107 protein-coding genes, 2 tRNA genes and 1 pseudogene (1 of these 110 cut by a window edge) are annotated in these 113,767 nt (G+C 56.9%); 64 read left to right on the forward strand and 46 right to left on the reverse strand.

The genetic code is table 11. The features are described 5' to 3' along the window. Positions 1 to 835 (forward strand): transposase (locus tag ARC85_RS09455; RefSeq protein ID WP_286714744.1); only part of this gene is annotated, 835 nt, incomplete at its 5' end. Between the two features lie 133 nt (positions 836 to 968). Here ARC85_RS09455 and ARC85_RS09460 read toward each other — a convergent pair. After that, positions 969 to 1,223 carry a hypothetical protein gene (locus ARC85_RS09460; protein WP_286714745.1) on the reverse strand — a complete coding sequence of 85 codons (255 nt, stop codon included), beginning with the start codon at positions 1,221 to 1,223 and terminating at the stop codon, positions 969 to 971. Positions 1,224 to 1,394: 171 nt separating this feature from the next. Here ARC85_RS09460 and nhaD point away from each other — a divergent pair, with 171 nt between their 5' ends. After that, positions 1,395 to 2,648: a sodium:proton antiporter NhaD gene (gene nhaD, locus ARC85_RS09465; RefSeq protein ID WP_228223621.1), complete on the forward strand. Its 1,254-nt coding sequence runs from the start codon at positions 1,395 to 1,397 to the stop codon at positions 2,646 to 2,648. Between the two features lie 49 nt (positions 2,649 to 2,697). Here nhaD and ARC85_RS09470 read toward each other — a convergent pair whose 3' ends face one another. Further along, positions 2,698 to 3,237, reverse strand: a complete 540-nt coding sequence (locus ARC85_RS09470) for a porin family protein (RefSeq protein WP_011784914.1) — start codon at positions 3,235 to 3,237, stop codon at positions 2,698 to 2,700. Positions 3,238 to 3,488: 251 nt separating this feature from the next. Between ARC85_RS09470 and ARC85_RS09475 the strand changes: the two genes are divergently transcribed. Next, positions 3,489 to 4,907, forward strand: coding sequence for a TrkH family potassium uptake protein (locus ARC85_RS09475; RefSeq protein ID WP_011784915.1), 1,419 nt, complete (start codon positions 3,489 to 3,491; stop codon positions 4,905 to 4,907). On the opposite strand, the gene glgP (ARC85_RS09480) is transcribed toward ARC85_RS09475, so the two are convergent. The 6 genes from glgP (ARC85_RS09480) to glgC all read right to left on the reverse strand — a co-directional run bounded on the left by glgP (ARC85_RS09480) (position 4,908) and on the right by glgC (position 13,143). Next, positions 4,908 to 7,412: an alpha-glucan family phosphorylase gene (glgP, locus tag ARC85_RS09480; protein WP_113880065.1), complete on the reverse strand. Its 2,505-nt coding sequence runs from the start codon at positions 7,410 to 7,412 to the stop codon at positions 4,908 to 4,910. A gap of 13 nt (positions 7,413 to 7,425) precedes the next feature. After that, positions 7,426 to 8,196, reverse strand: coding sequence for an SDR family NAD(P)-dependent oxidoreductase (locus ARC85_RS09485; protein WP_113880066.1), 771 nt, complete (start codon positions 8,194 to 8,196; stop codon positions 7,426 to 7,428). A 42-nt stretch (positions 8,197 to 8,238) separates the two neighbouring features. Continuing rightward, complete coding sequence (locus ARC85_RS09490; RefSeq protein ID WP_113880067.1) at positions 8,239 to 8,601, reverse strand: PilZ domain-containing protein; 363 nt, start codon at positions 8,599 to 8,601, stop codon at positions 8,239 to 8,241. Positions 8,602 to 8,706: 105 nt separating this feature from the next. Beyond that, on the reverse strand, positions 8,707 to 10,179 hold the full coding sequence (malQ, locus tag ARC85_RS09495) for a 4-alpha-glucanotransferase (protein ID WP_113880068.1): 1,473 nt from the start codon (positions 10,177 to 10,179) through the stop codon (positions 8,707 to 8,709). Further along, the gene (locus ARC85_RS09500) at positions 10,176 to 11,888 is read right to left on the reverse strand and encodes a glycoside hydrolase (protein ID WP_286714747.1); all 1,713 of its coding nucleotides are present in this window, start codon (positions 11,886 to 11,888) and stop codon (positions 10,176 to 10,178) included. Before ARC85_RS09500 ends, malQ begins: the two co-directional genes overlap by 4 nt. Continuing rightward, the gene (gene glgC / locus ARC85_RS09505) at positions 11,878 to 13,143 is read right to left on the reverse strand and encodes a glucose-1-phosphate adenylyltransferase (RefSeq protein ID WP_113880070.1); all 1,266 of its coding nucleotides are present in this window, start codon (positions 13,141 to 13,143) and stop codon (positions 11,878 to 11,880) included. Before glgC ends, ARC85_RS09500 begins: the two co-directional genes overlap by 11 nt. 177 nt (positions 13,144 to 13,320) lie before the next feature. Here glgC and glgB point away from each other — a divergent pair, with 177 nt between their 5' ends. From glgB to glgP (ARC85_RS09520), 3 genes are read left to right on the forward strand one after another with little or no spacing between them, the layout of a single operon-like run. Then, the gene (gene glgB, locus ARC85_RS09510) at positions 13,321 to 15,216 is read left to right on the forward strand and encodes a 1,4-alpha-glucan branching protein GlgB (protein ID WP_113880071.1); all 1,896 of its coding nucleotides are present in this window, start codon (positions 13,321 to 13,323) and stop codon (positions 15,214 to 15,216) included. Further along, entirely contained in the window at positions 15,213 to 16,679 is a 1,467-nt protein-coding gene (glgA, locus tag ARC85_RS09515; RefSeq protein WP_113880072.1) for a glycogen synthase GlgA, read from the forward strand. The genes glgB and glgA overlap by 4 nt, the downstream gene beginning before the upstream one ends. 32 nt (positions 16,680 to 16,711) lie before the next feature. Beyond that, complete coding sequence (gene glgP / locus ARC85_RS09520) at positions 16,712 to 19,264, forward strand: alpha-glucan family phosphorylase (protein WP_113880073.1); 2,553 nt, start codon at positions 16,712 to 16,714, stop codon at positions 19,262 to 19,264. Between the two features lie 3 nt (positions 19,265 to 19,267). Here glgP (ARC85_RS09520) and ARC85_RS09525 read toward each other — a convergent pair whose 3' ends face one another. Continuing rightward, a complete protein-coding gene (locus tag ARC85_RS09525; RefSeq protein ID WP_113880074.1) occupies positions 19,268 to 20,473 on the reverse strand; it encodes a 1-acyl-sn-glycerol-3-phosphate acyltransferase in 1,206 nt (401 codons plus the stop codon). Positions 20,474 to 20,640: 167 nt separating this feature from the next. Here ARC85_RS09525 and recQ point away from each other — a divergent pair, with 167 nt between their 5' ends. Next, a complete protein-coding gene (gene recQ, locus ARC85_RS09530; protein ID WP_113880075.1) occupies positions 20,641 to 22,518 on the forward strand; it encodes a DNA helicase RecQ in 1,878 nt (625 codons plus the stop codon). Here the strand turns inward: recQ and ARC85_RS09535 are convergent. Then, positions 22,502 to 23,056: a YiiD C-terminal domain-containing protein gene (locus ARC85_RS09535; RefSeq protein ID WP_023010197.1), complete on the reverse strand. Its 555-nt coding sequence runs from the start codon at positions 23,054 to 23,056 to the stop codon at positions 22,502 to 22,504. The genes recQ and ARC85_RS09535 overlap by 17 nt on opposite strands. 198 nt (positions 23,057 to 23,254) lie before the next feature. On the opposite strand from ARC85_RS09535, the gene ARC85_RS09540 reads away from it, so the two are divergent. Further along, positions 23,255 to 24,169 carry a transporter substrate-binding domain-containing protein gene (locus ARC85_RS09540; RefSeq protein WP_011784928.1) on the forward strand — a complete coding sequence of 305 codons (915 nt, stop codon included), beginning with the start codon at positions 23,255 to 23,257 and terminating at the stop codon, positions 24,167 to 24,169. Between the two features lie 24 nt (positions 24,170 to 24,193). Here ARC85_RS09540 and ARC85_RS09545 read toward each other — a convergent pair whose 3' ends face one another. After that, a complete protein-coding gene (locus ARC85_RS09545; protein ID WP_014421464.1) occupies positions 24,194 to 26,080 on the reverse strand; it encodes a methyl-accepting chemotaxis protein in 1,887 nt (628 codons plus the stop codon). Between the two features lie 156 nt (positions 26,081 to 26,236). Between ARC85_RS09545 and ARC85_RS09550 the strand changes: the two genes are divergently transcribed. From ARC85_RS09550 to ARC85_RS09560, 3 genes are all read left to right on the forward strand, one after another. Further along, on the forward strand, positions 26,237 to 27,757 hold the full coding sequence (locus ARC85_RS09550; protein WP_011784929.1) for a bifunctional GNAT family N-acetyltransferase/carbon-nitrogen hydrolase family protein: 1,521 nt from the start codon (positions 26,237 to 26,239) through the stop codon (positions 27,755 to 27,757). Positions 27,758 to 27,917: 160 nt separating this feature from the next. After that, positions 27,918 to 28,316: a hypothetical protein gene (locus ARC85_RS09555; protein ID WP_014421463.1), complete on the forward strand. Its 399-nt coding sequence runs from the start codon at positions 27,918 to 27,920 to the stop codon at positions 28,314 to 28,316. Between the two features lie 46 nt (positions 28,317 to 28,362). Continuing rightward, on the forward strand, positions 28,363 to 28,995 hold the full coding sequence (locus tag ARC85_RS09560; protein WP_113880076.1) for a helix-hairpin-helix domain-containing protein: 633 nt from the start codon (positions 28,363 to 28,365) through the stop codon (positions 28,993 to 28,995). Between the two features lie 49 nt (positions 28,996 to 29,044). Here ARC85_RS09560 and senB read toward each other — a convergent pair whose 3' ends face one another. Next, on the reverse strand, positions 29,045 to 30,010 hold the full coding sequence (gene senB / locus ARC85_RS09565) for a selenoneine biosynthesis selenosugar synthase SenB (protein ID WP_113880216.1): 966 nt from the start codon (positions 30,008 to 30,010) through the stop codon (positions 29,045 to 29,047). A 170-nt stretch (positions 30,011 to 30,180) separates the two neighbouring features. Between senB and ARC85_RS09570 the strand changes: the two genes are divergently transcribed. The 4 genes from ARC85_RS09570 to ARC85_RS09585 all read left to right on the forward strand — a co-directional run bounded on the left by ARC85_RS09570 (position 30,181) and on the right by ARC85_RS09585 (position 33,938). Continuing rightward, complete coding sequence (locus ARC85_RS09570) at positions 30,181 to 31,059, forward strand: putative selenate ABC transporter substrate-binding protein (protein ID WP_031210919.1); 879 nt, start codon at positions 30,181 to 30,183, stop codon at positions 31,057 to 31,059. Next, complete coding sequence (locus ARC85_RS09575) at positions 31,059 to 31,709, forward strand: ATP-binding cassette domain-containing protein (RefSeq protein ID WP_014421459.1); 651 nt, start codon at positions 31,059 to 31,061, stop codon at positions 31,707 to 31,709. The genes ARC85_RS09570 and ARC85_RS09575 overlap by 1 nt, the downstream gene beginning before the upstream one ends. A gap of 18 nt (positions 31,710 to 31,727) precedes the next feature. Continuing rightward, entirely contained in the window at positions 31,728 to 33,194 is a 1,467-nt protein-coding gene (locus tag ARC85_RS09580; protein ID WP_014421458.1) for a PhnE/PtxC family ABC transporter permease, read from the forward strand. A gap of 144 nt (positions 33,195 to 33,338) precedes the next feature. Further along, complete coding sequence (locus tag ARC85_RS09585; RefSeq protein ID WP_036148562.1) at positions 33,339 to 33,938, forward strand: hypothetical protein; 600 nt, start codon at positions 33,339 to 33,341, stop codon at positions 33,936 to 33,938. Here the strand turns inward: ARC85_RS09585 and ARC85_RS09590 are convergent. After that, on the reverse strand, positions 33,931 to 34,227 hold the full coding sequence (locus ARC85_RS09590; protein WP_022991245.1) for a hypothetical protein: 297 nt from the start codon (positions 34,225 to 34,227) through the stop codon (positions 33,931 to 33,933). The two genes, ARC85_RS09585 and ARC85_RS09590, sit on opposite strands and share 8 nt — an antisense overlap. A 40-nt stretch (positions 34,228 to 34,267) precedes the next feature. After that, a complete protein-coding gene (locus tag ARC85_RS09595) occupies positions 34,268 to 34,750 on the reverse strand; it encodes a hypothetical protein (RefSeq protein ID WP_235853697.1) in 483 nt (160 codons plus the stop codon). Positions 34,751 to 34,850: 100 nt separating this feature from the next. On the opposite strand from ARC85_RS09595, the gene ARC85_RS09600 reads away from it, so the two are divergent. From ARC85_RS09600 to ARC85_RS09610, 3 genes are read left to right on the forward strand one after another with little or no spacing between them, the layout of a single operon-like run. After that, on the forward strand, positions 34,851 to 35,771 hold the full coding sequence (locus tag ARC85_RS09600; protein ID WP_023010274.1) for an ABC transporter ATP-binding protein: 921 nt from the start codon (positions 34,851 to 34,853) through the stop codon (positions 35,769 to 35,771). A 33-nt stretch (positions 35,772 to 35,804) separates the two neighbouring features. Next, the gene (locus tag ARC85_RS09605) at positions 35,805 to 36,566 is read left to right on the forward strand and encodes an ABC transporter permease (RefSeq protein WP_011784940.1); all 762 of its coding nucleotides are present in this window, start codon (positions 35,805 to 35,807) and stop codon (positions 36,564 to 36,566) included. Beyond that, complete coding sequence (locus ARC85_RS09610; RefSeq protein ID WP_011784941.1) at positions 36,563 to 37,057, forward strand: DUF192 domain-containing protein; 495 nt, start codon at positions 36,563 to 36,565, stop codon at positions 37,055 to 37,057. The genes ARC85_RS09605 and ARC85_RS09610 overlap by 4 nt, the downstream gene beginning before the upstream one ends. Here the strand turns inward: ARC85_RS09610 and ARC85_RS09615 are convergent, their stop codons facing one another. Next, positions 37,058 to 37,849, reverse strand: a complete 792-nt coding sequence (locus tag ARC85_RS09615; RefSeq protein ID WP_228223603.1) for an enoyl-CoA hydratase — start codon at positions 37,847 to 37,849, stop codon at positions 37,058 to 37,060. A gap of 148 nt (positions 37,850 to 37,997) precedes the next feature. On the opposite strand from ARC85_RS09615, the gene ARC85_RS09620 reads away from it, so the two are divergent. The 3 genes from ARC85_RS09620 to ARC85_RS09630 all read left to right on the forward strand — a co-directional run bounded on the left by ARC85_RS09620 (position 37,998) and on the right by ARC85_RS09630 (position 40,848). Next, positions 37,998 to 38,147, forward strand: a complete 150-nt coding sequence (locus ARC85_RS09620; RefSeq protein ID WP_206852046.1) for a hypothetical protein — start codon at positions 37,998 to 38,000, stop codon at positions 38,145 to 38,147. A 196-nt stretch (positions 38,148 to 38,343) separates the two neighbouring features. Further along, positions 38,344 to 39,075 carry a THxN family PEP-CTERM protein gene (locus tag ARC85_RS09625; protein ID WP_206852044.1) on the forward strand — a complete coding sequence of 244 codons (732 nt, stop codon included), beginning with the start codon at positions 38,344 to 38,346 and terminating at the stop codon, positions 39,073 to 39,075. 180 nt (positions 39,076 to 39,255) lie between these two features. Next, complete coding sequence (locus ARC85_RS09630) at positions 39,256 to 40,848, forward strand: diguanylate cyclase domain-containing protein (RefSeq protein WP_278350619.1); 1,593 nt, start codon at positions 39,256 to 39,258, stop codon at positions 40,846 to 40,848. 1 nt (position 40,849) lies between these two features. Here ARC85_RS09630 and ARC85_RS09635 read toward each other — a convergent pair. Both ARC85_RS09635 and ARC85_RS09640 read right to left on the reverse strand, forming a co-directional pair. Beyond that, positions 40,850 to 40,936 (reverse strand) — tRNA-Leu (locus ARC85_RS09635). A gap of 89 nt (positions 40,937 to 41,025) precedes the next feature. Continuing rightward, positions 41,026 to 41,655, reverse strand: coding sequence for a class I SAM-dependent methyltransferase (locus tag ARC85_RS09640; protein ID WP_014421449.1), 630 nt, complete (start codon positions 41,653 to 41,655; stop codon positions 41,026 to 41,028). A 184-nt stretch (positions 41,656 to 41,839) separates the two neighbouring features. Between ARC85_RS09640 and ARC85_RS09645 the strand changes: the two genes are divergently transcribed. Genes ARC85_RS09645 through cydC form a run of 4 tightly spaced genes read left to right on the forward strand, consistent with a single transcriptional unit; the run spans position 41,840 to position 47,569 of the window. Beyond that, on the forward strand, positions 41,840 to 43,279 hold the full coding sequence (locus ARC85_RS09645) for a cytochrome ubiquinol oxidase subunit I (RefSeq protein WP_153739880.1): 1,440 nt from the start codon (positions 41,840 to 41,842) through the stop codon (positions 43,277 to 43,279). Positions 43,280 to 43,281: 2 nt separating this feature from the next. Further along, positions 43,282 to 44,283 (forward strand): cytochrome d ubiquinol oxidase subunit II, encoded by a 1,002-nt coding sequence (gene cydB, locus ARC85_RS09650; protein ID WP_014421447.1) that lies wholly within the window; start codon positions 43,282 to 43,284, stop codon positions 44,281 to 44,283. Then, positions 44,284 to 45,957: a thiol reductant ABC exporter subunit CydD gene (gene cydD, locus ARC85_RS09655; protein WP_153739881.1), complete on the forward strand. Its 1,674-nt coding sequence runs from the start codon at positions 44,284 to 44,286 to the stop codon at positions 45,955 to 45,957. After that, on the forward strand, positions 45,950 to 47,569 hold the full coding sequence (gene cydC / locus ARC85_RS09660; RefSeq protein WP_278350620.1) for a thiol reductant ABC exporter subunit CydC: 1,620 nt from the start codon (positions 45,950 to 45,952) through the stop codon (positions 47,567 to 47,569). The genes cydD and cydC overlap by 8 nt, the downstream gene beginning before the upstream one ends. On the opposite strand, the gene ARC85_RS09665 is transcribed toward cydC, so the two are convergent. Beyond that, positions 47,570 to 48,811 (reverse strand): saccharopine dehydrogenase family protein, encoded by a 1,242-nt coding sequence (locus ARC85_RS09665; protein ID WP_153739883.1) that lies wholly within the window; start codon positions 48,809 to 48,811, stop codon positions 47,570 to 47,572. A gap of 158 nt (positions 48,812 to 48,969) precedes the next feature. On the opposite strand from ARC85_RS09665, the gene ARC85_RS09670 reads away from it, so the two are divergent. Then, positions 48,970 to 49,299: a hypothetical protein gene (locus tag ARC85_RS09670; protein WP_011784955.1), complete on the forward strand. Its 330-nt coding sequence runs from the start codon at positions 48,970 to 48,972 to the stop codon at positions 49,297 to 49,299. A gap of 24 nt (positions 49,300 to 49,323) precedes the next feature. After that, entirely contained in the window at positions 49,324 to 49,779 is a 456-nt protein-coding gene (locus ARC85_RS09675) for a hypothetical protein (protein ID WP_153739884.1), read from the forward strand. A gap of 30 nt (positions 49,780 to 49,809) precedes the next feature. Here the strand turns inward: ARC85_RS09675 and ARC85_RS09680 are convergent, their stop codons facing one another. Beyond that, positions 49,810 to 50,751, reverse strand: coding sequence for an electron transfer flavoprotein subunit alpha/FixB family protein (locus tag ARC85_RS09680; protein ID WP_153739885.1), 942 nt, complete (start codon positions 50,749 to 50,751; stop codon positions 49,810 to 49,812). Further along, positions 50,752 to 51,501: an electron transfer flavoprotein subunit beta/FixA family protein gene (locus tag ARC85_RS09685; protein WP_272998805.1), complete on the reverse strand. Its 750-nt coding sequence runs from the start codon at positions 51,499 to 51,501 to the stop codon at positions 50,752 to 50,754. A gap of 318 nt (positions 51,502 to 51,819) precedes the next feature. Here ARC85_RS09685 and ARC85_RS09690 point away from each other — a divergent pair, with 318 nt between their 5' ends. Next, on the forward strand, positions 51,820 to 53,472 hold the full coding sequence (locus ARC85_RS09690; RefSeq protein ID WP_022991232.1) for an electron transfer flavoprotein-ubiquinone oxidoreductase: 1,653 nt from the start codon (positions 51,820 to 51,822) through the stop codon (positions 53,470 to 53,472). A gap of 122 nt (positions 53,473 to 53,594) precedes the next feature. Here the strand turns inward: ARC85_RS09690 and ARC85_RS09695 are convergent, their stop codons facing one another. The 7 genes from ARC85_RS09695 to ARC85_RS09725 form a co-directional block, all read right to left on the reverse strand. Next, entirely contained in the window at positions 53,595 to 54,056 is a 462-nt protein-coding gene (locus ARC85_RS09695) for an FKBP-type peptidyl-prolyl cis-trans isomerase (protein ID WP_011784960.1), read from the reverse strand. A 201-nt stretch (positions 54,057 to 54,257) separates the two neighbouring features. After that, a complete protein-coding gene (locus tag ARC85_RS09700) occupies positions 54,258 to 54,824 on the reverse strand; it encodes a DUF1285 domain-containing protein (protein ID WP_286714748.1) in 567 nt (188 codons plus the stop codon). 14 nt (positions 54,825 to 54,838) lie between these two features. Then, complete coding sequence (locus tag ARC85_RS09705) at positions 54,839 to 55,735, reverse strand: radical SAM protein (protein WP_153739887.1); 897 nt, start codon at positions 55,733 to 55,735, stop codon at positions 54,839 to 54,841. A 41-nt stretch (positions 55,736 to 55,776) separates the two neighbouring features. Next, positions 55,777 to 56,226 (reverse strand): SixA phosphatase family protein, encoded by a 450-nt coding sequence (locus ARC85_RS09710; RefSeq protein WP_113880088.1) that lies wholly within the window; start codon positions 56,224 to 56,226, stop codon positions 55,777 to 55,779. Between the two features lie 30 nt (positions 56,227 to 56,256). Next, positions 56,257 to 57,318: an NAD(P)H-dependent glycerol-3-phosphate dehydrogenase gene (locus tag ARC85_RS09715; protein WP_113880089.1), complete on the reverse strand. Its 1,062-nt coding sequence runs from the start codon at positions 57,316 to 57,318 to the stop codon at positions 56,257 to 56,259. Positions 57,319 to 57,370: 52 nt separating this feature from the next. Continuing rightward, the gene (locus ARC85_RS09720) at positions 57,371 to 57,862 is read right to left on the reverse strand and encodes an STAS domain-containing protein (RefSeq protein WP_011784965.1); all 492 of its coding nucleotides are present in this window, start codon (positions 57,860 to 57,862) and stop codon (positions 57,371 to 57,373) included. A 14-nt stretch (positions 57,863 to 57,876) separates the two neighbouring features. Then, positions 57,877 to 59,085 (reverse strand): PP2C family protein-serine/threonine phosphatase, encoded by a 1,209-nt coding sequence (locus ARC85_RS09725; RefSeq protein WP_011784966.1) that lies wholly within the window; start codon positions 59,083 to 59,085, stop codon positions 57,877 to 57,879. 112 nt (positions 59,086 to 59,197) lie between these two features. On the opposite strand from ARC85_RS09725, the gene ARC85_RS09730 reads away from it, so the two are divergent. Next, the gene (locus ARC85_RS09730) at positions 59,198 to 60,682 is read left to right on the forward strand and encodes an HD domain-containing protein (protein ID WP_278350622.1); all 1,485 of its coding nucleotides are present in this window, start codon (positions 59,198 to 59,200) and stop codon (positions 60,680 to 60,682) included. A gap of 6 nt (positions 60,683 to 60,688) precedes the next feature. Here ARC85_RS09730 and ARC85_RS09735 read toward each other — a convergent pair whose 3' ends face one another. Next, positions 60,689 to 61,714: an NAD(P)/FAD-dependent oxidoreductase gene (locus tag ARC85_RS09735; RefSeq protein ID WP_278350623.1), complete on the reverse strand. Its 1,026-nt coding sequence runs from the start codon at positions 61,712 to 61,714 to the stop codon at positions 60,689 to 60,691. Between the two features lie 8 nt (positions 61,715 to 61,722). Here ARC85_RS09735 and ARC85_RS09740 point away from each other — a divergent pair, with 8 nt between their 5' ends. From ARC85_RS09740 to ARC85_RS09785, 10 genes are all read left to right on the forward strand, one after another. Continuing rightward, the gene (locus ARC85_RS09740; RefSeq protein ID WP_183578390.1) at positions 61,723 to 62,679 is read left to right on the forward strand and encodes an acyl-CoA desaturase; all 957 of its coding nucleotides are present in this window, start codon (positions 61,723 to 61,725) and stop codon (positions 62,677 to 62,679) included. Continuing rightward, the gene (locus ARC85_RS09745; protein ID WP_011784970.1) at positions 62,676 to 63,146 is read left to right on the forward strand and encodes a nuclear transport factor 2 family protein; all 471 of its coding nucleotides are present in this window, start codon (positions 62,676 to 62,678) and stop codon (positions 63,144 to 63,146) included. The genes ARC85_RS09740 and ARC85_RS09745 overlap by 4 nt, the downstream gene beginning before the upstream one ends. After that, entirely contained in the window at positions 63,143 to 63,925 is a 783-nt protein-coding gene (locus ARC85_RS09750) for an SDR family NAD(P)-dependent oxidoreductase (protein WP_278350624.1), read from the forward strand. Before ARC85_RS09745 ends, ARC85_RS09750 begins: the two co-directional genes overlap by 4 nt. Positions 63,926 to 63,950: 25 nt before the next feature. Further along, on the forward strand, positions 63,951 to 65,216 hold the full coding sequence (locus ARC85_RS09755; protein ID WP_278350625.1) for an NAD(P)/FAD-dependent oxidoreductase: 1,266 nt from the start codon (positions 63,951 to 63,953) through the stop codon (positions 65,214 to 65,216). 2 nt (positions 65,217 to 65,218) lie between these two features. Further along, positions 65,219 to 66,121, forward strand: coding sequence for a DUF1365 domain-containing protein (locus ARC85_RS09760; RefSeq protein WP_153739894.1), 903 nt, complete (start codon positions 65,219 to 65,221; stop codon positions 66,119 to 66,121). After that, complete coding sequence (locus ARC85_RS09765; RefSeq protein ID WP_153739895.1) at positions 66,109 to 67,383, forward strand: SAM-dependent methyltransferase; 1,275 nt, start codon at positions 66,109 to 66,111, stop codon at positions 67,381 to 67,383. Before ARC85_RS09760 ends, ARC85_RS09765 begins: the two co-directional genes overlap by 13 nt. Then, positions 67,380 to 67,904 (forward strand): DUF2878 domain-containing protein, encoded by a 525-nt coding sequence (locus tag ARC85_RS09770; RefSeq protein ID WP_153739896.1) that lies wholly within the window; start codon positions 67,380 to 67,382, stop codon positions 67,902 to 67,904. The genes ARC85_RS09765 and ARC85_RS09770 overlap by 4 nt, the downstream gene beginning before the upstream one ends. Further along, complete coding sequence (locus tag ARC85_RS09775) at positions 67,901 to 68,641, forward strand: hypothetical protein (RefSeq protein ID WP_153739897.1); 741 nt, start codon at positions 67,901 to 67,903, stop codon at positions 68,639 to 68,641. The genes ARC85_RS09770 and ARC85_RS09775 overlap by 4 nt, the downstream gene beginning before the upstream one ends. Positions 68,642 to 68,719: 78 nt before the next feature. Then, positions 68,720 to 69,532, forward strand: a complete 813-nt coding sequence (gene xthA, locus ARC85_RS09780) for an exodeoxyribonuclease III (RefSeq protein ID WP_228223580.1) — start codon at positions 68,720 to 68,722, stop codon at positions 69,530 to 69,532. Positions 69,533 to 69,550: 18 nt separating this feature from the next. Beyond that, positions 69,551 to 70,180 (forward strand): TetR/AcrR family transcriptional regulator, encoded by a 630-nt coding sequence (locus ARC85_RS09785; RefSeq protein ID WP_023010163.1) that lies wholly within the window; start codon positions 69,551 to 69,553, stop codon positions 70,178 to 70,180. 3 nt (positions 70,181 to 70,183) lie between these two features. Here ARC85_RS09785 and ARC85_RS09790 read toward each other — a convergent pair whose 3' ends face one another. Beyond that, positions 70,184 to 70,603, reverse strand: coding sequence for a phasin family protein (locus tag ARC85_RS09790; RefSeq protein WP_011784979.1), 420 nt, complete (start codon positions 70,601 to 70,603; stop codon positions 70,184 to 70,186). A 343-nt stretch (positions 70,604 to 70,946) separates the two neighbouring features. Between ARC85_RS09790 and ARC85_RS09795 the strand changes: the two genes are divergently transcribed. Genes ARC85_RS09795 through ARC85_RS09825 form a run of 7 tightly spaced genes read left to right on the forward strand, consistent with a single transcriptional unit; the run spans position 70,947 to position 75,775 of the window. Continuing rightward, entirely contained in the window at positions 70,947 to 71,384 is a 438-nt protein-coding gene (locus ARC85_RS09795; protein ID WP_286714750.1) for a YeeE/YedE family protein, read from the forward strand. A 3-nt stretch (positions 71,385 to 71,387) separates the two neighbouring features. Then, entirely contained in the window at positions 71,388 to 71,843 is a 456-nt protein-coding gene (locus ARC85_RS09800) for a YeeE/YedE family protein (protein ID WP_286714752.1), read from the forward strand. Beyond that, positions 71,824 to 72,252: a protein tyrosine phosphatase family protein gene (locus tag ARC85_RS09805; RefSeq protein ID WP_199451673.1), complete on the forward strand. Its 429-nt coding sequence runs from the start codon at positions 71,824 to 71,826 to the stop codon at positions 72,250 to 72,252. The genes ARC85_RS09800 and ARC85_RS09805 overlap by 20 nt, the downstream gene beginning before the upstream one ends. Before the next feature lie 23 nt (positions 72,253 to 72,275). Continuing rightward, the gene (gene hemH / locus ARC85_RS09810) at positions 72,276 to 73,388 is read left to right on the forward strand and encodes a ferrochelatase (RefSeq protein WP_286714753.1); all 1,113 of its coding nucleotides are present in this window, start codon (positions 72,276 to 72,278) and stop codon (positions 73,386 to 73,388) included. Between the two features lie 16 nt (positions 73,389 to 73,404). Beyond that, the gene (locus ARC85_RS09815; RefSeq protein WP_286714755.1) at positions 73,405 to 74,145 is read left to right on the forward strand and encodes a 5-oxoprolinase subunit PxpA; all 741 of its coding nucleotides are present in this window, start codon (positions 73,405 to 73,407) and stop codon (positions 74,143 to 74,145) included. Continuing rightward, positions 74,142 to 74,825, forward strand: coding sequence for a 5-oxoprolinase subunit PxpB (gene pxpB, locus ARC85_RS09820; RefSeq protein ID WP_286714756.1), 684 nt, complete (start codon positions 74,142 to 74,144; stop codon positions 74,823 to 74,825). Before ARC85_RS09815 ends, pxpB begins: the two co-directional genes overlap by 4 nt. After that, on the forward strand, positions 74,822 to 75,775 hold the full coding sequence (locus tag ARC85_RS09825) for a 5-oxoprolinase subunit C family protein (protein ID WP_286714758.1): 954 nt from the start codon (positions 74,822 to 74,824) through the stop codon (positions 75,773 to 75,775). Before pxpB ends, ARC85_RS09825 begins: the two co-directional genes overlap by 4 nt. 282 nt (positions 75,776 to 76,057) lie before the next feature. On the opposite strand, the gene ARC85_RS09830 is transcribed toward ARC85_RS09825, so the two are convergent. Then, a tRNA-Ser gene (locus tag ARC85_RS09830) sits at positions 76,058 to 76,148 on the reverse strand. A gap of 263 nt (positions 76,149 to 76,411) precedes the next feature. On the opposite strand from ARC85_RS09830, the gene ARC85_RS09835 reads away from it, so the two are divergent. From ARC85_RS09835 to ARC85_RS09855, 5 genes are all read left to right on the forward strand, one after another. Next, complete coding sequence (locus tag ARC85_RS09835) at positions 76,412 to 77,113, forward strand: Bax inhibitor-1/YccA family protein (RefSeq protein WP_153739902.1); 702 nt, start codon at positions 76,412 to 76,414, stop codon at positions 77,111 to 77,113. 100 nt (positions 77,114 to 77,213) lie between these two features. Then, positions 77,214 to 77,624 carry a sulfurtransferase complex subunit TusD gene (gene tusD, locus ARC85_RS09840; protein WP_153739903.1) on the forward strand — a complete coding sequence of 137 codons (411 nt, stop codon included), beginning with the start codon at positions 77,214 to 77,216 and terminating at the stop codon, positions 77,622 to 77,624. A gap of 2 nt (positions 77,625 to 77,626) precedes the next feature. Further along, positions 77,627 to 77,977, forward strand: a complete 351-nt coding sequence (locus ARC85_RS09845) for a DsrE family protein (protein ID WP_153739904.1) — start codon at positions 77,627 to 77,629, stop codon at positions 77,975 to 77,977. Positions 77,978 to 77,986: 9 nt separating this feature from the next. After that, on the forward strand, positions 77,987 to 78,274 hold the full coding sequence (tusB, locus tag ARC85_RS09850) for a sulfurtransferase complex subunit TusB (protein ID WP_153739905.1): 288 nt from the start codon (positions 77,987 to 77,989) through the stop codon (positions 78,272 to 78,274). A 3-nt stretch (positions 78,275 to 78,277) separates the two neighbouring features. After that, positions 78,278 to 78,604, forward strand: coding sequence for a TusE/DsrC/DsvC family sulfur relay protein (locus ARC85_RS09855; protein WP_153739906.1), 327 nt, complete (start codon positions 78,278 to 78,280; stop codon positions 78,602 to 78,604). Between the two features lie 22 nt (positions 78,605 to 78,626). On the opposite strand, the gene ARC85_RS09860 is transcribed toward ARC85_RS09855, so the two are convergent. The 3 genes from ARC85_RS09860 to nfuA all read right to left on the reverse strand — a co-directional run bounded on the left by ARC85_RS09860 (position 78,627) and on the right by nfuA (position 80,990). Continuing rightward, entirely contained in the window at positions 78,627 to 78,986 is a 360-nt protein-coding gene (locus ARC85_RS09860) for a hypothetical protein (protein ID WP_153739907.1), read from the reverse strand. A gap of 21 nt (positions 78,987 to 79,007) precedes the next feature. Further along, on the reverse strand, positions 79,008 to 80,219 hold the full coding sequence (locus tag ARC85_RS09865) for a DUF445 domain-containing protein (RefSeq protein ID WP_194841878.1): 1,212 nt from the start codon (positions 80,217 to 80,219) through the stop codon (positions 79,008 to 79,010). Positions 80,220 to 80,402: 183 nt separating this feature from the next. Next, entirely contained in the window at positions 80,403 to 80,990 is a 588-nt protein-coding gene (gene nfuA / locus ARC85_RS09870; protein ID WP_011785011.1) for a Fe-S biogenesis protein NfuA, read from the reverse strand. 238 nt (positions 80,991 to 81,228) lie between these two features. Here nfuA and metH point away from each other — a divergent pair, with 238 nt between their 5' ends. The 4 genes from metH (at position 81,229) to ARC85_RS09890 (ending at position 87,679) form a co-directional block, all read left to right on the forward strand. After that, positions 81,229 to 84,927, forward strand: coding sequence for a methionine synthase (gene metH / locus ARC85_RS09875; protein ID WP_153739908.1), 3,699 nt, complete (start codon positions 81,229 to 81,231; stop codon positions 84,925 to 84,927). 15 nt (positions 84,928 to 84,942) lie between these two features. Further along, positions 84,943 to 85,176 (forward strand): DUF2970 domain-containing protein, encoded by a 234-nt coding sequence (locus ARC85_RS09880; RefSeq protein WP_014421407.1) that lies wholly within the window; start codon positions 84,943 to 84,945, stop codon positions 85,174 to 85,176. 351 nt (positions 85,177 to 85,527) lie between these two features. Continuing rightward, on the forward strand, positions 85,528 to 87,180 hold the full coding sequence (locus ARC85_RS09885) for a nitrite/sulfite reductase (RefSeq protein ID WP_153739909.1): 1,653 nt from the start codon (positions 85,528 to 85,530) through the stop codon (positions 87,178 to 87,180). Continuing rightward, a complete protein-coding gene (locus tag ARC85_RS09890) occupies positions 87,173 to 87,679 on the forward strand; it encodes a DUF934 domain-containing protein (protein WP_022991198.1) in 507 nt (168 codons plus the stop codon). Before ARC85_RS09885 ends, ARC85_RS09890 begins: the two co-directional genes overlap by 8 nt. Positions 87,680 to 87,728: 49 nt before the next feature. On the opposite strand, the gene sohB is transcribed toward ARC85_RS09890, so the two are convergent. Continuing rightward, complete coding sequence (sohB, locus tag ARC85_RS09895; protein ID WP_286714759.1) at positions 87,729 to 88,790, reverse strand: protease SohB; 1,062 nt, start codon at positions 88,788 to 88,790, stop codon at positions 87,729 to 87,731. 232 nt (positions 88,791 to 89,022) lie between these two features. On the opposite strand from sohB, the gene ARC85_RS09900 reads away from it, so the two are divergent. Then, on the forward strand, positions 89,023 to 89,337 hold the full coding sequence (locus tag ARC85_RS09900) for an SCP2 sterol-binding domain-containing protein (RefSeq protein ID WP_011785017.1): 315 nt from the start codon (positions 89,023 to 89,025) through the stop codon (positions 89,335 to 89,337). A gap of 84 nt (positions 89,338 to 89,421) precedes the next feature. On the opposite strand, the gene ARC85_RS09905 is transcribed toward ARC85_RS09900, so the two are convergent. The 4 genes from ARC85_RS09905 to ARC85_RS09920 all read right to left on the reverse strand — a co-directional run bounded on the left by ARC85_RS09905 (position 89,422) and on the right by ARC85_RS09920 (position 93,354). Further along, positions 89,422 to 91,128 (reverse strand): FimL-related protein, encoded by a 1,707-nt coding sequence (locus ARC85_RS09905; RefSeq protein ID WP_153739911.1) that lies wholly within the window; start codon positions 91,126 to 91,128, stop codon positions 89,422 to 89,424. Between the two features lie 210 nt (positions 91,129 to 91,338). Next, positions 91,339 to 92,049 (reverse strand): DNA polymerase III subunit epsilon, encoded by a 711-nt coding sequence (gene dnaQ, locus ARC85_RS09910; RefSeq protein WP_153739912.1) that lies wholly within the window; start codon positions 92,047 to 92,049, stop codon positions 91,339 to 91,341. Between the two features lie 52 nt (positions 92,050 to 92,101). After that, the gene (rnhA, locus tag ARC85_RS09915; RefSeq protein WP_011785020.1) at positions 92,102 to 92,545 is read right to left on the reverse strand and encodes a ribonuclease HI; all 444 of its coding nucleotides are present in this window, start codon (positions 92,543 to 92,545) and stop codon (positions 92,102 to 92,104) included. Then, on the reverse strand, positions 92,545 to 93,354 hold the full coding sequence (locus tag ARC85_RS09920; protein ID WP_113880110.1) for a class I SAM-dependent methyltransferase: 810 nt from the start codon (positions 93,352 to 93,354) through the stop codon (positions 92,545 to 92,547). The genes rnhA and ARC85_RS09920 overlap by 1 nt, the downstream gene beginning before the upstream one ends. 122 nt (positions 93,355 to 93,476) lie before the next feature. Between ARC85_RS09920 and gloB the strand changes: the two genes are divergently transcribed. From gloB to ARC85_RS09955, 7 genes are all read left to right on the forward strand, one after another. After that, the gene (gloB, locus tag ARC85_RS09925; RefSeq protein ID WP_113880219.1) at positions 93,477 to 94,268 is read left to right on the forward strand and encodes a hydroxyacylglutathione hydrolase; all 792 of its coding nucleotides are present in this window, start codon (positions 93,477 to 93,479) and stop codon (positions 94,266 to 94,268) included. Positions 94,269 to 94,437: 169 nt separating this feature from the next. Continuing rightward, positions 94,438 to 96,180 (forward strand): LysM peptidoglycan-binding domain-containing protein, encoded by a 1,743-nt coding sequence (locus ARC85_RS09930; protein WP_113880111.1) that lies wholly within the window; start codon positions 94,438 to 94,440, stop codon positions 96,178 to 96,180. A 12-nt stretch (positions 96,181 to 96,192) separates the two neighbouring features. Then, a complete protein-coding gene (locus ARC85_RS09935; RefSeq protein ID WP_286714761.1) occupies positions 96,193 to 98,022 on the forward strand; it encodes an extracellular solute-binding protein in 1,830 nt (609 codons plus the stop codon). Between the two features lie 43 nt (positions 98,023 to 98,065). Then, positions 98,066 to 99,151, forward strand: a complete 1,086-nt coding sequence (locus ARC85_RS09940) for a microcin C ABC transporter permease YejB (protein ID WP_022991191.1) — start codon at positions 98,066 to 98,068, stop codon at positions 99,149 to 99,151. Positions 99,152 to 99,153: 2 nt separating this feature from the next. Continuing rightward, complete coding sequence (locus tag ARC85_RS09945) at positions 99,154 to 100,176, forward strand: ABC transporter permease (RefSeq protein ID WP_286714763.1); 1,023 nt, start codon at positions 99,154 to 99,156, stop codon at positions 100,174 to 100,176. Between the two features lies 1 nt (position 100,177). After that, entirely contained in the window at positions 100,178 to 101,776 is a 1,599-nt protein-coding gene (locus ARC85_RS09950; protein WP_286714765.1) for an ABC transporter ATP-binding protein, read from the forward strand. Positions 101,777 to 101,843: 67 nt separating this feature from the next. Further along, a complete protein-coding gene (locus tag ARC85_RS09955) occupies positions 101,844 to 102,629 on the forward strand; it encodes an enoyl-ACP reductase FabI (protein WP_014421393.1) in 786 nt (261 codons plus the stop codon). A gap of 56 nt (positions 102,630 to 102,685) precedes the next feature. On the opposite strand, the gene ARC85_RS09960 is transcribed toward ARC85_RS09955, so the two are convergent. After that, positions 102,686 to 103,102 (reverse strand): PilZ domain-containing protein, encoded by a 417-nt coding sequence (locus ARC85_RS09960; protein ID WP_113880115.1) that lies wholly within the window; start codon positions 103,100 to 103,102, stop codon positions 102,686 to 102,688. Positions 103,103 to 103,110: 8 nt separating this feature from the next. Next, positions 103,111 to 104,937 (reverse strand): DUF1631 family protein, encoded by a 1,827-nt coding sequence (locus tag ARC85_RS09965; protein WP_502688013.1) that lies wholly within the window; start codon positions 104,935 to 104,937, stop codon positions 103,111 to 103,113. A gap of 183 nt (positions 104,938 to 105,120) precedes the next feature. Here ARC85_RS09965 and ARC85_RS09970 point away from each other — a divergent pair, with 183 nt between their 5' ends. Then, positions 105,121 to 106,200, forward strand: a complete 1,080-nt coding sequence (locus tag ARC85_RS09970) for a 3-deoxy-7-phosphoheptulonate synthase (protein ID WP_114434046.1) — start codon at positions 105,121 to 105,123, stop codon at positions 106,198 to 106,200. Between the two features lie 16 nt (positions 106,201 to 106,216). Here ARC85_RS09970 and cobA read toward each other — a convergent pair. From cobA to ARC85_RS10000, 6 genes and pseudogenes are all read right to left on the reverse strand, one after another. Then, positions 106,217 to 107,023: pseudogene (gene cobA, locus ARC85_RS09975) on the reverse strand (uroporphyrinogen-III C-methyltransferase); the annotation flags it as partial. A 41-nt stretch (positions 107,024 to 107,064) separates the two neighbouring features. After that, entirely contained in the window at positions 107,065 to 108,339 is a 1,275-nt protein-coding gene (gene serS / locus ARC85_RS09980; RefSeq protein WP_113880119.1) for a serine--tRNA ligase, read from the reverse strand. A gap of 113 nt (positions 108,340 to 108,452) precedes the next feature. Beyond that, the gene (locus tag ARC85_RS09985; protein ID WP_113880120.1) at positions 108,453 to 109,787 is read right to left on the reverse strand and encodes a replication-associated recombination protein A; all 1,335 of its coding nucleotides are present in this window, start codon (positions 109,785 to 109,787) and stop codon (positions 108,453 to 108,455) included. Continuing rightward, on the reverse strand, positions 109,787 to 110,437 hold the full coding sequence (gene lolA / locus ARC85_RS09990; protein ID WP_113880121.1) for an outer membrane lipoprotein periplasmic chaperone LolA: 651 nt from the start codon (positions 110,435 to 110,437) through the stop codon (positions 109,787 to 109,789). Before lolA ends, ARC85_RS09985 begins: the two co-directional genes overlap by 1 nt. A gap of 10 nt (positions 110,438 to 110,447) precedes the next feature. Then, positions 110,448 to 113,048, reverse strand: a complete 2,601-nt coding sequence (locus tag ARC85_RS09995) for a DNA translocase FtsK (RefSeq protein WP_113880122.1) — start codon at positions 113,046 to 113,048, stop codon at positions 110,448 to 110,450. Between the two features lie 22 nt (positions 113,049 to 113,070). After that, a protein-coding gene (locus tag ARC85_RS10000) for an O-succinylhomoserine sulfhydrylase (protein WP_113880123.1) crosses the window boundary here: on the reverse strand, positions 113,071 to 113,767 show its 3' portion. Its footprint extends 527 nt past the window's final position; the window shows 697 of its 1,224 coding nt (coding positions 528-1,224); its start codon lies off the right edge, out of view — the gene reads right to left on this strand; the stop codon is at positions 113,071 to 113,073.

Here is a 113,767-nt window from a genome sequence, read left to right on the forward strand (position 1 = left end):
CAAGGGCACGATCCAGGGCTATAACGGCGTGGCCACGGTGGACAAGAAACACCAGGTCATCATCGACGCCCAGGCCTTTGGCGAAGGCCAGGAACACCACACCCTGCAACCGGTGCTGGAGAGTGTCGAAGCTCGGTTCAGGAAGCTGGGTATCGCCGACAACATTTACCAGCAAGGCACCGTCGTTACGGCCGACACCGGCTTCGCCAATGAAGCCAACATGAAGTACCTGCACGAACGGCAGATCAACGGCTACGTGCCCGATAACAAATTCCGCAGTCGCGACCCGAAGTTCCAGAACCAGAAAGACAAATACGGCAAACGCCATCAGAACCAGCCAACCACGGGCCGGAAAGACATCATCCCAGCCCGTGAATTCCAGTTCGATCCGGTGAATCTGACGTGCATCTGCCCGGCAGGCAATGCCATTAGCTACCAAGGCAAACGCAAAGCCGAGAATGGCAAAATCCGGGTGCATTTCGAAGGTCGTTTGCTGCAATGCCGGCACTGCACGAAGAAGCGCCAGTGCATGCAGAATCCGGCGTCCGCCAATCATCGCAAAGGTTCAGGAAGGCAGGTCTCGTTCACCATAGAGAACAAGCGCCTGCCCAACTACACCGACTGGATGAAGCACCGGGTAGACAGTCCGCAAGGCAAAGAGATCTACAGTCACCGGATGTCGGTGGTGGAACCAGTGTTCGGCAACATCGGCACGAACAAGGGCCTGAATCGCTTCAGTTTGCGGGGCAAAAAGAAGGTGCAGGGCCAGTGGCAGCTATACTGCCTGGTGCACAATATTGAGAAGCTGGCGAATTACGGGCGGATGGTGGCGTAATGCCGAGAGTGGAAGTCCCGGACGAGCATCTGCTGGACACCAGCAATACCGGATCCAGGAGCCCCAAAAGGCCGAAGCGGATGGCCGAACATCGAAATCACGGGAATCGGCCAGTTGATGGCCGCGATAAAAATTACAGGAACCAGGCCTTTGGAATGACTCGGAATCGGGTTTTTCTACAGCCTCGTTGACGTTCTTCTCTGGTCGTCGCATTCTGCATCTGCTGCATGGTCTGGTTCATTCGATCCATGTTCTGCTGCATTTGCTGAATCCGTTCCTGGTTCATCATTCCTGCCTGACTGCCCTGCCCGGATCCACCCTGGGCAAAGGTAGCGAGTGGCAGCGAAATCAGGGTGGCACAGACCAGCGTTCTCAAACTGTGTTTCATGACTTTCTCTCCCCGTTGTGACTGTTCCATCAATAACAGAAAGAGCGAATGCCCTTTTGATGTGCGTCAGATTCAAGTATAGGCAGTGTTCCGTAGTTTACTAATCTTGGAGGCTCCCGCTAATGGGTTTAGAATCGCTGCCTAATCTTCCCCGGGGTTCAGGATTCCAAAATGCCGATTCTTGAAGCTGTTCTGATTGCTGTTGCCATCTTGGCGCTGCTCGGCGTCATCTTTGAAGAAGTCATTCACGTCAACAAGGCAAAAACCACACTGTTCTTTGGCACGCTCAGCTGGGTTCTCCTGTTTCTGTTCAGTTCCGGTGTAGACGAAACCGCTGCAGTTTCCTCTGGCCTTTCGGAAAGCATTGCCGAGATCGCCGGGTTATGGCTGTTTCTCGTGGCGGCGATGACATTTGTGGCCTACCTGAACAAGAAAGGCATGATCGAAAACATGATCTACCTGATCATGCCTCGTCAGGTCACCGAGCGGCGATTGCTGTTTCTGACCGGTCTGTTCTGCTTCGTGTTTTCTTCCCTGGCCGATAACATCACAGCAACACTGGTTTCCTGCTCCCTGATTCTCTCTTTAAGCCTGGATCTGAAGAAGCGGTTACAATTTATTGTTTTGGTTGTATTTGCAGTGAACTCCGGCGGCGTTTCACTGATCACCGGCGATGTCACCACGCTGATGATCTTCCTGGCAGACAAAGTGGAAATCCTGACGCTGCTGACACTGGCCATTCCCGCTTCAATCACGGTGTTTTTGCTGGCCGTGCTTCTTTCTGGCGGTCTGTCCGGCACCGTTACCCTGAAAGCCAGTTCCAATGAAGTCCGAACCGTAGACGCGGTAATCGCGGGCCTGTTTCTGGTTACAATCATTGCCACCATTACTGGCAACGCGTTATTCAGTATTCCGCCAGTGCTGACCTTCCTTTTTGGTCTTTCCATCATGTTCCTGGTGTCCCGCTTCATGAGCGACGACTCGGATCTGGACCCGATTCTCGAATACATCCGGGTTATCGAGTTTGAAACCCTGCTGTTCTTCCTGGGAATCCTGCTTCTGGTGGGTATGCTAAAAGAAATTCATGCTCTGGATTCACTGGTGGCAATCTATGATGTCATGCCCCCGGTGTACGCCAACTATCTGATGGGCATTTTCTCCGCGGTCATCGATAACGTGCCTTTAACGGCCGCACTGCTGAAGTCCGGTATCGACATGAGCCCCGGGGAATGGATGGGGCTAACCTATGCAGTTGGCGTCGGTGGTTCGTTGCTGGTAATCGGTTCTGCGGCGGGAATTGTAGCCATGAGCAAAATTGAGGGGCTCACGTTTGTGGCTTACCTGAAGTACGCGCTACACCTTCTGGCCGCGTACACAGTGGGCTATGCCGGGGTCATTCTGCTTGGCTCTGTGATGAACGGCTAACGTCGAATGCCTGCGAGGTCCCGCCCCGCAGGCATTGGTTATCTCATCGTCAGAAGTTGACCTGAACGCCCAGGCCGATGCCATCTACGGTAATATCATCGTCATCGTAGTAACGCATGTATTCGAGGTTGCCTGACAGGTTCTTGGCGAACTTCACATTCAGGCCGGCACCGTACGAGAAATCGGAATCATCGTCTTCCACTGAGCCTGCCTCAGCTTCAATACGAGTGAAACCGAAAACAGCGTAGGGTGTTACCGGGCTCTCGTTCACCACGTTCACCGTGCCGTAACCACCGAAGAAGTTGTCGATTTTAACGTCAACGCCGGCAATCCGATCGTCATCCACACCAAAGCCCGCTCGGGCCTCAACACCGAAATAGTCCGTAGCCATAACGCCGACCTTGCCAGACAAGGTGCCGGTGTCGGCTTCTGCCAGGCCATCGAAATCGGTTTCCATGAAGGTGTAATTCAGGCCGGCGTAGAGCCCGCCAACACCGGATTTATACATATCCTGGGCAGAAGCAAGCCCAGCCAGGGCCAGCCCGGCGAAGGCAGTTGATGCAACAAGAACCTTTCTTGTGGTCTTCATAGTCTTTCTCCCTGTTCATACAGGCCTTCACGGCCTGACAGTAAACGTGCATCAGTCCGACGATTCCCGCCATAGGTGCGTTCCGTATTTACCCATTTTTTACGCCGATTTAATTCCGGGTTAATACTTCTGTCCGGGGCCTGTTTCCTTGCGGTTAAGCAAGCCCGCGGGTATGCTGACGCCGTCTTTTTGTCAGCTGGCTTGAGCGTGCCTTGAGAAACCTAGCCCCTGTCGTCTTCATTGTCAGCGTCATGTTTATACTTCTGAGTGTTTTCATGACGTTACCGGTACTGCTGTTGGCTGCCACCCCTTCCGGTGCACCCAATGCCATCGCGTTTGCCGAATCGGCGGCTATTGTTTGCGTGCTTGGTGTTCTGGGGCTGTTGCTGACCTACCGTGAACCCCGCGAACTGAAACCGCGCTATATGTTCGTGCTCACGGTCTCCAGCTGGTTTGTCATCGCCCTTCTATCTGCCCTTCCCTTTTACCTGAGCGATAACGACATCTCGGCGGCAGATGCGTTTTTTGAGGGCACTTCCGGTATCACCACCACGGGGGCTACTGTGTTCACCGGCCTGGACACGATGGACAAGGATCTGCTGCTCTGGCGCTCGATCCTTCAGTGGCTGGGCGGTATCGGGATTATCGGCATGTTCGTTGCCGTGCTGCCTTTCCTGCGGGTAGGCGGGATGCGCCTGTTCGCTACCGAATCGTCTGAGTGGACGGAAAAGGCTCTGCCACGCATGAAGACTCTCAGCCGGGGCCTGCTGTTGGTGTATCTGGTGTTTTCCGTGGTTGCGGTTGTCACCTACTGGCTGTCTGGTATGTCTTTGTTTGACGCGTTCAACCATGGCCTGACCAGCATCGCCACGGGCGGTTTTTCAACCTCAGATTTGTCTATGGGTAAGTTCAGCGATCTTATCCTGCTGGAAGCCACCTTTTTCATGATCATCGGCAGCCTGCCGTTCTTCCTGTTTGTGCGTGAAATGCACGGCCAGCATGGGGTTCTGTTCCGTGATCAGCAGGTTCGCCTGTTCCTGGGAATACTGTTCGCGGTGCCGGCCATGCTCACGCTCTATCGCTGGTGGGTTTCCCCGGTACCCTTCGACCCGATTCACAATTACGCAGCCACGCTTTTTAACGTGACGTCCGTTGTTACTACCACGGGCTATGCGTCTGAAGATTATTCCGCCTGGGGGCCTCTGGCCTTTGTGGTGTTCTTCTTCCTCATGTTTGTGGGCGGCTGCTCAGGCTCAACCGCCGGTGGCATGAAAATCTTCCGGTTCCAGCTATCGCTGATCATTCTGCGAGAGCAGTTAATGCGGCTGTTGCACCCACGGGCCGTATTTACCCGTAACTACAACGGCCGTGCCGTCAGCGACGAAATCATCTCCTCGATGATTGCCTATACCTTCATCTTCCTGTTGTGTCTGCTGGTGATCACCGTGTTGCTGGCATCCCTTCAGCTCGACTTTGTCACTGCACTTTCCGGCGCCCTCACCTCACTGACCAACGTTGGTCCCGGCCTTGGCGATATCATTGGCCCCGCCGGGAACTTCTCGCCTCTGCCCGACGCCGCCAAGTGGATTCTGTCAGTGGGCATGCTGATGGGGCGTCTGGAAATCCTGAGCGTGGTGATCGTGCTCTCACCGGGCTTCTGGCGCGGCTGATCAGCGTAGCCAGAGAATGTGAGCGTCTTCCAGGGGCAGGTTTAGCCTGGGTTCATGAATGCGGATGCGTGGAGTGAAATGCTCTAGCGGGCGTGGTGGCAACGTGCAGTAATATCGGTACGTCTGTTCGGCTTCCTGTAGTGGCCCGCTGAACGCCATAGACTGCACCAGGCGTGGGCCGAAGTTTGAGGATTCTGCCACCAACTCTACGGCGACCAGTTCCGGGCTCAGGCCATCCAGATACACATCCAGATCGAAACGCAGTTTTTGGCCTTCCTCCCGGGCGTCCATTGCGCCAAACCTCAGGCGTGGCCAGTGTCGGGCTATGGTTTCTTTCACAGAAACAAGTTCGTCAGCACCTGCAGCGGTGCGCTCCGCGCCCTGGGCCACCATGGGCAGATAGAAATCCGTGACATATTCCCGAACCATGCGGTTGGCCGAGTATCGTGCAGTTAATTCGTTCATGCTGGCCCGGATTCTCGCCAGCCAGTTGGCCGGTAAACCCTGTTCATTACGCAGGTAGAATTCCGGTACAACCTGATTCTCCAGCAACTGATAGAGTTCTTCGGCATCAGCCTCATCGTGTTTATCCGTCTGGCTCAACTCCTCGAAGGTGGCTCCCGGCCGAATGGCCCAGCCCAGCTCCGGCTGCCAGGCTTCCGCCCACCAGCCATCATACTGCGACAGGTTCAGACCGCCATTTACCAGCACCTTCATGCCGCTGGTACCACAGGCTTCCCAGGGGTGGCGCGGGCAATTCAGCCAAACATCCACGCCCTGAATCAGTTCGCTGGCCACCGCCATGTCGTAGTCTTCAATGAATACCACGCGCCCCTCTACTTCCGGCAGGCGGGTGAACTGCTTCCAGCGTTTGATGATGTCCTTGCCTTCGTTGTCGTGGGGGTGGGCCTTCCCCGCCAATACAATCTGCAGGGGCCGGTCCCGATTGCTGAGGAGTCGGATCAGTCGTTCCGGATCTGTCAGCAGCAAATCCGGGCGCTTGTAATCGGTAAAGCGGCGGGCAAAACCTAGCGTCAGAGACTCAGTATCCAGAAGCAGACCACACGCCGCTTCCTCGCTGTTGCCGTAGTTGTGCTCACAATGCTGGCTCTGCAGTCGCGCTCGCAGGTAATACACCAATCGATGTCGCTGGTTTCTGCGCATCTGCCAGAGATCATGGTCAGTAGTCTCTTTCAGCGGGCAAAGGTCCGTCATAGGCTGTCGCCAGCGGTCCTGGCCACAGGCCGACGTCCATAATTCGTCCGCCTCCGGAGAATCCCAGCTTGGGGTATGCACGCCGTTCGTAACGTATTCTGCTGGCACATCGGCCGCCGGCCAGCGCCCGAACCAGGGCTGGAAAATGGATTGGGTGACCTGTTTGTGAATCTGGCTGACACCGTTAAAACGCCCGCTCATACCCAGCGCAAGCCCCGACATGTTCAAATCGCTTGAACCACCATTGGCAACGGTCAGTATGGTCTCCAGCGGCTGGCCGATTTCCTGCAACCAGGGCTCCAGGTACAATCGGGCAAGTTTCGCCGGGAACCGGTCAAAACCAGCAGCTACTGAAGTGTGGGTGGTAAAAAGGTTGGTGGCTCTGGTTGCCAGCCGCGCCACTTCAAAACTGGTCTCATTCTGCTGTTGCCAGTGCACCGCGCGCTCAACCAACGCCAATGCGCTGTGGCCTTCGTTAATGTGGCACAAAGCAGGTTTGCGCCCCAATTGTGCCAACAAGCGCCAGCCGCCAATTCCAAGCACCATTTCCTGTTGCAGGCGTTTTTCCGGATCGCCGCTGTAGAGTTCGCTGGTAATACCCCGGTCGCCCGGCTCATTCCGGGGGTCATTACTGTCGAGCAGCAACAATTCACAGCGCCCCACCTGTCCTTTCCAGGCCCTCAGGCGAACCGTACGGCCGGGAAAAGGTACGTTTACCCTTGCCCATTCTCCGTTGCTGTCCCGTAACGGATTAACCGGGAGCATGGTCGGATCGTTATAGGGGTGAAACTCCAGCTGTTCCCCCTCAGCGTTCAGGGCCTGTCGGAAATAGCCCTGCTGGTAGAGCAAGCCCACGGCTGTGACCGGCACACCCAGATCGCTGGAAGCCTTCAGGAAATCCCCGGCCAGTACGCCCAGGCCGCCGCTGTATAACGGCAGGGATTCCGACACCCCATACTCCATGCAGAACCAGGCGACACCGCCGGCCAGCTGGTTGCCGCAGTTTTCAGAATACCAGGTCGGGCACTGGTTGAAGGCTTCATGGCGATTCAGTTGTTGCTGGTACCGGGTCAGGAATTCCGGGTCTTCGGCCAGCTGTTGCAGCCGCTCTGCCGAAGCGCTGTTCAGCACCAGCCAGGCGTTGTGGGTTGCCTCCCAGATTTCTTCATCGAGCTGCCGCCACAACTGATCACATCCGTGGTGCCAGCTCCACTGCAGATCCAGTGCAATCGCCATCAGCCCAGACAACTGTGCTGGCAGGGCCCTCATGGTATACGCGGCCAGAGTCATGGGGCTTCAGCCGTTAATGCGCGGTATAGCCGCCGTCGATAACCAGTTCGCTCCCGGTCATGAATTTGGACTCATCAGAGGCGAGGAAAACAATGCCCCAGGCAATGTCGTCCGGCTCGCCCATATGGCCAAGAGGATGCAAAGCAGCGGTGGCTTGTTTGGCAGCTTCAAGATCCTGGCCGGTGGTTTTCAGGTGGTTTTCGACCATCGGGGTCCAGATAAAGCCCGGATGCACAGAATTCACCCTTATGTTGTCCGGGGCATAGAGCATCGCATCGGTTTTGGTCATCAACCGGACGGCGCCCTTGGACGCATGGTATGGAGGTGCGTCCGGTGCGCCGATCAGGCCGTAAATGGAAGACAGATTGATGATGCTGCCGCCGCCGGCCTTCTTCATGTGACGAATGGCGTGTTTGGTGCAGAAAAACACCCCTTTTACGTTAACCGCCTGTACCTTGTCCCATTCTTCCTCGGTCACTTCGTGGGTTGGCTTGTTGGCGCCGGAAATGCCGGCGTTACTAACCACGACGTTTAGCGTTCCGAAGTGCCCGGCCACACCGTCCAGAGCGGCTTTTACCTGCTGTTCATTGGTCACATCGCAGTGCCAGTAACCAACTTTGTAGCCTTTGTCGCTGAGTGATTTGGCGAGGGTCTCGCCTTCGCTATCCAGGCAGTCAAGAATGCCAACGGCAGCGCCCTCTTCTGCCATACGTTCAACCGCCGCTTTGCCAATGCCCAGTGCGCCGCCGGTTACCGCAGCTACTTTGCCTTCAAGTCGTGCCATGTCAGTCGTCCCTTACAGAGTCAGTTCTTGTCTTTATTGAAGTCAGTGCATTTGCTTACGAAGTCGCCCGGCAAGAAGGTCTGTAGAAGCCTGTTCCTGCAGGCAGGCAATCAGTTCAGAAATTGTCAGCGCATCGTTCTCAACGCCATCAAAATCAACCCCCAGTCCGCCATCATCAGTCCGAACCACATGGGCGCTCAGTGTGCAGTGCCCCCGCTCCGAACGTTCCGGAAACCGGAAGGACAGTTCGATCGTCTGGTTCAGCCTTACATCCGAATAATCGGTCGCAATAAACAGACCACGTCGGGATGCGTCCCGGATCATACCAGTCGCTACTGGCATGCCACGTTTGTAGACCAGAATGGGCAACCCGCCTTCTACCCGTTGGCTTAGCCGGTGTTCCATGCCGTTTCCTCCTGTCAGCTTGCCGAGTGGATACCGCAACTCCTCCACTTTACACCTGATCAAATATTAACCATCTTGATTCTGATCAAGAAGGTGACCACTCGGCTATCGACCGTATAGGTTCACAATATTTCTCAGCCCTGGCAGGTCGATCCTCGCTCGATAATCCTCGGGTAAGGTCCATTTCCAGTTACCCTGGATCGTGCCAGGCGTGTTGAAGCGTGCCTCGGATCCGAGAGCCAGAAGATCCTGTATCGGGACGATCACCAGTCGTGATACCGAGCCCATCGCAGCCTGTATCACGGGCCATGGCATATCCGGGCCGTTAATCCTCAGATACCGGTTAACATGCTCCCGGGTTCGCTCATCCAGGCTCTGGTACCAGCCCAGTGTGGTGTCATTGTCGTGGGTGCCGGTATACACCAGATCCCATTCCTTGTGGTTATGCAATAGATGGGGGTTGGCGGCGCTGCCATCAAAACCGAATTGTATGACGGTCATACCCGGTAACCGGAAACGGTGTCGAAGGGCTTCCACATCTTCCCCGATGATGCCGAGGTTCTCGGCAACCAGCGGCAAACGGGGTAACTCCCGGAAGCAGGTTTCCAGAAAATCATCGGCCGGGCCCGGCACCCAGTAGCCATCGACCGGGCGCGGATTCTCCGCCGGAATCTCCCAGTAAGCCTGCAGCCCCCGGAAATGATCAATTCTAAGGAGATCGAACCGTTCCTGCTGGCTGGCCAGGCGCTGCACCCACCAGTGGTATCGGTCCTCCGCCATTCGCTGCCAGTCGAATAGTGGGTTCCCCCAGTGCTGACCCTCCGGCGAGAAATAATCCGGTGGCACTCCGGCAATCACCCTTGGCTTGCCCTCACTATCCAGCTTGTAGAGATGGGGCGCCGCCCAGACATCGGCGCTGTCGTGGGCCACAAAAATGGGAATGTCGCCAAACAGCCAGATTCCCCGCTCGGCCGCATAATGGCGCAATGCTGTCCATTGTTCGAAAAACAGGTACTGCTCCAGGCATACCCGTTCCAGTGTACTTTGGTGGGATTCTCTCAGGGCTTCCAGGGCGGCCGGCTTGTGATCCCGCAGGTCGTCGGGCCAGTCCAGCCAGTTCACGCCCGGAAACGCCTCTCTGGCTGTGATGAACAGCGCAAAATCATCCAGCCACTGATGGTGCTCCAGAAAATTCTGATAGGCCTGTGCGTTGAGGGCTTCTGACTCACGATAGCGACCGGCATGGAATCGCTGGCTGGCATGTTCCAGGGCTTCGGTACGGGTAAAGGCGGTAAGTTCCTGGCTATCGAGAAGACCGGGCGCCACCAGTTCCTCAAGGTCGATCAGAACGGGGTTCCCGGCATGGGCCGAGAGCGACTGGTACGGCGAAAGGTCTGCATGAGTGGGCCCCAATGGCAGTGTCTGCCACACCGTGATGCCTGCCTCGGCCAGAACATCCACAAACTGCCGGGCAGCGGCGCCCAGCTTGCCGGAAACGCCAGGTAATGCGGTCGGGTGCAACAGCACACCGGCACGCCGCCTTGCCAGAACCGGATTGGATGGCATTTCTACAGTCATGGATCGGCCTCATGCCCCGGCCGCATGGCACCGCCCTTGGCGGGCTCCCCTCCACCCTGGCTCAGGGGCTGGAACAGGCTGGACGGCGCCGGGTAGCCAATGCGCTCATAAAGGTTGGCCAGGTGCCGGCGATACAGCTGCTCGAAATCCCGAACCACCGCTGCCGGGTTGTAATCGCCAAACCACCAGAACCAGTCCGAGCCTTCACACAATCCGAGCTGATGTGTGGCCGCCTGCTTCTGATCTGTGTTGAGGGAGCCATTATCCAGCGCCCGGTCAAAATGCTGCTTGGCCTCGCACAGCAGGTCCCAGGCCCGGTTTTTGTCGGGGTCGCCTATCCAGGTGGAAAAGGTTCCATAAATCCAGCTTCCAGCCACCAGTTCCGGGAGTTGCACAGGCTCTGTGTAATGCTCTTCCTGAAGGGTCGAATAAGTGGTCAGCCGCAGTTTCGGGTGTTTCTCAAGTATCCGGTACAGCTCGTCGAGAAAATGGAAGCCGTTCTCCGGGTAATACTCCCAGGCGTTCTCGCCGTCCAGAATTACCGAGATCACCGGGTTCTTGCCTTCTCTGGCAATGTTTTCCATGTGATGCACCAGGTCGCCAACCGCGTCCCTGGCGTGCCAGTCGGCATAGGTAAAACCAATCAGATCGGATAACCCATCGTCACGAAAAAAAGCCGTTATATTGGCATCAGTAAACCGGTACGGCTGATGGATGCTGGCACCTTCAGGCAAGGATTTGTTCGCCCTGGCCTTGTTGATGCTGTTATTGATGACTGAATCACCGGAAGCGGTCCATCGAAAGCCTTGCTCGCCGAGCAGCAGCAGCGTGGCCTGGCTCAACCCACCTTCAGAGGCCCAACAGCCCGCAGGTTCGGTGCCGAAAAAGCGCTTGAAGGCTCGCCTACCCTCGGCCAGATGCCAGATGGCCCGCTCTTTCCCCCCTGGATAGTGGTCATGCTCCGGAAGTACGATTTCTGGCATCGCTTCTCGGGCGGCACTGAAATCCAGCAGCAGAGGCACGATGGGATGGGCCCAGGGGCTCATGGCCAGTTCCACCTGGCCGGTATGCGCCAGGTGGCGGTAGCGCGGGCCTATGCTGGCCATCAATTCTGCGATCACGTCCAGCAATGCCTCGCGATCGTCCAGTGTGTACTGATGGGCCTTTTCCTGAAGGCTTTGTACCACGCCATGTTTGCGGCGCACGGTTTCCGCCATCCAGCCCAGGTGGTGCCACACCAGCAGATCGGCAAGAAACTGGGTAGAAATATAGCGCTGAATGTTGGGCCGGGTTCGGTATAGTTCGGCCACTTCCGCCAACCGGGCATAGGCGGGAAAACGCTTGATAATCCGCTCGGCGTTCGCCCTCAGGCACTTTTCCATCAAATCCAGAAATGCCGGTGAGCCGGGTTCCGGCAGCGACGGATCAACCAGAGCCGCAAGCAGAGGATCGCCGATGGTTTGCCCTCCATGGCGCCATCGCTCAATGTGGTACAGATAGGTCTCAATCTGTTCCAGTAGCACCGGCGCGAAGTTCACTACCGCACGGGCATCCGGGTGGGCTTCCAGGTGCGCAGCCATGTCCACGTAATCCTTGATGCAGTGCAGATAGACCCAGGGGAACAGGAACTGCCCATTGCTGTGATCCTGATAGTCCGGCTGGTGCATATGCCAGCAAAGTACCACCGGAGTGCGGCTGTCAGAGGCCATGGGGATAATCCTGCCCGAGCATCTCGGGAGTGATCAGCACAACACCTTTAGACGACACGTGGAAGCGTTTTTCGTCTGCTGTCCGATCAAAGCCAACCCGGGTGCCCTCCGGAATCCGACAGCCGCGGTCAATCACCGCTTTGCGAATGTGGCAATCGCGTGCAATGTCCACGTCCGGGAAGATGACAGCATCCTCCACCTCACTGAAGGAATGCACCCGTACCTGGGAGAACAACAGCGAGTGGCGAACGTGAGCGCCAGAAACGATGCAGCCGCCGGCCACCATGGAATCGACGGCCGTGCCCCGACGGTTGTCATCATCGAACACGAACTTGGCCGGCGGTAACTGTTCCTGGTAAGTCCAGATCGGCCAGTCCGAATCGTACAGATTCAGTTCCGGGCTGATACCGATCAGTTCCAGGTTGGCCTGCCACAGGGAATCGATGGTTCCGACGTCTCGCCAGTATGCTACCTTGTTGTTGACTGGATCCCGGAACGGGAAAGCCGTAACCCGAAGGCGCTTGATCACCGAGGGAATAATATCCTTGCCGAAATCATGGGAAGAGTTACCGTCCATCTTGTGATCCCGCAGCAGTTCATCAAACAGAACTTTCGTGCTGAACACGTAAATACCCATCGAAACCAGCGCTGTCCCCGGTTTACCCGGCATAGCCTTGGGGTGGGCCGGCTTTTCCTCGAATTCGGTAATGCGTAAATCTTCATCCACCGACATCACCCCGAACGCCGAAGCTTCTTCGACGGGCACCTCAATACAGCCCACGGTAATATCCGCCTCCTGTTCCACGTGGGCAGCCAGCATGGTGCCGTAATCCATTTTGTAGACATGGTCACCTGCCAGAATCAACACGTACTCCGGCTGGTGGCTGCGAATGATGTCCAGGTTCTGCAGCACGGCGTCTGCTGTGCCCTCGTACCAGGAGGTCTCAATGCGCTGCTGGGCCGGCAACAGTTCCACAAATTCATCCAGCTCCCCCCGCAGGAACCCCCAGCCGCGCTGAATGTGACGGATCAGTGAGTGGGATTTGTACTGGGTAATGACGCCTACCTGGCCAATGCCGGAGTTGATGCAGTTGGACAACGGGAAATCGATAATCCTGAACTTACCCCCGAAGGGAACGGCGGGCTTGGCTCGCCATTTTGTGAGGTCGTGCAGTCGTGAGCCCCTGCCGCCAGCCAGCACCAGGGCCAGGGTTTGACGAGTAAGGCGACTGACGAAACGCTTGGCGGTTTGCATAGCAGCTTCCCTGTTTAAACCGGATACGCGCCGACACAAATTTGACGTTTGTTCTTTCAGAAAAACACTATCATTGAATTATGACGTACAATTGTCTTAGGTCATATTTTGTACAAACGCAAAAACGATTCATGGTCTAACCTCTGATTTCCACTTTTGTTCAGGAATCTGTGGTCTATGGAAAGCCCCGCCCTGAGTGAGTTCGACCTGCACCTGTTTGCCGAAGGCAGGCACTGGCATATCTATAATGTTCTGGGTGCCCACCTCGGGAATCAGCGAGGAATCGAAGGCGCTCGTTTTGCCGTTTGGGCACCCAACGCCCAGGCCGTGAGTGTGATCGGCGACTTCAACGACTGGGACAGCGGCCGTCATCCCATGGCGGTTAACAAAGATTATGGTGTCTGGTCGGTATTCATTGGGGGAGTAAAGCCGGGAGACCTTTACAAGTTTGCCATCACAACCCGAAACGGCCACCACATCACCAAAACCGATCCGTATGGGCAGGCCTTTGAGCACCGGCCTTCCAATGCCGCAGTGGTGACCGAGCGGGGGCAATACGCCTGGAGCGACGGAGACTGGCTTGAGTGCAGAAACCGGTTCGACTGGCAGCGGAGCCCGATTTCTGTCTATGAGGTACATCCGGGCTCCTGGCGCCATCACGGTTCCGGGCGCTGGCTGACCTATCGGGAGCTGGCCGATCAGTTGGTGCCCTACGTGTTGGAAACCGGCTTTACGCATATTGAGCTGCTCCCGATTACCGAGCACCCGCTGGACGAATCCTGGGGTTACCAGACTACCGGCTATTACGCCCCCACCAGCCGTTATGGCAGCCCGGATGATCTTCGATATCTGGTCGACCTGTGCCATCAGAACAACATCGGCGTGATTCTCGATTGGGTGCCGGGGCATTTCCCCGATGACGACTTCGCCCTCGCCGAATTTGATGGCACGGCACTCTATGAACATGAAGATCCCCGCCGCGGGCGTCACCAGGATTGGGGCACACTCATCTACAACTACGGTCGCCACGAAGTCCGGAACTTTCTCATAGGCAGTGCGCTTTTCTGGCTGGATACCTTTCACATGGACGGGCTGCGGGTGGATGCGGTTGCTTCCATGCTGTACCTGAACTACTCCCGGAATGAGGGAGAATGGCTGCCGAACGAACATGGCGGCCATGAGAATCTGGACGCGATCCGGTTCCTTCAGGATCTGAACCGGGTATGCCAGAGCCGGTTTCCCGGCGTGCTGATGATGGCGGAAGAGTCCACGTCCTGGCCCCGGGTGACCCGCCCACCGGAAATTGGCGGTCTCGGCTTCAACCTGAAGTGGAACATGGGCTGGATGCACGACACCCTGCACTACCTGCAACAGGACCCGGTGTTTCGCCAGTATCACCACGACAAGCTTACCTTCGGTCTGCTTTATGCGTTTTCGGAGAACTTCGTGCTGCCGCTCTCCCACGACGAAGTCGTGCACGGCAAATCCAGCCTGATTCAGAAAATGCCGGGGGATGACTGGCAACAGCGAGCCTCCCTCCGCCTGCTGTTCAGCTACATGTTCACCTACCCCGGCGCGAAACTGCTGTTCATGGGGGGTGAGTTTGGCCAGCGCCAGGAGTGGAGCGAACGCCGCGAACTGGACTGGCATCTATTGCAATACCCGGAGCACCAGGGGCTGCGAAAACTGGTTCAGGACCTCAACGGCCTCTATCGACTTCACCCGGCGCTGCACCGAAAGAACTTTACCGGCGAAGGCTTCGAGTGGATTGACTGCCACGATTCCACCCAATCCGTGATCAGCTTTCTGCGCAACCCCGGCTCGCCGGAGCATGGCCCACTGGTGATTGTCGCCAACTTTACCCCAGTGCCCAGGCACCACTACCGCATTGGCCTGCCAACCGGAGGCAACTGGCAGGAGATATTTAATTCAGACTCCGCCTGGTATGGCGGCAGCAACCTCGGTAATCCCCTGCCCGTGCAAGCTGAGCCCACACCCTGGATGGTCCGCCCGTGTTCCGTGGAGCTTACGGTACCGCCCCTGGGACTGGTTATTCTGAGGCCAGCGCCATGACCCGAGTACTGTTTGCCACCAGTGAAGTCTTTCCTCTGGTAAAAACCGGAGGCCTTGCGGATGTTTCAGCAAGCCTTCCTGAAGCTCTCTGCCGCCTGGGCTACGACTGTCAGATCCTGCTCCCCGGCTACCCTGCAGCGCTGAAGGCTGCGCGAGAGTCCGGATCCCGCCGTAAAACCCGATTTCGCTACGGCCAGTACGATGTATCCCTGTGGCAAACCCGATTGCCGGGCACCGCCGTTACCCTCTGGCTGGTGGATTGCCCAGCCCTGTTCGACCGTGCTGGCGACAGCCCCTATCAGAACGAAGAAGGCGAGGACTGGTGGGACAACGCTCACCGGTTTCACCTGTTCGGACGAATCGGTGCCATGTTGGCGCTCGGGCAACTGGGCCTGGCCTGGCGGCCGGACATCGTGCACTGTAACGACTGGCAATCCGCACTGATCCCGGTGTTTCTGGCAGATAGTCAGGACGCCCCGAAAACTGTGTTCACCATCCACAATCTCGCTTACCAGGGGCTGTTTTCCCACGAAACCTTTCGCGCCCTGGGCCTGCCGGACTCACTTTGGCGATACGAGTTCCTGGAGTTTCACGGCCAAGTGTCCTTTATCAAAGGCGGACTGGTGTTCAGCGATGCCATCACCACCGTCAGCCCCAGCTACGCAGATGAAATTCAGACACCCTGGTTCGGTAACGGTCTGGACGGTTTGCTGCGCCACAAGTCATCCCGGCTTCACGGCATTCTCAATGGAATTGATACCCGCCAATGGAACCCGGAAGCGGATCCACACCTGGAGTTCCACTATGGCGCGGACTATCCCGCCAACAAATCACAATGCCAGGCAAGGCTGCAGCAGGAACTCGGGCTGGAGGTTTGCGGGGCTCCATTGCTGGGGTTCGTCGGGCGCCTGGTGGAACAGAAAGGGCTGGACTGGCTGCTTGGGGTCATCAAACCGTTGCTGGAACGAGGATGTCAGTTTGCCCTGCTCGGCTCCGGCGAACACCACTACCAGGAAAGCCTGAAAGCCATGGTTCGTGAATGGCCCGGGCAATGTTCACTCACCCTCGGTTACAACGAAGGCCTGGCGCACCGGATAACCGCCGGGGCCGATATTTTCCTGATGCCTTCCCGGTTTGAACCCTGCGGACTGAACCAGATGTACAGCCTGAGATACGGCACCGTACCTGTGGTGCACGGCGTCGGCGGCCTTAACGATACGGTGTTTGACCCCAATGAGGAAACACCGGAACAAGCCAATGGCTTTGTGTTTCGTGAGGCGACGCCAGATGCATTACATGCCGCCATTACCCGTGCGCTGGCAGCGCGGGAGGACCGGAAAACCTGGCGCAAACTGCAGGAAAACGGCATGAAAGGCGACTATTCCTGGAAGAACCGGGCCGGCGAATACGCGGCCCTGTACCGGAACCTCATTACCGTCAACGACCGGATATATGAAGACTGACACGGTGCCCCTGGCCCAAGGAGGTCATCACCATGCACACCGCAACTGAATTCCGGCTGGAAGCCCGCCCCAGACTACCAGAAGCACTGGAGCGACTTGATGCGCTGGCCAATGACCTGTTCTACAGCTGGGATCATGGCGTGCGCAGTCTGTTCGCGCGGATTGATCTCCGTCTCTGGCAAAAAGTGGAGCACAACCCGAAACTGTTCCTGCGACGGGTGGCCCAGGCCCGGCTCGATCAGGCATCGGAAGACCGCGCCTTTCTCGCCGAATACCGTCGAGTATTATCCGCTTACGACGCTTATCTTGAATCCGAACCCGGCACCGAAGTACTGGAGGCACTGAACCCTGAAGATAGCCTTGTGGCCTACTTTTGCGCCGAGTTCGGGTTTCACGAGAGTTTCCCGATCTACTCCGGGGGCCTTGGCATACTGGCTGGTGACCATTGCAAGGCGGCCAGTGACCTGGGGCTGCCCTTTGTCGCCGTTGGGCTACTGTATCAGCAGGGCTATTTCATTCAGACCATTGATGCCCAGGGGCACCAGATTGCCCGTTATCAGTGCCATTCCAGCGATGAGCTGCCAATCACGCCGGTAGAGGTAGATGACAAGGCACTGACCATCTCGGTGCCCTTTCCGGGGCGCGAAGTGCATGCACGGGTTTGGCTGGCCCGGGTCGGGCATATTTCCCTGTACCTGCTGGACACCAACACCGGTGAAAACAACGATGAGGACCGAGAGCTGACACTCCAGCTCTATGGCGGCGACTCCGCCACCCGCATCAGCCAGGAAATGTTGCTTGGCATTGGAGGCACCCGGGTTCTGGCGGCCCTGGGTGTTCAGCCTACGGTGTGGCATATCAACGAGGGCCACGCAGCCTTCCAGATACTGGAACGTTGCCGTATGGCCATGGCCGAAGGCCTGTCTTTTGGTGCCGCCCTTGAGTCGGTAGCCGGATGCACCTTGTTTACCACCCATACTCCAGTGCCGGCGGGCCACGATATCTTCCCCCGCGACCTGGTGGAGCACTTCCTGTCGCCTTTCCTGGACCGTTCCGGGCTGGAATTCGATGCCGTTTTCGGGCTGGGCAGCAAAAATGGTGATCAAAGCTTCAATATGACGAGTCTCGGCCTTCGGGGCTCCCGGTTTCATAACGGCGTAAGCCGGATTCATGGCGGTGTAGCCGCTCGGATGGAAGGCGATATCTGGCCACAGATACCGGCGGCCGAGAACCCTCTTGGCTACATTACCAATGGTGTTCATGTACCAACTTTCCTGGCGCCGGAATGGGCAAGTCTGTTCGATATCCAGGCGCCAACCTGGAAAAGTGAACTGAGAAACCCGACATTCTGGCAGTTCATCGACAAGATCCCGGACTACCATTACTGGAGCGTTCACAAGGCCCTGAAACAGCAGATGGCCGAGTTCATCGTGCGGCGCCTGAAACGCCAGCACAAGCGCAATGGCACGGGCCATTCAGTGACTGAGCGGATGGCCCGCAAGCTGGTATCGCCGGAAAATGACGCGCTGGTGGTCGGCTTCGCCCGCCGCTTTGCTACCTACAAGCGAGCTACGCTGATCTTCTCCGATCTGCCCCGCCTGGAACGGCTGCTCACCAATCCGGAGCAACCGGTTGTGCTGGTATTTGCCGGCAAGGCCCATCCCCAGGACAAACCCGGGCAACAGCTGATCAAGGTCATACACGACCTCTCCATGCAGTCCAACCTGATGGGGCACATTATTCTGTTGGAGGATTATGATCAGGCCATGGCGCGCCGGCTGCTGAGCGGAGTTGATGTCTGGCTGAATACCCCGGAATACCCCAAGGAAGCCAGCGGCACCTCTGGTGAGAAAGCAGCCGTTAATGGTGCCCTGAACCTGAGCGTGCTGGACGGCTGGTGGGGTGAAGGCTACGACGAAACCAATGGCTGGGCGATTACGCCGCGGGACATCGAACTGGATGTGGAGTTTCGCAACCGCGAGGAAGCCCGGGACCTGTTGGACCTGTTGGAGCAGGAAGTCGTTCCGCTCTATTACAACCGAGCCTCCCAGGGCTACTCACAGGGCTGGGTAACGCGCTCGAAAGCGTCCATGAAAACCATTACGCCCCGGTTCAACGCCCAGCGCATGGTGATGGACTATGTTCGCAACTATTATCAGCCAGCCACACGGCAGGGCGCGCGGTTGAGAGATAACAATGCCGCACTGGCGCAGGAACTGGCAGAGTGGAAAGCCCGGGTGCAAGAGGCCTGGAGCGGCGTGTCCATCCATGTGGACGGCTGCGTGTCAGATCGCTGTCACTGGGATGAATCCGTGGAGCTGAAAGTGTCGGTGGCTCTGAATGGTCTGTCGCCCGATGATGTACGGGTGGAATGCCTGGTTGAGCCTGAATGCACCGGCACTCACACTGGCCCCGGGCCAGACGCATTTGTGCTGGAAGCCAGCGGAGAGAAAGATGGTAAAACCCTGTTCAAAACCCGGGTCCAGCCACCCTACCCGGGGTTACAAACGCTGCGATTGCGCATCTATCCGCACCACAAGGCGCTAACCCACCCGCTGGAGATGGGGGCCATGCTCTGGGCATGACACCTATTCGGTAGTCGGGTTCAGCGGTTGCTCGTGGTTATTCGCGGCCAGTGCGTTGACCACCGGGTTGGCATACATATCCAGCAAATAAGGGCGGATCGCCGGATCACAGGCCTCCAGCCGGCGCTCCATTTCTGCCGTGGCAGCGTCCATATCGGCCGGAGACCAGGTCTCGGCGGTTACCACGCTCTCACTCACACTGCCCGGAGTCTCATGGGCATCCGGGTGAACTCCCCGCATCTGGTACGCCACCAGATTGGAGGCGTGCAGGTGGTAATTGGCGTGCATTTCATGGTCAATGCGTGCGGCCAGTGCTTTCGGGTTGTCCGGTGAATCGGCAATCGGGGCCCCGAAATGGACATGAACGTGGCCTTTAAAGCCCGTCAGCCCTTTAACGATCTGGTCTGTGTCTTCGCCTTCCGTCTTCTGATAGGCGCCGGTCCGGCCCCGCACTTCCAGTTCTTTGGCCTTGTCGGCATCGCAGGGGTCGTATTCGTAGGCAATGGATACCGGCACGATGTGAAGGCGGTTCATGGCTTCATCGAACGCCAGCCCGGATTTTTTCCGACTCATGTAGAACATCTTGATGATCGCCGGGTCGGTAGCGTCAATGCCGTCTTTCGCGCGGCCTTCGCGCTGAGCAATCCAGATGCTGTGATTGGTATCAATGCTGTGATTGATGAAGCCGGAAAGCGTGAGGTAGGCATCACGCATTTCCCTTGGGCTGGTCATGTTACGGCGCACCACAAAACTCTTGTTCAACCGCATCATTTCCGCAAACACCCGATTGGAGAGCAGGTTGTCGCCAATGGCAATCCGGGTTGTGTGGAAGCCGTTCTGGAACAGCAGGTAGTTGACCACCATCGGGTCAAAAACAATGTCCCGGTGATTGGAAATAAACAGATGGGCGCTGTTCTTGCTGAGGTTTTCCAGGCCGCTGTGGGTAACGCGGGTGGTGGTATTTTCCACCAGTTCTCCGACGTATTTCGAAACCCCGGCCTGCATATCATCTACCCGGGTATAGTGCCCGAAATGGCTGACCAGCCAGCGGCGAATGAACATCCTCAGAACGCCCGGCGCCCATTTTGCAACGGTTGGCGACTTGAACCGCCCAACCATATCCAGGAATTCCCGGTCGTTAACCAACCTCTGGATGGTTGGCGCGGTTTCTTCATCCGAATAGGGACGGATTGCGTCAAATTCCTGCATGCAAGCCCTGTTGTTGTTCGCAGCGTTGATCACAGTGTACGAAAGGGGCGCTATTGTATCCTTTCTCTTGCCGGTTTGCCTCCACCCGAATGGCCAGTTGACCAAACATCCGGAAGGATCTGGTAGAATCGCGCTGCTTAATCACTCCGCCACGGGCCGACCACTGAATGTACATGGACCAGGACTTCGACCAACTCGCCACTGAACCACCCACCGCTGCGGGCCGAAACCCGGAGCAGGTTCTGCACGAGGTCTTTGGTTACGAGAGTTTTCGGCCCCTGCAGGGGGATATTGTCCGGGAAGTGGTCAACGGCGGTGATGCCCTTGTGTTGATGCCCACCGGGGGCGGTAAATCCCTGTGTTACCAGGTGCCCGCTCTGGTCCGGCCCGGCACCGCCATTGTGATCTCACCGCTGATCGCGCTTATGCAGGATCAGGTGGCGGCGCTACGCGAGCTTGGAGTGAAAGCGGCGTTCCTGAATTCCACCATGGATTTCGAACAGGCCCGTGCCACCGAATACGCCCTGGCGACCGGCGAGCTGGACCTGCTCTATTGCGCGCCGGAACGGCTGATTCAGCCGCGAACCATTGAGCTGCTGCATAATGCATCCCTGTCGTTGTTTGCCATAGACGAGGCTCACTGCGTCTCCCAGTGGGGGCACGATTTCCGGTCCGACTACCTTCAACTAAGCATGCTGGCCCAGGAATTTCCCGGCATCCCCCGTATCGCACTGACAGCGACCGCTGATGAGCGCACGCGAAAAGAGATTGCTGAACGGCTGTCGCTGACAAAGGCCCGGCATTTCATCAGTGGCTTTGATCGCCCGAACATTCAGTATCGGATTACACCAAAGACCAACGCAAACAAACAGTTGTTGGATTTTATTAAAGCAGAGCATGAAGGTGATTGCGGTATTGTCTATTGCTTGTCCCGAAACAAGGTCGATGCCACCGCCCGATTACTGAGCAGCAAGGGCTATACCGCACTGCCCTACCATGCCGGGCTGAGCGCCGAAGACCGCGCCCGCAATCAGGAGCGTTTTCTCAGGGAAGACGGCGTTATTGTGGTGGCAACCATTGCCTTTGGCATGGGCATCGATAAACCTGATGTGCGTTTTGTCGCCCATCTGGACCTCCCAAAAAGCCTGGAAGCCTATTACCAGGAAACGGGCCGGGCGGGCCGGGATGGCAAGCCGTCCACCGCGTGGATGGTGTATGGCCTGCAGGATGTCATCAAACTCCGGCAGATGCTGGAGGCCTCTCAGGGTAACGATCAGTTCAAGCGGGTTGAGCGACAGAAACTGGATGCCATGCTTGGGCTGTGCGAAGTGACCCAGTGCCGGCGACAAGTGTTGTTGCATTATTTCGGAGACAATCTGGAGACTCCCTGCGGAAACTGCGATACCTGCCTGAACCCTCCGGAAACCTGGGATGGCACGGTGGCGGTGCAGAAGGCCCTCTCCTGCGTGTACCGTACCGGCCAGCGTTTTGGCGTCAACTACGTCATTGATGTACTTCGCGGGTCAGATAATGAACGAATCCTGCAATCCGGCCACCAGGCGATCACCACCTATGGCATCGGTCAGGAACTGTCAGCGAACGAATGGAAGTCGGTATTCCGGCAACTGGTGGCGAACGGCTACCTGCGGGCAGACCCTGAGGGCTACGGCGCGCTTCAGCTAACCGAGCGCTGCCGCCCCCTGCTCAAGGGCGAACAGGCGATTGAACTCCGGAAAGACCCGGTTGCCCGCAACACCGCTGGTAGTAAGTCATCAACGAGCCGCCGGAGCGGCCAGAACGTGCGGGACCAGATTACCGACCACGCCGGGTGGGATGCGTTGCGCGCCTGCCGCAAAGAGCTGGCGGACAAGCAGGGCGTGCCGCCCTACGTGATCTTCCACGACACAACCCTGTTCGACATGCTTGAACGCCGCCCTTCCACCCTGGAGGAGCTGGCCGAGGTCAGCGGCGTGGGCGCCGCCAAGCTGGAAAAGTATGGCGATGTTTTCCTTCAGGCGCTACGCTCTATCAATCCTGAGGCTTGAACCCCTTCTTGCGCACCCGGTAATGGGCGATGGAGGTGGCAACGTGGTTGCCTTCTTCATCTCTCAGAATGCCTTCCAGAGTAAATTTAGCCCTACCGGTGGCGTCTGCATCGGCAAGGATGGCAGCCACCGCCTCTGGTGGTAGTTCAAATTCCACGGTCACATCTGAATTGGCCGGCTGCAGAAACTCCAGAGTCATTTCCTTCAGAATTGGCGTATAGGCAGGGCCAAGGTCGAAGAGGGTCAACACCCCACCGGGAATCTCCGCCACCAGGAAATAAGCGCCAGCATACAGGCTACCAAAGTGGTTTTTATTGCCCTTGAGGCGCACGCGGGCTTTGACGTAGCCCGGGCGAAGCTCCTCAACACTGAAGTGATTACGGGGCGCGAACGGTATCGCCATACCAATAATGCGGTTAACCGCGGCATAACTGCCGGTCTTCTTGAGCCATTCCAGCGGTTGCAGCAGCGTCGCCTTGGGGTCACTGGAGCTTACCCATTGGCCGGCGGTGCCAATCAGAGAATCAATAAGAGCCATAAAGCCATATCCCGAAGTACAGAAAAGGCGATCTTTACAGTCAGATACGGCTACTTCAAGAATCTTTTACAGTTTTTTTGAAACCTGTACGTTTCGAATAACGCTTTCTGATCTAAGCTGTAGCCAATGTCTGTAACGTTACCGTTGCTTGCAGCCGGATAACAGGGAAAGGGCACGCAGTTGTACACATTCAATAAAATGATAACGCGCCTCTGGCCAGTTCTGGCACTTGCGGCGTGCATTCACGTTCAGCCAACGGCTGCGTCCGAATCCGAATCCAAATCGGCTCCCACACGAGACTACATACTCTGGTATCGCAACTACGATAACCCGGCGATTCGCAATCTGGTTGAACTCGCATTGCGCAAAACCTCGGAGTACGGAGAGTTCCAGATTATCCGCAGTGAAGAAATAAGCCAGGGGCGCGCCCTTCGGGAACTGGCTAACCCTCAGAGCCGGATTCTGGATATTGCGAACGTGGCGACATCAGAAGAGCGGGAAACATTTCTGAACGCCATTCCGGTACCTGTGGACGGCGGACTGCTCGGATTCAGGGTATGCCTGGTTTTGCCGGAACAGCTCAGTCTGTTTGAGGGGGTATCCAGCCTGGACGACCTGCGCCAGCGAGATATCCGTATTGGCCAGGGCGCACACTGGCCAGACACCCCGATTCTCGAAGCTAACGGCATTACCGTGATCACCCACACCCGCTATGAAATACTCTTTGGTATGCTTCGCAATAAACGCTTCGACTGTTACGCCCGCGGTGTGAGCGAAGTGCTGTTCGACCTCGAACATAACAAAGCCGACGACCTGGTAATCGAACCAAACATCCTGCTGGCCTACGCCATGCCATCCTACCTTTTTGTGGCCCCGGACGATCACGAAACCGCGCAACGCCTGCAACTGGGTCTGGAGAGAGCGATCCTGGACGGCAGCTTCGCGGTGTATCTGAAAAACTGGTTTGGCAGAGCGGTATCATCACTGGGCCTTGATCGGCGCACAGTAATCACGTTGGAGAATCCGTATCTTAGTGAAGAATCCAGATATGTCGGGCGTCGAACCCTGGAAAACCTGGAGCGCCGCGTTGAGCTACTGAGTGTCGGAGACTAGCGGGCCATCCCTGGCCGCCACGAATTACACCCGGAAACGGGTTACCTTGTCATTCAGCACACTGCCGATAGTCTCGATGTGGCCACTGTAAACATCGTTCTCGCTGGCCGCCTTGGCCGCTTCCTGGCCCTGGTCAGCAATGCGGGTGATGGACGCATTCAACTCTTCGGTCACCGATGTCTGCTCCTCGGAGGCCGTGGCGATCTGTGAGGTCATCTGACTGATGGCGGTAATCGCCTCCACAATCCGGTTCAGAGACTCCATCGCATCCTGCGCTTTTTCCATACTCACGTTGGATACCGCCGTAGAGGCTTTCATAACGTCTACCGCATCGTTGGCGCCTTTCTGCAGCCGCTCGATCATGTTGTTGATTTCTTCGGTGGAAGACTGGGTACGCTGAGCGAGATTCCGAACCTCATCAGCCACCACCGCAAATCCGCGTCCCGCATCCCCTGCCCGCGCCGCTTCAATGGCCGCGTTCAGTGCCAGCAGATTGGTTTGTTCCGCAATGCCCTGAATGACTTCAAGTACAGTCGTAATCGACGAAACATCCTTACCAAGGGTGTCGATAACCTCGGCGGCGGCGTTTATCTCACCCACCAGCTTCTGCACCGCATCCCGCGAGGCGGTGACGGTCTCCAGGGAACCCCGGCTTTCCTGGTCTGCATTCTCTGCGGCTTCCGCAGTTTGCTGGGCATTCTGGGCAATCTCACCCGCCGCCGCGGACATTTCGTTAATTGCCGTCGCGATCATGTCGATCTCATGCTGCTGGTTTTCAACACTGGAGCGACTGTCGCTGGACGTCTGTCGGAGCGACTTTACGTTCTCCTCCAGTTCGTCGCTGCCCTCTTTTACTTCTTTTACAACCTGCTGGATGTTCTCAACAAAGCTATTGAAGCTGCGCGCCAACTGCCCAAACTCATCAGACGCAGAGTCATCAAGACGCTTGGTAAGATCCGCATCTCCGGAAGCGATGCGAGACATGGCGCCATTAAGCCTGCGAACCGGCGCAAGAAGGAAGCTAATCGCAAAGTAGAGCAAGACAAGCGCAACAATCAGCCCTACCCCGGCGATGATCAGGCCCATAGTCCGAGCCTCGACGATGGGAGCACTGATCAGGTTTTCATTCACGAACGTAGCCAGGTACCAGTCCACGGCCCGGGCTTCGCTGATGGGGTGAAAGCTGACACTCCACTCGGCACCCTCGCTCTCAAATCCCTGCAGAGAACCGTCCAGAACCGGCTGCTGACCGATCATGCCGCTGATGTTCTTGCCAACAATCTCGCTGTTGGGGTGAAACAGGACCGTGCCGGAATTGTTGATTAACGCCGCATAGCCCGTCTCTGCCAGGGTAATGGTCGATAGCATCTGATCGATTGTGTTGAGACTGATATCCATACCGGCCACGCCAACATAATTACCCCGCTTGATTGGCGCCATGGCGGAAATAATGGTCTCGTCCGAGGTTGCATCCAGGTACGGATCGGTAAACGACGCCTGCCCCAAACGCTGGGCTTTCTGGTACCAGGGGCGTACCCGGGGGTCATAATCGGGTGGAAGCGTGGCCTCTACTTCGGCACTTCGCATCAGCATGCGGCCATCTTCGGTGCCGGCGTACACGTCCTTGATGTTGCCACCTTCGGTCATGGCTTCCATAAGAACGCGGGCGTTATCGTCGTTGCGAGTCCGTTCCAGCGCCTTCGCCGTCGCTTCCGCCATATCCAGGCGCGTATTGAGCCAATCGGCAATACTCGACGTACTCTGGGCCACCGCATCGCTCATCAGCGCGCTAACGTAGCGATCGGTCGTAGAGCGGAGCCGAATATCGTTGGAAATTGTCAGGGCGCCCATAATCAACACGATCAGGGAGCCAATTGCGATCAGCAATTTCTGGGCGAATGATAGGTTCAAGCTGACGGCCTCCAATCAGGGTCAAAAACAAATTGCATTTATCATTTAGTGTAGTCGAAACATACTTACTAACGGCAGATCCTGCGAAGTCTTGAACACTCTTTGCTAGAATGCTGAGATCACAGCACATTCGCCAGACACGACAGGGAGAACCCTATGGCCCATGAAGAGCTCCACCTGAATCTGCGTAACCTGACCCTTGATGACTACGGCCAGTTGCAAGAGTTGATGGATCGGGTTTACGACGACATTGGTGGCGCGTGGCCAAAAGAAACCATCAAGGCTCTGGTAGAACAGTTTCCAGATGGCCAGATCTGTATCGAAGACAACGGCCAGTTGGTGGCGGTGGCGCTCACGGTATGCGTGAAATACGAAAGATTCAGCAACCCTCACGCCTACGACGACCTGATTCTGCGTAACGAGAAAATCTGGCACAACCCCAACGGCGATTCGCTTTACGGCCTGGATGTGTTTATAGACCCCGAATACCGGGGCTATCGACTGGGGCGTCGCCTGTATGAAGCACGAAAAGAGCTCTGTCGTTCCATGAACCTGCGGGCCATCCTCGCCGGCGGGCGGATTCCCAGCTACTTCAAGTACGCCGAGCAATACACTCCGGAAGAATACATTCAGCGCGTTGATCGCAAGGAAATCTACGACCCGATCCTGACGTTCCAGCTTTCCAACGATTTCCAGGTTACCCGGCTGATGCACAAATACCTGCCGGAAGACCAGAAATCCCTCGGATATGCAACGTTGCTGGAGTGGAGAAACATTCTCTATACGCCTCCCTCATCGGTACTCAACGTCAAAAAAACCCAGGTGCGCATGGGGGCGGTGCAGTGGCAGATGCGGGAATTCACCTCGGTGGAGGAGGTGCTCAAGCAGGTTGAGTACTTCGTGGACGCACTGTCGGATTATAAAAGCGACTTTGCCCTGTTCCCGGAATTTTTCAACGCGCCGCTGATGGGGCTGACCGACCAGATGGATCAGACCCGTGCCATTCGGTTCCTCGCTGGCTTTACCGAACAGTTCCGCAACGAAATGTCGGAAATGGCCGTCAGTTACAACATCAACATTATCACCGGCTCCATGCCGCTGATTGAAGATGACCGGGTCTACAACGTCTCATACCTGTGCCACCGTGACGGTCGTGTAGACGAGCAGCGCAAGGTCCACATCACCCCTCACGAACGTCGCGACTGGGTTATTGAGGGTGGTGATAAATTCCAGGTATTCGATACCGATGCCGGCCGTGTCGCCATCATGATCTGCTACGACATTGAGTTTCCGGAACTGGGCCGTATCGCCGCCAGTCAGGATGTGGACATTATCTGTGTCCCCTTCTGGACCGATACCAAGAACGGCTATTTGCGCGTGCGCCATTGTGCCCAGGCCCGGGCCATAGAAAACGAGTGCTACGTGGTGATTACCGGCAGCGTGGGCAACCTGCCGAAAGTGGAAAACCTGGATGTTCAGTACGCCCAGTCTTCGGTATTCTCGCCGTCGGATTTCGCATTTCCACATGATGCAGTGATGGCAGAAACCACACCGAACACCGAAATGATCATGTTTTCAGATATGGATCTGGAAAAGCTCAAACTGGTCAGAAACGAAGGTTCTGTCACCAATCTGAAAGATCGACGTGTTGACCTTTACGAGCTGAAAACCCGGTAATGGGCAGATTTGGCCCCGCACAGGGGGCCAAATCCTGATTATTTCCATGAACGGGCTGCGGTAGATAGCTGACGGCATTGCCAAAAGTTTCTGGCCCGTCTATTGTTTAATTAATGTTCAGTATATATCTGGCCGACCTCAATTGCAGAGCAAGCGTTCCATGAACGAAGAACTACCGGACCTGGTCGCGCGTTTCCGAATCCGACACGGCATTTTTCGCAAGGAAACCGTGGAAGCGCGACTTTATGAACTCGACAGTTACGGCTGCGTGATGAAAACGGACAAACTGTTTGAACCCGGGGATACCGTGGTTCTCGACCTTGTTATGGATATGCCGTTTGAAGAAATCCGTGCCGAAGGCCTGACCGGCCTGGTTACCGAAAAGAGAAAACACTGTAGCAACTTCTTCTACTCACTTGATTTTGTTGAGCTAAATGCTCGAGACGAATCGCCGCTCTCTGACAAACTGCGGCGCATAAGAGAAGTTGTTCTCAAGAAACAGAGCCTGAAATCCCGGCGTGGGTCGAGTCCCGCTTCCGGTATGCGACAAATGGCCTGATGCCCGTTCACTTCACCCGCACTTCCCTTCCGTAAGGAGACACTCCATGGCAAAGAAAGCCAAGCCAAGCGTTGATAAGATCGTCAAGAAAGTAAACAAAGAGTTCGAGAAAACATCCGCCCAGATCGAAGGGCTGATTAACGACGCACTGAAGCAGTTCGACAACCTGCAGAACCAGGTTCAGGAGCCGGTACGCAAGCTCCTGAAAGACATGGATGAGCTGCGTGATCGTGAAATGAAGCGCTTTAACGACGAATTTGAGCGCCGCATGAATGAATTCCACGAACTGCAGTCGGCATTGCTGGAGCGCCTGGGTATCGCTTCAAAGGAAACTGGCAAGTCAGTGTCCAAGTCCGGCGAATCAACCTCGAAGGCCAGTGGTACCAAGAAAGCGGCTCCGGCCAAGAAAACCGCCGCTGCCAAGCCGGCCGCCAAGAAAACGAGCACTGCCAAGCCCAAGGCCGCAGCTCCGAAGAAAGCGGCCAAGCCGGCAGACAAGTCTGACCTTACCCGCGTGAAGGGCATTGGCCCGGCAACCGCAAAGAAAATGAAAGAGGCTGGCATTACCTCCATCGAGCAGATTGCCAACCCCAGCGATGCGGACAAGCAGAAACTGGAAGCATTCAAGAGCCTGAAAGGGTTCAGCGAGTTGTCTGCCGAAGCGAAAAAGGTACTCTGAAACCTATCTCGCAACCCAATGCCTTAAAATAAAGGGTAGGCCCGTCGGCCTACCCTTTTTTGCATCTGACCAGGGCGAGTTCGAGGCTTTCCAGCTCGCTCTCCGGGGTAAATCCAGACGCAAGGGCATTTACCTTCGCTCGCAGTTCCGCCAGGAATTCCGCGTCGGTTTCCGCACGTAACATCAGGCTCGCCAGAGCTTTATCGTCTTTAACCGGAAAATAGCCGGGATAGTCATCGCCCAGCAAACCACGGTTGCCGGGAATATCAGAGGCAAGAATCGGCAAGCCCGCCCGACAGGCTTCCGACACCACATTCGCCCCACCCTCCATGATGGAACTGATCACCATAAGATTACTCACGGCCATCAGGTGCTCCAGCTTTGGCTTGTCCAACTCACCCAGATAATGAAACCGGGGATTGGACCGGCTTTCTTCCAGCGCCTTTTCCCGCCACGCCTCGTTGTGGGCCTTGCCGGCGCAGGAAACCACAATGCGGGATTGCTCAGGAAGGTGGTAGCAGGCCCAGGCAGCACGCAGAGAATCCTTTTCGTCACGCAGATGGCCAATAACGCAAACGTGGAACTGGTCCTTTTCTGCCCGGGCGCTACCCGCCACTGACGGCTTGGGCGCGGATTGCCGCAGGCACAGCAATTTGTCGTGGTAGCGTTCGGGAATATCCTCGGCCACCAGATCATGCAGCCCGATCAACAGATCAGCGGCGTCCATGGAGGCCCATGTGATGTCCGGAAACTCGTGCTGAAAGCGGTATATGTCTGTGCCGGTAAGTACCACGATCAAAGGTTTCTCGGGCCATGTTTCCCGGTACCGCTTAACCGCGTCAGCACTTCGCCAGGCGTGCAGGGCAATCAGGCAGTCCGTTTCCTGGCGCTGGTATTCTGTCACCACTTCCACCTGATGACTGGCTGCTTCCAGCAGACTCTGCCAACGCAGTGCGGTGGCCCGATTACCTGCTTTCGAATCCGGGCCGGCTGGAGTTACTATGGTCAATCGCATGGCGTTCACTTGTTCTGTTTTTGAAAAATTCTGCATGTGGCACTGCGCCAGGTAAAGCCTTCCCTCGTATACCGGTTCAGACTTGATGGAAATCACGTTATCCTGACTGGGTTTTCAAGTAGATGGCAACGTTTTTCACCAAACCCCACCTCGCAAAGGAATGATTCATGATGGCAATCAGCAACCTCAGAAAATGGCTGGCGACGGGCCTGCTTTCGCTGGCAGCGGCAACCACCGTTCAGGCAGACACTTTCGTATTCACCGCCATTCCGGATGAAGATGAAACCAAACTGGTCGAGCGCTTTCGTGGCGTGGCTGACTATCTTCAGGAGCAACTGGATGTTGAGGTGCGTTACATCCCGGTGAAATCCTACGCCGCTGCGGTATCGGCCTTCCGCAACAACCAGGTACAACTGGCGTGGTTTGGGGGCTTGTCTGGTGTTCAGGCCCGTCGACTGGTTCCGGGTTCCGAAGCCATTGCTCAAGGCGTTGAAGACGAAGCCTTCGAGACCTACTTTATCGCCAACACGAGCACTGGAATTCAGCCGGCCGACAGCCTGGATGAGCTGGAAGACGAACTGCGCGGCAAAACCTTTACCTTCGGTTCAAAAGGTTCGACCTCGGGCCGCCTGATGCCGGAGTTCTACATTCGGGATGTCTTCAATGAAGCGCCGGATTCCCTGTTCTCCCGGGTTGGTTTCAGTGGCAACCATACCCGTACCCTTCGCCTGGTCGAGGCCGGAACCTATGAAGTGGGCGCCCTGAACTTCCAGGTTTGGGAAAAAGAACTGGAAAACGGCAACATCGATACTGATTCCGTTCAGGTAATCTGGAAAACACCTTCCTACCCGGATTATCAGTGGACCATCCGTGGCGATGTCGACGAGCGTTTTGGTGATGGCTTCAAGCAGAAGGTCACCGAAGCCCTGCTGAAGCTGGACGATCCTGCCTTGCTGGAGAGCTTCCCCCGCTCCGGCTTCATTCCGGCGTCCAATGACGACTACGAGCCCATTCGTGCAACAGCGGAAAACATCGGAATTCTCGATTGATGTCAGGCTTTGATTTCCATGGCCTGACCGCCAGTTTCGATGGAGAGCGGGTTATCGGCCCGCTCTCCTTCCGAATCAATGAAGGGGAACACGTTGGTCTGGTTGGCAAAAGTGGTGCCGGCAAATCCACGCTTATCCGCTTGCTTTATGACCGGCTCGAAGGCAAGGCTTCACTCGTTCCCCAGGGCCTGGGATTGGTCAATGCCCTTCCTGTCTTCCACAATGTGTTTATGGGGCAACTGGACCAGCATGCCACCTGGTACAACACGCTTACGCTGATCCGTCCGTTCCGGCGGGACAAAGACGCCATCCGGGCGTTACTGACCAAGCTGGGTATACCAGAAAAACTCTGGATTCCCGCGGCAGCACTGTCTGGCGGCCAACGGCAACGGGTGGCCATTGCGCGGGCACTCTATCGGCAGGCGCCAACTCTGTTGGCCGATGAGCCCATTTCCGCCCTGGACGGGCCAATGGCCCAGCAGGTGATGACCATGCTTACCAATCAATTCACCACCAGTATTGTTGCCCTGCACGATGTGGAGATGGCTCTGGCACACTGTACCCGCATCATCGGTATTCAGGACGGCCAGATTGCCCTGGACCAGCCGGCCAGTGAGCTGACCGCCGCTGACATTTCCGTTCTCTACTGACAGGCACCGACTCTCAGCATGTTCGCCTATCCGACCGTACGAGCCAGCCTTATCTTTCTTGCCGTTGCGTTGCTCGGGCTGTTGGTTGCGGACATTGCCATCACCACTGCCAACCCCTGGCAGGACCTTGGCCGGTTCTTCCTGGGCGTAGCCACACCCAATTTTTTCAGTACCGAAGGCTTGCTCACTGCCCTGCTGCGGACCGTAGCTTTTGCCTTTGTGGGTGTAACCCTCGGGAGTATCTGCGGCTTCCTGCTGGCGCTGGTGTACCGCTTTCTGCCAGTACGAATCTTCTGCGCTTTTATCCGCGCCATCCATGAGCTGTTCTGGGCGCTGATCTTTCTCCAGTTTTTCGGTTTCCACCCGCTCACGGGTGTGCTGGCCATTGCCATTCCCTATTCCGGCATCTTCGCCAAGGTCTATTCGGAAATCCTGGAAGAGGCAGACCAGGAACCGGGCCGTCTGCTGCCACCGGGAACCTCATCCATTGCCGCCTTTCTGTATGCCCGTATCCCTGATTGCTGGGTTCAGATGCGCACCTATACGGCCTACCGACTCGAGTGTGGCCTGCGTTCCTCTGCCATACTGGGCTTTGTGGGTCTTCCGACTCTGGGTTTCTACCTGGAATCCTCGTTCTCCCAGGGTCTGTACTCAGATGCCGGCGCCATGCTGATTCTGTTCTATGTGCTGATCGCCACCATGCCCTTATGGGTTCGCCCCAAACTACTGCCGATCTATATTCTTGCAGCGCCCTTTTTTCTTGGGGACGGTCTGCCCATTGTCTGGGGCAACGTGGAGCGCTTCTTTACGGAGGATATCATTCCTTCACCGATCCGGGATGGCGAAGGGCTTGCGGCTATCTGGGCGTGGTTATCCGATGTAATGATAACGGAAGCGCTGCCAGGCATCTGGAACACCGTGGTCTTAACCCAGATAGCGCTGGTAGCCACCGGCATTCTGTCCCTGCTGGCCTTCCCCCTGATCTCGAATCATTTCGGTGGCCCGGTGCGGCGTACCTCCGGCCATGTGTTTCTGGTGATCGCCCGATCCACACCGGAATACATTCTTGCCTATATTCTGCTGCAGCTGTGGGGGCCTTCCATGCTGCCGGCCGTGGTGGCTCTGGCCCTGCACAACGGTGGCATTATCGGCCACCTGATAGGCCGGCAGACCAACACCATTCACCTGCGCCCGGACGCTCCGGTGGGTTTTTCCCGCTACAGCTGGGAACTGGTGCCCCGCATCTACCGCTCATTCCTGGCATTCCTGTTCTACCGCTGGGAAATCATCATGCGCGAAACGGCGATACTGGGCATCCTTGGCATCTACACTCTCGGCTTTTACGTCGACAGTGCCATTCAGAATATTCGTTTTGATCGTGCCATGGTGCTGATTTTGATTACCGCTCTGCTGAACATTGGTGTCGACGCCCTGGGCCGTTTCATTCGTCGCAAACTGGCCCTTCAGACCATGCCCACCTGCTGATCCCCTGGGACTGGCATCACATTTTTCAAAGCTAAACCGGTCTTCAGTGCCATTTTCAGGGTTTGCCCACTGCCCTACCGGTTACACAACGTTACAATCACTCAATGATTCAGCTTGTCGCTCCGTTTTCAGAGGAATACCACGATGGTCAATGGATTGGTCACAATGACAGAACTGGGGCTGATTGCCCTGCTGGCGCTGTTAGCCGCGCGGGTGCTTACCCTGTCCCGGACAGAATCCTTTGTTCCAGCCGGTGCCGCAGGCGCCGATCCGCAAGCCGATAATTCCGGGAGTTCCGCGCGCAGGGTCGCCAGTTCGGGCAATGAAGCGCGTCGCTACAAAGGCATGACGGCACCGGATCGAACTGAACTCTTTACCCAATTGCACATTTTGGCGGGATTGCAGGAGCGGGATTGCCGGGTGAAAGGCCTGGTACTGTCAGAATCGCCAGAGGCGGTTCGTACTTATGCTGCCGCCTGGCTCTACGGTGCCAGCTGCGCCCTGAGCCCGAAACCCGTTCGCCACTCTGAGGCGCTGGCAGGTATGGTTGCGGGCATTGTCAGCCGAAAGACGGGTATTCGGCAGCCAGAGGCGCTGCAGGCTATTTCGACGCTTACCGGTAGCAGCGTGCTGATGGCGTGTTACCGTGCCGGGCTGGAAGGTGCGGAATTCTGGCAAGCCAACCATTATGTGCCTGCCAACTCGAGCCTCTATGAGGCGGTGACCAGTAACGCGTTTATTTAGCGGTTTCGAGAGTCCAGTCGCTGCCCAGGTTAACGGCCTCCCGGCAGGAATCATCGTTGGCAGGTGACCCGGTAATTGCAGGTTTGGTGAATTCGCCATCATCGGTGTAAGTCATGGATTCCACATCCACCGCCCGCACTACCCAGGACTGGCCATTGGCTGAAACCGTAGCCCGGTGGGTCAGCCCGAACACGAAGCGACAGTAATCCAGCTTGAGCTGAACTAGATCCTGCTCGGCCTTGCGAATTTTCCGCAATAGCACCTTCTGAACGCTTTCCCCGTAATCCATCACTGTTCCCTGGAAGTCATCGAAATTTGACGGGATTTAACTATTTCTCAGCCCGGAACACCAGTGCCCAGGGCACATTTTCCAATACTTTCTGGCCATCCTGCAGGTCAATGCGCCAGATCATCTCCGCACCCGTCGTGCAGAACGGAGCTGTAAAGGTTGCCTGATAGCTCAGGGGCTCCTGGCGCTCCATGGGTACCGGATATTCGCCCATATACATGGACTGCCCTCTCAGCACCGCCAGAAAACGGTCCGGCGCTTCCGGTACGGTAATCGCCAGCCGGTATTCCATGCCCTGATCGCCTTCTTCGAGCGTGCTGAGTTCCACTCGCCAGGCGCCTTCGTCGGTCTCCCAGGTGCAGGCACGGGAAAGCAGGTCGCATTCTGGCCGTTCCTCGGGGGTGCCGGCGGTTTCCAGCCACTGTGGGCCAAACACCAAAGCCCCAATTGCAGCCAACACTAAACCCGGAACCACGATGGTTCGTACCATACCCTGCCTCACAACCAGATCTGAAACCGGCATTATGGGGATAATTCCGGACATAGCAAAGGTTTCTAAACTGCTGCCAGCATGAGAAAATGTGCGGCTTTCTGGTCTACCACCAACAGAACAGGACACGCCCGTGCAACCGGACATATCCGTTAAGCACCTGAACAAGATCTACGAAGATGGCTTCCAGGCCCTCAAAGACGTCAACCTGGAAATCTACCCCGGCGAGATCTTCGCGCTGCTCGGCCCCAACGGTGCTGGTAAAACCACCCTGATCTCTATCATCTGCGGCATCGTCAACAAGAGCGATGGCGAGGTCAAAGCCGCCGGCCACGACATCGTCAAGCAATACCGCAAAGCCCGGGAGGCCATCGGCCTGGTACCGCAGGAGCTTAATACCGACTCCTTTGAAACCGTTTGGGATGCGGTATCCTTCAGTCGCGGTCTGTTCGGCAAGGCACCCAGGCCTGCCCATATCGAAAAGGTTCTGAAAGACCTGTCCCTCTGGGACAAGCGCAACAACCGCATCATGTCACTGTCTGGCGGTATGAAACGCCGGGTGATGATCGCCAAGGCGCTGTCCCACGAACCGCGCATTCTGTTCCTGGATGAACCTACCGCCGGAGTGGATGTGGAACTACGGCGTGACATGTGGGAGATGGTGCGCAAACTCCGCGAGAACGGCACCACCATCATTCTGACCACCCACTACATTGAAGAAGCGGAAGAAATGGCCGACCGCATCGGCGTTATCCGCCAGGGCGAGATCATTCTGGTGGAAGACAAGAACCGCCTGATGTCCAAGCTGGGCAAGAAAGAACTTCGCCTGCAGCTTCAGCAAAAACTGGATAAGCTGCCCGGGGAACTCACCCTGGAGCCAATCGAACTTTCGGAAGACGGCTACGAGCTGATCTATACCTTCGACTCTCAGCAACAACAGGCCGGCGTGGCCCGACTGCTACGCACCCTGGGAGATCTGGACATTGAGTACCGTGATCTGCAAACCCGGGAGAGTTCCCTGGAAGAGATATTCGTGGGCCTGGTGCACGAGTAGCCACCCGCCCGAACGGTCCGCACGGAGAGAACAATGAATCTTTACGGTGTTAAAGCAATCTACAAGTTCGAGATGGCACGCATGAAACGCACGGTCATGCAAAGCGTGCTGTCGCCCGTTATCTCCACCTGCCTGTACTTTGTGGTATTCGGCTCGGCCATCGGATCCCGCATGGGCGACATCGACAACATCAGCTACGGGGCCTACATCATTCCCGGCCTGGTGATGCTGTCACTGCTGATGCAGAGCATCTCCAACGCCTCCTTCGGCATCTACATGCCGAAATTCTCCGGTACCATCTATGAAGTGCTGTCTGCGCCGGTATCCTACGTGGAAATCGTGCTGGGTTATGTGGGGGCCGCAACCACCAAGGCCGTGATATTGGGTCTGATCATTCTGGCCACCGCGAAGCTGTTCGTTGACTACTCAATACTCCATCCTTTCTGGATGTTTTCGTTCCTGGTGCTTACAGCCATGACCTTCAGCCTGTTCGGCTTCATCATCGGTATCTGGGCGGATGGCTTCGAGAAGCTGCAGATTGTGCCAATGATGATTGTGACGCCACTGGTGTTCCTGGGCGGCACCTTCTATTCCATCGAGATGCTGCCCGAGATCTGGCAAACCATCAGCCTTTTTAATCCGGTGGTGTACCTGATCAGCGGCTTCCGGTGGGCCTTCTATGGGGTTTCCGATGTGCACGTGGGCATTAGTGTAGGCATGACCATGGTATTCCTGACCATGTGTATGACCGCCGTCTGGTGGATCTTCAAAACCGGCTACCGTCTGCGTTCATGATGACTCGTTTTTTCTCCCTGCTGGTTGTGAGTACCCTGCTTGCAAGCTGTGGCTCGGCAGGGGCCAAAGATTCCGGGCACCTCCCGGTGGCCCAGGCCTGTTTCGTCACAGAGACAGCGCGACATCCAGTGGTGCTGGAAGTGGCGAGTGACAGCAAAGACCGACAGAAAGGCCTCATGGGCCGGGAAGCTCTGGCAGAAAACGCCGGCATGCTGTTCATCTACGATTATGAGAGAAGCCCGGAGCAAGGCTTCTGGATGTACCAGACCCTTCTACCGCTGGATATTGCCTTTCTGGACAACGAGGGAGTGATCGTCAGCATTCGCCAGATGCACCCTTGTGCATCATCTCGTAGCAACGATTGCCCCAGCTACCCCGCAGGCGTCTCCTACTGGCGCGCCGTGGAAATGAACGCGGGTTATTTCAACAGCCGGCAAATCGAAGCAGGAGACCGACTGGTCCGAGACCAGCCGGCCTTCTGCAACCGCTGATTACTTGTGTTGCCAGTCTGGGTCCCGCTTATCCAGAAACGCAGAAATACCCTCCCGGGCATCGTTCGCTTGCATGTTTTCCGCCATCACATTCGCCGTGTAGTCATAGGCATGGGCCAGCGGCATTTCCAGCTGCTTGTAGAACGCCTCTTTACCAATTTTCAGGGTATGCCCGGACTTTGCTGCGATGGTGGTTGCCATGCCGTACACGGTCTCATCCAGAGCTTCCGGCTCGACCGCTCGATTAATCAGCCCGATCTGTTCTGCCCGGGCCGCATCAATCAACTCACCGGTCAAGAGCATCTCCATGGCATGCTTGCGGCTGACATTGCGGGACAGAGCCACCATGGGCGTTGAACAGAAAAGGCCAATGTTCACACCTGGCGTAGCAAAACGGGCACCCTTCTCGGCCACTGCCAGGTCGCAACTGGCAACCAGCTGACAGCCTGCCGCCGTCGCTACGCCAGCAACCCGGGCAATCACCGGTTTTGGCAGGTTCACAATCTGCTGCATCACCTTGCTGCATTGCCTGAAAAGCCGCAACTGGAAATCGTGGCTGTCGAACTGCTCGCGCATTTCACGAAGATCGTGTCCGGCACAGAACACCTTGCCGGCAGCGGCAAGTACCACTACGCGCACATTACCGTCCCCGGCAATCTGCTCAAGCACCTCTGAAAGCGCTTCCAGCAGGGCCATTGAAAGACTGTTACGCCGCTCCGGCTGATTCAGGGTTACTGTGGCCACACCGTTTTCAGCGTGCAGTCGCACCAATTCATCAGATGCCGCCGTCATACAACACTCCCCTTGGTTTTTATCGGTGATTTCTTTGTGTCAGTATTCCCAACGCCGCCGTCTCTGTCGAACCGACCTTCGGCGTATGGTTGCAATGCCGCGAAACGCCCTCAGGGTAATAACATGTACCCGACACAGGAGGTGATGCATGTCTCGCTCAACGTTGCTCAAAGCCATTGTTGGTCTTGCCATTATCGTTGGCGGTATCGTCGTGATTATCAAAGACGAACCGGCCGTCCCCACCGGCGACATCAACAGCATTGAACCCCTGCCAGAACAGGACAACCCGGACCGTTAACCTCTGGGTATGTCCGTTTTCTTTACAATGCAACTGATCAAATATCACCCAATCACATAGATGACACTTCTTTCACATTGTTAAACCGACAGTTTTTAAGATCAGGCACTCCCATTGCTGATTGTCTCACGGAGCTCAGGGATTACACCTTCGAGCGACGGTAAACAAATGACGAAGCCCACAGGGAGTGTCACCAATGAATAAGAAACTATTGATCGCCAGCGCCGCCGTGGCCCTGTTTGCCGCAGGCTCAGCACAAGCTGCCGTTATCCAGCTCACTGGCGTTAGCGGTCTTTGGACTACCACCAATCCAAGTGGCCCCGCTGTTTCAGGAGGCGGTACCAATGAAATCCGCTGGGGTACGCCCGCCAATCAGCAAAATCAGCAAAGCGGGTACCGGTTTGACGGGTCAGCTCCGCCCGCCGTCAATGTAAACGAGAACATTGATTTCGATCTTGGCACGTTCACTCATTTCAATTACCCGATCACTGGCACCTCTCTGAGCAACGCATCACTCACGGTAGAGACCACCTTACTGATCGACGGCATCTCCGAAACTGTGTCATCGATTTTCGAGTTCGAGCACTGGGAGACACCCAATGGCAGCAATCCCTGTGCTAACGGCCAGGCGAACGGATCAGGTGTCAATGTAAACGGCTGCGCCGACCGGGTAACCTTCGCCCTGAATGTGGGGGCCTCAGATTCCTTTCTGATTGACGGCGTGAACTACTTCGTCGACATATCCGGGTTCTTTTTCGATGGCGCTCTGGCCAGCGAATTCTGGACCAAGGAATACTACGACAACAGCGCTACGCTCAAAGGTATTATTACTTCGCGCCCGGTGTCTGTACCGGAGCCTTCTACCCTCGCACTCCTTGGTCTAGGTCTGGCTGGCCTGGCTGCGCGCCGCCGCAGCCGTTCAGCCTAAGCCCGGAGCGCCGTCCAGCCAGCCCCACCCATTGCTGTTTTATGACGGGGCTGGCGTCTCCCGGATGTAAAGTCTTGTGTTATGCGGACATTACATACTGTTCAGACAACGCTGATTGCCACAACATGGTCTAAAGTACATTTATTGCAATACTGAACTACCCGGAGACCCCAATCGCCCATGATCAGGTTCGCACGCTCGCTGATTGGGCGCTTTCTACTCTCACTATCCGCCCTGTTGCTGGTGTCTTTGTTTGCCTTGGTTATCTGGGAACGAACCTTTGTTATCCCATCATTGCTCACCGCAGAATCGCGACTGGCGGAGAAGGAGCTCGACAGGATCGTCCTGGCTATGGAAGACAATCATGACGGGCTGGCTGCAATAACCAGAGACTGGGCTAACTGGGATGACAGCTACGCGTTCATTCAGGGACAACAGGCCAACTATACGTCCTCTCATTTCAGCGCTGAGATGTTCGAAGACATTAACGTGCAGTTGATGGTCTTCATTGATATTCAGGCGAGCATCAGATGGGTCGCAGGGCTGGATCCTGCAACAGGTGAATACAGGACCTGCTCCTCCCTTTCCGACAATTGCGAGTGGGCCGGACGCTTTATCCGGGGCTTCGACGCCTTTGATTTCCAACAAGGATATCGCCTGATAGACACGGGGACAGGCGACACCCCCTCACTGATCAGTGCCGAGCCTATTCTCAGAACCGACCGAACCGGGCCTTCCATGGGACTGATTGCCATGGTCCGTCTGATCGACGAGCGGCTCGTTGAAACACTTGAACGACAAACTGGATTGGTAATCGACATCAATACGGTGGCGACAGAGGCTCAACGGCTGAATGAACCTGTCACCAGTCGTCAGGAAACTGTCCTCACAGCACAGAAACGTATCGAACCCCAGCGAGGGACTGAAGCTCTGCTGATTACCACTGACCTGCCCCGGGAGCAAACCAATCACTATCGAAGCGCATTCAGATACACCATGGCCTGGACCGTCCTCCTGTTATTAGGCGCCCTTCTGGTGGTTCTCAGCTTATTGTGGGTCCAGGTCATCCGCCCGCTAAAGCAGTTGACAGGTTTCACCCGTAAAACCCGAAGAGACACATTCTGGGAACAGCCCGCTCAGTTTCAGGCGGTTCCACGCGCCCTTAAAACCCGTCGTGATGAAATTGGAAGTCTCGCTCGTAACTTCCAGCGATTGTTGGCGGCACAGAAAACCCGCACCAGCAACCTGGTCAAGCTTTCTCATCAGGATCCACTGACCGGGCTTGCCAATCGTCGTCTGTACGACGAAAAACTGGCACAAGCCCTTTCGCAGAGCCAGTTAGTGTCAGTGTTAATGCTCGATATCGACCATTTCAAGCTCTATAACGACCATTTCGGGCACCAGATGGGTGACGATTGCCTGGTATCCCTGGCCAACCAGATGAAGGAATGCTTCGAGCAACCGGGCTTTGTGGTGGCGCGAACCGGCGGAGAGGAATTCAGTATTCTTTTACCCGGGCAATCCGTCGAAGACGCGGAACAGGATGCAGAGCGCCTCAGAAAACTCATCAAACAGCTACGGATTCCACACCCCAATTCGCCAGTGGCGCCGGTGGTCACAGTGAGTGTTGGCGTGGCATCAACCGCCAATGTCAGGGGACTCGGCCCGGAAATGCTGATGCGCAGAGCCGATGAGGCTCTCTACCAAGCCAAAGCAGAAGGCCGGGATCGAATAAAACGCTACGCTGCCACGGTGATTCAGAGTTCAGACTGAATGGTGCCCGGAGCCGGAATCGAACCGGCACGGCCTTGCGGCCGAGAGATTTTAAGTCTCTTGTGTCTACCAATTTCACCATCCGGGCTTCGGAGGGGAGATTCTTGAAGGGCGGAATTGTATAAGGGCCGATGACGTAACGCAATTCTGTTTCCCAACCGCTCTTCAATACGCTTTCTATGCCGCCACCGGCTTGATCGCCCTGCCCTTGTAGATGTAACCCGCGATTTTGGGCGCTTTGGGGATGTAGAGGTTTTCCAGCTCCAGGATTTCGAAACCCGCTTCCCTGATCAGGTCCGCTATATGGCGGTTCAGGTGGCAGCCACCGGCCAGCTTGCGCCAGCCAGGTGTGATTCGATGTTGCCATTTGCGGGTGCCATCGTGGGGGGATTCGCCATGCTCCAGGAACAACAGATTGCCACCCGGCCTGAGTACGCGTTTCATTTGCTGCAGCGCGGCGTGCCAGTCAGGGATGGTGCATAGGGTGAAGGTCAGCAGCACGGTGTCCACGCTGTTGTCCTCCAGGGGTATTTTCTCCCCCGGCAGATCCAGCCACTCTACTTTTATGGGGGAACGTTGCAGGTTGGGTAGCGCTTTTCGGCGCATGCCTTCTGAGGGTTCCAGGCCGTAAACCAGCTCAACCTGGTCCTGGTTGTAGAACTCCAGATTGATGCCAGAGCCCATGCCCACTTCCAGTACCCGGCCCCGGGCCTGCGGAACCACCTGGCTGCGCAGCTTCATCACCTGGCCCATGGAACAGGCCTTGTCTATGATGTGGGGGAGAATTCGTTCCTCGTAAAAGCTCATCTGGCTCACCATAATTGTTTTATATCAAGGGGTGCGACAAACTGCCCTATCGAAATCTGCTACGATTTGCGTAGCATCGTAATCATCTGCCGGTAATAACAACATAACAAAATAAACTATGGCAGCGGCTGAACGGGTTCGCTGACCCGTTTGTTATGACTTGTGCGAGTTACCGGAGGTTCCTATGGAACTAGATCCTCTCATCCTATCGCGAATCCAGTTCGCGTTTGTGGTGTCATTTCACGCCATTTTTCCGGTGTTTACCATCGGGCTAGCCTCCTACATCGCGGTACTTGAGGGCCTCGCCTTCAAAACCCGTAATCCGGTGTGGACCAAACTGTCGAGCTTCTGGACCAAGGTCTTCGCTGTGGTCTTTGGCATGGGCGTGGTCTCGGGCATTGTGATGTCATTCCAGTTCGGTACCAACTGGAGCGCGTTCTCTCAGGCCTCGGCCAACTTCCTCGGCCCCATCCTGAGTTATGAGGTGATCACCGCATTCTTCCTGGAGGCGGCGTTCCTGGGGGTGCTGCTGTTTGGCCGCGACAAGGTACCCGCCGGCGTTCATCTGTTCGCCGCCATCATGGTCGCCACCGGCACCTTTATCTCGTCCTTCTGGATTCTCGCAGCCAACAGTTGGATGCAGACACCGGCCGGTGTCGAATTCCGTGAGGGCGTGTTCCATGTGGTCTCCTGGAGCGAGGCTATCTTCAACCCGTCCTTCCCGTATCGCTTTATGCACATGGCCCTGGCGTCCTTCCTTACCGGTGGATTTGTGGTGGCGGGTGTCAGTGCCTGGTATCTGTTGCGGGGGCGTGAGGTGGAAGCCAATCGCAAGGCACTCTCCATGTGCCTCTGGTTGCTGCTGTTCATTGCCCCGGCCCAGGCGGTTGTAGGTGACTTCCATGGACTGAATACTCTGGAACATCAGCCCACCAAAGTCGCGGCTATGGAAGGCAACTGGGAAACCTCCCGCAATGTGCCGCTGTTGCTGTTTGCCATTCCCGACCAGGAAAACCAGACCAACCATTTCGAGATTGGCATTCCCAGCCTGGCCAGCCTGATTCTTACCCACGAGTGGGATGGCGAAGTGCCGGGTCTGAATGAAGTGGCGGTCGAAGAGCAACCACCGGTGGCGATTGTGTTCTGGTCCTTCCGGATCATGGTCGGCATTGGTGTCCTGATGATTCTGTTTGCGCTCGCAGGCCTGTTTCTGCGCGCGGGTGGCCGGCTTTACAAGACCCGCTGGTATCTTCAGGGGATGCGCTTTATGAGTATCGCGCCCTTCTTTGCCGTGCTTACCGGCTGGTTTGTGACCGAGGTAGGCCGGGCACCCTGGCTGGTGTACGGCATGATGACCCAGGCCGAATCGGTAACGCCCTCGCTTACCGGCGGCATGGCGCTGTTCACGTTGATCGGCTATATCGTTGTCTATGCCCTGGTGTTCAGTGCCGGCGTGTATTACCTCATGCGGGTGCTTTACGTTGGTCTTGAAGATGCTGACGACGAAGAGCACGCCTCTGATCGCCCTGCCCGTCCGCTCTCTGCGGCCCATGTGCCGTTCGAGATTGAATCTGGCTCACACGGCGTTCATCAGGCAAAACCGGCTAACGAAGGAGGGCACTGACCATGGAACTGTTTGATCTCGCCCTCATCTGGGCATTCATTATCGGCTTCGGCATCATCATGTATGTGCTGATGGACGGCTTTGACCTGGGCGTGGGTATCCTGTTCCCGTTCGCTCCGTCGGAAGAGGACCGGGACACCATGATGAATTCGGTGGCTCCGGTCTGGGACGGCAACGAAACCTGGCTGGTGCTGGGCGGAGCCGGCCTGTTGGCCGCCTTCCCGATGGTGTATTCCATCTTCCTGCCGGCACTCTACATTGGCGTGTTCCTGCTGCTGGCAGGGCTCATCTTCCGGGGTGTGGCGTTTGAATTCCGATTCAAGGCTCGTACCTCAAGGTACCTGTGGAACTGGTCGTTTGCCGGTGGCTCTACCATTGCCGCATTCGCTCAGGGTGCTGTGGTCGGGGCTTACATCCAGGGTTTCAATACCGTGAATGGCGCCTACGTTGGCGGCGCGCTGGACTGGCTGACCCCGTTCACCGTGCTGACAGGCCTGGGGATGCTGGCCGGTTATGCCCTGCTGGGTTCTACCTGGCTGATTATGAAAACTGAAGGGCGCCTGCAAGAGTGGGCCTACCGGGTAAGTGCACCACTGCTGATTGCCGTGTTGGTGGTGTTTGGCATTATCAGCGTATGGACGCCCTTTGTTGACGACATGGTGCGGGAGCGCTGGTTCTCCAATCTGAGCGTGATCTGGATTCTGCCGGCCCTGACCCTGCTGTGTGCTTTCCAGATCTGGCGTTCGGTACGCAACCGGTTTGAAGGTATGCCATTCGTCGCCACCATGGGCCTGTTCATCACTACCTACCTCGGACTTGTGGTGAGCAAGTGGCCGTATGTGGTTCCGCCCAACTACACCCTGTGGGATGCGGCTTCCGCTTATGAGTCCCAGCTGTTCCTGCTGCTCGGCCTGCTGTTCGTCATTCCCATTGTTCTGGCCTACACCGCCTGGACCTACTGGGTATTCCGCGGCAAGGTGCGTGCAGGCGAAGGGTACCACTGAGTGGCGGATCCGGCCCGGTTAAAGGTCCGCGCCTGGCTATCGGGTCTGGCCCGCAACAGCCAGCGCTGGATCACCGCAACCGTTCTGGCCGGTGTTCTTGCCGGGCTGGCGACCATCGTACAAATGGTGTTGCTGGCCTGGCTGATTCACCGGGGTGTGATTGAAAAAACGCCGGTTTCCGAACTCACGCCCGTATTTCTGGCCCTGCTTGCGGTTCTGGTGATTCGGGCCGCAGGCCAGGGGCTGCAAACCCGCTTTGCAGCCCGCTGCAGCGAGCAGGTGCGGCGCGATGCCCGCCGGCAACTGCATCATCACTGGAAAGCCACCGGTCCGGTTAATCTGGCGGATACGTCCGCTGCGTCCCTGGCCCGCGAGTGGCTGGACCACGTGGAGGCGCTGCACGGCTATTTCGCCCGTTTTCTGCCGCAGATGACTCTGTCTGTGGTGATTCCCCTGGCCATCCTCGTTCTGGTGTTCTGGCTGGACTGGCTGGCGGGTATTTTCCTGGTGCTTTCTGCTCCGCTGATTCCGCTGTTTATGGCCCTGGTGGGCATGGGCGCAGAAAAGCTGAACCAGCAGCATTTCGAAACGGTCAGCCGGTTGTCCGGCCAGTTTCTGGATAAGGTTCGAGGGCTGACGACGCTTCAACTGTTCGGGCAAACCGAGGCGGCCAGCCGCACGCTGGAAGCCCGTTCCGACCAGTACCGCAAGATCACCATGACAACGCTGAAAGTGGCATTTTTATCGTCAGCGGTACTGGAATTCTTTGCCTCTGTGGCGATTGCGGTATTGGCCATCTATATCGGCTTCGGATTGCTGGGTTATATCGAATTTGGCCCAAGCGACGAACTCACGCTGTTCAGCGGATTGCTTATCCTGCTGCTGGCCCCGGAGTTCTTTCAGCCCTTGCGCACGCTATCCCAGCACTATCACGACCGGGCGGCCGCCCTGGGGGCCGGTGCCGAGATTCTGGCCCGGCTGGAACAGTCTGTCGACAACGCAGAGCCGATCCGGCCAGACAACAGCATTAGCAATCAAGGCATTCAGATCTCCGGGGTCACGCTCCGTTACGGCGAGGGCCCGGTCATCTTCGATAACCTGGATATCCGCATCAAGGCCGGTCAGGTGATCGCCCTTACCGGACCCTCTGGTGGAGGCAAATCGACCCTTTTGCATCTGCTGGCTGGCTTTATTCAGTCAGAGGCAGGGGCTGTGTCAGTATTCGGCGAGGCTCCGGGCAATCAGCCGTTCGGATGGCTTGGCCAGCGGGGCTTCTGGATTCAGGGCACCTGGGCCGAAAACCTTCGGCTAACCACCCCCGATGCGACGGATATTGCCATCGACTATGCATTACGACAGGTGGGCCTGGGTGAGCTGGTGGACAGCCGGGCTGACGGCATTCACAGCCGCATTGCCGAGGATGGTCTGGGGCTGTCCGGTGGTCAGGCCCGCCGTTTAAGCCTGGCCCGTATCTTCCTGGCGGACTATCCCCTGATTCTGCTGGATGAACCGACGGCCGGGCTGGATGCCACCAGCGAGGTGTTCATTCTGGAGGCCCTGCACAAACTCAGCGAATCCGGCAAAACACTGGCGTTCTCCACCCATCATCAGGCGCTGCTGACATTGGCAGACCGCGTATTGATAGTGAATGACGGCGAGGTGCGCGATGCCTGAACTGAAGCCCTGGCTGGCGCTGATTTTCCGTCGCAAAAGTCGCCTTACGGTTGGTGCCGGCTTGCTACTGGGCACCCTGCTTTCCGGTATCGGTCTGCTAGCGTTGTCTGGCTGGTTTCTGACCGAAACCGCGCTGGTTGGCCTGTTGCTGGCGGCAGGGATACAGGCCTACATCAATCTTTATGTGCCGGGCGGTGGTATCCGTTTTTTTGCGGTGTCCCGAACGGTGTTCCGGTATCTGGAACGCGTGTACAACCACAACACGGTACTGCAGCTACTCACCGATATTCGGGTGGCCCTGTTTGACCGATTGGCGGCCCGGCCACGAACAGAGCGCAGTTCCCGTTCCGGCGCGCAGTGGCTTTCCCGGCTCACAGCCGATGTCGATGCGCTGGACACGCTTTATCTCAGGCTGATTGCCCCCGCCGCCCTGGCAGCCGTGGTTACCCTGCTGCTTGCCGCAATGGCGTGGTTACTGTTTGATGGTGTTGTGGCGCTGATTCTGGTGGTGATTCTGTCGCTTTCGTTCCTCCTGTCCACCTGGCTGGTGTATCTACGAACTTACGCTGCCTCCGGACAGTTGAGCGATCAGCAGGAAAGCCTGCGAGGCGAACTGGTTGAGCATCTTGAAGGCTTTGCGGAACTTACCGCCGCTGGCCGCACGGGTAAGCACACAGCCCGGCTGATGCGTCGAAGCGTAGAACTTTCCAGGGATCAGGCCCGGATCGACAGCCGAACCGGCTGGCATCAGGCTGGCTCTCATCTGCTGATCAATGTCGCGGCGGTGGCAGCCTTGTGGCTGGGCTTCCGCCTGTTCGAGCAAGGCACTCTGAGCGGCCCGGTACTGGTTCTCCTGCCCATTGCCCTGCTGGGCCTGGCCGAAGTCTACGCCATGCTCCCGGATGCCTTTGGCAAACTGGGAGCGACTCGTGCTGCTGCGCGCCGCCTGAACTCCGACCACGGTCTGGAAAGGGCCGCGGCATCACCCGCTGGTTCTGCTGGCGAACTGCCGGAGGGCTTCTCTCTTCAGGCCTGCGATATCACCGTGGGTTACGCGGGTTATTCGCCCTTACTCAGCCACTTCACGCTGACGCTTCGCCCGGGCGACACCGTGGGTATCGTTGGCGTCTCCGGCAGTGGCAAATCCACCCTGGCAGATACCCTGGCCGGGCTGGCAGAGCCATGCCGGGGAGAACGTCATTCCCTGCCCTGCGCCTACCTCACGCAAGCGACCGTGGTGTTTGAAGACACCGTGAAAGCGAACCTTCAGTTGGCAAACCCCAACGCCGGGGACGGTGATATGTGGCGGGTACTGGAGATAGTCGAACTGGCGGAACGGTTCGCCCAGGACGCTGAAGGATTGGGTACCTGGCTGGGCAGCGCCGGCAACCGTTTATCTGGCGGGGAGGCCCGGCGCCTGGTGCTGGCCAGGGTTTTACTGAGTCAGGCACCCGTGGTGATTCTGGATGAGCCTTTCACTGGTGTGGACGAGGCAACCCGTAAACGGATTTCGCCCCAGATCAGCCGTTGGCTGCAGGGGCGCACCGTGGTGTGTCTCGGACACGGGCCGGACGCCCTGCTGCCCTCTGATCGTATTCTGCACCTGGGTTGATCAGCGGGTTTCGACCACTTCAAACGTCAGACCGGCATTAGCCTGCAGGCGCTCGAGCAATTTGCCATCGAGCGCCGAGGCCGGTGTCCAGAAGCCACCTTTGACGTCCTCTTTCACATCAAAGGCCAGACACAGACCGGCTTCACCAAGCATTTTTGATGTCGAGCCGTAACCCGGGTCGCGATCGCCCGTCACCTTGGTGATCATGGTCTTGCCATCGGTGGTTTTGCCCACGAAACGCAGGTCGTAGAAACCTTTCTCCTGATCGTCCGGGCTTGGGCCCTCCCCGGGCTTGGGTACCAGCTTTTCCACCACCCAACGTGTTGGCTTGATGGCGGACGCGGTGAAGAACGCACCCAGCGCACCCACCATACCGTAAGCGGTCAGGCGGCCTTTGGTGCCCTTGCCCGTCATGATGGCTTCGTCGTAGGTGAACTCTTTGCCGTAGCGGGCACCCTGCAACGCATTGGAGCGGTGCACCACACGGGTGTTGATGGCCCCCATCACAAACGGGGCCAGCCAGGCGTTGAAGTTCTTGTCAAACTCAGCAGATTTCAGGCTGGGCTGGCGTTTCTCGGAGCGATGCTCCGGCGGGCAGATGGAGAACGGATTGGCCAGTTCCTTGCGCAACTTGGGGTCGGCTCCGGCTTCCTTGGCCACGTTGATCATGGAAGCCACCGTGCCGCCAGAAAGGCCGCCCTTGGCGACTTTCACCCTCATGCGCACGTCCTGGCAGGGTTTGCCAAAGGTTGCTTCCGATTGCTGCTGCAGGAACCAAACGCCCATATCGGAAGGAATCGAGTCAAAGCCGCAGCAATGCACAATCCGTGCACCGCTTTCTTTAGCCTTGGCCTCGTACCGCTCAATCATCCGACGGATCCATTGTACTTCACCAGTGAGGTCGCAATAGTCCGTACCTGTCTCTGCGCAGACTTTTACCAGAGTTTCGCCGAAAAGAGCGTAAGGGCCCACGGTTGAGATGACCACTCGCGTCTGGCCGCACAGATCGCGCAGCGCAGGCTCGTCTGCTGCATCCGCCAGAATTACCGGTAGTGATGCGGCGCCTGCCCCCAGATCCGACTTGAGCTGGTTCAGCTTTCCTTCGGAGCGGCCGGCAATGGCCCATTTGACCTCCTTGTCTGCACCATAGTTTTCCAGAAGGTAGCGAGCCAGAATCTGGCCGACGAAACTGGTGGCACCGAACACGACAAGGTCATAGTTCGCAGCGGTGGTGTCTGTCATGGTCTGTCCTTGTTCAAACGAATGTATGAATGGATGGTAACAGGTTTATTCTGTGGTGCTACTTTCCCGTGAACTCGTGAACCGGCGTCGGGCCGGCCAATCGTTTGTCCTGTGGACTGCGGCACACTCTGCCCAGTCATTGAAGGAGGAGAGCCCCTTTGAGCGTCTTTCTGATTATTATCAGCCTGTTTCTTCTGGCTTTCAGCGCCCTGCTGGTCTGGCAAGTGCTTGAGCAGCGAAAGATGATCAAGCAAATGCTGGAAAGCGAGGATATCAGCGACACACATCAGGATCCTGAGCTGGTGCTTACGTTACGGGTACGGGATCCGATCGCCTTGGCCAAACGCGAATCCCGCACCGGACGGGTGCTGGCCGACCGCCTACCAGTAATGACCCGGAAAATGGTCTATCAGGAAGTGATGAAAGAGCTGGAGCGGGAGCTGGACGAGCGGGACATTGAGGTAGATATGCACATTGAGTATCGCTAGTACAAGAGCAACAGGAGCCCTGCCATGCTGTTACTGATCGTTAGCCTGATGTGTCTGGCCGGCAGCGCAATACTGTCGTTCGCTGCATTCCGGCTGTCCAATGGTAACCGGCGCGACCTGAGAATCCTGAATGCCCATCGAATAGGTGCCCTGAGCGCTATTCAGAAAAGCCGGATGGACCTGATGGAGGTTCGCAACCGCGCCCGGTTGCTGGAAGAAACGGTGTCCGGCGGCGCGACCGCAGTCGAGAAAGTCCACAAAGCCATCGCCAACACCACGTTTGGCCTGATTGACCTGTTTTCCCGGGACGATGAGTTCCGGGACAGCGCCCGCCGGATAAAGCAATCCCACCACCAGAAGAGCGAGCAGGTGTACAAAGCGGTGAGAACCTCTAACCGGGCACTGCATATCCTTGCCGATACGCTGATTATCGGCAAAGCGGAAAAGCGCATTGTCTCAAAAACAAAGAAGGCGCCCTGAGGCGCCTTCTTTTATTGAAACTTCAGAAAGTTACAGTACTTTCTTCAGTTCCTCTTCCAGCTGCGGAACTGCTTCGAACAGGTCTGCAACCAGGCCGTAGTCGGCCACCTGGAAGATCGGGGCTTCTTCGTCCTTGTTGATCGCAACGATCACCTTGGAATCAGACATACCCGCCAGGTGCTGGATGGCACCGGAGATACCAACCGCAACGTACAGCTGCGGAGCAACAATCTTACCGGTCTGACCAACCTGCATGTCGTTCGGCACGAAGCCGGCATCAACGGCGGCACGGGAAGCACCAACCGCAGCGCCCAGCAGATCAGCAACCTGCTCCAGCATCTTGAAGTTGTCGCCGTTCTGCATGCCACGGCCACCGGAGATAACGATACCGGCAGAGGCGAGGTCCGGACGATCAGACTGGGCTTTCTCTTCACCAACGAAGGAAGACAGGCCGGCGTCTTTTACCACGTCCAGCTGCTCAACAGAGGCAGAACCACCTTCAGCGGCTACCGGGTCGAAGGCGGTCGGACGAACCGTCACAACCTTGATGCTGTCGCTTGCCTTGACGGTCGCGATGGCGTTACCAGCGTAGATCGGACGCACGAAGGTGTCTTCGGATTCAACGCGGATAATGTCAGAAACCTGGGCAACGTCCAGCAGCGCAGCAACGCGCGGCATGAAGTCTTTACCGGTGGTACCGGCAGAAGTCAGGATGTGGCTGTAGCCCTTGCCTACTTCAGCAACCAGCTCGCCCAGGTTCTCACCCAGGAAATGACCGTACGCGGCGTTGTCTGCAACCAGTACCTTGTTCACGCCTTCTGCCTTGGCAGCGGCTTCAGCGACGGCGCCTACGTTCTCACCGGCAACCAGCACGTCGATGTCGCCACCGATGGCCTTGGCAGCCGCTACAACGTTCAGAGTAGCCTGTTTCAGGCTGCTGTTGTCGTGTTCAGCAATTACCAGGATGCTCATTTAGATCACCTTCGCTTCGTTCTTCAGTTTATCCACCAGCTCAGCTACGTCTGCCACCTTGATACCAGCCTGGCGTGCAGCCGGGGCTTCGACCTTCAGGGTGGTCAGGCGCGGGGCGATTTCAACACCCAGATCGGCGGGGCTCATGGCGTCCAGCGGCTTCTTCTTGGCCTTCATGATGTTCGGCAGAGAAGCGTAACGCGGCTCGTTCAGACGCAGGTCAGTGGTAACAACCGCCGGCAGGTTCAGGGCAACTGTCATCAGACCGCCGTCTACTTCGCGGGTTACGTTAACCTTGTCACCGTCAACAACCACTTCGGAAGCGAAAGTGCCCTGGCCCATGCCAGTCAGAGCGGCCAGCATCTGGCCAGTCTGGTTGTTGTCGGAATCGATGGACTGCTTGCCAAGAATAACCAGCTTGGGCTCTTCTTTCTCAACAACCGCCTTCAGCAGCTTGGCCGCTTCGAGGGACTGAACTTCTTCGTCAGTCTCGATGTGGATACCACGGTCAGCACCCAGAGCCAGAGCAGTACGGATCTGCTCCTGAGAAGCCTTCGGGCCAATGGATACAACAACGATTTCACTGGCAACGCCCTTCTCTTTCAGACGAACCGCTTCTTCAACTGCGATTTCGCAGAACGGGTTCATTGCCATCTTGACGTTGGCGAGATCAACGCCGGTGTTGTCCGGCTTGACGCGCACCTTCACGTTGTAGTCGATAACTCGTTTTACAGCGACCAGAACCTTCATAGATTCCTCGTTCTTCTACGATGGATTTAATGAGTCTTCACAGTCAAAGGACCGGGTTGACCCGACCTGACAATGAGACGATACTAAAAATCGACTCAAAACACACTATATTTCGGTGTATACGTACAATGCCAAAGGTTAGTGCAGATTTCAAACAAACGTTTGTTTGATTCTTCAAATGCGTTATCCTTTCGGGACAAAGAGCCGTTTTGAGCGGTTTCGGGCTGTCGTCTATACGCATTTTTACCGGTATGATGGCGCCCCTGATGAGGCCTGCGGGCAAACAATATCCATTAAAAGCTGTTTGAGGAGACCAACGTGGAACGCGAATCGATGGAATTTGATGTTCTGATCGTCGGCGGCGGCCCTGCGGGCCTGTCGGCAGCCTGCCGCGTCATGCAACTGGCGCAGGAAGCCGGCGAGGAACTGACCGTTTGTGTGGTTGAAAAAGGTTCTGAGATCGGCGCGCACATCCTCGCCGGCACCGTATTCGAGCCCACGGCCCTGAACGAACTCTTCCCGGACTGGAAAGAGAAAGGCGCCCCCCTGAACACCCCGGTTACCCGGGACGATATTTTCCTGCTGAAGAATCAGGAAAAGGCCACCAAGGTACCCAATGCCTTTGTGCCCAAGAACATGCACAACCACGGCAACTACATCATCAGCCTGGGCAACCTGTGCCGCTGGCTGGCTGAGCAGGCCGAACAGCTGGGCGTTGAAGTTTATCCAGGCTTTGCCGCCTCTGAAACCATCGTCGAAGATGGCCAGGTAAAAGGCATTATCACCGGTGATATGGGCGTTGCCCGTGATGGTTCCGAGAAAGACGGCTACATGCCGGGTATGGAACTGCGCGCCAAGTACACCCTGTTTACTGAAGGCTGTCGCGGTCATCTGGGCAAGCGCCTGATCAACGACTTCAAGCTGGACGAAGGCAAGGATCCGCAGCACTACGGTATCGGCATCAAAGAGCTGTGGGACATCGACCCGGCCAAACACGAGCCCGGCCTGGTTGTTCACACCACCGGCTGGCCACTGAACGAATCCGGCTCTACCGGCGGCTCTTTCCTGTATCACCTGGAAAACGGTCAGGTTTATGTTGGTCTGATCACCGATCTTTCCTACAGCAACCCGCACCTGAGCCCGTTCGAGGAATTCCAGCGTCTCAAGTACCATCCGGAGATCAAGAAATACCTGGAAGGCGGCAAGCGTGTTGCCTACGGCGCACGTGCTATCGCCAAGGGTGGCTATAACGCCCTGCCGAAGATGAGCTTCCCGGGCGGCCTGCTGCTGGGTTGTGATGCCGGTACCCTTAACAGCTCCAAGATCAAAGGCTCCCACACCGCCATGAAATCTGGCCTGCTGGGCGCTGAAGCTGTATTCGAAGCTCTCAAGGAAGGCAAATCCGGTGAGGAAATCACCAGCTTCCAGAAGCGTTTCGAAGACAGCTGGCTGTACAAGGAGCTTTACGCCGAGCGTAACTTTGGCCCGGCCATGCACAAGTTCGGCAACATTGTCGGCGGTGCCATCGCCTTCTTCGAGCAGAACATTCTGCGCGGCAGCCTGCCGATCACCTTCCACGACACCACTCCGGACTACGCCACCCTGAAGCCGGCGTCTGAGTGCAAGAAGATCGACTATCCGAAGCCGGATAACAAGCTGACGTTTGACCGCCTGTCCTCGGTGTTCATTTCCAACACCAACCATGAGGAAGATCAGCCGGTTCACCTGAAGCTGACGGACCCGGAAATTCCGCTCAAGGAAAACCTGCCGAAGTACGACGAGCCAGCGCAGCGTTACTGTCCGGCGGGCGTGTACGAAGTGGTAGAGAAAGACGACGGCAGCGGCAAGAAGTTCCAGATCAACGCCCAGAACTGTGTTCACTGCAAGACCTGTGACATCAAGGATCCTGCCCAGAACATCACCTGGGTAACGCCGGAAGGCGGCGGTGGTCCGAACTACCCGAACATGTGATCCACGATCACTGTTTCAGAAAACCGGGGCAAGCCCCGGTTTTTTTATGCCCGCAGATTATTCCGGGCATAAAAAAACGGCCCCCGAAGGTGCCGTTTTCTGATCAACCATCAGAAGGCATATCAGTGCACGTGGCCGTGCTCTTGCTCTTCGTCGGTTGCTTCGCGGGTTTCTACCACTTCAACGTCGAAGTGCAGAGTCTGGCCCGCCAGCGGGTGGTTGGCATCGATGGTAACGGTTTCGTCGCCAACTTCTACCACGCGAACGACCTGGGGGCCGCCCGGAGTCTGTGCCTGGAACTGCATGCCTGGCTCGATGGTGTCTACGCCCTCGAAAGCAGAGCGCGGAACCGGCTGGATGAGCTCTTCGTTTACTTCACCGTAGCCTTCAGCTGGCTCTACGGAAACTTTAACCTGGTCGCCAGCGTTCTTCTCGGTCAGCGCACTTTCCAGTCCGCCGATGATGTTCTGTGCACCTTCCAGGTATGCCAGGGGCTCACGGCCTTCTACGCGGGAGGAATCGAGTTGCTCTCCCTGGTCGTTAGTGAGCGTGTAATGGATGGTGACAACACGAGGTTGGGCCATGTGATCTCCTTGCGTGTCGCAATGACTGTGTATTTAGATTGTAGGCAATCGAAAGTGATCGTGAACAGCCAGACTGCACAGAGGGACTAACGACCACCGGGCCTCGTTAGAGAGCCAGGCTCGATAACAAGTAAGAAACCACAGTTTAACAAGTGACAGACTGCGTTTTCTACCTTATTCATTGGGGTGGTCAGGCGCTTTTCAACCGCCTCGCCCGATTTCCCAGAATTTTCCGTGACTAAGCACCCCGTACACGGTTTTTCCCGCCGCTTCGGTTTCCTCGGCCAGTTCGGCGAGGTCATAGAACGCCGAGGTAACCAGCCGGGCTTCAACACCGTGGCGTACCTGAATAACTGGCCGAGGTTCGCCAGTCTCAGGGTAAGAGCCAACATGTAATCGGTGTTGCTCGCCAATCTCCAGGGTTTCGCCCATGTTGGTGGCCAGGGTAATAACCTGCTCCGCGCCCTCGCCTTTCACCTCCAGACCATGGGCCAGCAGTGGTGCGTCCTCAACCTGGATACGCCATTTCTCGACCGGCGTAACCAGGTAGTACTCGCCATCGCTTTCCCGCCTGAGAATGGTAGAGAACAGCTTTACCGTGGCCTCCCGGGCGATGGGCTCACCTTTGAAGACCCACTGGCCATCGCGGGTGATCACCAGATCCATATCGCCGGAAAGTTCGGGGTGCCATTTATCCAGCGGTGGCAGATCCCTGCTCTTGCCAGCGTCCTCGAGGGATTTGGCAATGTCATCGGGTGTCCGGTTCATCGTTTTCTCCCTGATCAGAGCCCACGCATCCATTCTTCCCGCAAAGGCACGGCGCCGGGCTGGGTAATGGCCATGTTTACCTGCTGCAGCAGGCGATCTTTATCGCGGCCCAATGTACCTTTGAGCACGAGGTAATTGGAGGCGTGATCGCTGCGGAAAATAGTGTTATCCAGTTCCAGGTGTTCCAGGAACAAACGTATTTCCTCGAACAGGGCCTGCTGGCCCAGGGGCACGAAATCTGCCCCGAAGCCCTCGCGGAATCGCTCTTCACCCTGCGGGAAGCTGACCACAAGGGTCGACAGGTAATCGGGCTGGGTTTCATTGCAGAGTGCGGCGGTGTTAATGGCATGCTGCCATGACAGAGCTTCACCACCCAGACCATTGAGCACCATCACCGAGCTCACCAGGCCCGCTTCACGAATCTTCACCAGGGCCGACCGGGTGGATTCCCAGGTTTCACCTTTGTTCACGCGCCGCAGAATCTCGTCGTCGCCGGATTCCATGCCCACATAGAGGATTTTCAGGCCGGCTTCCCGGAGCTGCGCCAGTTCTTCAACGGACTTTTTCGCCAGGTTTCGTGGCAGGCAGTAGCTGGAAACCCGTTCCAGGCCGGGAAAGGCTCGCTTCAAGTCAGCGATTATTTCCAGCAAGCGCCGGGTGGGCAGCACCATGGCGTCTCCATCGGCCAGGAATACCCGGCGGACGTCTCCAAATGCCGCTGCCGCTTTCTCGATGTCTGCCCTGATGTCTTCGGGCTTTCGAGCCCGGAATTTCTTCTGGGGCTGAGTATACATCTCACAGAAGGTGCACTGGTTCCAGGAACAGCCATTAGTCACCGGCAGAATCAGCGATTTGGCCTCGCTGGGCGGCCGGAAGACCGGCTCAATGTAATCAATGGGAAAACTGTACATAGGTTCGTTCAGTATCAGAAATGAGTGATGTACTGGTTAGATCAGGGCAGAAACTGGGCTTTCAAGTCGGCGCAGCCTGGCCCCACTACAGGCATATCCAGCAGTACAGCCTGAGACGTCATAAAGGGAATGCCCTGCCGATGGCCATCCACCAACAGAGTGGAGAAGCTACCCACGAATGGCATGTGGGAAACCAGCATCAATGGTGAAACCTGGTTGTCCAGAAGCTCATCCAGACAACGGCCAGGGTCATCATTGGGTGTGATAAAGGCTTTTTCCTGGACCGGGCAATTCAGCACTTCCGCCACAATCGCGGCGGTTTGCCGGGCCCGAACATAGGGGCTGGACCAGATCTGGGCGGGACGCCACGGGGAAGAGGCAATTTGCGCCGCCACGGCTGCCACGCCGCGGCGACCCGCCTCGGTCAGCTCACGCTCCTGATCCAGCGAATGCCAGCCGGCCTCACCATGGCGCATAACAATCAGATGCACGTGCCTCTCCTTCCGGATGACAATCCCGGGTCACTGGGTAATGGTGCGCGGCAGAATGAACTCCACATCAGAGTTCTGCACGGCCATCATCAGGCTGTTGATCACTGCATTGATGGAAGCGCTTTCATAGAGAATCTCGTAAAGCCCCCGTACCAGAGGCATGTAGATGCCAATAGCCTCAGATTTTTCCCGTACCAGTTTCAGGGTATAGATACCTTCGGCCACCTGCCCCAGCTCCTGCACGGCTTCTTCCAGCTTCTGGCCCTTGCCAATGGCGTAACCAACCCGGAAATTCCGGCTTTTGCTGGAGGTACAGGTGGCAATCAGGTCGCCAACACCTGCAAGGCCCATAAAGGTCATCGGGTTGGCGCCAAGGCTAACCGCGAAACGGCTCATTTCGGCCAGGCCACGGGTAATCAGCATGGCTTTCGCATTCTCGCCCATGTTCAGGGCCGATGCCAGGCCGGCAACAATGGCGTAGATATTCTTGAGTGCGCCGGCCAGTTCCACACCGTAGACATCAACATTGGCGTAAACCCGAAAGTATTCGCAGCCCAGCAGTTCCTGCACTGTGCGGCGCACATCCGGGTCTTTTGCTGCGATCACGGTGGCGGTCAGTTCCCGGTTGACGATCTCGCCAGCCAGGTTCGGCCCGCTCAGAACACCGGAGCGACACCTGGGAAGCTCCTCCAGCAGGATTTCGCTCATCAATTTAAAACCGTGCTCTTCGATGCCTTTGGTCAGGCTGACGACGATCTGGCCATCGCGGAATTCGCTGCTGTGTTCGCGAATGACCGACCGAAACGCTTTCGATGGGATCGCAACCAGCACAATCTCCGCCTTGCGCACCGCCTCGGCCAGGTCGGTTGTTGGCTGAATATCACCCTGAAGGGTAACGGCGGGCATATACCGGCGATTAATGCGGGTGCTGCGTATTTCCTCTGCCTGTGCTTCATCGCGCATCCAGAAATGCACAACGTGGCCGTTCTCGCCCAGTACTTTTGCCATGGCAGTACCGAAACTGCCGCCACCAAGTACTGCCACATCGTAGGAATTCGCCCCGTGATTACCGGGCGTCGGGTTATCAGGCATAAACGTTCCGTTCTGTTTCTGTCAGGGCCGGGCCCGGTGCAGGACTGGCTTTTCAGCCAGTTTCCTCGCATTCCAGGGCCCGTACCAGATTCTTGAATTCTTCCCTGTTCCGGCTATTCATGCCCATCAGTACTTTATGGGCATCAAGAACTTTATCGCGAACCTGCTGCTCGCTCGCCTTGAGCACGGGGATTTCTTCGAGTTCTTCAATTCGGGAAGCTGGCTCACGGACAATAATGAAAATCTTGTCGAAGCCCATGGACGTAATAATGCGGGTGATATCGGGGTTGGTGGAAATCAGCGTTGGCAGAAAATGACTTTGTTTCTGCGCCGCCAGCGCAATCTTGGCCAGCAGGCCAAGCGTTGTGCTGTCGATGATTTCGGTCTCGGTGAGATCGATAACCACGGTTTTGAATGCCGGATCACGGGTTATGGACTCAACCAGATTGTCCAGCGTCGAACACAGGTTCAGCCGGATTTCCCCAATAAACTTCAGGACGTATATTCCCTGCTGTTCTGCTTGCAGGATTTTATAACCAGCCATTTTTCACACTGCCACTAAGTCGACGACGTGTTATCTGACCCGTTTATGGTATCAGTTACCGATACTATCGCGATATCGTCAGGCAGCTCCGAGATCTTATCCAGCCCCAGAGCGTCGCTCAGCGATGCGATAGTGTGACTACCTCCTGAAACGAGTTCAAGTAGTCTGTTCTCCTTTTCATCCAGAGATTTGGCCGGGATCACTTCCAACAGGCCATCAGAGAACAACAAAAGCCGGAATGGTCGGTCCAGCTTCACCTGGTAAAGTTCCCATTCCGGCGTTTCGAACAGCCCTACCGGCAGCCCGCTGCCTTCCAGAAAACGGGTTTCACCATCCTCAAACGACAGGATGGGCATGGGGAAATGCGCCCCGACCGCATAACTCAATGTACGTTCCGTTGTTGAAATAATGCCTACAAACACGGTGACATGCTTGCCAAGCCCGGTATCCAACAGCTCCGAATTAATGCGCTCCAGGAAACGTTCCGGGTGCAGGATGTCGTCACTGGACTGGCGCCGGAGATTCCGCTGCAAACGATTTGTAAGGTTTCGCAGTAACACGGTAACGAACGCGGAACTGGCGCCATGGCCTGAAACGTCGGCGATATAAACGAGGACCTTGTCTTCACTGATGCGAAAATAGTCGAGAAAATCGCCACTGAGATACAGGGACGGCTTGATGAGGTAATCCACACTGAGCCCGGAAAGCGTGAGCTGATGGTCTGGCAGCATTTTAAGCTGCACCTTGCGGCCGGCATTCTGATCGGCCCTTAGCTCGGCAATACCGTTGCGCAAGTCCCGGTTGGCTTCTTCCAGTTCCTGCCGGTACAACTGGTTCAGGCGGTTTACCCTGACCCGGTCAAACAACTTTCCGATAACATCGTCCAGTGCGTTACGGTCGTCATTGCAGGGTTTGAGCACCACATCGGCGGCTCCGGCCCGCATGGCCTGGACCACATCGGCACTGGACTGGCTGCTGGTGCAGGCCACTATCGGCGTGAAACTTTCTGTTTCATCAAGGCGCCGGGACAGGTCTCTGATGGCCTCTGGAGGGAGATCTGCAAAGATCACATCCGGGATATTGTCGTCGAACAATCCTCGGGCAGCGTTTACCCCCGCTGCACCAGTTACGTAAAACCCCCGCGCCTCCAGGTAACGGGACAGATCGGCTCGGGCCTGTTCATCGGCGTCAATTATCAGAATGCGCTCGGTGCGCGAGGTCATGTTGGCTGCCCTAAACTACCAGCGGTAAAGAAAAAAGGCTTTATATGGCCTATTCTGGCATGCCCCTGTGATATAACAAGGCCGCAATCATCATTTTGGGAGAATTGTAACCATGAGACGTGCCGTTAACGATCTGCTCGGAGCCTATGACAAACTGATCATGGACCCGGTGCATGGCGGTATCCCGCTCTACCGGCACGAAATCCAGGTGATTGACCATCCACTGTTTCAGCGCTTGCGTAACATCTGCCAGAACGACATTCTGAGCCTGGTTTTCCCCGGCGCCACCCATTCCCGTTTCCTGCACAGCATCGGGGTGATGCATGTGGGCACACGGATGTTCCGGGCCATGATCGATGCATACCTTCGGGAACGGCAGCTGAGTGAGCAGACCGATCTCAGCCTGAGCCAGCTCGATGCCATCGATTACCTGGCCAAGACCATCCGCCTTGGCTGCTTGCTGCACGACAGCGGACACTCCAGTTTCTCCCATCAGTTCACCCAGGCCCGGAAGATTCGCGACCTGATGTCTCGCCCTGAACGGTTCCGGGATTTGTGGGAAGGTGTTGACTATTCGGCCTACCAGGCCAGTGAACCGGAAGAGCTGGAGCATGAACACTACTCTGTTCGAGTCGCCCATGACGTACTCTCGTCTGTGGATCTGGAGAGCGCCGGGCTGGCTGCCATCGATGTCATCGGCATTATGGAAACCACCGATGTTACGCCCAGCGAAACCTTCTGCCGCCACGCCCAGACGTTCTGGGAATTTATCGCTGGTGATGATGCCATTGCCGGCACTATCCCGCCCCGGGATGTACCGCAGTTGGTGATGGGCCTGCTGTCATCCATAGTTTCGGGGGAAATTGATGCCGACCGGGCCGATTATATGTTGCGGGACGGCTTCCACAGCTCGGTCACCATCGGCGGTTTCAATCTCGATCACCTGCTGAGCAACCTGCGGTTCGGCTGGGACGTTTCTGAACCCTGGATGGGGCTTGCGATTACCCAGAAAGGCCTGGGCGCCCTGGAAGACTTCGTGTACAGCCGCCACCAGATGTACCGCAAGGTATATGCGCACAAGACCGCTCTGGGCTTCGACTGGTTGCTGCGTGAGGCCATTAACGAAGTGCTGGAGGACCCGGAAAGCTTCGACTGGGTGGATACCTGCCTGAGCAACATGAAATGGTTTGCCGAGCTGACCGACAACTTTTTCTGGGAAGCCTTCCGCAAGGTTGCCCGCCGGGAACCGAGGAGCTACTCGTTCTGCATCGTGAACCGTGTGAAGCTGGACCACGTCGACACGCGAGAGAATCTGGACAAGACTGAAATCCTGAATCACAGCCGCTGGCTGGCATCGGAACTGGGCATTAACCCGGACAACGTGGTGACCTGCTCCATGAAGGCCCGCTTCTCGAACATTCAGGACAACTTCAACGGCATCAAGGTCTTGGTGAAAAACCCGATCACCCGGGAGCGAAGCCTGCGAAAAATCACCGAGGTGAGTGCCTTCTTCTCAAAATTCGGCGACGGCACCATCACCCATTTCTACCGGCGGCCGGAGGTCGCAGAAAAAGCTCCCTCCGACCTGACTGAGTAGCCGCAATTACTGATCAGAGCTCTGGCCCATTGCCTGCACCAGTTGCGAGGCGCTTTCCCAGGCGCCTTCAACCCGACCGCCCGCCAGCCAGTCGCCTGCCAGGCCAATGCCGGCAATGTGGTCGAACAGGTAGCCAGGATTATCGGCGGCTTCCGAGCGTGCGTACAGCCAACGGTGAGGTACCCAGTCATCCGGAGCCTCTTCATGCCCGGTCAGCACCCTGAATTCCGCCAGCAGAGCTTCAGCAATGCATTCCGGGGCGTCATCCACGTGCTGATGTGTCCACTCGGGGTTCGCGTGCAGCACCCACCACTGGCCCTTGTCTTCCCGGCCGGGTTTGGAGGAGTTGTTGGCCACCCAGAACAACACGTCGGAGTTGGGGCGCGCAGCATCAAACGGGAAATCAACGGGACGATTAAAATGGGCAGCTACCGCCCAGCAAGGCAGGATATTATCCACGTGCTCCGCCAGCCCTTCCGCCATCGCTTCAAGCCCGCTGTCCCGCAACAGTTCCTGAGCCTGCGCCGGTGGCGCCGTGATCACGACCTGATCAAAGCCGTCGTAGTGCTGCCCATCGGTACCGGTGAGCTGCCATTTCGAATCTTCTTTCGACAATCGGACGATTCGAACACCGGATGCCAGCGTAATGTGTTCAGAAAGAGCCCGGGAAATGGCCGTCATTCGCGGAGTACCAACAAACCGGTGTTCCTCCGGAAACGCCTGCCAGCTGGCCCCTTCCGTCTGATAGCCGAACCGGGCATTCCAGCTCTGGTAGCTCCGGGGCCCGGCCCAGCGATCCAGAAACCGGGTGAAGCCGGGATTACGGGACGTGAAGTACTGGGCGCCGATATCGGCGGATCCGTTCGCCACGCGTTTGGACGCCAGACGACCACCGGGGCCGCGACTCTTCTCGAATACCCGGACATTATGGCCCGAATCGCCAAGAAGAATTGCGGTCGTCAGCCCCGCCAGCCCTGAACCAATAACCGCGATGCTGCGTATTGATGTGGTGTCTGATGTTACTTCACGCATGGTTGTATATGACCCGAGTAAATAGTTGGTTAACAAACATTCTGAGATGGTTCGATTCCGAAGCTGGATCAGATCACCTGGATACGGACTCCCGAGCCTTTAACTGGGTACGAGTCCTGCCCTTCATCGCTCTCCACCTTGCCTGTTTGCTGGCACTTTACACCGGCGTCAGTACTTTCGCAGTGGTTTTTGCCGTTGCGTTTTTCCTGGTAAGGATGTTCGCGATCACGGGCTTCTACCATCGGTATTTCTCCCACAAAACCTTCAAAACCAGCCGGCCTGCGCAGTTCGCATTTGCCATTCTGGGGGCCAGCGCGGCTCAGCGGGGTCCCTTGTGGTGGGCCGCGCACCACCGGCACCATCACCAACACTCGGACAACGAGCAGGATCTGCACTCACCACACCAGGGTGGGTTCTGGTGGTCCCATATGGGATGGTTCACCTGTGATGCGGGCTTTGCGATGGATGAACGCAGGGTGCGCGACTGGCTGAAATTCCCGGAACTCAGGTTCATCAACCGTTTTGACTCTCTGATACCCGCTGCGTTCGCGGTCGCTATTTACCTGTTTGGCGAGGCACTGGCCCTGTGGGCCCCCGAGCTCGGCACCAACGGGCTTCAGCTCCTGGTATGGGGTTTCTTCATATCAACCGTGGTGCTTTTTCACGCGACGGTTTCGATCAACTCCCTGTCACACGTCTGGGGTAAAAGACGGTTTGAGACCGATGACGACAGCCGCAACAATTTCTGGCTGGCTCTGATCACCCTGGGCGAGGGCTGGCACAATAACCACCACCGCTGGCCGCAATCGGTACGCCAGGGTTTCCGCTGGTACGAAATTGATGTCACCTGGTACGGCCTGTGGTTGCTTTCCAAGCTGGGCATCATCTGGGATCTCAATCCGATTCCGGCTCATATTCAGAAAGAGACCCGGAAACTGGACCACAAGAGGAGGAACCGCTCATGACGACGTCTGCCTCTGCCATTGAAGTCGGGGCACCGGATTCCGGATTGCCCGTGGTACTGGAACGTTTCTGTTCGCTGTATAACGCACTGGACAAAGGCAATCTCAACAAGCTCCAGCAGGTATACGGCGAGGATATCGAGTTTCAGGATCCTTTTGGTCGGGTACATGGCCTTGATCAGCTAACCGAATACATGGCGAGCGCCTACGGCAACGTTATCCGCTGCCAGTTCCGTTTCCACGAGCCGGTCATTCAGGAATGCTGGTGCAGCCTGCCCTGGGTGATGGAGCTTCAGCACAAGCGTGTTCGCGGCGGCAAGCCGGTGTTTGTGGAGGGTATCAGCCATCTGGAGATCCGGGACGGAAAAGTTCGTTATCACCGGGACTATTTCGACGCCGGCCAGCTTTTATATGAGAACCTGCCGGTGCTCGGCCGCATGATTCGCTGGGTTAAGGAGCAGGCAGGATGAGCCAATTACTGACGTCACCCAGCAACATCTGGTTAACCGGTGCCTCATCCGGTATTGGCGAAGCGCTGGTTCACGAACTCGCCGGTGCCGGTCACAAACTGATTGTGACCGGCCGCCGGCAGGAGCCATTGGATGAGCTGTTGCAAACCTTCCCGAACCAGATAGCCGCCGCCGCTGCGGACACCACCAGCAAGAATGACTTGCAGGGGGTCAAGTCGCAGCTTGACCACTTTGGCGACCTGGACATGGTCATTCTGAACGCCGGTACCTGTGAGTATCTGGAAGTCGCGGACTACAACAGCGATGTCATTGCCAACAACGTGACCACCAACGTGATCGGCACAGCACGCTGCCTGGATTTTGCCCTGCCGGCGCTGCGGGCGACCCGTGCCAAAGGTAAACCGGCGACGCTGGTGATTGTGAGTTCCTCGGCGTGGTGGTTTCCGTTCGGGCGTGCTGAGGGCTATGGCGCCTCCAAGGCGGCACTTACCTACTTTGCCCAGTCACTGAGAGCTGATCTGGCGGCCGAGGGGATTCGGGTGGTGGTGGTATCCCCGGGGTTTGTCAAAACGCCATTGACGGACCGAAACGATTTTCCCATGCCGTTCATCATCTCAGCCGGGGATGCGGCTAGACGAATCCGCACAGGGCTTGAGAAAGGCCGGAACGAAATCGCGTTCCCGAAACGCTTTACCTGGTCCCTGAAGCTGCTAGCCGCCCTGCCCCAGGGAGTCATCGACCGCATGGCCGCCTCCATGGCCCGTAAAACCGATCATTGAAGTTTGACCACAGGAAATACCTTGCATGAATCAGGAACGTCAGCGAATTGCCGTGATTGGCGCTGGAGTATCAGGTTTAACAGCCGCCTGGCTGCTGGCCGACAAGCACGATGTGCATCTGTTTGAAGCCGGCGACTATGCCGGAGGCCACACCAACACGGAACAGTTTGAAGCTGGTGGTCGCACCTGGCCGGTGAATACCGGTTTTATTGTGTTCAACGACTGGACCTACCCCAACTTCATCAAGTTGATGGATCGGCTCGGGGTGGCCTCTGAAGTGAGCAACATGAGTTTCAGCGTGGACTGCCATGCCAGTGGACTGCAGTACAACGGCACCAGTCTGAACACCCTGTTCGCCCAGCGCCGGAATCTGTTTAATCTGAATTTCCTGAAAATGATCCGGGAGATTCTCCGGTTCAATAAGGAAACCCGTGCCGACCTGGCCGCCGCCACGATTCCGGACGGCGAAACACTCGGGGAATATCTGAACCGCAACGGCTACAGCCGGTACTTCCGAAACTACTACATTGTCCCCATGGGCGCGGCTATCTGGTCTGCGCCGGAGATTGTGCTGGAACAGTTCCCAATCCGGTTTTTTCTACAATTTTTTAACAACCACGGCATGTTATCTGTGGATGACCGGCCCACCTGGCGAGTGATTTCCGGAGGTTCGGCTACCTACGTAAACCGGATGATGGACAAGCTGGGCGAACGCACCCATCTGAACAGCCCGGTAACTTCCGTAAAACGGGATGAGGAGGGCGTTACCCTGGTGGCCAACGGACAGGAACATCGTTTTGACCAGGTCATTTTCGGCTGCCACAGTGACCAGGCCCTGGCCATGCTGGACGACGCCACTGACGATGAGAGAAGCATCCTCGGAGCCATCGCATACCAGAAGAACGACGTGGTTCTGCACACGGACGCCAGCGTACTGCCCTCGAACCGTCTGGCTTGGGCCGCCTGGAATTACATGATCCCGGAACACAGCACGCAACCGGTTTCCGTAACCTACAACATGAAGGTTCTTCAGAACTTCGACGACGCTCCGGAAACCTTTTGCGTCACCCTGAACCGAAGCCGGGATATTAATCCGGAAAAGGTGATCAAACGGTTTGAATACGATCACCCCGTCTTCACTCTGGACGCCGTTGCCGCACAGGAGCGCTACGATGACATCGGTAACCGGAACCGCACCCACTTTTGCGGTGCCTACTGGTTCAATGGCTTCCACGAAGACGGTGTGCGCAGCGCACTGAGAGTTACCCGGGCATTCGGGGTGGAGCTCTGATTATGGCCAGTGAATGGCTGGAAGGCACCATAAGGCATCGGCGCAAGCTACCGGTTCAGCATGAGTTCAGCTACAACATCGGAATGCTCGCCCTCGACCTTGACGACTGGTCCACGGTAACCAGAACCAGTCCGTTTTTTTCCCTCGAACGTTTTAACTGGCTGGGGCTCTACCGGCGGGATTACCTTGACCCGGAAGTGCCCAGCCTGCGCCAGGCGGTATTCAACCGGGTTAAAAGCGCCACCGGCTGGGCTCCGGATGGGCCAATAGAGCTGGTTACCCACCCGCGCTACCTGGGCTACATTTTCAATCCGGTCAGCTTTTACCTGTGCTATGAAAGGGGCTGCAGGCCAGACGCCGGTGCCACCCCCCGTGTGATTGTCGCCCAGATTACCAACACCCCCTGGAAACAGCGCCATGTGTACTGCATGGAATGCACCCAGCCGGGGCCGGGCTCCGATAACGCCTGGCACACCGAGCGTTTTGCTTTCAGCAAACGCTTCCACGTTTCACCATTTAATGGCATGAATCAGCACTACCAGTGGCTGTTCAGTTTTCGCGGCAAGGACATGCGCGTTCACATGAATGTGGAAGAGGAAGGCCGCAAGCATTTTGATGCCACGCTGGTAGTCCAACGCACCCCTCTTGATCGTAAAACCCTGCACAGGAGCCTGAGACGGTTTCCCCTGGAAACCATCAAAGGCGTTGCCGGTATTTACTGGAATGCCCTGAAGCTGAAATTCAAAGGGGCCCCCTTTTACACCCACCCGGACAAACTCGATGCAACCGACAGCGCCTACCAGCGCGGTACCGAGGATCTGGGGCTGGATGTAACGGAAAAACCATCGGCACAACAAGACAACGCATTTGATTCGGCAGGAAGGGTAAGCTCATGGAGAACCTGAACACCTCGGTTGAACACCAGCGCACCGGAAACACGGGGCTTTCGTTGATCAGCCGTGTCGCAAAGCACCTGGCTTGCCAGCAACTGGCGCAGCTTGGTCATGGCAGGCTGGTGATCAGAGAGGCAGGAGGTGAGGACCTCGTATTCGGTGATGGCGATGACCGCTATCCGCAGGCCGAGTTAGTGATCCACAACCACAGCACCTGGCGGGATCTGGTGACCGGTGGCAGCATCGGTGCTGCCGAATCGTTTGTGGCAGGTGACTGGAGTTCACCAGATCTGACCGCCCTGCTTCGGTTCTTTACCCGCAATATCGACACCATGAACCGGTTTGAAGACCGGTTTGCCTGGATCAGCAAGCCAGCACTCAAGGCACTGCACTGGCTGAACCGCAACACCCCGGAAGGCTCCCGCAAGAACATCAGCGCCCACTACGATCTGGGCAATGACCTGTTCCGCCTGTTCCTGGACCCAACCATGATGTATTCCTCCGCCATTTACCCCCGCGAGGATGCAACCCTGGACGAAGCGGCCGTTCACAAGCTGGATACCATCTGCCGCAAGCTGGATTTAAGGCCGGAGGACCGGGTGGTGGAAATCGGTACTGGCTGGGGTGGCTTCGCCATTCACGCCGCCAAACACTATGGCTGCCATGTCACCACCACTACCATTTCCAGGGAGCAGCTGGAGCTGACCAAGGCGCGAGTGAAAGCGGAAGGCCTGGAAGACAAGATTACGCTGCTGTTCGACGACTACCGCGATCTGCAGGGGCAGTTCGACAAACTGGTGTCCATCGAGATGATCGAAGCCGTTGGCCCCCAGTTCCTGGACAGCTACCTGTCCCAAATCAGCCACCTGCTGAAGCCGGATGGCCTGGCGCTGATTCAGGCCATTAACATGCCGGAACAGCGTTACCACCGGGCATTGAAGAATGTGGATTTCATCCAGCGTTACATTTTCCCCGGCAGCTTTATCCCATCGTTTGGCGCTATTCTTGGCTCTATGAACCGGGGCTCAGACCTGGTACTGACCCATGCCGAAGACTTCGGCTTTCACTACGCCCGAACGCTGAGGGACTGGTGTGATCGGTTCATGGTGTGCCGTCAGGAACTGGAACAGCTGGGATACGACCAGGCCTTCCAGCGCCTGTGGCATTTCTATTTCGCGTACTGCGAAGCTGGCTTCAGCGAGCGGGCGATTGGCGTTGCCCATCTGGTCATGGCCAAGCCGGCCAACAAACGCGCGAATATTCTGAGTGTATGATCACTTCAAAAAACGCCCGTAACCTGCTGAACTTTATACTGTTCCAGACAGGCTGGCTGGCCTGCGTGCTGTACCCCGGGCTAGCTACGGTTGGGCTGATCCTGGTGTTCCTGGGGCTACATCTTGCTCTGGTCAGTCAACAGCGGTTTTCCGAACTGCAGTTTATTGGCTTTGGCGTGGTGCTCGGCGGACTGATGGATACATTCTGGTTCCGAACCGGGGTGCTGGCCCTGGATTCCGGAGAAGAGGTGCTGGCGGCCCCGCCCTGGCTCATCGCGATCTGGGCCATCTTCATGACCACCCTGTGTCATTCCCTGGGCTGGATTGGCCAGCGCCAGTGGTTGCCGTGGGCTCTGGCCCCCATTGCCGGCCCCTTTGCCTATTGGTCCGCCAGCCAGCTCGGTATAGTGGCGCTGCCGGACCTGACAGTTTCCCTGGTCGCCATGGCCGTCGGCTGGTTCGTCCTGTTTCCGTTGCTGCTGTTCATTCGCAAGGCCCTGTATACGGAGCTGGAAACATGAAACTCGCTGGTTCGACGGCCCTGACCGTATTCCTGGCAGCAGCCGCGTTTCCCGTGGCTGGCGAGGTATTTGAATTTTCAGGTACAGCCAAACAGGATGGGAAGGTGCTTTACCAGGAGGATCATCGAGTCGAAGGCACGTGTTCCGAAGGCGTCTTCGCCCCGGTTAATCACCAGGTTTCCTACCGGACTCCGGAAAGCCGCGACGAGTTTGCCAGCAAAATGCTGTCTTACAATAGCTCCCCATTCCGTCCGCAACTGGAATTCCGCCAGCCGACATTCGGAGAAGCTTTGACCATCACCTACCCGCAGGAGCAGGCACTCAACATCGTCTGGCAGAGTCCAGCGGGAGACACCCGCGAATTCATGGTCCCCTTTGACCAGAGCCTGGTGGTGGATTCAGGTTTTGATTACTTTGTCCGGGCAAACTGGGAACGCGTCCAACAAGGCGAGTCTGTGGAATTCCGGTTTCTGGCCCCCACCCGGGGCGATCACTACGGTTTTGTTCTGGAGCCAGCCACTTCTGTAAAGGTGAACGCAGAGGTGACCGTGCAGATCCGCCCCACAAGTCTGGTATTACGGTTTCTGGTGGATCCCATCGTGCTGGGCTATAGCTCAGACGGCGCACTGACCGACTATCTGGGGTTGACCAACATCCGGCAAGATGCCGAATCCAACCACATTGCCCACATTCGCTATCAGGTTGCCCGCTTGCCGGATTGTGAACTGACACGGTAATCCGGTCGCAGCTGCCAGACGGCACCCGGCCTGGGGTGTGTTAAACTCCGAAAAAATTTTTCCGGAGATTCTGCGCCCATGATGTTTGTGTCGTTCAATGTGAACAGTATCCGCACCCGCCTGCATCAGCTCGAAGCCGTGATTCAGCAGCTTAATCCGGATGTCATCGGTCTTCAGGAAACCAAGGTCACTGATGAGGAATTCCCGGTCGAGGCCATTCGCGAGCTCGGTTATCACGTTCACTTTCATGGCCAGAAAACCCACTACGGTGTTGCCCTGTTATCCCGCGCGGAGCCGGAAGAGGTCCTCAAAGGCTACCCCTCTGATGGTGAAGACTCCCAGCGGCGCCTGATTACCGGCCATTTCACCGTTAACGGCGAACCCCTGACCGTCATCAACGGTTATTTCCCCCAGGGGGAAAGCCGGGACCACCCTGTAAAGTTTCCTGCCAAGGAAAAGTTCTACGCCGACCTGATGGCCTACCTGGACCAACTGGCCAAGAAACCCGGCCATATTTTGGTAATGGGCGACATGAACATATCGCCCACAGACCGCGACATCGGCATTGGCGCCGACAATGCCAAACGCTGGTTGCGTTCGGGAAAATGCAGTTTCCTGCCGGAAGAGCGGGAATGGCTTGGGCAAGTTGAACAACGGGGCTTTACCGATGTATTCCGCCATCTGCACCCGGACGAAGCCAACACCTTCAGTTGGTTTGACTATCGCAGCAAAGGCTTTGAGCGTGACCCGAGGCGAGGCCTGCGCATTGACCTGATCATGGCCAGTGACAGCCTCCTGCCCAAGGCAAAAGCAGCTGGTGTGTCCTACGATATCCGGGCCATGGAGCGACCATCCGATCACTGCCCGGTGTGGGCCTCATTCGACCTCTGATTGACCGGGCCATTACGGATGAAGAAAGTCAAAACCAGGGATCGGATCCTCGACACCAGCCTGCTGCTGTTCAACAGCCTTGGGGAGCCCAACGTCACCACTCTGCTGATCTCTGATGAGCTGGAGATCAGCCCGGGCAACCTGTATTACCACTTCAAAAGCAAAGGCGATATCGTTGAGGAATTGTTCCGGGCCTATGAGGCAGAGATGCTGGATCTTCTGGCGGTGCCCGAGGAAGCAGACGTGCCCATGGACCAGTTCAGCTTCTTCCTGCATCTGCTGTTTGAAGCCGTGGCCCGCTACCGTTTCCTGTACCAGGATCTGGTCAACGTCCTGTCCCGTTACGATCAGCTTCAGGTTCGATTTCGCAGGATTCTCAAAAAGAAGGAATTGGCGTTCAACACGCTGTGTGAGAGTTTTCGCCGGCAAGGCATCATGAACATCGGTTCGGATGAACTGGCTTCGGTGTGTGAGCAGCTTACCCTGACGGTGTGTTACTGGAGTAGCTTCGACACGCTTTCGCATCTGGATGACCGGGAGTCAGTGGACCCGGGCCGCGGTGTCTATCAGATGTTGCACCTGTTGCTGCCCTACCTGAACGAAGAAGAACAGGAACAGGTCCGGCTCACCAGCCGGACCTATCTCTAGAGCTTATTCTTCCTCGTCGCGCGCAGTGTTCTGACCGCGCAGCCTGGACAGCTCACTTTCCAATGCCTCGATACGGCGCTCCATAGCTTCGATTTCTTCCCGGCGATGGATGCCGAGGCGACGGAGCGCGCCAGAAACCCGCTGGTCGAACATATGCTCGAGTTTGTCCCAGGTCCCGGTGGCCCGCTCACGAACCTCGCCTACCCGATCTTCCACGGTGCGGATCTGTTTCTCGACCACACCCCGGGTTTTGCTCTCCAGCTGTTCGCCTTCCTGAACCAGACGATCAAAGAACTTGCCGGCGTCCTCTTCCGCTTTGGTGTAGGCGCCAAGCCCAGCCAGCCAGATTTGCCGGGCGGAATCCTTGATCTTGCCCGCCAGTTGCGGATCATTTTCAGGATTTTTGTCGTCGTGCTCAGACATGCATACCTCATGGGAGTCGGGCATTAGCGGTAGCTGTCATTGTATTACAGCCGGGGCCGGATTGCAGTGGTGGCCCTGAGAACCGCATAACGAAAGGCCGCAGTATAACCACTGATGCAATATGAAAAAATGTTTTCAAACGAAAGCGCCTCTCACTTGAACTGTTCAAATTATGGTCAATACTTCCCAATACCGGCATCCCTGTTGATGTCGGTTTGTCTGGAAGTCTTTCATGGATACTACTCGCACGCCTCTGCCCGGCATTCCCTGCCGGGCTTTTTTTGTTATTATTTCTCCCCATTATATGGTTATTCCAAAACCGATATTTCGCGGGAGTCTATGAATGATTGATATTGCCTGGAGCCAGTTTACCCCTGGCGCTGCACTGACCGGCGGCCTGCTGATCGGCCTCGCCGCTGCAAGCTTCCTGCTTTTGAACGGCCGCATTGCAGGAATAAGTGGAATACTGGGTGGCCTGTTGGTGCCTGCCCGCCGCGATATACTCTGGCGGGTGGCTTTTCTCGCCGGGCTTGTAGGCACCCCAAGCCTGTGGCTGTTGTTTTCCGAGCTTCCACCCATTCAAGTTGACGCAGGTTACCCGGCTCTGATCCTCGCCGGATTGCTGGTGGGTATAGGTACTCGCTACGGCTCAGGCTGCACCAGTGGGCATGGTGTCTGTGGATTGTCTCGTCTGTCGCTTCGCTCACTGGTCGCAACCCTCAGTTTTATGGCAACAGGATTTATAACCGTATTTGTAATTCGCCACCTGATGGGAGCCTGAAAAATGAAATACTCTCTAACCTCACTTCTGGCAGGACTGATTTTCGGATCGGGCCTCATGGTGTCGGGTATGGCCAATCCGGAAAAAGTACTCGGTTTTCTCGATATCGCCGGGCTTTGGGACCCGTCACTGGCCTTCGTGATGGGAGGCGCAATCATCGTCGGACTGTTCGCTTTCACTGTCGCGCGCAGGCGCACTCTTTCATTCCTTGGATTCACGATGAAAATGCCGGCGAACAACCGTATTGAGCCCAGACTTGTTATTGGCAGCATGATGTTCGGTATTGGCTGGGGCATTGCCGGTTTTTGTCCAGGGCCCGCCCTGGTGGCTCTTGGTGCCGGAGAAATCAAGGCCGTGGTCTTTGTTGCGTCCATGGTGGCCGGTATGATGGCATTCGAAGTGATCGAGCGGATTAAACGACCGTCGTTGGGAGACACGCGTGGATATCAGAAAAATTGATGACAGTATTTCCGTAGCGCCACAAATCGCTATTGAGGACGTCGCCGAAATTGCGCGTCTGGGGTTTCGGACCCTGGTCGCCAATCGGCCCGACCAGGAAGAATACGGCCAACCGGCCATGGCCGACATTGAGGCCGCAGCAAAAGAACAGGGCCTTGAGTGGGTCTACATGCCGGTTGAGTCTGGCAATATTACCGACCAGGACGTCGAACGTTTCGCGCCCATGATCCGTGATGCCGAGAAACCCGTACTAGCCTTCTGTCGTTCCGGCACCCGCTGTACGGTACTATGGGCCCTGAGTAGCGCCCGCGACCACCAGCCTGAGGAAATCCTGTCCCGGGCACGGAATGCAGGTTACGACATTACCGGGCTTATTCCCCGCCTGATGCAGCAGGCCGGCAAGCGTTAATTTTCACCTCACGGAACGTCTCAATGCCTTACAACGGGATCGATAACTACCGCCACAATGAGCCGGATCGGCTCGGTGTGCTGATCACCAATCTTGGAACCCCCGACGCCCCTACCACTCCGGCCCTCAGGAAATACCTCGCGGAATTCCTCTGGGATCCGCGGGTTGTCGAGTTACCGCGCCCCCTGTGGTGGCTGATTCTGCACGGCGTCATCCTCCGCATTCGCCCCCGGAAAAGTGCGGAAGCCTATGCTGGTGTGTGGGAAAAGGACGGTTCTCCCCTGCTGATTCACACAGCGAAACAGGCTGAGGGTATCCGTGAGGCCATGAAACAGCGCTTCGGCACCAATGTGGTGGTAGGTTTCGCCATGCGTTATGGCAACCCTTCCATACCCCGGGTACTGGACGAGATGCAACAACAGGGCGTGCGCAAGCTGCTGGTACTTCCGCTGTATCCCCAGTATTCAGCCTCGACCACGGCCTCAACGTTCGATGCCATTTCAAAAGACTTTACCCGGCGACGCTGGCTGCCCGATTTCCGGTTTATTTCCCATTACCAGGATTTCCCGCCGTACATCGAAGCCATGGCGCGCCATATTGAATCGCACTGGGCCGAACATGGCCGCAAGGAAAAGCTGATTCTCTCCTACCACGGCGTGCCGCTGAAATACCTGCTGAAGGGCGACCCGTACCACTGTGAATGCCATAAGACATCACGGCTGCTGGCGGAGCGTCTTGGCCTCGGTAAAGACCAGTACATGACCACTTTCCAGTCCCGGTTCGGGCGGGAGGAATGGCTGCAACCCTACACCGATGAAACCCTTAAAGCCTTGCCCGGAAAAGGGGTAAAATCCATTGATGTATTCTGTCCTGGTTTCTCCGCCGATTGCCTGGAAACCATCGAGGAGATTAACGAGGAAAACCGCGAATACTTTATGGAGTCCGGCGGCGAAGGCTTTAGCTATATTCCCTGCCTGAACGCCACTCCTGGGCACATCGATGCCCTGGTGCAACTGGTGGAGGACAACCTTCAGGGATGGGATATTCCCGAGAACACACCGGAATCCCTTGAACAGCGGGCCACACTGGCGGAAGAGCGCAAACAGGCCACCTTCCCTGGCCGCAGCGATATCTGAAAAACAGGACGGTGCCATGAGACTGAATTGCGATCTGGGGGAAAGCTACGGCGCCTGGCAAATGGGCCAGGACGACCTGGTTATGCCCCTGATCGACATGGCCAACGTGGCCTGTGGCTTTCACGCCGCAGACCCTATGGTGATTCGCAAAACACTGGCACTGGCAGCTGCCCATGACGTGGCGGTTGGCGCTCACCCGTCCTATCACGACCTGCCCGGCTTCGGCCGGCGCTCGATTCACCACACGCCGGAAGAGATCGAAGCCCTGATGCTGTATCAGCTCGGGGCGCTCGAAGGCATGTGCCGGAGTGAAGGCCTGACGATAAGCTACGTCAAACCCCATGGCGCCCTGAATAACGACATGATGCGGGACAACAAACTGCTTCGCGCCGTGATGGACGCCGTACGCACCTTCCGGACCGATCTGCCACTGATGATTCCGGTCACCAGCAATTACCGCGAACATCAGCAGATGGCGGCCGATGTTGGCCTTCCCCTGCTGCTGGAAGCCTTTGCTGACCGTGCCTACGATGACGAAGGCCAGCTGGTTTCCCGGCGCCAGGCCGGAGCCGTGCACGAGAATCCGGACATCATCGTTCGCCAGGCAAAGTCGTTTGCTGACAAAGGTGGTGTGTTCAGTACCACCGGCCACTGGCTTGAGCTTCCCGCCGACAGCCTGTGCGTGCATGGCGACAATGATGCCGCACTGGAGGCGATCAAAGCCATCCGCAAGGCGCTCGGCAAATCCGGCCAATGATTGAACCGGTTTCCGAAGACACCATCCTGATTACCCTGGCCCCGGCCATTGACGATACCCTGCCCGCTCGCATTGCCAGCCTCGTCGACAGCATCCGTCGTTCCGGTTTTCACTGGCTGGTGGATATGGTGCCCTCATACACCACATTGATGGTGGTGTACGACCCCATGCTCATCGATTTCCGGCAGGTAACCGCCGAACTCAGGCCCATCATTCAAAGGCTGAGCACACAGGCGCACACGGCGGAATTGAAAAGCCGCCTGGTGGAACTGCCGGTGTATTACAGTGCCGAGACCGGGCCTGACCTGCAGTGGCTGGCCTCGGAAAGCGGCCTGGATTGCGAGGAAGTGATTCGTCGACACAGCTCGGTTGAATACCGGGTGCATGCGCTTGGATTTGCCCCCGGCTTTGCCTTTATGGGGCAGGTTGACCCCAGCATCGCCGCACCCCGGAAAACCACTCCGCGCAAACAGGTACCCGCCGGAAGCGTTGGTATTGCCAATCGGCAGACAGCAGTTTACCCGCAGGTTTCTCCGGGCGGCTGGCAGTTGATCGGCCGCTGCCCGACACGCCTTTTTGACCCAACCAACCTGTCGCTCCTCAGGGTCGGCGATCGGGTGCGCTTTACACCCATCAGCCGGGAGGCGTTTCTGGCCGCCGGTGGGGAGCTCATTCCATGAGCTGGCTGGACGTCATTCATCCCGGCGTGCAAAGTTCTGTGCAGGACAGTGGTCGCCGGGGTTATCGCCACCACGGGCTGGCCGCAGGCGGCGCCCTTGACCTGGTTAGTTATGCCTGGGCCAACAAGCTGCTGGACAACCCTCGCGATGCCGCCTGCCTGGAAATCATGCTGGGCGGATTCTGCGCCATTGCCCACGGCTCGCTCCAGATTGCCGTCACCGGCGCCAGAACCAGCGTGACCGTGAACGGCGAACCCGTTGAACTGTGGCGAACCTTGAACCTGAACGACGGCGACGAGCTGGCCATCAGCCATTCGGCTCACAACCGGCTTATCTACCTGGCCGTGGCGGGAGGACTGGATTCGCCGGAGCAGTTCGGCAGTCGTACGGTGGTTGTTCGGGAAAAGCTCGAGGGCCGGGGCCCGTTAAAGACAGGAGATAAACTAGTACCACGGGAACCGCAACGAAAAGTGCCAAGCCGGGAAGTGCCCGCGCACCAGCGCCCTGATTTCAGTTCAGAGGTGGTTATCGGCTTGATACCGGGCTATCAATACTCACAGTTTCAGCGTACGGATATCCTGCGGCTGACAACGAGCAGCTACACCGTGAGCGATCAATCTGACCGGATGGGTTTCCGGCTTCAAGGGGCGGCTCTGGCCTCACCACCGCCCGGCATCATCTCCGAAGGCATTGCCCACGGATCCGTTCAGATTCCCGGCGATGGTCAGCCTATCGTGCTACTGAACGATGGCCAGACGATTGGAGGGTACCCCAAGCCCGGCGTGGTACCAGCGCTGGATTGCAGCCGCCTGGCTCAGCAACTACCCGGTGGCCGTGTCCGGTTCGAATTATGCGATCTGGCTACGGCGCAGAATCAGCGTCGGCTTTTTGAACTTCACTATCAGAACACTCGCTGGTGTCAGAATGGCCAGGCACTTGAGTGGCTTTGATTTCCCCGGCATGCTCAAGGTCGGGAACAGCCTGGCAAAAAGTGCATTCTTCCGTATCCACGGCCGCCCCACCCGTCTCGACATAACGCACGCGATGGCTCGCCCTGCCTCGATTGGCTGACACGGCAAATCGGCGGTTTTTGCGATCTGACTGTTCCTGATTTTCCGGTTCTTCAGCCATGGATGAAATCTCCCGGATATGAAGCGTGGTGTTTGGAATCCAACGGAGGGATTGGTGTAACCAGGATATTGGGGTATCAAGAGGAAAAACAAGAAGAAAAATGGCGGTGGGCCAGGGATTCGAACCCCGGGACGGCTATTAACCGTCGGCGGTTTTCAAGACCGCTGCATTCAGCCACTCTGCCAGCCCACCGTCTTGTCGAAGCATCGGGAAACGCTTCGGCTAGCTGCCTTGTCGACAGCGGGAGGAATGATACCGGATTTGCCCCCTCTGTCAACGCCCTGCAAGAAAAACAAAGCAAATTCCGTGGCTTCTGGTCAGAGCTTAGACAAGATTACCGCGTTTTAATGGAATCCATTTGGTGTTTCTCTGTCGTAAATGATTGAAAGTTGCGGTTTCGACATTATGATGGTCTACAGTATCCAGTTGCACTAGAGCACTAAACGGAGATGACAATGGAAGACAGACGTTTCGGCGTTCAGAACAACCAGGCGGCCTACTCGCCGGCCAGCGAAACCAGTCGCGCAGCGGCAGGTATCAGCGACGACGCCATGAAGGTGTTGCGCAACACCTACATGTTGCTCGGTATGACCCTGGCGTTTTCAGCCGTGACCGCGTTCCTGAACATGAATGGCACGCACCCGGGCTTCCTGATTACCATCGTGGGCTACATCGGCCTGCTGTTTGCCACCTATAAGCTGAAGAACAGCCCCTGGGGCATCGTCACCACCTTCGCACTGACCGGCTTTATGGGTTATACCCTTGGCCCGATCATCGGTGCGTTTGTTGCTGCAGGCGCCTCACAGATTGTTGCTCAGGCACTGACGTTGACTGCCGTCGCGTTCGTGGGCCTGTCCGCAACCGCCATCATCACCAAGAAGGACTTCAGCTTCCTGTCCAGCTTCCTGACCGCTGGTGCATTCGTGCTGATTGGCGCCATGCTGCTGGCGTTCTTCATGGAGAGCTCAGTTCTGCACCTGGCCGTTTCCGCAGGCTTCACGATCTTCGCTTCGATCATGATCCTGTTCGAGACCAGCCAGATCATCAAGGGTGGCGAGCGTAACTACATCATCGCCACCGTAGGCCTGTATGTGTCCATCTACAACCTGTTCGTCAGCCTGCTGCACCTGCTGTCAGCGTTCAGCGGCGAAGATTGATCAGTACACTCAGCCCAACGCCTTGAGAAAACCCCGGCCTATGCCGGGGTTTTTGCTTTAGGTACACTTGCAGGGTTTCCATCAGTCAGCATCCAGATTCATGCCTCAGCCACTCAGTTACACACTCGTGATTACCGGTGCCCCCTGGGCAACACAGGCTCCCCAGACTGCCCTGTCATTCGCTCAGGCCCTGCTGAAAGCGGGCCACCGTATCGACCGGGTGTTCCTGTATGGCGATGGCGTACACCTGGCGTCAGCCCTGAGCGCTCCTCCCTCCGATGAGCAACACTGGCCGCGACTGTGGTCTGAATTCCTTTCCGGGAACAACATCACAGCGGTCGCCTGCATTGCTTCAGCCCTGCGCCGCGGCATTGTCGATAAGACCGAACAGGCCCGTTACGAGCTGACTGCCAGCAATCTCAGGGCACCCTTCGAAATTGCCGGTCTTGGCGAGTGGGTAGAGGGAAACCTGAAGTCCAACCGGGTTCTTTATTTTCACGGGACACACTGACCATGACCACCCTGATTGTGATCGATCAGCCACCCTATGGCTCCTGGGCAGGACGAGACGCGCTGGACATGACCTTCTCCCTGGCGGCCTTCGACCAGCCCGCCGCCATGCTGTTTCTGGGGGCTGGCGTCAACTGGCTGTGCAAAGGCCAGGCCGCCGATGCCGTCGGCCAGAAATCTGTGGCGAAGAACCTCTCTGCGGCCGCCCTGTTCGGCGTTGAACAGATACTGGTGGATGCCCAAGCATGCGCGCAATATGGACTGGAGTTCGACGATTTGCTGTCAGGAAGCATGCCGTCGGAGTCGATTTCCGAAACCCTGAGCCAGTTTTCCCGCGTTGTTTTTGCCGGATAGGACCCTGTCATGCCTGAAAACACGACCGCAACCCTGCACATCATCAACAAAGCTCCGGAACACGCCAGATTCCGGCATTGTCTGGCATCTGCTCAACAGGGTGACACGCTACTGCTGATTGAAGATGCCGTGTTGGCGCTGCTCGATCGCGGAAAGGAGTTGCCGGGGGCTTCTTATGGCCTGGAGGCGGACGCAAATGCGCGCGCCGTGGCCAATCGCGTGCCCGCAGATCAACTGGTCGACTACGCCGGTTTTGTGCAGCTGACCGTTAATCATTCACGAATCATCAACTGGTAAACCATGAGTGCTTCGAATTCGCCTGAGAGAAACAACGAGGGTTTTCTGGAGGACGCGGCCACCTGGACCGATGAGGTAGCCTGGGAAATCGCTCAGGAAGACGACATTGAGTTAACGGAAAAACACTGGGAAATCATATATTTTCTAAGGAATTTTTATAAACAGCATGAAATTTCACCGCCATCGAACCGTTTGTTCGTGAAGGCCGTGAGAGAGGCGCTGGGGGACGAGAAAGGAGACAGCATCTACCTGATGACACTGTTCCCCGGAACACCCGCCAAAACTGCCTGCCGGATTGCCGGACTGCCTCGTCCTACGAATTGCCTCTGAGCCAGTGGAAGATATCGCACTGTTACTTGTCGCGCTTTTCGGCTGACCGCGCCTGATTGGCTTGCTGTTCTTCGGCAGCGGCCCCCAGAAAAGTGCTCAGCCCGTTTTCAAACAGGTTTGAACCAAACTTGAGGAACTGGCGAGTGGATTCCCTGGTGGCACCGTCCCAGGCGCTTTGGGGTATCTGCCGGATAGATTCAGCAACACCCTTCTGAACGCCGCTGGTCACCTTCGGCTCAATCTCATTGGCGGTATCAATCAAATCCTGAATGCGCTCAGCCAGCCATGGCTTTACCACCCAGAACCAGAACGCGAAGAGAACAGCCGTTACGGCGAACGCTGTCAAAAAAATCTGTGTGAGGATCTGTGCCCAAACTGGCATACGCTATTCTCCCTGGTGTGGTTAGCCCAGTACGGCCCGGGGCAAGCCGGTCATGGCAAGAAACTGAACGAGCCCGGCCACTGCACCAAACAAGCCACCCACGAACATCAGCTGAATTTCTTCCTCCCGGAACGCCGGCCTGAGTATGTCCTGGAATTCTTCCGGTCGCAGGGCCTTCATCTGGCTGGCCAGCACCCCCGCGACGACTGGTGCACGCTCACGATTGAAAGCGGGATCACTGAATACATCCCGCGTGGCCAGCACCGCTTTCTGATTCATCACACGCTTGAGCTCGGTGTAACCGGTCATACCCACAGACACCTGGGCCGCCAGCTTCATGACCATGGAATTGTCGAGCATGGGGCGCAGGTGTTTCTGGATGATGGCGCGGGTACGGTCACCATGCTGACCGTTGATCATGGCATCGGCGACTTTCTCGACCGTGATCAATTCCTCCGCCACCAGACGCGCCCATATATCGCTGATTTCATCCTGCCGACGCAGGAACAGCCCCTGCAATTGCCAGAACAGCACTCTGCGCGGACGTACCGGAGCGAAAATCAGGTTGATGGCAATCCAGTTAGTCACGAAGCCTATAAAGAACCCGCCCACCGGCAGTAACCAGGGCTGGGGGTAGAACACGGAAACCGGCGCCAACGCGGCACCCATCACCGCTCCGATGATAGCGCCCCGATTAATAACCGACCTGAGCTCAACCGCACCGGCCTGCTGGAAGATACGATTCATCAGGTCCGGATGGTTCTGCAACTCCCGACTCAACAGCGCCTTGAGATCGACCAGCTCATCAAGATCGTCACCAAAATCCTCCACCAGCTCCTCTACCCGATTGGGTAGCTGTTGCCGCGCCCACTGATAGATCCGGGCCCGAACAAACAGCGGCAGATTATCCCAGAGTACCGGCTGGATTTCGTACATGACCTCGTCAATGTACTCATCCATGCGGGGCGTCACCTGAGCCACCACCTGTTCCACAATGCGGTTGGGCTCCAGCTTCTGGTACACAGAATTCAGGTCGCCAAACTTCTGCAGGGTGCGATCAATACAGATGTGGGCCATTTTCTCGGCCTTGCGCGGAATTACCCCTTGCCAGCCAATAACCCCAACGCCGATGAACCGGACAGGATGAAAGGACATCTGAATGGCGAGCCAGTTAGTGAACCATCCCACCACGGCAGCCATTACAGGCACGGACACAAGAGCAAGGTCAGTCAAGCGTTACCCCGAAATAGAAAAAGCATTCGCTCACACGGCACGGATAATACCCGGCCTTTGATTCTGTTTATGTGACCGATAATGAAGTATTGCGCTTAACAGGCCATTGGCCGTGTAGCCAGGCAAGGCAGGTGTTTCTGGCAGCCGCCAGAGAAGGGGCGACTGCCGGAGGAAGGGTGCAACTTATTGATAGTAAGCGTTTTCGGTATTCGAGTGGTCTGTCACATCACGCACCGCGGAGATTTCAGGTACGCGTTCCTTCAGTGTCTTCTCGACACCCTGCTTCAGCGTCAGGCTGACCGCAGAGCAGCCCTGGCACCCGCCACCAAAGCGCAACACCGCAACCGATTCGTCAACAATCTCAACCAGCGAAACATCACCGCCATGAGCTGCCAGGTTGGGATTGATTTCAGAGGCCAGCACGTAGTTCACACGCTCCGGCAGGGGCGCATCATCAGCCACCTGCGGCACCTTGGCATTAGGCGCCTTGATGGTCAGTTGCCCGCCCATCTGATCCTTGGAGTAATCGACATATGCGTCTTCCAGGAACGGCACCGAATTATGGTCCAGATACAGAGTAAACTTCTCCAGGTTGACCTGCTCATCGGTTGGCACAACTTCATTGGGCGGACAGTATGCCAGACAGGTCTCTGCGTTGCGGGTGCCGGGCTGGGTCACGAAAATGCGTACGCCCATACCTTCAACGTCCTGCTTTTCAATCAGTTGCGCAAGATAATCCCTTGCGGAATCAGTCACAGTTACCAGAGCCATGCTTCCTACCTGTTATCAAGTGTGACTGACATTTTATGAGAGATCGCCGGAACATAAAAGACCAAGTAAAATAGTCGGGCATTAATGGGGTAATCAGTTTCCCTTATCCCAACGGCGGACAGGCAAAACGGAACTTGATAATGATCATCCGTACTAAGACGCCTTTCAGCATTTTTGCTATGATCCCGCGCCAAAACGTAAAACACGACGTTAATAACGACACCCGGAAGAGTTTTCTATGACCGATCGCAATACACGCCTGGAACAGCTGCACCAAGCCCTCAAGGAGCGGATTGTCATTCTTGATGGTGGCATGGGCACCATGATCCAGAACCAGAAACTGGATGAGGCCGCATTCCGGGGCGATCGGTTCAAGGATTACGAACGGGAAGTCCAGGGCAACAATGACCTGCTGAACCTTACCCAGCCTGCCCTGCTCCGCAACATCCATGCAGATTATCTGGATGCCGGCGCCGACATTATCGAGACCAACACCTTCAACTCCACCAAGCTGTCACAGGCCGACTACGGTCTGGAAGAGCTGGCCAGGGAACTGAACGTGGCTGCGGCGAAGCTGGCACGGGAAATCGCCGACGAGTTCACCGCCAGGAATCCCGACAAGCCGCGGTTTGTGGCCGGTGCCGTGGGCCCCACCTCCCGCACCGCCTCTATTTCACCGGATGTGAACAATCCCGGTTACCGGAACGTGGATTTCCAGACTCTGGTCGACAATTACTACGAGGCGGTCTCCGGCCTGGTCGAGGGCGGCTCAGACCTTATTCTGATCGAAACCATTTTCGACACTCTGAACGCCAAGGCGGCAATCTACGCGACCCAGCAGTTCTTTATCGACAGTGGTATTGAGCTGCCGATCATGATTTCCGGAACCATCACCGATGCCTCTGGCCGAACACTTTCCGGGCAAACCACCGAAGCTTTCTACAACTCGGTTGCCCACGCAAAGCCGATTTCCGTGGGTCTGAACTGTGCTCTTGGCGCGGACGCGCTGCGGCCTTATGTGGAAGAACTGTCGAACAAGGCCGAAACCTACGTATCAGCCCACCCCAACGCCGGGCTGCCCAACGAGTTTGGCGAATACGACCAGACCCCGGAGGAAATGGCCGAGATCATTGAAGGCTTTGCCAAAGACGGCTTTCTCAACATCATTGGCGGCTGTTGCGGTTCGCGCCCGGACCATATTGAAGCCATCGCCAGGGCCGTGGCCAAGTACCCGCCGAGACAAATTCCTGAACGCCCGAAAGCACTCAGGCTCTCCGGCCTGGAACCGTTCACCGGTGACGAAAACACCCTGTTCATCAACGTCGGTGAGCGCACCAACGTAACCGGTTCCAAGCGCTTCCTGCGGCTGATCAAGGAAGAGCAATATGAAGAAGCCCTGAGCGTTGCCCGGGACCAGGTTGAGAACGGTGCGCAGATCATCGATATCAACATGGACGAGGGCATGCTGGATTCCAGGGAAGTGATGGTTACCTTCCTGAACCTGGTGGCCTCTGAACCAGACATTTCCCGCGTACCGATCATGATCGACTCGTCCAAGTGGGACGTGATCGAAGCGGGTTTACGCTGCATCCAGGGCAAGGCCGTGGTGAACTCCATCAGCCTGAAAGAAGGCGAAGAGGAGTTCATCAAACGTGCCAGGGACTGCATGCGTTACGGCGCTGCGGTGGTGGTGATGGCCTTTGACGAAGACGGCCAGGCCGATACCTTCGAACGCAAGACTGAAATCTGCAAACGCTCCTATGATGTGCTGACCGGCATCGGCTTCAACCCGGCCGACATCATTTTTGACCCCAACATCTTTGCCATTGCTACCGGTATTGAGGAGCACAACAACTACGCAGTGGACTTTATCAACGCCACACGCTGGATCCGGGAGCACTGCCCCCACGCCTCTATCTCCGGCGGCGTAAGCAACGTCTCGTTCTCATTCCGCGGCAACGATGCGGTGCGTGAGGCCATCCACTCGGTTTTCCTGTATCACGCGGTCAAGGCCGGCATGAATATGGGCATCGTGAATCCCGGCCAACTGGTGATCTATGACGAGATCGAGCCTGACTTGAAAGAACTGGTGGAAGACGTGGTTCTGAACCGCCGGGATGACTCCACCGATCGCCTGCTCGAAGCGGCCGAAAAGTTCAGAGGCAAAGGCGGCCAGGCCAAAGAGGAAGACCTTGCCTGGCGTGAATGGCCCGTTGAGAAGCGCCTGGAGCATGCCCTGGTTAAAGGCATTACCAGTTACATTATTGACGACACGGAAGCCTGCCGGCAAAACGCCAGCCACCCCATCGAGGTAATCGAAGGCCCGCTGATGGCCGGCATGAACGTGGTTGGCGATCTTTTCGGTGACGGCAAGATGTTCTTGCCCCAGGTGGTCAAAAGCGCCCGGGTGATGAAGCAGGCCGTGGCGCACCTGATTCCGTACATCGAAGCTGAGAAAACCGAAGACCAGCAGGCCAAGGGCAAGATACTGATGGCCACGGTCAAGGGCGACGTACACGACATTGGCAAGAACATTGTTGGCGTCGTCCTGCAGTGCAACAACTACGAGGTAATCGACCTTGGCGTAATGGTGCCCTGTGAAAAGATTCTGGAAACAGCCCGAAAAGAAAATGTCGACATGATTGGCCTGAGCGGCCTGATCACACCGTCACTGGATGAGATGGTGCACGTGGCCCGGGAAATGCAGCGCCTGGATTTCAGAATTCCCCTGATGATTGGTGGCGCGACAACTTCCAAAGCCCACACCGCGGTCAAAATCGAGCCCCAGTACAAGAACGACATCGCCCTTTACGTGTCTGATGCCTCCCGCTGTGTGAACGTGGCGTCCCAGCTGTTGAGCAAGACCGCCAAGCCGGCTTTCGTGGAAGCAGCCCGCACCGAATATGATGAAATCCGGGAACGCCGGAAGAACCGTGGCGACCGCACCAAGCTGGTGTCGCTGAAAGAAGCCCGTGCCCGTGCACCGGAAATCGATTTCGAGAACTACCAGCCGCCCAAGCCTGCGTTTACCGGTGTCCGGGTGTTCGAAGAGTATGATCTGAACGAACTGGTGGACTACATCGACTGGACACCGTTCTTTATTTCCTGGGACATCGCCGGCAAATACCCGGCCATTTTTGACGACCCGAAGCGTGGCGACGCCGCCCGTACCCTGTTTGACGATGCCCAGAAACTACTGAAACAGATGATCGGGGAAAAGCGGATCTCCGCAAGAGGCGTTATCGGGTTCTGGCCCGCCAATCGCCGGGGTGATGACATTGTGGTGTACACCGATGAGTCCCGAACCGAAGAGCTGACTACCCTGCACCATTTGCGTCAGCAGGATGAGAAGGCTCCGGGCAAGCCAATGATGGCGCTGTCCGACTTCGTGGCGCCGGAGAGTCTGCATCTGGGCGATTACGTGGGCGGCTTTGCGGTGACCACCGGCATCGGCGTCGACGAACTGACCACTGAGTTCAAAAACGCCCACGACGACTACAGCGCCATTATGGTGCAGGCCCTGGCAGACCGCTTGGCCGAAGCCTTTGCCGAACGCATGCACGAACGGGTGCGCAAGGAATTCTGGGGTTATGCCACCGATGAACAGATGGCCAACGAGGACCTGATCAAGGAACGCTATCGTGGTATCCGCCCGGCCCCCGGCTACCCCGCCTGCCCGGACCACACTGAAAAGGCCACACTGTTCAAACTGCTGGACGCCACCGCTAACACCAGCCTGCAGCTAACGGAGCATTTTGCCATGTATCCAACCGCAGCAGTCTCCGGTTGGTACTTCGCCCACCCGGAAGCCAAGTACTTTGCCGTTGGCAAAATTGGCGTTGATCAGGTTGAGGACTATGCTGAACGCAAAGGCCTGACCAAGGCTGAGGCTGAACGCTGGTTGATGCCAAGCCTGGCGTACGATCCGGCGGAATAACCTGAGGCGTATTCCATGAATGACGTGACCGAAAACAACAATAACAATGAACGCCCCCGCAGCCCGGGGGTTCTGAAGATCATGCAAAGCATCCTTGCCGGCGCTTTCGGTGTGCAGTCTGACAAGCGCCGCCAGGAAGACTTTTCACACCACAGCCCGCTGCCCTATATCGTTGCCGGCGTTCTGTTTACCGTCGCGTTTGTGGGCGGGCTGATCATCGTGGTCAAACTGGTATTGGCCGGGCAGTAGCCTACTGCCCGGATACCCAGACCACCGCAAAGGCCACTGCCAGCAGCACGAGCAATACCGCCGCCACTGCATCGGCCTGACTGTCTGATTGCACGGATTTTTTCATGGCACTTCCTCCTTCCTACCCGAAGTTGTTGTTTTTCTGGCTTTCCCGATCAAGTAAAGCAGCAAATTGACATTCGTCCAGTTCCGGCGGCGATCACTTATCACCTGAATCGATAATGTTATGTTGAAATAATCATTTTGAGAATAAAAACACGATGGTATCCTGCCTCGCAGGAATAAGGCCCGGTCCATGAAACCCGGCCGTAAATTTTAGCTCTTCTGATGTAGCAGGCAGGACGTTCCACTATGTACGTTTATGATGAGCACGACCGGCAGATAGCCGCAGAGCGTGTTGCCCAATTCCGTGACCAGACCGAGCGCGCCCTTGCTGGTGAGCTGTCTGAAGAGGAATTCCTTCCACTTCGACTGCAGAACGGACTTTATGTTCAGCGTCTCGCACCCATGCTCCGTATCTGTATCCCTTACGGCATGCTTCGCTCCGAGCAGCTCCGCCGTTTGGCACGCGTAACCCGGGACTATGATAAAGGCTACGCTCATTTCACCACCCGCACCAACATCCAGCTGAACTGGCCGAACCTGGAAGACGTGCCCGATATCCTGGCTGAGCTGGCGGAAGTGGAAATGCACGCAAATCAGACCAGCGGTAACTGCATCCGGAACACCACCACGGACCCGTTCTCCGGTGTCCAGGTGGACGAAATTGCTGATCCTCGCCCCTACTGCGAGATTATTCGCCAGTGGTCGACATTCCACCCGGAATTTGCGTTTTTACCACGTAAATTCAAAATTGCCGTGAATGCCTCTGAACACACGGATCGTGCGGCTATCCGGGTCCATGACATCGGCTTGCAGCTGGTGCGCAATGACCAGGGCGAACTCGGCTTCCGGGTGCACGTCGGTGGCGGACTTGGCCGTACCCCCATGGTTGGCCCGGTCATCCGCGACTTCCTGCCGGAACTGGATCTGCTGACCTACCTGGAAGCCATTGTCCGGGTTTACAACCGCTACGGCCGCCGTGACAACAAGTTCAAGGCGCGTATCAAGATTCTCGTTAAGGCACTGAGCCCGGAAGGCTTCGCCGAGAAAGTGGAAGCAGAGTGGGCCCACATCAAGGACTCTCCTTCAAGGCTGACACCGGAGGTGGTGACCAAATTCCAGGGCTACTTTACTGAGCCGTCCTATGATGCACTGGACAATGCCACCGACCTGCTGGCAACGCAGCGCTTTGAGAACCGTGAGTTCGACAAGTGGCTGACCCACAACGTCAACAGTCACAAAAAGCCCGGCTACGCCATTGTGACCCTGACACTCAAGAAGACCGGTACGCCCCCGGGGGATGTCACCGACTTCCAGTTGGAGCAGATTGCCGACCTTGCGGATGAGTACAGCTACGGCGAAGCCCGGGCCACTCACGAGCAGAATGTGGTGCTGGCAGACGTCCGCCAGGATCGGCTGTTTGAGCTCTGGCAAAAGCTTGTGCCTTTGGGCTTCGCAACGGCGAACCTGAACACACTGAACGACGTTATCTGCTGCCCCGGCGGCGATTTCTGCGCCCTGGCCAACGCCAAGTCGATTCCTGTGGCTGAAGCAATCCAGCGTCGTTTTGATGACCTGGACTTCCTGTACGACCTCGGTCCCATCGACCTGAACATTTCAGGCTGCATGAACGCCTGTGGCCACCACCACGTGGGCAATATTGGTGTTCTGGGCGTCGACAAGAAAGGCGAAGAGTTCTATCAGATCAGCCTGGGTGGATCGTCACACCACGACGCCACCATCGGCAAGATTCTGGGGCCGTCCTTCGCTCGTGAGGAAATGCCAGAGGTCATCGCCAAGCTGATCAATGTTTACGTAGAAAACCGGACGGAAGAGGAAACCTTCCTGGACACCTATCGCCGGGTCGGTCTGGATCCTTTCAAGGAGCGGGTATATGCCTGATGTAATTGCCGCTGACGGCACGATTCGTAATGACGACTGGGTTGTGGTGCCCCGCCCTGCGGCGGGTGAATCCATGGATATTCCTGAAGATAAGCCGGTCTTGATTCCGGCAGATCTGTGGCTGGCCGGCCATGAGCACTTTGCCGCAAAGCCCTCAGTGGGTGTCTGGTTTGACAGCCACGATGAGCCGGAATTGCTTGGCGAGAAAGTGAATGAATTGCCACTGATCGCGGTGAATTTCCCGCGCTTTGTCGATGGCCGTGGTTACAGCATTGGCCGTTTGCTACGTGAACGGTTCGGGTACCGCGGCGAGCTGCGAGCCATTGGCGATGTTCTGCTTGACCAGCTTCAGTTCATGAAGCGCTGTGGCTTTGACAGCTACGTACTGCGCGCTGACAAGGACATTGCAAAGGCACCGAAGTGCCTGAGCTTCTTCACCCAGACCTACCAGGCTGCGACCGACACGGACCAGCCCCTGTTCCGCCGCCGGGCCTCCTGAGACCAATCACCAGCGCATGAGTCGTCATGCGCTGGTGTTCAGTTCTGGTTTACTGCATTTTTTGATTCCGAAACGCACTCAACACTTTCCAGACGGTATGTTCCAGCGCCGCGCTGGTAGCCAAACCGAGCTTTTCCGGCAGTGTACGTTTGCGCTGGAAAGACACTGAGATCACGTCTCCCCGCTCACAAGCCTCAATCAGGTATTCGTCAGACGTTTTGATCTCATCGATCAGCTTCACGTCCAGAGCGCGCTTGCCGAACCAGATATCTCCATTGGCAACCGCCTGAATATCCAGATCCGGACGCCGCTCACTCACATACTCCTTGAACAGGACATGGGTATCCTCCAGGTCCTCGAGGAATTTCTGGCGTCCCTTATCGGTATTCTCACCAAAGATTGTCAGCGTTCGCTTGTGTTCACCCGCGGTGAGCACCTCAAAGTCAACGTCGTTCTTTTTCAGGAACCGGTGGAAGTTCGGGAGTTGCGCCACCACCCCGATGGAACCGAGCACGGCAAACGGCGAAGCAATAATGCTATCAGCCACGCAGGCCATCATATAGCCGCCGCTGGCCGCAACCTTGTCGACGCAGGCAGTCAACTTGATGCCTTTGCTGCGAACACGATCCAGCTGGGCTGCCGCCAACCCATAGGCATGAACCAGACCACCGCCGCTCTCCAGGCGGATAACCACTTCGTCCGTTTCCGGATTGGCAACACTCAGAACCGCCGACACTGAACGCCGCAGGGTATCGGTATCGCTGGCTTTAATGTCACCGTCGAAATCGAGCACGTAAACCCGCGCCGTTTTCTCTTCGGTAGCGTCAGGTTCTGGCTGCTTCTTCGCGGCTTTCTTTTCAGCCTTGTCCTCTTTTTTCTTTTTCTTCTGCCAAGCCTTTCGTTCCTGGTCTGTCATCAACCTGGCCTGGATTGACTCTCTGAGCCGGCGATACTGATCGTTCAGCTTGCGTATTTTCAGCTCACCCTCACCTTCGTGATCGTCCCGGTCTTTCTGGGTTGCCGAGACAATGATGGACACGAGCACAATCGCCGCCACCACGAAAGTCGCCACCTTGGCGAGAAACAGGCCGTATTCGGTCAGAAATTCCAAAATGCAGTCTCCACACGTATTTGCAAACCCCGAAGTGTACCGCCTCGGCACAGGCCTGATAAGCCCGCGATAAAATTAAAACAAGCGTTCGATCAAGCTTGACACGAACCGGCTCTAACCATAAAGTCGGATTGCGAGGTTGGCGCTACCCCGGCTGCTGTACAGGCTGCCTCTGCCAGGGATCACTAGTCGTCACCACCATGACAAGACAACCATCAAAAAGGGTAAAACAATGTCTGTAGCTCAGGTATTTGAAAAACTCGAACAGAACTTCAACGCAGACGCAGCACAGGGCCTGGACCTGGTATTCCAGTTCGACATCGAAGACGACAAGACTTACCACCTCGTGATCAATGACGGCACCTGCAAGCTGCACGAAGGCGCACACGACGATCCTTCTGTTACCCTGATCATGAACTCTGAAACCCTGCAGGGTATCGTCTCTGGCGAGACCGACGGCATGCAGGCGTTCATGGCTGGTCAGCTACGCGCCGAAGGCGACATGATGCTGGCAACCAAGCTGGGTGAACTGTTCAACATGGGCTGAGCCCGGTTAAACACCAGCTATAAAAAAACCTGCGCAAACCGCAGGTTTTTTTATGCCATTCAGAAATTCGGGCCACCCTGGCGTCTACAGACCGACGTCATCCAGCGAACTCTGAGCCAGCTTGAGCAGGTCTACATTCCTGTCTTCCCGCCGACCGACGCCTTCAATGTAGTACTCGAGCGAGGTGAGCGCATCCGCCAGCGCTTCCAGAACCTGAGACGCAGGGGCTTCGCGCGCATCCAGCAGGCGCTCCTGAATAGACGTCGCGACCCTGGCAATGACGTCCGCTGCGATCGGGTCGTCCACCATTTGCAAGCCACCCCAGATACTGCGCAGTGTCCCCGGCAGATTGGCCAGATGAAGCTTGTCGTAATCGGATTCGATAAATGCTGTGATCGCTCGCTTGGCAAGGGTCAACGCACTACGGGCCTCATCCGCCACAACCCAGATGGCTTCCTGCAGGTACACGGATTCGTCCCGGCTCCGTTCTGCGCCGGCAAGGGCGTCGGTCTCTGAGGTGATGCCGCGAGTGACAATCTGCATGACGGCATCTTCCACCCCCAGCACGGAATCCGCCAGACGATAGAGCTCCTCCTCCGCCGGCAGGCGGTTTTCCTCTTCCCATTTACGCAGTTTGGCCGCTTCTTCACGGGAAATACTGGCCAGGCGGTTCAGATCGAGCATCACCAGCGTATTGGCCAGGCGCTCCAGAGTATCGGCAATCGAGGCAAGTTCGGCCAGATCCGGTTCTATTCCGCGCTCAATGATGTCCAGCTTGTCTTTCAGCTGATTAAGCTCTTCCTGCAAGGCTTCAGACAGGGATTTGAGCACGTCCGTGCCAGGGCCATAGAGGCGCCGGGAATGAGCCTCAAGAAGTGCGTCCGGGAATTCGGCAGGACCGAGCTGATAAGCAGAGAGTACCCGCGTCACCTCAGGGTTGGCTGAGCCACTGCGGTAAAGCAGATAGATCAGATCTTTGATCAGCGATTCGGGGGCATCCTTGGCGGTAGCTACCTTGCCGACATATACCACTTCCCGAGCGTATTTCTCGATTCGCATCAGCAGACGCTTGCGGGCCTTGCTAAAGCCCATGGCACGATCCAGCATGGTATCGGAGACCAACGCCAGCAGGCACCACATCTGCCCCATAGGCGCTCCCTGACACAGCCGTGCGAGACCACGGGCAGCCCTGGCAATGAGCTTCTTGCTAACCGCTTCGTTGCGCTCGCGGAGAATGCCGAGCAGTGCCACCTGGAAGGTCAGGCGCATGCGACGGGCCAGGATTTCATATTCAGACTCTGCATCATCCATGGGCCTGAGCCCCAGATCGCTGCAAAAGTCCGGGCGCTCCTTGATGTCGATATCAAAGAAGCAGGATTCGGGATAAGGTTTCTCACGACGGGCTTCACGCAGATCATTGATCACGGGCAGCAGCAGCTCGGGATGATCTTCACGTTGCTGATGGTAGTACTCGACGTAACGGCGGAGAATGAACAGCGCGCTGTTAAGTGCTGTCAGCAGTATATTCTTGTCGTCGTTGGCACCAACCGGAACATCATTGGCGAGATTAACCGCTTCCTGGCAAAGCAGGGTTCCGCCCCGGAGCTCCACCAGAATGAAGATTCCCCGAAGCTGGTTCAGGTAATCAACACAGTTCTGCAGATCTTCCCCGCTCTCGCGGTTTTCCTGAAAGCGCTCAAGGCTGGATTCTGCCTGCTTGATGGTCTGTTCGATTTCACTTTTGACCAGATCAAACGACTGCGATTTCGTCGCCAGAGACGATTGAACCATAAACGCTTCCTGTTAATTTGCGGAGACTACCGCATCCTGTTCATGAACTGCAGCCTGCATACGGGCAGGTCCTTCCTGTTCAGCGAGGCAGCCCTTGCCCATACCTGAACGGTTCGCAAAAAACTGGCGAACTTATCATTACTTATAACACAAAACTCAAGTAGCTCAAGAAAGCCGGAATGTAACAAATGGTACAGCTGAACGTGGTTCTCATTCTGTTGCCTGCAACCGGGACCACACCGTTTCTCCGGCCTGCTTCTCCATCATCGCCATGAACTCATCATGGGCCGAGGCTTCATCACTGGAGGCCCGAACCACCGCCAAAGGCGCGCGCTCACCGGAGATTCGGCGAATACCGCCATCGCCACCTTCATCGCCGGAGCCGGCATCCAGGGAAAGCGCGGTCTGGCCGCCGGTCATCAGCAGATAGACGTCTGCCAGGATCTCGGCGTCCAGCAATGCCCCGTGAAGGTCACGGTTGGAGTTATCCACTCCATAACGCTTGCACAGGGCGTCGAGATTGTTTTTCTGGCCCGGGTGCTTTTTCCTGGCAATGGCCAGTGAATCGACAATGCCGCAATGGTCTGCTGTTTTCCGAACCGGTTTCAGACGGGCGAATTCGGAGTCCATGAAGCCCACGTCGAACGCGGCGTTATGGATGACCAGCTCTGCACCCTTGATGAACTCAAAGAACTCGTCGGCAACCTCCGCAAACTTTGGCTTGTCGGCCAGAAATTCATTGGTGATACCGTGAACGGTGATAGCCTCCGCTTCTACCTCCCGCTCAGGGTTAATGTATACGTGATAGTTGCGACCGGTCAGCTCGCGCTCGATCACTTCCACACAACCAATTTCGATAATGCGGTGACCTTCGTTCGGATCAATACCCGTGGTTTCGGTATCCAGTACGATCTGTCTCATGCAACTGCGCTCTCACTCACTGCTCATTAATCGGTTTTCCAGGGGCCAGGGTTCAGGCCCCGTTCAGTTCGCGGACTCCGCGGTTGGCCAACTCATCCGCCAACTCGTTATCAGGATGCCCTGAATGACCCTTCACCCAATGCCAGTTAACGGTGTGCCGGGCAGTTTCAGCATCGAGCTCCTGCCACAGATCCGCATTCTTGACCGGTTTCTTTGCCGAGGTTTTCCAGCCATTGCGCTTCCAGCCGCTCATCCATTCGGTAATGCCCTTGCGCACGTATTGTGAGTCCGTATACAACTCCACCTGGCAAGCGCGCTTGAGCTCCCTTAAGCCTCGAATGGCCGCCATCAGCTCCATTCGGTTGTTGGTGGTTTGCAACTCGCCACCGTGCATGGTCTTGCACGCATCGCCATAGCGCAACACAACACCCCACCCCCCGGGGCCCGGGTTACCTTTACAGGCTCCGTCGGTATACATCACTACCTTACCAGCCATTACTGCTCCTGTTCTGTTCCACGCCTGTCCACCCTGCCTGAGCTATGGCTGGCACAGCCACTGGATACCCCCACGGTTCCGGGCAAAGAAATCACCTTGCTCTTGCGCCAGGATGCCCTGGTCCGGATCCCGGCGTATTCGCGTTTGCGCGCAAGGATACAGTAATAGGCGCCCGTGGGCAGTAAATGAGGGCGGCTACTGGCGGCCAAACGCTGCCGTCTTCCGGATGCCCCGTGTTTTCGCTGCAGCGGAAGGGTACAGAAATAGGTGCCACTGTTTTCCAGCTCGAACCCCAGCAACCTGAGCCAGTCCTCCATTCGTGATCGCATCAGGAACCGACCACCCCAGGGGCCAAACCGATGGCGGGAAACCAGCCTGCGTGCGCCCCAGAGACTGAGGGGGTTGAACCCAACCAGAGCGATGCGCCCCTCACCTCGCAATACACGGGCGGACTCGCGAAGTACCTGGTGCGGATCCGGAGAGAAATCGGCCGTATGATGAAGGATCACAAGATCCATGGAATCACCGGGAAACGGCAGCTCGTCGGCGTCACAAACCGCCACGCCCTCTGGCATATGGGCATGCCAGGCCGGGCAGGTAATAATCTTCTGGGCAAAATCGGTACCACTCGCCAAAGGCAATCGGTGACTCAGGCCGACCTGAAGTTGTCTTGCCCCCGTAAGGCCTTGCAGTTCCTTATCAAGCACCGCTCTCTGGCTGGCCAGCAGGGAGCGGCCGAGGGGGGTCTGCACCCAACGCTCAAAGCTCTCATGTCGTGCTGAATAGTCAATCACGCCGCTGGTTGTCACGCTGGCTCCCCTACCCGATCCACTAAAGGCTTGATTGCTCGCGCAACCTGCCGCTCCTTGGGCTGTACCCGTTGTTGCATTATCATAACAGGCACATTCATTGAACACATGGGGTGGCCACCTTGCGCATTCATCCGGTTCCGGCATTCTCAGACAACTATATCTGGTGCCTTACCAACCTTGAGTCCGGCAAGACCCTGATAGTCGATCCCGGCCAGGCAAAGCCGGTACTGGACTATCTCAGTGACAGCGGTTTCTCAGCAGACACCATCCTGCTCACCCATCACCACCCGGATCACACCGGCGGCGTGAAAGAGCTTCAGCAACAGTATCCGGACATCCGTATTGTTGGGCCGACGGATTCACCCTTCAAGGGTGCCACAAACACGGTCCATGCCGGCGATGAAGTCGTCTGGGAAGGCATCACGTTCGATGTCCTGGCAGTTCCCGGCCATACACTGGATCATATTGCCTATTACAGCGACACCCAGGTAAATGACAACCCCGTTCTATTCTGCGGCGACACACTGTTTGTCTGCGGCTGCGGACGACTGTTCGAAGGCACACCGGAGCAGATGCATACCTCGCTCCAGACCCTGCGGGACCTTCCGGATAACACTGCAGTATACTGTGCTCATGAATACACCCTGGCAAACCTTCGCTTCGCCCGTCACTGGCTACCCGAAGATAAGGCGTTGGCCGAGTTTGAGAACGCCTGCAAAGACCTTCGGGAACGGGGTAAGCCAACCGTGCCGACCACGATCGGCCAGGAGAAACAGCTGAATCCATTCCTTCGGTGGGATGATGCCATGGTCATAGAGGCCGCCGAGAATTACAGCACCACACACCGCCTTGCCACCGGCTCGGATTGTGCGGTTTTTGCAGCCGTGCGCCACGGCAAGGATAACTTCTGAGCGTGCGGGCGGTCACTGCTTAACAATTTATCTCACAGCCGTAACATGGCTCGGCTTGACCGCCCGGAAAACGCTCCCATAGAATTTCGAGCAATTATCGAACGTAACCTGTTAAATATGCCGGCTATTTTTACAGATACCCGCCGGCTCCACCCGGAACCCTGTGTTTATGCCGGTAAAACGACTGCCCTTCATCCTTCTCGCGTCAACCCTTTTCAGCGGCTGCAGTACCAGTCAGATCGCCGAAAACTGGCATACACCTTCGGCCTGGTTCGGGACCGAGGAAGAGAATCAGCAAAAAGACCCCCTGGACTCACAGCAAGTGGTTGTTGCCAAGGGCGATGAGGACCTCAAGGCTGACGTCGCTGCCGGCAATGGAGAGGACAGTGCCAGCGGGGCACCATTAGATGACGCCATCTCCCCGGAACTTCAGGCCAAGGCCCAGCAAGCTCGGGAAAAACTGGACAATCCCGCCCGACAATCCGACGCATCCACCAGAACAGACGATCTGTGGTCACGACTTCGCGCCGGTTTCACCATGGACCACTCCGTCGACAATGCCAGGGTACAGGCTCAATTGGACTGGTACGTGCGCCACCCCCGTTACATCGATCGCGTGGTGGAAAGAGGCTCCCGGTACCTGCATTACATTATCAATGAAACCGAAAAACGCGGCCTGCCCAGCGAACTGGCTCTGTTGCCAGTGGTAGAAAGCGCCTTTGATCCTTTTGCCTACTCCCACGGTCGCGCTGCCGGGCTTTGGCAGTTCATCCCGTCTACCGGCAAATACTTCGGGCTGACCCAAAGCTGGTGGCATGATGACCGACGGGACGTGATTGCGGCTACCGATGCTGCCCTGACTTACCTGGAGCGCCTGGCCAACCGGTTCGATGGCGATTACACCCTGGCCCTGGCCGCTTATAATTCCGGGGGCGGGACCGTATCCAGCGCCATGCGTCGTAACCGCAACGCCGGAAAATCCACAGATTACTGGTCTCTGACATTACCGACGGAGACCCGCCACTATGTGCCCAAACTGATTGCCCTGGCAAAAATTTTCGACGATCCGAAAGCCCACGGTATCGACCTGCCACCATTAAAAGACGAACCGTATTTCGAAGTGGTGGATACCGGCTCCCAGCTGGATCTGGCCCAGGCCGCAGAATTAGCCGGCGTGGATATTGATGAAATCTATCTGCTGAACCCGTCCTACAATCGCTGGGCAACCAATCCGGATGGCCCCCATCGCTTGCTGGTACCCAAGCAACAGGCCGAGGCATTCCAAACCGCACTGGCAGAGTTCCCAAGCGAACAGCGTGTATCCTGGCAGAACTATAAAGTCCGCAAGGGTGACAGCCTGAACACTATTGCCCGCAAGTTCTCCACTACCCCATCGGTCATTCAACAGGTCAACAAACTCAACAGTGACCTGATCCGGATTGGCCAGCAACTGCTGATTCCGTCTTCCACCAAGGGCTCCGACGCCTATGCGCTAAGCCAGGCCCAGCGACTGGAGCGAACACAGGATCGCAAGCGCAGCGGCAACAAGATACGGTACACCGTGCGCCGGGGCGATACCTTCTGGGATATCGCCAGGGAGCACCGGGTTTCGGTTCGGGAAGTGGCTGCCTGGAATGGCATGGCACCGGGAGACCCCCTGATTCCAGGCAAGGAGCTGGTGATCTGGTCGAAAACTTCAAAGCCGACCATGGTAGCTTCGAATACCCGTGGCAAGGCCATGGTGCGCAAGGTAGGATACCGGGTTCGCAGCGGCGACTCCCTGTCCGCCATCGCCAGCCGGTTTTCGGTGAATGTGCGTGACATCGCATCATGGAACGATCTTAATACGGACCGTTATCTCCAACCCGGCCAAAGTCTGGTACTCTACGTGGACATAAGAAACAGTCCGTAACGTGCGAGAACCATGACAAAAAAACCAGAAGCACCCTTGCTGACCAGAATTACCGCGACGCTGGCTCTGGCAGCGTCTGCCTGTTTCGCCTCAGCCGATGAAGGCGTCACCGAAAACCCCACTCCTGTGCATGGCATCGCCATGCACGGTGAACTGAAGTACCCTGCGGATTTCAGTCACTTCGACTACGTCAACCCGGAGGCCCCGAAAGGCGGCGAACTGAAGTTATCCGTGGTTGCCAACGGCTTCGACAGCTTTAACCCCTTTGTCATCCGCGGTATCTCTGCGGCGGGTATTAACGCCTACGTGTACGATACCCTTCTGGAGTCCTCTGCCGACGAGCCGTTTTCCGAGTACGGGCTGATTGCCGAATCCGTTGAAGTGCCGGAAGACCGCAGCTTCGTCATTTTTAACCTCAATAAAGATGCCCGCTTTCAGGACGGCGAACCAATCACCGCTGAAGACGTGAAATTTTCCTACCGGATTCTGACCACCGAAGGTCACCCGTTTTACCGCAACTACTACGCGGATGTAGACAAGGTGACCATTGAAAACAGTCACCGGATTCGCTTTGACTTTGCGCAAACCAACAATCGGGAACTACCCCTGATTCTTGGTCAGATGCCCGTCCTGCCAGAACATTTCTGGCAGGATCGGGAGTTTGAAAGCAGCGGCCTGACCGTCCCCGTCGGCAGCGGCCCATACCGGATTGCCTCTTTTGACGCCGGCCGATCCATTACCTATCAGAGGGTCGACGACTACTGGGCCAAAGATCTGGGTGTACGCAAAGGCCGATTCAACTTCGACACCATTTCCTACGAATATTACAACGACGACACCGTGGCCCTGGAGGCTTTCAAAGCCGGTAATTTCCATTTCCGCCAGGAAACCTCCGCCAAGAACTGGGCCACTGCCTATACCGGGCGCCAGTTCGAGAGCGGCGATATTGAAAAAGAAGCCATCGAACACCACCGCCCCACCGGCATGCAGGGCTTTATCTTCAATACCCGCAAGCCGGTGTTTCAGGATCCCCTGGTTCGGGAGGCGCTGGCCTACGGTTTTGATTTCCAGTGGGCCAACCAGAACCTGTTCTTTGGGCAGTACACTCGCACCAGCAGCTATTTCGAGAACAGCGATCTGGCCTCGTCTGGCTTACCCGAAGGGCGGGAGCTTGAAATTCTTGAAGCGTATCGGGATCAACTAAGCCCCGACGTTTTCACAGAGGCCTATTTCCCACCGGATACCGGTAACGGCGTCAGCCTCCGCGACAATCTTCGGACGGCTCTGAAGCTTCTGACAGAGGCCGGGTATCAGATCAAGAATGGCAAGATGATCCACCAGGAGACCGGCAAGCCGCTGGCTTTCGAGATCCTTCTGTTCCAGAAGAGTTTTGAGCGGGTGGTTCTGCCCTTCAAACAGAATCTCGAGAAGTTGGGTATCGACGTGTCGGTGCGTCTGGTCGACAGCAACCAGTATATCCAGCGGGTTCGGAGTTTTGATTTCGACATGATCACCCAGGTTCTGCCGCAATCCGATTCTCCGGGTAACGAGCAACGGGACTACTGGCACTCCAGCAACACCGATGTAACCGGTTCACGCAATTTCATGGGCGTTAACGACCCGGTCGTCGATGAACTGGTCAACATGGTCATTCAGGCGCCGGACCGTGAAGAGCTTGTACACCGGGTGCACGCGCTGGACCGTGTGCTGCTGCATGGCCATTACGTGATCCCGCACTGGCATTTGCGCAAGGATCGGGTGGCCTACTGGAACCACCTGAAGCGCCCGGCCAACACGCCCAAGAACGGCATCGACCTTAACAACTGGTGGACTGAACGCTGATACCGTTCGCTATCACGACGCTGTAGTAAGGACTGCTCCCTGAATGGGCATTTACATACTCCGCCGCCTCGCCCTGATCATCCCCACCCTGGTGGGGATCATGCTGTTGAATTTTGTCATTGTTCAGGCCGCCCCCGGCGGCCCCATCGAACAGATTCTCGCCGAGATGGAAGGCCACGGCAGCAGTGCCCTGGCACGAGCCGGTGGCGGTGATGTCGGCAGTGAAGTAGCCAGCAGTTCCGGAGACAGCCGCGCATCCCGGGGTCTGCCGCCCGAGCTCCTGGAGGAACTTGAGGCCATGTACGGCTTCGACAAACCTGCCCACGAACGTTTCTTTAAAATGCTGGGCGATTACGCCACCTTCGACTTCGGCGATTCCTTCTTCCGGGACAGAAGCGTCGTCGAACTGATTCTGGACAAGATGCCGGTCTCCATTTCTCTCGGCCTCTGGTCCACGCTGATTATCTACCTCGTCTCCATTCCACTGGGCATCCGTAAGGCGGTCACGGATGGCTCCCGGTTCGATGTCTGGACCAGTTCCGCGATCGTGGTCGGCTACGCCATTCCCGGATTCCTGTTTGCCATCCTGCTGATCGTACTGTTTGCCGGCGGTAGCTATTTCGATCTGTTCCCGCTCCGGGGCCTGACCTCGCCGGGCTTTGACGAGATGACCTGGTACCAGAAGGTTGCTGATTATTTCTGGCATCTCGCCCTGCCAGTGACCGCAAACGTGATCGGCGGGTTCGCTACCCTCACGCTGCTGACCAAGAACTCGTTTCTGGACGAAATCAGCAAGCAGTATGTGGTCACCGCCAGGGCCAAGGGCCTGGAAGAAAAGCAGGTGCTTTACGGCCATGTGTTCCGTAATGCCATGCTGATTGTCATTGCCAGTATGCCCGGCGTTCTGGTGGCGCTGTTCTTTACCGGGTCGTTGTTGATTGAGGTAATCTTCTCACTGGACGGCCTCGGCCTGCTTGGTTTTGAGGCTGCCCTCAACCGGGATTATCCGGTCATTTTCGGCACTCTCTACATCCTGACGCTGATGGGGCTGGTGATGAAGCTGATCAGCGACCTCACGTATGTCGCTGTTGATCCGCGCATCGATTTTGAAAGCCGGGAGGGTGCGTAATCATGGCAACCCTCTCTCCGATTCAGCGCAGACGACTCAATAACTTTACCGCTAACCGGCGCGGTTTCTGGAGTCTCTGGATTTTTCTGGTGCTGTTTGGCCTTTCGCTATGTGCCGAACTGATCGCCAACGATAAACCTCTTGTAGTTTCCTACCACGGCGACTGGTACTTTCCCGTCATTCAGCAGGTGCCCGAAGAAACTTTTGGTGGGTTTCTGCCCACGGAAGCCGATTATCGCGATGACTTCATTGCGAGCGAAATCCAGAGCAATGGCTGGATGCTCTGGCCGCCCATTCGCTTCAGCTATAACACCATCAACTACGATCTGACTGTTCCCTCACCTGCGCCGCCCAGTGCCGAGAACTGGCTGGGAACCGATGACCAGGGGCGGGATGTGGCTGCCAGGGTGATCTATGGTTTCCGTATTTCGGTGTTGTTCGGCCTGACGCTCACCATCGCCAGTTCCATCGTTGGCGTTGCCGTTGGCGCACTGCAGGGCTACTACGGTGGCAAGATCGACCTGTTTGGCCAGCGTTTTATCGAGATCTGGTCCGGTTTGCCCATGTTGTATCTGCTCATTATTCTGTCTTCGATTGTTCAGCCCAATTTCTGGTGGTTGCTGGGCATCATGCTGCTGTTCAGCTGGATGGGGCTGGTGGATGTAGTCAGGGCTGAATTTCTCCGGGCCCGTAACTTTGAATATGTGAAGGCCGCCAGAGCACTCGGCCTGGATAATCGCAGAATCATGTTCCGACACATTTTGCCCAATGCCATGGTGGCAACCCTCACCTTCATGCCGTTTATCCTCACCGGAGCCATTACCGGGCTCACGTCTCTGGATTTCCTGGGGTTCGGCCTGCCCTCCGGTTCGCCGTCGCTGGGTGAGCTGATCGCCCAGGGAAAAGCCAACCTCCATGCACCCTGGCTGGGTATTTCCGCGTTCGTGTCACTGGCCGTCATGCTCACGCTGCTAGTGTTTGTGGGTGAAGCCGTGCGCGATGCCTTTGACCCGAGAAAGAACTGATATGAGTAACCTGCTGTCCATCTCGGATCTGTCCATCACCTTCGACAACGGCCCTCGGGTAGTTGACGGGCTGTCGTTCAGCATCGACAAGGGCCAGACCCTCGCGCTGGTTGGCGAGAGTGGCTCAGGTAAGTCTGTCTCAGCGCTGTCGATACTTCGGCTACTGGATGAACGCCATGCGGCTTATCCCGCCGGACAGATCCTCTACAAGGGCGAAGACTTGCTGCAGGCGAAGGAAAAGCGCCTGCGCCAGATTCGTGGCCGGCACATCAGCATGATCTTCCAGGAGCCGATGACCTCGCTCAATCCGTTGCATACCGTCGAAAAGCAGATTGGCGAGACCCTGGAGCTACACAAAGGCATGCGCGGCCCCCAGGCCCGGAAACGCTGCCTGGAATTACTGGAACTGGTCGGGATTCCGGCCCCGGAGACCCGCCTGACGAGCTACCCACACCAATTATCGGGTGGGCAAAAACAGCGGGTAATGATTGCCATGGCTCTGGCCAATGAACCCGATTTGCTGATTGCGGATGAGCCCACCACGGCACTGGATGTGACGGTTCAGAAACAGGTGCTGGAGTTGCTGAAATCATTGCAGCAGAAGCTGGGCATGGCAGTGCTGTTAATTACCCACGATCTGAACATCGTCCGCCGGTATGCCGATTACGTGGTGGTGATGGAACGGGGAAAAATGGTCGAACAAGGCGCGACAGAAGCGCTGTTCAGGTCGCCCTCTCATACCTACACCCGTAAACTCATTGACGCGGAACCACCGGAGCACCCTCTGCCAGCCAGTAGTGGTACCGAAACCCTGATGACCGTAAACAACGTGAATGTGCATTTCCCCATTCGCAAGACCCTGCTGGGCAAGGTAAAAGAAAGCTTCCACGCGGTACAGGATGCCAGCTTCGAGCTGCGTGCCGGTGAAACCCTCGGTATTGTCGGCGAAAGTGGCAGTGGCAAAACCACACTGGGCCACGCCTTGCTGAAACTCACTCCGAGCACAGGCCAGTTCAGCCTCTGCGGCACAGAGCTGTCCGCCCTTTCCCAGAAGGCTTTCCGGCCATGGCGCCGGCGCGTTCAGATTGTCTTCCAGGATCCGTTTGGCAGCCTCAGCCCGCGGATGTCCGTTGAAGAAATCATCCGTGAAGGACTGGAAATCCACGAGCCCGGGAGTTCCGGGCAGCACGAAGCCAGGGTTATCCAGGCCCTTCAGGATGTGGGACTGGATCCGGCCGCACGGCATCGGTATCCACACGAGTTCTCGGGCGGCCAGCGTCAGCGTATTGCCATAGCACGCGCGCTGGTTCTCCAGCCAGACCTGATGATTCTGGATGAACCCACCTCCGCCCTGGACAGAACGGTACAGAAGCAGGTGATCGAGCTTTTACGGGAAATTCAGGCCCGATATAGGCTAAGCTACATCTTTATCAGTCATGATCTGGCCGTTGTTCGCGCACTCAGCCACAAACTGCTGGTACTCAGGCAAGGCCGGATTGTGGAATACGGCGATGCAGAGACCATTTTCCGGGAACCACAACAGCCGTATACCCGGGAACTGCTGAATGCCGCATTTTTCTATCAGTCTACGACCAATTGAGCGTTACCCGACCCTGACAGGTCGGGGATAATGCGCCGAAACCACGGAACACAGGGAGCAGAAACCCATGGGAATCCTCAGTGGCAAAAAAGCACTGATTGTTGGCGTCGCCAGCAAACATTCCATTGCCTACGGCATTGCCGAGGCCTTCGCTCGTGAAGGCGCCGAAATGGCCTTCACCTATCAGAACGAGAAACTGCAGTCCCGCGTTGAGAAGTTTGCGGAACAGTGGGGCAGCAAACTGACTTTCCCCTGTGACGTCGCCAGCGACGAGCAGATTGACCAAGTATTCGAGCAACTGGGCAAACACTGGGACAACATCGACATCATCATCCATGCGGTTGGTTATGCGCCGGCCCATGAGCTGGATGGAAACTACGTGGACGTCACCACCCGTGACGGATTCCGGATTGCCCACGATATCAGCTCATACAGTTTCGTGGCCCTCGCCAAGGGCGCGCGCAAGATGATGCACGAAGGCAGCAGTCTGCTGACCCTGAGCTACCTGGGCGCCGAGCGGGTGCTGCAGAACTACAACGTGATGGGTCTGGCCAAGGCGTCTCTCGAAGCCAACGTACGCTATATGGCCGCCAGCCTGGGCAAGGAAGGCATCCGGGTGAACGGTATCTCAGCGGGCCCGATCAAGACCCTGGCCGCTTCAGGCATCAAGAGCTTCCGCCGCATGCTGGCCGAGAACGCCAAGCAGGCCCCCTTGCGTCGTAACGTGACCACAGAAGAAGTTGGCAACGCCGCCGCCTTCATGTCGTCCGACCTGGCCTCTGGTATCACCGGTGAAATCCTGTATGTGGACGGTGGTTTCAACATCACCGGCATGGCGGAGATGGACGCCTGATAGGTTCCCTACGTCAGCCATAGCAAAAGAGCCGGCGCGATGCCGGCTCTTTTCGTTCAGCTTTCCGAGAGTGCCCTGGCAACCGCCTCGATCCAGTCCAGATAGTCAGTTTCATCTGACTCAAGTACCCGGACGCCAATCAGATACCCCCACTCCGCCTCGCGACACCACATGACCTCGACACTCAGCCGGAAGTGCTCTGCGTGTTCCCCGAGACTTACCTCCGCAACCAAAATCGACCCGATGCTAAGCGATGCCTCGCACAACAGACTGATTCCACGGGCCGATATGTCGCGCACCTGACATTCCAGCCTGTCGGATACACCATCCAGTGTCGACGGCTCCGACTCCGGTTCGGCCGATTCCAGGAGTATCCAGGCACGCGCCCGGGCCGTTAGACGGTAGTCCTCACGAAGGTCTTTCCCTGACGGTAAGTCGTCCTCTATTCCGAACCCATAATCATCATCGATCATCGTTCACCTCAGTTCCGACCAACACGGATACGCCCGACAACGCGGCTCAGGGTGTCATCAAACTCGGCCGAACTGCCAAGCACGCGAATTCGACCTCCCACGATTCCGTTAACCAGTTCGTCCTGGAGAAATTCCCGGCGATTGAGCCCCAGACGATCCACAAACACATATTTCCGCGAGGCAGAAATCTTGACGGCGAGCTTGAGCCGGACAGGGTCGTCATCCCGGGTTTCCTGAGTGAGCACAATCCAGCCGCCGAGCGCGATACCTTCGACCTGTTTGGTGGCCACCAGCTCTGCCTCTTTTCGCAAACGCTCCTGCTCTGCCTTTTCGTCTGCCACCCTTTGGCGCTCGGCCTCTTCACGTTCTCGTTCGAGTGCCTGCTGGCGTGCAAGCTCCTCTTCCCGACGGCGTTGCTCGGCCGCTTCCCGTTCCTTCCGAAGCGCTTCGGCCCGGGCGCGGGCTTCCTTGGCCGCTTTTTCACGCTGTTCCAGTTGCTTGGCGCATACTTTAGACAGCACTTCGAGGGTTTCGGCAAGCACCTGGCCAAAGGCTGTCGGCTCCGGAAGCGGCCTGAGTCCTCCGCTGGCAAGTTCGGCCTGGAATTCCTTCCAGGGCTGCAGCCCAAGTTTGACACCGGCACCATTGGTCCAGAGCACTTCTCCGCTGTCAGGTAACAGAGCAAAGAAGAAACGTCGCTGCTCCCGTGCACCCTCACCCTCTACAAACCACTGACCGACCAGAGGTTCGGATTCATCGGCCGGCACCGACTCATTCACCAGCCAACTGCTATCCCAGGAAAAATCGGAATCGGGCGAAAGCGCGGGCTCCAGTTCTGGTGTTTCCCCTCGAATTCGAGCCACAATTACCGCCTGGATCTCGTGCAATGCCTGTTCGGGAGCACCCTCACCCAGAGCGCGAGTCCAGACTTCGCGGACGCGGTCGCCGAGTTGTTCCCCGACGTGATACAACCGGTTACGATCCCGATCAGAAAGCTGGGGGTCGCCCACCCAGACCAGCCACTCCAGTAATTTGTTGGCGTGCCGATGCACTTCACTGTCCGCGCCTTCGGCCCAGACACTCTGTTTCAACACCTTGTGCCAGTCGGTCAGGATAAAGCGGGTAATGGCCGGCGGTAGCTGACGGCCCGTCAAGGCGCGGCCGATCAGAGCCCTGGCCACCTGATCTGACAAACGCTGGCGTGAAGCCCCCTGTTCGGTTTCCAACAAACGTTCCCGTAGCCGCGCCACCTGATCATCCCGCTTTCGGATATCAGCAAGCCATTGGCTGCAGTAGTGCTCCAGCGGATCACGGCTGCCAGCCTCAAAGCTACCGGATACAGTAATTACCAGGCTATCGAGCTGATCCAGCAATACGCGGGATGATCGGCCACCGGTATCACTCCAGCCACGCCATTCCTGAAGGTTATCAAGCCAGTCCAGAAGTACCCCGCTGAACACCTCAGCACCACACAGATCCAGTTGCCATGCGAGCCAGAACCGTAAGCGCGCTATACGCCCCACCAGGGCGGCATGCAGGCCGGAGGTTTTCAGGAAGACGTCCATGATCCGGTCGGAAAGGTAGGCTGCGTTCACCTGCCGGACGGTCCACTCAATCTGAACCGAACGCAGCACTTTGGTTACCCGCTCATCCCGCTGTTCCGTCCAGCAGGACATCAACAAGGGACGCCAGTCGGGTTCCTGCTCCGGAGAAGACTTACTGGCGGGGTATGGCAGATCGGGCACCCGGATCCCGGACAGAACCCGGGTAATCCTTTCTGAAACCACCTTTCGGGAGGAAGAGACAGCCTGTGGTTTCGTTGATGAGGGCGACATCCGTTACCTGTTGTCCTGAAGCGTTGAGAAGCGTTGAAAAGGGCCTGCAAATAACGCAGTATAACCAACTCGCCGGGGTTTACTGCAACCAAGTATCCCACTCGCACTTATTATTCAATCATCCGGACAAAAGAATGAATATACCGGGTGAGGTAACGACAAGATTCGGGGAAGCACAACAAGATGTCGGGTAAGAAACTGGAAAACCTGAACGTGGCCAGCCAGGAAACACTGATCACTCCTGAAGCACTGAAGCAAGAGATGCCACTGTCAGAAAAGGCAGCCGAAACCGTTGCCAATGGTCGGCAAGCCATCTACGACATTATGGATGGCAAGGATCACCGTTTGTTCATCGTCGTAGGCCCCTGCTCGATTCACGATGTAGAAGCTGCCCGCGATTATGCCGCCCGACTGAAAAAGCTCGCCGATGAAGTCAGCGATACACTGTTGATCGTCATGCGCGTGTACTTCGAGAAACCACGCACCACCGTAGGCTGGAAAGGCCTGATCAACGATCCGCACCTGAATGATACCTTTGATATCGAGCAGGGACTGCACATTGGTCGCCGCCTGCTGCTGGACATCAATGAGATGGGCCTTCCGGCCGCCACTGAAGCCCTGGACCCAATATCTCCCCAATACCTTCAGGACACCATAGCCTGGTCTGCTATCGGTGCCCGTACCACCGAGTCCCAGACCCACCGGGAAATGAGCAGCGGCCTGTCCATGGCCATCGGCTTCAAGAACGGCACCGATGGCAGCCTCGACGTTGCGGTTAACGCCATGAAGTCAGTCTCTCATCCCCACAGCTTCCTGGGCATCGACCAGCAGGGCAAAGTTGCCATTATTCGCACCAAGGGCAACAACTACGGCCACGTCGTACTTCGTGGTGGTGGCGGCAAGCCAAACTACGACTCCGTCAGCGTAGCCCTGTGCGAACAGGCACTGGATAAGGCCAAGCTGCGCAAATCCATCATGGTGGATTGCAGCCACGCCAACTCCAGCAAGGATCCGGCTATTCAGCCATTGGTAATGCAGGATGTGACACACCAGATTCTGGAAGGCAATCAGTCTATCCAGAGCCTGATGGTGGAAAGCCACATCAACTGGGGTAGTCAGTCTATTCCGGAAAACCTGGCTGACCTGAAATACGGTGTATCCATCACGGATGCCTGTATCGACTGGGAAACCACCGAAAAAGCCATTCGCGACATGCGTGAAAAGCTGAAAGACGTTCTGCCCAAGCGGACCGCCTCTGCCTGAATCCTGAAGCCGGGCCTCACCGCCCGGCTTCTGCTCCCAGCCAATCCAGACGGTTTCGAAGAGAAACCACATTGCCGATGATCACCAGCGTCGGCGCTTGTGCGCCCTCCTCCTGAACCCGATCCACAATCGTTTCCAGAGTACCGGTAATCACTTCCTGTTCCGGTGTGGTGCCCCTGGACACCAGAGCCACGGGCATATCCGCCTGCATGCCGTGGGCCATCAGCTCCCGGCTGATGATCGGTAAACCGACCAGGCCCATGTAAAATACCAGGGTCTGATTATTCTGAACAAAGTCCTTCCACGGCAAATTGCAGGTGTCATTCTTCAGGTGACCGGTGATAAACCGCACTGACTGGGCGTGATCCCGGTGCGTCAGAGGAATACCGGCGTAGGCAGCGCAACCTGAGGCGGCGGTGATACCCGGCACAACCTGGAAACGGACGCCGGCCGAGGCCAGGGTTTCAATCTCCTCGCCGCCACGGCCAAAGATGAACGGATCGCCGCCTTTAAGACGTACCACCCGATAGCCTTCCCGGGCCAGATCCACCAACTGTTGATTGATCTGATCCTGCGGCAGCGTGTGGTTCGAACGCTGTTTGCCAACGTGGATCTTCTGGGTGCTTTCCGGAATAAGGGCCATGATCTCCGGAGAAACCAGGCGGTCGTACAACACCACCTCCGCCGACTGGATCAGGCGCCAGGCTTTGAGGGTGAGCAACTCCGGATCGCCGGGGCCGGCACCGACCAACGCTACTTCACCGGCCGAGTTGTTGGGGTTATCCGTAACCGGATTGGCCCTGTACCGCGTCGGTGCAGAGCCGACGGGTACGCCCTTTACTGGTGCATCCCTGGATTGATCATTCATTGAATACGCTCGACGCCTCCCATGTAGGGTTTGAGTACCTCGGGCACCAGAATACTGCCGTCCGCCTGCTGGTAGTTCTCCATCACCGCAATCATGGCGCGACCTACGGCCAGGCCGGAACCATTGAGGGTATGGACCGGTTCGGGCTTTCCGGTGTCCGGATTACGCCAGCGGGCTTGCATACGCCGTGCCTGAAAATCACGGGTGTTGGAACAGGAAGAAATTTCGCGGTATTTGCCCTGCCCCGGCAGCCAGACTTCCAGGTCGTAGGTTTTGGCGGCGGAAAAGCCCATGTCGCCGCCACAGAGGGTGACCACACGGTAAGGCAGTTCAAGCAGCTGCAGGATCTTCTCGGCGTGTCCGGTCAGTTCCTCCAGCGCCTGAGTGGATTCCTCCGGGCGAACAATGTGCACCAGCTCCACCTTGTCGAACTGATGCTGACGAATCATGCCCCGCACATCCCGGCCGTAAGACCCTGCCTCACTCCGGAAGCACGGCGTATGGCAAACCAGACGCAGCGGCAGTTCGGCATCATCCAGAATGGTATCCGCCACCAGGTTGGTGGCCGGCACTTCCGCGGTCGGAATCAGGTACAGAGGATTGTCGCCGGCTGTGCGGAAAAGATCTTCTTCAAATTTTGGCAGCTGGCCGGTACCAAACAGAGTGTTGGCATTCACCAGATAAGGCACATAGGCCTCGGTGTAACCATGCTGCAGAGTATGCTGATCGAGCATGAACTGAGCCAGTGCACGGTGCAGGCGCGCCAGCTGTCCGCGCATAACAGCAAAACGGGAATGGGCCAGCTGAGTGGCCTTCTCAAAGTCCAGGCCTTTCAGCTGCTCACCCAGGGCCACGTGATCCTTAGGCTCAAAATCGAATTCACGGGGCGTACCCCAGACACGCGTCTCGACGTTGTCGTCTTCACTGGCGCCCGGTGGCACGTCGTCGTCGGGAAGATTGGGAATACCGGCAAAGAAGGCATTCAGGGATTCCTGCACGGAACGCAGTTCGTCCTCGGCGTCACCACGTTGCTGCTTCAGGCTTTCGACTTCTTCCAGCAACGGTTTGATATCCTCACCGGCCGCCTTGGCTTTGCCGATGGATTTCGACCGTTTGTTCTGCTCGCTCTGCAAGTTTTCCGTACGAACCTGAATGGCCCGGCGGCGTTCCTCAAGCTGCTCGAAGGTGGCAATATCAAACTCGAAATTCTTGATAGCCAGCCGACGGGCGATCTCTTCAGTCTGTGTACGGACACGTTTCGGATCGAGCATGTTGTTCCTGATTTCCGGTTAACGAATGAATGGTATGCGGGCATTATACCTGCCGTGAATGCGCTGACCACCACCGGCCGGACACAGGCAGCAAAATTGGCGAGGGATGGGGCTTAGTACCGCTTTTTCGGGCTGCTGGCATCCAGCGAATCCAGGCGTTCGCGCTTCTCCGCCAGCTTGATCTCAAGTCCCCGTTGTACCGGCTGGTAATAGCGCCGCTGGTGGATCGCCTCCGGCAGGTAGGCTTCTCCTGCCGCATAGGCGTCCGGCTCATCGTGAGCGTAGCGGTATTCTTCTCCATGCCCCATGCTTTTCAGCAATTTGGTGGGCGCATTGCGCAGATGTACCGGAACTTCATAGTCCGGATCGCTGCGGATGTCGGCCATGCACTGATTGTACGCCTTGTAAACCGCATTGCTCTTCGGCGCAAGCGCCAGATAGGTGACCGCCTGTGCCAGCGCCAGCTCGCCCTCCGGGGAGCCAAGACGTTCCTGAGCATCCCAGGCCTGCAGGGTAATCTGGAGCGCCCTCGGGTCGGCATTACCGATGTCTTCACTGGCAATACGAACCAGGCGCCGGGCGACATACAACGGGTCGCAACCGCCGTCGAGCATTCGGCACAGCCAGTACAGCGAACCGTCCGGGTTGGAGCCCCGCACCGATTTGTGCAATGCCGAAATCTGGTCGTAGAACACATCCCCGCCTTTATCGAAACGGCGGAGACTGGTCTGCAGTACCTGTTCGAGAGTTTGAGCGGTAACCCGGTTAACACCGTCATCATCCGGCTCTGCCAGGTCGGCGGCCACCTCCAGAATGTTCAGCGCTCGCCGGGCATCGCCACCTGACGCTTCCGCCATGGTCGCCAGCCCCCCCTCATCTACCCGCAACTGGCCGGCAAAGCCCTGCTCGCTCTCAAGGGCACTGTCCAGCAGCCGTCGTATATCCGCCGCTTCCAGGTTTTTCAGGACATAAACACGGGTACGGGACAGCAAGGCGCTGTTCAGTTCGAAGGATGGGTTTTCGGTGGTTGCGCCCACGAAAATGAAGGTGCCATCTTCAATGTGCGGGAGGAAAGCATCCTGCTGGCTTTTGTTGAAACGATGCACTTCATCCACGAACAAAAGCGTATCCCTGCCCTGGGACTGTTTACGGTTGCGGGCCCGCTCCACCACCTCGCGAATTTCCTTAACTCCACTGAGGACTGCAGAGATGGTTTCGAAGGACAGGTCGCCGACATTGGCCAGCAGGCGAGCAAAAGTGGTTTTTCCGACTCCGGGTGGCCCCCAGAGAATCATGGAATGCAGCTGACCTTGTTCCACGGCCCGGCGCAAAGGTTTACCGGGGCCGACCAGGTGAGCCTGGCCGACATAACCTTCTAGAGAGGTCGGCCGCATACGCGCGGCCAGGGGCTGAAAGCCGGTCTCAGTCTGAAACAGGCTGTCCTGCATCAGGCACCATCCCGAATCACATCAACCCCCTCCGGATAGTCGAGGCGGAAGACACTGGAATCGAGGGCCTGATTCAGTTCAATATGGTCGAAGCTGAGAATGCTCATCTGGGACAGTGAATCCTGCATGCGCATTTCCTGCAGCTCGCCATCATAGAAGCTTAGCCGCAGAGAGGTAAACAGAGAATCCTGACTGCGGGGTACCAGAGTGAATTCACGAGTGCTTTCACCGAGTTCGCGGACACTCACTTCATAGCTCTCGTCCAGATTCTCCACTTCGCCGCTCAACAGCAGTGCCGGCGTGGTCTGAACCCGCTCATCAAGGGAATGAATGGTTACCTGTTCCAGATCCGGATCGTACACCTCCACTTTATCGCCATCGCTGACAATAAACTGGGACAGGGGTGCTCCGGTCTCCCAGTAGAACAAACCAGGCCGCTTGGCTTTGAGCGATCCACGGGTTTCCTGAACCTGGCTGCCATTCTCATTGACCACAATCTGTATAAAGTCCGCCTGATAGGTTTCGTAGCTTTTCAGAATCGAGGTCAACTGTTCGGCTGCGCCCCGGGATGCCTGTGCACTATCAGCCTGGGACACGCCAGACCACGTTGCTGCCAGTACCAACAGGATTCCTGAAAACATTCTGATCATCTGATAACTCCTAGTCTCTGGGAGGCGGCGGTGCAAGAACTTCTCTGGCACCGTTGTGGCCCGCCGGGCTGACTACCCCCGAAGCTTCCATGGCATCCACCAGATTGGCGGCACGGTTGTAGCCGATCTTGAATTTACGCTGGACCGACGAAATAGACACTCGCCGGTTTTCAGTGACAAAAGCCACCGCTTCGTCAAACAGGGCATCACCCTCTTCGCCACCACCGGCGCCGCCTTCGCTAAGCGTGGGTACGCCTGGAAGGTGCTCGCCCTCGGCGCCATTCAGTACATCATCCACGTACTCTGGTTCGCCCCGCGCTTTCCAGGCACTGACCACACGGTGTACTTCGTCATCGTCGACAAAGGCACCGTGAACCCGCACCGGCAAACCTGAGCCTGGTGGCAGATACAGCATGTCGCCGTGGCCCAGCAACTGTTCAGCCCCGCCCTGATCGAGAACGGTACGGGAGTCAATCTTGGACGATACCTGGAACGACATCCGGGTGGGAATGTTGGCCTTGATCAGGCCGGTAATCACATCCACGGACGGACGCTGGGTTGCCAGAACCAGATGAATACCGGCCGCCCTTGCCTTCTGGGCAATCCGGGCAATCAACTCTTCCACTTTCTTGCCGACAATCATCATCATGTCGGCAAATTCATCGATCACCACCACAATGAACGGCAGGGTATCCAGCTCCGGGCGTTCCTGCTCATCATTGGCCAGGTATTCGTCCGGTTTCCAGAGCGGGTCCAGCAGCGGCTCTCCCTCCGCCCGGGCATCTTTCACCTTTTTGTTGTAGCCGGCGATATTGCGCACCCCCAGGCTGGCCATCAGCCGGTAGCGGCGCTCCATCTCGGCCACACACCAACGCAGAGCGTTGGCGGCCTCTTTCATGTCTGTGACCACTGGTGCCAACAGGTGTGGGATGCCGTCGTAGATGCTCAGTTCAAGCATCTTCGGGTCCACCATGATGAATCGGACTTCATCCGGTGTTGCCTTCAGCAACATACTCAACAGCATGGCATTCACCCCCACCGACTTACCGGAACCGGTGGTGCCGGCTACCAGCAGGTGGGGCATTTTGGCCAGGTTGGCAACCATGGGGTTGCCCCCAATGTCATTCCCCAGAGCCAGCGTCAGTGGCGAGGAAGATTCGGTGAACACTTTGGCACCCAGCACTTCGCTCAGGCGTACAATTTCACGCTCCTCGTTGGGAATCTCGATGCCGACCACGGATTTGCCCGGAATCACCTCGACCACCCGCACGCTGAGCACGGCCAGGGATCGCGCCAGGTCTTTTGCCAGGTTGGAGATCTTGCTGACCTTGACCCCGGGCGCTGGTTTGATCTCGAAACGGGTAATCACGGGGCCGGGATTAACCTCGACCACCTCAACCGATACCCCGAAATCACTGAGCTTCTCTTCGAGCAAACGGGACATATGCTCCAGAGACTCTTCCGAATAACCTCGTTCTTTGTGCTCCTCGGGAGGATCCAGCAAAGAAATCGGCGGAATCGGGCTTTCAATGTCTTCCAGCAGAGAGCCCTGGCGGTCATCACCCTTTTTCGGCGCACCGCCCTGCTCTTCTTTCTTGAACGGCGATATCTTCAGGGAACGGGCCTTTGCCTTTTCAGCCGGGGGAGGCGATGGCTCTGCCTTTACATCCCGAGAGCTGAAACTCTCCAGGTGGTCTGGTTCCGCTATGGATGCAGGCAGCCCTTCGATAGCCGGCTCTTTCCGTTCGCGCTGGGGCTCCCGAGCCCTGATATCCTCTGCGGGTTTTGCACGACGACCAAATATCCGCTGCCACCAGCTCTGCTGGCCTGACTTTTGGTCATTTTTACCCTTCTCGCGAGCCCGGACTTTGTCACGCACAACCGGGGGTTCCGGTTCCGGCTTTGGTGCTTCCACCCTGGCTGCCGAGGTTCCCTGGCCGGCGGTCTTTTCAGCCTTCTTCCCTGCCCCGGCGAATAGCGATTTGGCGGCCAGGGCAAACTTCAGGGTCAAGCCGCCCACCTGATCCATCAACCGGAACCAGGACAGGCCGATAGTCACCGTCAGGGCAAAGAGAAAAATGGCAATCAGCAGCAACGTGGTCGCCGGAAGATTAAAAAACCGCACCATGGCTTCAGACACGGCAGTACCCAAAACGCCGCCAGAGGAGGCGCCCAAGCCAAATACGGAGTAGAGAGAAAGCAGGCTGGTGGCAGACAGCAGTATAAGAACAAAACCGCCAAAGCGGACCATGAACAGCGGCCAGTGCATATCCAGCGGTTGATGCCGGCGACGAATCAGCATGATGGCGTAACCGGCAACCATCACGGGAAACAGCCAGGACACATGGCCAAAGAAATCCATGAACAGGCTCGCCAGCCAGGCACCGGTGCGACCTGCGTAATTCTGAACACGGATATCGTGGCCAATGCTGGCCCAGCCAGGGTCAGCCGGATTGAAGGTAAACAGGGCCATGGCGAGATAGATGCACAGCACAATCAACGCAATGACCGCGCCTTCCCTGGCCCCCTGAGCCATCAGGCGACGAAATCGCTTCTGCTTGTCGGTCAGTTCTGTGGCTACTGCTTTCTTCGCTTTCGCGGATTCCGCCATGAATGCTCAAACCGTCCGGTTGTTAATCTTTCAACGCCTGGAAACCTCTGTCCAGATCGGTTTTCAGATCCTTGATGGATTCGATACCGACTGACAGGCGAATCAGGTTCTCGGTAATGCCTGCCCTCGCCTTGTCCTCGGGAGAGAGGCGTCCATGAGTGGTTGTCGCCGGATGAGTGATGGTGGTTTTCACATCCCCCAGATTGGCGGTGATGGAAATCATCCGGGTCGCGTCAATAAACTTCCACGCCTGTTCCCGGCCACCCCTTACCAGGAAGGAGAGCACGCCACCAAAGCCGTCCTGCTGTTTTTTCGCCAGCTCGTGCTGCGGATGGCTCCGCAAGCCTGCATAGTAAACTTTCTCCACACAGTCCTGCTGTTCCAGCCACAACGCCAACTCTAACGCATTGTCACAATGGGCGCGCATACGAATCGGTAAGGTTTCCAGGCCCTTCTGGAACACCCAGGCATTGAACGGACTCATCGTCGGGCCGGCGGAACGGAGGAAACCATAAATCTCGTCCAGGTATCTCGCCGGCCCAACCACCACGCCACCGACACAACGGCCCTGGCCGTCGAGATACTTGGTGGCTGAATGAATAACGATGTCGGCGCCCTGCTCCAGTGGCCGCTGCAGCACGGGTGTGCAGAAGCAGTTGTCGACCACCAGCAAAGCATCGTTTTCACGGGCGATGGCCGACAAGGCCGCAAGATCCGCC

It is taken from the genome of Marinobacter sp. tcs-11, from assembly GCF_002049515.1.
Classification (GTDB): domain Bacteria; phylum Pseudomonadota; class Gammaproteobacteria; order Pseudomonadales; family Oleiphilaceae; genus Marinobacter; species Marinobacter nauticus.

What these genes read in the sequence shown, in the direction of transcription:
- ARC85_RS09460 (WP_286714745.1), bottom strand. Translation starts at nt 1,223, where the DNA reads ATGAAACACAGTTTGAGAACGCTGGTCTGTGCCACCCTGATTTCGCTG.
- nhaD (WP_228223621.1), top strand. Translation starts at nt 1,395, where the DNA reads ATGCCGATTCTTGAAGCTGTTCTGATTGCTGTTGCCATCTTGGCGCTG.
- ARC85_RS09470 (WP_011784914.1), bottom strand. Translation starts at nt 3,237, where the DNA reads ATGAAGACCACAAGAAAGGTTCTTGTTGCATCAACTGCCTTCGCCGGG.
- ARC85_RS09475 (WP_011784915.1), top strand. Translation starts at nt 3,489, where the DNA reads ATGTTTATACTTCTGAGTGTTTTCATGACGTTACCGGTACTGCTGTTG.
- glgP (WP_113880065.1), bottom strand. Translation starts at nt 7,412, where the DNA reads ATGACTCTGGCCGCGTATACCATGAGGGCCCTGCCAGCACAGTTGTCT.
- ARC85_RS09485 (WP_113880066.1), bottom strand. Translation starts at nt 8,196, where the DNA reads ATGGCACGACTTGAAGGCAAAGTAGCTGCGGTAACCGGCGGCGCACTG.
- ARC85_RS09490 (WP_113880067.1), bottom strand. Translation starts at nt 8,601, where the DNA reads ATGGAACACCGGCTAAGCCAACGGGTAGAAGGCGGGTTGCCCATTCTG.
- malQ (WP_113880068.1), bottom strand. Translation starts at nt 10,179, where the DNA reads ATGACTGTAGAAATGCCATCCAATCCGGTTCTGGCAAGGCGGCGTGCC.
- ARC85_RS09500 (WP_286714747.1), bottom strand. Translation starts at nt 11,888, where the DNA reads ATGGCCTCTGACAGCCGCACTCCGGTGGTACTTTGCTGGCATATGCAC.
- glgC (WP_113880070.1), bottom strand. Translation starts at nt 13,143, where the DNA reads ATGCAAACCGCCAAGCGTTTCGTCAGTCGCCTTACTCGTCAAACCCTG.
- glgB (WP_113880071.1), top strand. Translation starts at nt 13,321, where the DNA reads ATGGAAAGCCCCGCCCTGAGTGAGTTCGACCTGCACCTGTTTGCCGAA.
- glgA (WP_113880072.1), top strand. Translation starts at nt 15,213, where the DNA reads ATGACCCGAGTACTGTTTGCCACCAGTGAAGTCTTTCCTCTGGTAAAA.
- glgP (WP_113880073.1), top strand. Translation starts at nt 16,712, where the DNA reads ATGCACACCGCAACTGAATTCCGGCTGGAAGCCCGCCCCAGACTACCA.
- ARC85_RS09525 (WP_113880074.1), bottom strand. Translation starts at nt 20,473, where the DNA reads ATGCAGGAATTTGACGCAATCCGTCCCTATTCGGATGAAGAAACCGCG.
- recQ (WP_113880075.1), top strand. Translation starts at nt 20,641, where the DNA reads ATGTACATGGACCAGGACTTCGACCAACTCGCCACTGAACCACCCACC.
- ARC85_RS09535 (WP_023010197.1), bottom strand. Translation starts at nt 23,056, where the DNA reads ATGGCTCTTATTGATTCTCTGATTGGCACCGCCGGCCAATGGGTAAGC.
- ARC85_RS09540 (WP_011784928.1), top strand. Translation starts at nt 23,255, where the DNA reads ATGATAACGCGCCTCTGGCCAGTTCTGGCACTTGCGGCGTGCATTCAC.
- ARC85_RS09550 (WP_011784929.1), top strand. Translation starts at nt 26,237, where the DNA reads ATGGCCCATGAAGAGCTCCACCTGAATCTGCGTAACCTGACCCTTGAT.
- ARC85_RS09555 (WP_014421463.1), top strand. Translation starts at nt 27,918, where the DNA reads ATGAACGAAGAACTACCGGACCTGGTCGCGCGTTTCCGAATCCGACAC.
- ARC85_RS09560 (WP_113880076.1), top strand. Translation starts at nt 28,363, where the DNA reads ATGGCAAAGAAAGCCAAGCCAAGCGTTGATAAGATCGTCAAGAAAGTA.
- senB (WP_113880216.1), bottom strand. Translation starts at nt 30,010, where the DNA reads ATGCGATTGACCATAGTAACTCCAGCCGGCCCGGATTCGAAAGCAGGT.
- ARC85_RS09570 (WP_031210919.1), top strand. Translation starts at nt 30,181, where the DNA reads ATGGCAATCAGCAACCTCAGAAAATGGCTGGCGACGGGCCTGCTTTCG.
- ARC85_RS09575 (WP_014421459.1), top strand. Translation starts at nt 31,059, where the DNA reads ATGTCAGGCTTTGATTTCCATGGCCTGACCGCCAGTTTCGATGGAGAG.
- ARC85_RS09580 (WP_014421458.1), top strand. Translation starts at nt 31,728, where the DNA reads ATGTTCGCCTATCCGACCGTACGAGCCAGCCTTATCTTTCTTGCCGTT.
- ARC85_RS09585 (WP_036148562.1), top strand. Translation starts at nt 33,339, where the DNA reads ATGGTCAATGGATTGGTCACAATGACAGAACTGGGGCTGATTGCCCTG.
- ARC85_RS09590 (WP_022991245.1), bottom strand. Translation starts at nt 34,227, where the DNA reads ATGGATTACGGGGAAAGCGTTCAGAAGGTGCTATTGCGGAAAATTCGC.
- ARC85_RS09595 (WP_235853697.1), bottom strand. Translation starts at nt 34,750, where the DNA reads ATGCCGGTTTCAGATCTGGTTGTGAGGCAGGGTATGGTACGAACCATC.
- ARC85_RS09605 (WP_011784940.1), top strand. Translation starts at nt 35,805, where the DNA reads ATGAATCTTTACGGTGTTAAAGCAATCTACAAGTTCGAGATGGCACGC.
- ARC85_RS09610 (WP_011784941.1), top strand. Translation starts at nt 36,563, where the DNA reads ATGATGACTCGTTTTTTCTCCCTGCTGGTTGTGAGTACCCTGCTTGCA.
- ARC85_RS09615 (WP_228223603.1), bottom strand. Translation starts at nt 37,849, where the DNA reads ATGACGGCGGCATCTGATGAATTGGTGCGACTGCACGCTGAAAACGGT.
- ARC85_RS09620 (WP_206852046.1), top strand. Translation starts at nt 37,998, where the DNA reads ATGTCTCGCTCAACGTTGCTCAAAGCCATTGTTGGTCTTGCCATTATC.
- ARC85_RS09625 (WP_206852044.1), top strand. Translation starts at nt 38,344, where the DNA reads ATGAATAAGAAACTATTGATCGCCAGCGCCGCCGTGGCCCTGTTTGCC.
- ARC85_RS09630 (WP_278350619.1), top strand. Translation starts at nt 39,256, where the DNA reads ATGATCAGGTTCGCACGCTCGCTGATTGGGCGCTTTCTACTCTCACTA.
- ARC85_RS09640 (WP_014421449.1), bottom strand. Translation starts at nt 41,655, where the DNA reads ATGAGCTTTTACGAGGAACGAATTCTCCCCCACATCATAGACAAGGCC.
- ARC85_RS09645 (WP_153739880.1), top strand. Translation starts at nt 41,840, where the DNA reads ATGGAACTAGATCCTCTCATCCTATCGCGAATCCAGTTCGCGTTTGTG.
- cydB (WP_014421447.1), top strand. Translation starts at nt 43,282, where the DNA reads ATGGAACTGTTTGATCTCGCCCTCATCTGGGCATTCATTATCGGCTTC.
- cydC (WP_278350620.1), top strand. Translation starts at nt 45,950, where the DNA reads ATGCCTGAACTGAAGCCCTGGCTGGCGCTGATTTTCCGTCGCAAAAGT.
- ARC85_RS09665 (WP_153739883.1), bottom strand. Translation starts at nt 48,811, where the DNA reads ATGACAGACACCACCGCTGCGAACTATGACCTTGTCGTGTTCGGTGCC.
- ARC85_RS09675 (WP_153739884.1), top strand. Translation starts at nt 49,324, where the DNA reads ATGCTGTTACTGATCGTTAGCCTGATGTGTCTGGCCGGCAGCGCAATA.
- ARC85_RS09680 (WP_153739885.1), bottom strand. Translation starts at nt 50,751, where the DNA reads ATGAGCATCCTGGTAATTGCTGAACACGACAACAGCAGCCTGAAACAG.
- ARC85_RS09685 (WP_272998805.1), bottom strand. Translation starts at nt 51,501, where the DNA reads ATGAAGGTTCTGGTCGCTGTAAAACGAGTTATCGACTACAACGTGAAG.
- ARC85_RS09695 (WP_011784960.1), bottom strand. Translation starts at nt 54,056, where the DNA reads ATGGCCCAACCTCGTGTTGTCACCATCCATTACACGCTCACTAACGAC.
- ARC85_RS09700 (WP_286714748.1), bottom strand. Translation starts at nt 54,824, where the DNA reads ATGAACCGGACACCCGATGACATTGCCAAATCCCTCGAGGACGCTGGC.
- ARC85_RS09705 (WP_153739887.1), bottom strand. Translation starts at nt 55,735, where the DNA reads ATGTACAGTTTTCCCATTGATTACATTGAGCCGGTCTTCCGGCCGCCC.
- ARC85_RS09715 (WP_113880089.1), bottom strand. Translation starts at nt 57,318, where the DNA reads ATGCCTGATAACCCGACGCCCGGTAATCACGGGGCGAATTCCTACGAT.
- ARC85_RS09720 (WP_011784965.1), bottom strand. Translation starts at nt 57,862, where the DNA reads ATGGCTGGTTATAAAATCCTGCAAGCAGAACAGCAGGGAATATACGTC.
- ARC85_RS09725 (WP_011784966.1), bottom strand. Translation starts at nt 59,085, where the DNA reads ATGACCTCGCGCACCGAGCGCATTCTGATAATTGACGCCGATGAACAG.
- ARC85_RS09730 (WP_278350622.1), top strand. Translation starts at nt 59,198, where the DNA reads ATGAGACGTGCCGTTAACGATCTGCTCGGAGCCTATGACAAACTGATC.
- ARC85_RS09735 (WP_278350623.1), bottom strand. Translation starts at nt 61,714, where the DNA reads ATGCGTGAAGTAACATCAGACACCACATCAATACGCAGCATCGCGGTT.
- ARC85_RS09740 (WP_183578390.1), top strand. Translation starts at nt 61,723, where the DNA reads ATGACCCGAGTAAATAGTTGGTTAACAAACATTCTGAGATGGTTCGAT.
- ARC85_RS09745 (WP_011784970.1), top strand. Translation starts at nt 62,676, where the DNA reads ATGACGACGTCTGCCTCTGCCATTGAAGTCGGGGCACCGGATTCCGGA.
- ARC85_RS09750 (WP_278350624.1), top strand. Translation starts at nt 63,143, where the DNA reads ATGAGCCAATTACTGACGTCACCCAGCAACATCTGGTTAACCGGTGCC.
- ARC85_RS09755 (WP_278350625.1), top strand. Translation starts at nt 63,951, where the DNA reads ATGAATCAGGAACGTCAGCGAATTGCCGTGATTGGCGCTGGAGTATCA.
- ARC85_RS09760 (WP_153739894.1), top strand. Translation starts at nt 65,219, where the DNA reads ATGGCCAGTGAATGGCTGGAAGGCACCATAAGGCATCGGCGCAAGCTA.
- ARC85_RS09765 (WP_153739895.1), top strand. Translation starts at nt 66,109, where the DNA reads ATGGAGAACCTGAACACCTCGGTTGAACACCAGCGCACCGGAAACACG.
- ARC85_RS09770 (WP_153739896.1), top strand. Translation starts at nt 67,380, where the DNA reads ATGATCACTTCAAAAAACGCCCGTAACCTGCTGAACTTTATACTGTTC.
- ARC85_RS09775 (WP_153739897.1), top strand. Translation starts at nt 67,901, where the DNA reads ATGAAACTCGCTGGTTCGACGGCCCTGACCGTATTCCTGGCAGCAGCC.
- xthA (WP_228223580.1), top strand. Translation starts at nt 68,720, where the DNA reads ATGATGTTTGTGTCGTTCAATGTGAACAGTATCCGCACCCGCCTGCAT.
- ARC85_RS09785 (WP_023010163.1), top strand. Translation starts at nt 69,551, where the DNA reads ATGAAGAAAGTCAAAACCAGGGATCGGATCCTCGACACCAGCCTGCTG.
- ARC85_RS09790 (WP_011784979.1), bottom strand. Translation starts at nt 70,603, where the DNA reads ATGTCTGAGCACGACGACAAAAATCCTGAAAATGATCCGCAACTGGCG.
- ARC85_RS09795 (WP_286714750.1), top strand. Translation starts at nt 70,947, where the DNA reads ATGATTGATATTGCCTGGAGCCAGTTTACCCCTGGCGCTGCACTGACC.
- ARC85_RS09800 (WP_286714752.1), top strand. Translation starts at nt 71,388, where the DNA reads ATGAAATACTCTCTAACCTCACTTCTGGCAGGACTGATTTTCGGATCG.
- hemH (WP_286714753.1), top strand. Translation starts at nt 72,276, where the DNA reads ATGCCTTACAACGGGATCGATAACTACCGCCACAATGAGCCGGATCGG.
- ARC85_RS09815 (WP_286714755.1), top strand. Translation starts at nt 73,405, where the DNA reads ATGAGACTGAATTGCGATCTGGGGGAAAGCTACGGCGCCTGGCAAATG.
- pxpB (WP_286714756.1), top strand. Translation starts at nt 74,142, where the DNA reads ATGATTGAACCGGTTTCCGAAGACACCATCCTGATTACCCTGGCCCCG.
- ARC85_RS09825 (WP_286714758.1), top strand. Translation starts at nt 74,822, where the DNA reads ATGAGCTGGCTGGACGTCATTCATCCCGGCGTGCAAAGTTCTGTGCAG.
- ARC85_RS09835 (WP_153739902.1), top strand. Translation starts at nt 76,412, where the DNA reads ATGGAAGACAGACGTTTCGGCGTTCAGAACAACCAGGCGGCCTACTCG.
- tusD (WP_153739903.1), top strand. Translation starts at nt 77,214, where the DNA reads ATGCCTCAGCCACTCAGTTACACACTCGTGATTACCGGTGCCCCCTGG.
- ARC85_RS09845 (WP_153739904.1), top strand. Translation starts at nt 77,627, where the DNA reads ATGACCACCCTGATTGTGATCGATCAGCCACCCTATGGCTCCTGGGCA.
- tusB (WP_153739905.1), top strand. Translation starts at nt 77,987, where the DNA reads ATGCCTGAAAACACGACCGCAACCCTGCACATCATCAACAAAGCTCCG.
- ARC85_RS09855 (WP_153739906.1), top strand. Translation starts at nt 78,278, where the DNA reads ATGAGTGCTTCGAATTCGCCTGAGAGAAACAACGAGGGTTTTCTGGAG.
- ARC85_RS09860 (WP_153739907.1), bottom strand. Translation starts at nt 78,986, where the DNA reads ATGCCAGTTTGGGCACAGATCCTCACACAGATTTTTTTGACAGCGTTC.
- nfuA (WP_011785011.1), bottom strand. Translation starts at nt 80,990, where the DNA reads ATGGCTCTGGTAACTGTGACTGATTCCGCAAGGGATTATCTTGCGCAA.
- metH (WP_153739908.1), top strand. Translation starts at nt 81,229, where the DNA reads ATGACCGATCGCAATACACGCCTGGAACAGCTGCACCAAGCCCTCAAG.
- ARC85_RS09880 (WP_014421407.1), top strand. Translation starts at nt 84,943, where the DNA reads ATGAATGACGTGACCGAAAACAACAATAACAATGAACGCCCCCGCAGC.
- ARC85_RS09885 (WP_153739909.1), top strand. Translation starts at nt 85,528, where the DNA reads ATGTACGTTTATGATGAGCACGACCGGCAGATAGCCGCAGAGCGTGTT.
- ARC85_RS09890 (WP_022991198.1), top strand. Translation starts at nt 87,173, where the DNA reads ATGCCTGATGTAATTGCCGCTGACGGCACGATTCGTAATGACGACTGG.
- ARC85_RS09900 (WP_011785017.1), top strand. Translation starts at nt 89,023, where the DNA reads ATGTCTGTAGCTCAGGTATTTGAAAAACTCGAACAGAACTTCAACGCA.
- ARC85_RS09905 (WP_153739911.1), bottom strand. Translation starts at nt 91,128, where the DNA reads ATGGTTCAATCGTCTCTGGCGACGAAATCGCAGTCGTTTGATCTGGTC.
- dnaQ (WP_153739912.1), bottom strand. Translation starts at nt 92,049, where the DNA reads ATGAGACAGATCGTACTGGATACCGAAACCACGGGTATTGATCCGAAC.
- rnhA (WP_011785020.1), bottom strand. Translation starts at nt 92,545, where the DNA reads ATGGCTGGTAAGGTAGTGATGTATACCGACGGAGCCTGTAAAGGTAAC.
- ARC85_RS09930 (WP_113880111.1), top strand. Translation starts at nt 94,438, where the DNA reads ATGCCGGTAAAACGACTGCCCTTCATCCTTCTCGCGTCAACCCTTTTC.
- ARC85_RS09935 (WP_286714761.1), top strand. Translation starts at nt 96,193, where the DNA reads ATGACAAAAAAACCAGAAGCACCCTTGCTGACCAGAATTACCGCGACG.
- ARC85_RS09940 (WP_022991191.1), top strand. Translation starts at nt 98,066, where the DNA reads ATGGGCATTTACATACTCCGCCGCCTCGCCCTGATCATCCCCACCCTG.
- ARC85_RS09945 (WP_286714763.1), top strand. Translation starts at nt 99,154, where the DNA reads ATGGCAACCCTCTCTCCGATTCAGCGCAGACGACTCAATAACTTTACC.
- ARC85_RS09950 (WP_286714765.1), top strand. Translation starts at nt 100,178, where the DNA reads ATGAGTAACCTGCTGTCCATCTCGGATCTGTCCATCACCTTCGACAAC.
- ARC85_RS09955 (WP_014421393.1), top strand. Translation starts at nt 101,844, where the DNA reads ATGGGAATCCTCAGTGGCAAAAAAGCACTGATTGTTGGCGTCGCCAGC.
- ARC85_RS09960 (WP_113880115.1), bottom strand. Translation starts at nt 103,102, where the DNA reads ATGATCGATGATGATTATGGGTTCGGAATAGAGGACGACTTACCGTCA.
- ARC85_RS09965 (WP_502688013.1), bottom strand. Translation starts at nt 104,937, where the DNA reads ATGTCGCCCTCATCAACGAAACCACAGGCTGTCTCTTCCTCCCGAAAG.
- ARC85_RS09970 (WP_114434046.1), top strand. Translation starts at nt 105,121, where the DNA reads ATGTCGGGTAAGAAACTGGAAAACCTGAACGTGGCCAGCCAGGAAACA.
- serS (WP_113880119.1), bottom strand. Translation starts at nt 108,339, where the DNA reads ATGCTCGATCCGAAACGTGTCCGTACACAGACTGAAGAGATCGCCCGT.
- ARC85_RS09985 (WP_113880120.1), bottom strand. Translation starts at nt 109,787, where the DNA reads ATGCAGGACAGCCTGTTTCAGACTGAGACCGGCTTTCAGCCCCTGGCC.
- lolA (WP_113880121.1), bottom strand. Translation starts at nt 110,437, where the DNA reads ATGATCAGAATGTTTTCAGGAATCCTGTTGGTACTGGCAGCAACGTGG.
- ARC85_RS09995 (WP_113880122.1), bottom strand. Translation starts at nt 113,048, where the DNA reads ATGGCGGAATCCGCGAAAGCGAAGAAAGCAGTAGCCACAGAACTGACC.